Annotated in this window: 121 protein-coding genes, 1 tRNA gene, 11 pseudogenes and 2 riboswitches; of the genes and pseudogenes, 103 read left to right on the top strand and 30 right to left on the bottom strand. The window is 34.7% G+C overall.

The window, feature by feature from the left end:
• The first annotated feature begins 201 nt into the window (after positions 1 to 201).
• The 7 genes and pseudogenes from J4P91_RS18040 (at position 202) to J4P91_RS18010 (ending at position 4,315) form a co-directional block, all read left to right on the top strand.
• Positions 202 to 1,026 carry a hypothetical protein gene (locus J4P91_RS18040; RefSeq protein WP_207995215.1) on the top strand — a complete coding sequence of 275 codons (825 nt, stop codon included), beginning with the start codon at positions 202 to 204 and terminating at the stop codon, positions 1,024 to 1,026.
• Between the two features lie 82 nt (positions 1,027 to 1,108).
• Positions 1,109 to 1,276 carry a hypothetical protein gene (locus J4P91_RS18035; protein WP_207995214.1) on the top strand — a complete coding sequence of 56 codons (168 nt, stop codon included), beginning with the start codon at positions 1,109 to 1,111 and terminating at the stop codon, positions 1,274 to 1,276.
• 41 nt (positions 1,277 to 1,317) lie between these two features.
• A pseudogene (locus J4P91_RS18030) lies at positions 1,318 to 1,650 on the top strand (DDE-type integrase/transposase/recombinase); the annotation flags it as partial.
• Positions 1,651 to 1,936: 286 nt separating this feature from the next.
• On the top strand, positions 1,937 to 2,392 hold the full coding sequence (locus J4P91_RS18025; RefSeq protein WP_207995213.1) for a MarR family winged helix-turn-helix transcriptional regulator: 456 nt from the start codon (positions 1,937 to 1,939) through the stop codon (positions 2,390 to 2,392).
• 111 nt (positions 2,393 to 2,503) lie between these two features.
• A complete protein-coding gene (gene pssA, locus J4P91_RS18020; RefSeq protein WP_207995212.1) occupies positions 2,504 to 3,037 on the top strand; it encodes a CDP-diacylglycerol--serine O-phosphatidyltransferase in 534 nt (177 codons plus the stop codon).
• Positions 3,028 to 3,516, top strand: a complete 489-nt coding sequence (locus J4P91_RS18015) for a DedA family protein (RefSeq protein ID WP_207995211.1) — start codon at positions 3,028 to 3,030, stop codon at positions 3,514 to 3,516. Before pssA ends, J4P91_RS18015 begins: the two co-directional genes overlap by 10 nt.
• A 427-nt stretch (positions 3,517 to 3,943) precedes the next feature.
• A complete protein-coding gene (locus tag J4P91_RS18010; protein WP_207995210.1) occupies positions 3,944 to 4,315 on the top strand; it encodes an ATP synthase subunit I in 372 nt (123 codons plus the stop codon).
• A 187-nt stretch (positions 4,316 to 4,502) separates the two neighbouring features.
• Here the strand turns inward: J4P91_RS18010 and J4P91_RS18005 are convergent, their stop codons facing one another.
• Positions 4,503 to 4,835: a winged helix-turn-helix transcriptional regulator gene (locus J4P91_RS18005; protein ID WP_207995209.1), complete on the bottom strand. Its 333-nt coding sequence runs from the start codon at positions 4,833 to 4,835 to the stop codon at positions 4,503 to 4,505.
• A 130-nt stretch (positions 4,836 to 4,965) separates the two neighbouring features.
• Here J4P91_RS18005 and J4P91_RS18000 point away from each other — a divergent pair, with 130 nt between their 5' ends.
• The 5 genes from J4P91_RS18000 (at position 4,966) to J4P91_RS17980 (ending at position 9,207) form a co-directional block, all read left to right on the top strand.
• A complete protein-coding gene (locus tag J4P91_RS18000) occupies positions 4,966 to 5,496 on the top strand; it encodes an NAD(P)H-dependent oxidoreductase (RefSeq protein WP_207995208.1) in 531 nt (176 codons plus the stop codon).
• Between the two features lie 137 nt (positions 5,497 to 5,633).
• Positions 5,634 to 7,142, top strand: coding sequence for a class I adenylate-forming enzyme family protein (locus J4P91_RS17995; RefSeq protein ID WP_207995207.1), 1,509 nt, complete (start codon positions 5,634 to 5,636; stop codon positions 7,140 to 7,142).
• 173 nt (positions 7,143 to 7,315) lie between these two features.
• A complete protein-coding gene (locus tag J4P91_RS17990; protein WP_207995239.1) occupies positions 7,316 to 7,492 on the top strand; it encodes a hypothetical protein in 177 nt (58 codons plus the stop codon).
• A 30-nt stretch (positions 7,493 to 7,522) separates the two neighbouring features.
• Positions 7,523 to 8,290 (top strand): GNAT family N-acetyltransferase, encoded by a 768-nt coding sequence (locus J4P91_RS17985; protein WP_207995206.1) that lies wholly within the window; start codon positions 7,523 to 7,525, stop codon positions 8,288 to 8,290.
• A gap of 17 nt (positions 8,291 to 8,307) precedes the next feature.
• Positions 8,308 to 9,207 carry a PhzF family phenazine biosynthesis protein gene (locus J4P91_RS17980; protein WP_207995205.1) on the top strand — a complete coding sequence of 300 codons (900 nt, stop codon included), beginning with the start codon at positions 8,308 to 8,310 and terminating at the stop codon, positions 9,205 to 9,207.
• 27 nt (positions 9,208 to 9,234) lie between these two features.
• Here J4P91_RS17980 and J4P91_RS17975 read toward each other — a convergent pair whose 3' ends face one another.
• A complete protein-coding gene (locus J4P91_RS17975) occupies positions 9,235 to 9,444 on the bottom strand; it encodes a hypothetical protein (RefSeq protein WP_207995204.1) in 210 nt (69 codons plus the stop codon).
• A 177-nt stretch (positions 9,445 to 9,621) separates the two neighbouring features.
• Between J4P91_RS17975 and J4P91_RS17970 the strand changes: the two genes are divergently transcribed.
• From J4P91_RS17970 to J4P91_RS17950, 5 genes are all read left to right on the top strand, one after another.
• A complete protein-coding gene (locus J4P91_RS17970) occupies positions 9,622 to 10,371 on the top strand; it encodes a Nif3-like dinuclear metal center hexameric protein (protein ID WP_207995203.1) in 750 nt (249 codons plus the stop codon).
• A 197-nt stretch (positions 10,372 to 10,568) separates the two neighbouring features.
• The gene (locus tag J4P91_RS17965) at positions 10,569 to 11,417 is read left to right on the top strand and encodes a phosphotransferase (RefSeq protein ID WP_207995202.1); all 849 of its coding nucleotides are present in this window, start codon (positions 10,569 to 10,571) and stop codon (positions 11,415 to 11,417) included.
• A 44-nt stretch (positions 11,418 to 11,461) separates the two neighbouring features.
• Positions 11,462 to 12,286: an MBL fold metallo-hydrolase gene (locus J4P91_RS17960; RefSeq protein ID WP_207995201.1), complete on the top strand. Its 825-nt coding sequence runs from the start codon at positions 11,462 to 11,464 to the stop codon at positions 12,284 to 12,286.
• Between the two features lie 15 nt (positions 12,287 to 12,301).
• The gene (locus J4P91_RS17955) at positions 12,302 to 12,871 is read left to right on the top strand and encodes an SGNH/GDSL hydrolase family protein (RefSeq protein WP_207995200.1); all 570 of its coding nucleotides are present in this window, start codon (positions 12,302 to 12,304) and stop codon (positions 12,869 to 12,871) included.
• Between the two features lie 114 nt (positions 12,872 to 12,985).
• A complete protein-coding gene (locus J4P91_RS17950) occupies positions 12,986 to 13,408 on the top strand; it encodes a SpoIIAA family protein (RefSeq protein WP_243763903.1) in 423 nt (140 codons plus the stop codon).
• Positions 13,409 to 13,448: 40 nt separating this feature from the next.
• On the opposite strand, the gene J4P91_RS17945 is transcribed toward J4P91_RS17950, so the two are convergent.
• From J4P91_RS17945 to J4P91_RS17935, 3 genes are all read right to left on the bottom strand, one after another.
• Complete coding sequence (locus J4P91_RS17945; RefSeq protein ID WP_207995198.1) at positions 13,449 to 14,459, bottom strand: IS1595 family transposase; 1,011 nt, start codon at positions 14,457 to 14,459, stop codon at positions 13,449 to 13,451.
• Between the two features lie 71 nt (positions 14,460 to 14,530).
• Positions 14,531 to 14,713, bottom strand: a complete 183-nt coding sequence (locus tag J4P91_RS17940) for a DUF1272 domain-containing protein (protein WP_207995197.1) — start codon at positions 14,711 to 14,713, stop codon at positions 14,531 to 14,533.
• Between the two features lie 164 nt (positions 14,714 to 14,877).
• A complete protein-coding gene (locus J4P91_RS17935; RefSeq protein WP_207995196.1) occupies positions 14,878 to 15,438 on the bottom strand; it encodes a cysteine hydrolase family protein in 561 nt (186 codons plus the stop codon).
• A gap of 127 nt (positions 15,439 to 15,565) precedes the next feature.
• On the opposite strand from J4P91_RS17935, the gene J4P91_RS17930 reads away from it, so the two are divergent.
• The 4 genes from J4P91_RS17930 (at position 15,566) to J4P91_RS17915 (ending at position 18,946) form a co-directional block, all read left to right on the top strand.
• Positions 15,566 to 16,426, top strand: a complete 861-nt coding sequence (locus tag J4P91_RS17930) for a LysR family transcriptional regulator (RefSeq protein WP_207995195.1) — start codon at positions 15,566 to 15,568, stop codon at positions 16,424 to 16,426.
• Between the two features lie 133 nt (positions 16,427 to 16,559).
• Positions 16,560 to 17,390, top strand: a complete 831-nt coding sequence (locus J4P91_RS17925; RefSeq protein ID WP_207995234.1) for a pentapeptide repeat-containing protein — start codon at positions 16,560 to 16,562, stop codon at positions 17,388 to 17,390.
• A 390-nt stretch (positions 17,391 to 17,780) separates the two neighbouring features.
• Positions 17,781 to 18,299: a hypothetical protein gene (locus J4P91_RS17920; protein ID WP_243763896.1), complete on the top strand. Its 519-nt coding sequence runs from the start codon at positions 17,781 to 17,783 to the stop codon at positions 18,297 to 18,299.
• 206 nt (positions 18,300 to 18,505) lie between these two features.
• Positions 18,506 to 18,946, top strand: a complete 441-nt coding sequence (locus tag J4P91_RS17915) for a hypothetical protein (RefSeq protein ID WP_207995194.1) — start codon at positions 18,506 to 18,508, stop codon at positions 18,944 to 18,946.
• 125 nt (positions 18,947 to 19,071) lie between these two features.
• Here J4P91_RS17915 and J4P91_RS17910 read toward each other — a convergent pair whose 3' ends face one another.
• On the bottom strand, positions 19,072 to 19,959 hold the full coding sequence (locus tag J4P91_RS17910) for a DMT family transporter (protein ID WP_207995193.1): 888 nt from the start codon (positions 19,957 to 19,959) through the stop codon (positions 19,072 to 19,074).
• A 236-nt stretch (positions 19,960 to 20,195) separates the two neighbouring features.
• On the opposite strand from J4P91_RS17910, the gene J4P91_RS17905 reads away from it, so the two are divergent.
• From J4P91_RS17905 to J4P91_RS17880, 6 genes and pseudogenes are all read left to right on the top strand, one after another.
• A complete protein-coding gene (locus J4P91_RS17905; protein WP_207995192.1) occupies positions 20,196 to 20,552 on the top strand; it encodes an SH3 domain-containing protein in 357 nt (118 codons plus the stop codon).
• Positions 20,553 to 20,764: 212 nt separating this feature from the next.
• Positions 20,765 to 21,188, top strand: a pseudogene (locus J4P91_RS17900) (SRPBCC family protein).
• Positions 21,189 to 21,323: 135 nt separating this feature from the next.
• Positions 21,324 to 21,731 (top strand): MerR family transcriptional regulator, encoded by a 408-nt coding sequence (locus J4P91_RS17895; RefSeq protein WP_017151693.1) that lies wholly within the window; start codon positions 21,324 to 21,326, stop codon positions 21,729 to 21,731.
• A 124-nt stretch (positions 21,732 to 21,855) separates the two neighbouring features.
• Positions 21,856 to 23,178 carry a hemolysin family protein gene (locus tag J4P91_RS17890; RefSeq protein ID WP_207995191.1) on the top strand — a complete coding sequence of 441 codons (1,323 nt, stop codon included), beginning with the start codon at positions 21,856 to 21,858 and terminating at the stop codon, positions 23,176 to 23,178.
• Between the two features lie 53 nt (positions 23,179 to 23,231).
• Positions 23,232 to 23,642: an ATP synthase subunit I gene (locus J4P91_RS17885; protein ID WP_207995190.1), complete on the top strand. Its 411-nt coding sequence runs from the start codon at positions 23,232 to 23,234 to the stop codon at positions 23,640 to 23,642.
• A gap of 157 nt (positions 23,643 to 23,799) precedes the next feature.
• Complete coding sequence (locus J4P91_RS17880) at positions 23,800 to 24,345, top strand: DUF2179 domain-containing protein (RefSeq protein ID WP_017151696.1); 546 nt, start codon at positions 23,800 to 23,802, stop codon at positions 24,343 to 24,345.
• Positions 24,346 to 24,376: 31 nt separating this feature from the next.
• Here J4P91_RS17880 and J4P91_RS17875 read toward each other — a convergent pair whose 3' ends face one another.
• Entirely contained in the window at positions 24,377 to 25,000 is a 624-nt protein-coding gene (locus J4P91_RS17875) for a LysE family translocator (protein ID WP_207995189.1), read from the bottom strand.
• A gap of 626 nt (positions 25,001 to 25,626) precedes the next feature.
• Here J4P91_RS17875 and J4P91_RS17870 point away from each other — a divergent pair.
• Positions 25,627 to 27,135 carry a malate:quinone oxidoreductase gene (locus tag J4P91_RS17870; RefSeq protein WP_307802543.1) on the top strand — a complete coding sequence of 503 codons (1,509 nt, stop codon included), beginning with the start codon at positions 25,627 to 25,629 and terminating at the stop codon, positions 27,133 to 27,135.
• Between the two features lie 292 nt (positions 27,136 to 27,427).
• On the opposite strand, the gene J4P91_RS17865 is transcribed toward J4P91_RS17870, so the two are convergent.
• The 4 genes from J4P91_RS17865 to J4P91_RS17850 form a co-directional block, all read right to left on the bottom strand.
• Positions 27,428 to 27,904 (bottom strand): small multi-drug export protein, encoded by a 477-nt coding sequence (locus J4P91_RS17865; RefSeq protein ID WP_207995187.1) that lies wholly within the window; start codon positions 27,902 to 27,904, stop codon positions 27,428 to 27,430.
• A 27-nt stretch (positions 27,905 to 27,931) separates the two neighbouring features.
• Positions 27,932 to 28,366, bottom strand: coding sequence for a hypothetical protein (locus J4P91_RS17860; protein WP_207995232.1), 435 nt, complete (start codon positions 28,364 to 28,366; stop codon positions 27,932 to 27,934).
• Between the two features lie 3 nt (positions 28,367 to 28,369).
• Positions 28,370 to 28,576 (bottom strand): helix-turn-helix transcriptional regulator, encoded by a 207-nt coding sequence (locus tag J4P91_RS17855; RefSeq protein WP_207995186.1) that lies wholly within the window; start codon positions 28,574 to 28,576, stop codon positions 28,370 to 28,372.
• A gap of 194 nt (positions 28,577 to 28,770) precedes the next feature.
• Positions 28,771 to 29,955 (bottom strand): MDR family MFS transporter, encoded by a 1,185-nt coding sequence (locus J4P91_RS17850; protein ID WP_207995185.1) that lies wholly within the window; start codon positions 29,953 to 29,955, stop codon positions 28,771 to 28,773.
• Positions 29,956 to 30,060: 105 nt separating this feature from the next.
• On the opposite strand from J4P91_RS17850, the gene J4P91_RS17845 reads away from it, so the two are divergent.
• Positions 30,061 to 30,615: a CGNR zinc finger domain-containing protein gene (locus J4P91_RS17845; protein ID WP_207995184.1), complete on the top strand. Its 555-nt coding sequence runs from the start codon at positions 30,061 to 30,063 to the stop codon at positions 30,613 to 30,615.
• A gap of 69 nt (positions 30,616 to 30,684) precedes the next feature.
• On the top strand, positions 30,685 to 31,440 hold the full coding sequence (locus J4P91_RS17840; protein ID WP_207995183.1) for a class I SAM-dependent methyltransferase: 756 nt from the start codon (positions 30,685 to 30,687) through the stop codon (positions 31,438 to 31,440).
• A gap of 116 nt (positions 31,441 to 31,556) precedes the next feature.
• On the opposite strand, the gene J4P91_RS17835 is transcribed toward J4P91_RS17840, so the two are convergent.
• Positions 31,557 to 31,700, bottom strand: a complete 144-nt coding sequence (locus tag J4P91_RS17835) for a hypothetical protein (RefSeq protein WP_017151706.1) — start codon at positions 31,698 to 31,700, stop codon at positions 31,557 to 31,559.
• A gap of 100 nt (positions 31,701 to 31,800) precedes the next feature.
• Positions 31,801 to 31,945, bottom strand: a riboswitch (cyclic di-AMP (ydaO/yuaA leader).
• Positions 31,946 to 31,983: 38 nt separating this feature from the next.
• Entirely contained in the window at positions 31,984 to 32,445 is a 462-nt protein-coding gene (locus J4P91_RS17830) for a GNAT family N-acetyltransferase (protein WP_207995182.1), read from the bottom strand.
• Positions 32,446 to 32,660: 215 nt separating this feature from the next.
• On the opposite strand from J4P91_RS17830, the pseudogene J4P91_RS17825 reads away from it, so the two are divergent.
• Positions 32,661 to 32,869, top strand: a pseudogene (locus tag J4P91_RS17825) (AI-2E family transporter); the annotation flags it as partial.
• A 41-nt stretch (positions 32,870 to 32,910) separates the two neighbouring features.
• Here the strand turns inward: J4P91_RS17825 and J4P91_RS17820 are convergent.
• Positions 32,911 to 34,065: a 1-deoxy-D-xylulose-5-phosphate reductoisomerase gene (locus J4P91_RS17820; protein WP_207995181.1), complete on the bottom strand. Its 1,155-nt coding sequence runs from the start codon at positions 34,063 to 34,065 to the stop codon at positions 32,911 to 32,913.
• A 98-nt stretch (positions 34,066 to 34,163) separates the two neighbouring features.
• Between J4P91_RS17820 and J4P91_RS17815 the strand changes: the two are divergent.
• A pseudogene (locus J4P91_RS17815) lies at positions 34,164 to 34,268 on the top strand (tryptophan--tRNA ligase); the annotation flags it as partial.
• Positions 34,269 to 34,276: 8 nt separating this feature from the next.
• Here the strand turns inward: J4P91_RS17815 and J4P91_RS17810 are convergent.
• The 3 genes from J4P91_RS17810 to J4P91_RS17805 all read right to left on the bottom strand — a co-directional run bounded on the left by J4P91_RS17810 (position 34,277) and on the right by J4P91_RS17805 (position 35,837).
• Positions 34,277 to 34,744: an NUDIX hydrolase gene (locus J4P91_RS17810; protein ID WP_017151709.1), complete on the bottom strand. Its 468-nt coding sequence runs from the start codon at positions 34,742 to 34,744 to the stop codon at positions 34,277 to 34,279.
• 15 nt (positions 34,745 to 34,759) lie between these two features.
• Positions 34,760 to 34,906 carry a hypothetical protein gene (locus tag J4P91_RS29740; protein WP_374192055.1) on the bottom strand — a complete coding sequence of 49 codons (147 nt, stop codon included), beginning with the start codon at positions 34,904 to 34,906 and terminating at the stop codon, positions 34,760 to 34,762.
• 91 nt (positions 34,907 to 34,997) lie between these two features.
• The gene (locus J4P91_RS17805) at positions 34,998 to 35,837 is read right to left on the bottom strand and encodes a DUF2785 domain-containing protein (protein ID WP_207995180.1); all 840 of its coding nucleotides are present in this window, start codon (positions 35,835 to 35,837) and stop codon (positions 34,998 to 35,000) included.
• Positions 35,838 to 36,082: 245 nt separating this feature from the next.
• On the opposite strand from J4P91_RS17805, the pseudogene J4P91_RS28965 reads away from it, so the two are divergent.
• The 10 genes and pseudogenes from J4P91_RS28965 to J4P91_RS17755 all read left to right on the top strand — a co-directional run.
• Positions 36,083 to 36,289 (top strand): annotated as a pseudogene (locus J4P91_RS28965) (hypothetical protein); the annotation flags it as partial.
• Positions 36,290 to 36,411: 122 nt separating this feature from the next.
• Positions 36,412 to 37,434, top strand: coding sequence for a tyrosine-protein phosphatase (locus tag J4P91_RS17795; protein WP_207995179.1), 1,023 nt, complete (start codon positions 36,412 to 36,414; stop codon positions 37,432 to 37,434).
• 217 nt (positions 37,435 to 37,651) lie between these two features.
• On the top strand, positions 37,652 to 38,347 hold the full coding sequence (locus tag J4P91_RS17790; RefSeq protein WP_207995178.1) for a YjjG family noncanonical pyrimidine nucleotidase: 696 nt from the start codon (positions 37,652 to 37,654) through the stop codon (positions 38,345 to 38,347).
• Between the two features lie 497 nt (positions 38,348 to 38,844).
• Positions 38,845 to 38,931 (top strand): annotated as a pseudogene (locus J4P91_RS17785) (DUF4176 domain-containing protein); the annotation flags it as partial.
• 726 nt (positions 38,932 to 39,657) lie between these two features.
• The gene (locus J4P91_RS17780; RefSeq protein WP_374192056.1) at positions 39,658 to 39,840 is read left to right on the top strand and encodes a hypothetical protein; all 183 of its coding nucleotides are present in this window, start codon (positions 39,658 to 39,660) and stop codon (positions 39,838 to 39,840) included.
• A 342-nt stretch (positions 39,841 to 40,182) separates the two neighbouring features.
• Positions 40,183 to 40,908: an ABC transporter ATP-binding protein gene (locus tag J4P91_RS17775; protein ID WP_207995176.1), complete on the top strand. Its 726-nt coding sequence runs from the start codon at positions 40,183 to 40,185 to the stop codon at positions 40,906 to 40,908.
• A complete protein-coding gene (locus J4P91_RS17770; protein ID WP_207995175.1) occupies positions 40,901 to 42,556 on the top strand; it encodes a putative ABC transporter permease subunit in 1,656 nt (551 codons plus the stop codon). Before J4P91_RS17775 ends, J4P91_RS17770 begins: the two co-directional genes overlap by 8 nt.
• Positions 42,557 to 42,822: 266 nt before the next feature.
• On the top strand, positions 42,823 to 43,581 hold the full coding sequence (locus J4P91_RS17765) for an SDR family oxidoreductase (protein ID WP_207995174.1): 759 nt from the start codon (positions 42,823 to 42,825) through the stop codon (positions 43,579 to 43,581).
• A 374-nt stretch (positions 43,582 to 43,955) separates the two neighbouring features.
• Positions 43,956 to 44,648 carry a hypothetical protein gene (locus J4P91_RS17760; protein WP_207995173.1) on the top strand — a complete coding sequence of 231 codons (693 nt, stop codon included), beginning with the start codon at positions 43,956 to 43,958 and terminating at the stop codon, positions 44,646 to 44,648.
• A 141-nt stretch (positions 44,649 to 44,789) separates the two neighbouring features.
• On the top strand, positions 44,790 to 45,749 hold the full coding sequence (locus J4P91_RS17755; RefSeq protein WP_207995172.1) for an aromatic ring-hydroxylating oxygenase subunit alpha: 960 nt from the start codon (positions 44,790 to 44,792) through the stop codon (positions 45,747 to 45,749).
• A 100-nt stretch (positions 45,750 to 45,849) separates the two neighbouring features.
• Here J4P91_RS17755 and J4P91_RS17750 read toward each other — a convergent pair whose 3' ends face one another.
• Entirely contained in the window at positions 45,850 to 47,142 is a 1,293-nt protein-coding gene (locus tag J4P91_RS17750; RefSeq protein WP_207995171.1) for a histidine--tRNA ligase, read from the bottom strand.
• A 438-nt stretch (positions 47,143 to 47,580) separates the two neighbouring features.
• Between J4P91_RS17750 and ybaK the strand changes: the two genes are divergently transcribed.
• The gene (gene ybaK / locus J4P91_RS17745; protein WP_207995170.1) at positions 47,581 to 48,054 is read left to right on the top strand and encodes a Cys-tRNA(Pro) deacylase; all 474 of its coding nucleotides are present in this window, start codon (positions 47,581 to 47,583) and stop codon (positions 48,052 to 48,054) included.
• A 137-nt stretch (positions 48,055 to 48,191) separates the two neighbouring features.
• Here ybaK and J4P91_RS17740 read toward each other — a convergent pair whose 3' ends face one another.
• Positions 48,192 to 49,106 (bottom strand): class I SAM-dependent methyltransferase, encoded by a 915-nt coding sequence (locus J4P91_RS17740; RefSeq protein ID WP_207995169.1) that lies wholly within the window; start codon positions 49,104 to 49,106, stop codon positions 48,192 to 48,194.
• Positions 49,107 to 49,353: 247 nt separating this feature from the next.
• Positions 49,354 to 49,548, bottom strand: a complete 195-nt coding sequence (locus tag J4P91_RS17735; protein ID WP_207995168.1) for a hypothetical protein — start codon at positions 49,546 to 49,548, stop codon at positions 49,354 to 49,356.
• Positions 49,549 to 50,192: 644 nt separating this feature from the next.
• On the opposite strand from J4P91_RS17735, the gene J4P91_RS17730 reads away from it, so the two are divergent.
• From J4P91_RS17730 to J4P91_RS17695, 8 genes are all read left to right on the top strand, one after another.
• On the top strand, positions 50,193 to 51,371 hold the full coding sequence (locus J4P91_RS17730) for a macrolide family glycosyltransferase (RefSeq protein ID WP_207995167.1): 1,179 nt from the start codon (positions 50,193 to 50,195) through the stop codon (positions 51,369 to 51,371).
• A gap of 528 nt (positions 51,372 to 51,899) precedes the next feature.
• A complete protein-coding gene (gene rraA, locus J4P91_RS17725; RefSeq protein ID WP_207995166.1) occupies positions 51,900 to 52,385 on the top strand; it encodes a ribonuclease E activity regulator RraA in 486 nt (161 codons plus the stop codon).
• A 380-nt stretch (positions 52,386 to 52,765) separates the two neighbouring features.
• A complete protein-coding gene (locus J4P91_RS17720; RefSeq protein WP_207995165.1) occupies positions 52,766 to 54,676 on the top strand; it encodes a DUF4430 domain-containing protein in 1,911 nt (636 codons plus the stop codon).
• Between the two features lie 55 nt (positions 54,677 to 54,731).
• The gene (locus J4P91_RS17715; RefSeq protein ID WP_207995164.1) at positions 54,732 to 55,598 is read left to right on the top strand and encodes a DUF4430 domain-containing protein; all 867 of its coding nucleotides are present in this window, start codon (positions 54,732 to 54,734) and stop codon (positions 55,596 to 55,598) included.
• A 22-nt stretch (positions 55,599 to 55,620) separates the two neighbouring features.
• Positions 55,621 to 56,493, top strand: a complete 873-nt coding sequence (locus J4P91_RS17710; protein ID WP_207995163.1) for an energy-coupling factor transporter transmembrane component T — start codon at positions 55,621 to 55,623, stop codon at positions 56,491 to 56,493.
• Positions 56,472 to 58,133 carry an ABC transporter ATP-binding protein gene (locus tag J4P91_RS17705; protein ID WP_207995162.1) on the top strand — a complete coding sequence of 554 codons (1,662 nt, stop codon included), beginning with the start codon at positions 56,472 to 56,474 and terminating at the stop codon, positions 58,131 to 58,133. Before J4P91_RS17710 ends, J4P91_RS17705 begins: the two co-directional genes overlap by 22 nt.
• Positions 58,106 to 58,828, top strand: coding sequence for an ECF transporter S component (locus J4P91_RS17700; RefSeq protein WP_207995161.1), 723 nt, complete (start codon positions 58,106 to 58,108; stop codon positions 58,826 to 58,828). Before J4P91_RS17705 ends, J4P91_RS17700 begins: the two co-directional genes overlap by 28 nt.
• Positions 58,829 to 59,042: 214 nt before the next feature.
• Complete coding sequence (locus J4P91_RS17695; RefSeq protein WP_207995160.1) at positions 59,043 to 59,753, top strand: YwiC-like family protein; 711 nt, start codon at positions 59,043 to 59,045, stop codon at positions 59,751 to 59,753.
• A gap of 46 nt (positions 59,754 to 59,799) precedes the next feature.
• Here the strand turns inward: J4P91_RS17695 and J4P91_RS17690 are convergent, their stop codons facing one another.
• Positions 59,800 to 59,991 (bottom strand): hypothetical protein, encoded by a 192-nt coding sequence (locus J4P91_RS17690; RefSeq protein WP_207995159.1) that lies wholly within the window; start codon positions 59,989 to 59,991, stop codon positions 59,800 to 59,802.
• Between the two features lie 131 nt (positions 59,992 to 60,122).
• A riboswitch (SAM riboswitch) is annotated at positions 60,123 to 60,221 on the top strand.
• Positions 60,222 to 60,321: 100 nt separating this feature from the next.
• Here J4P91_RS17690 and J4P91_RS17685 point away from each other — a divergent pair.
• From J4P91_RS17685 to J4P91_RS17670, 4 genes are all read left to right on the top strand, one after another.
• Positions 60,322 to 60,582, top strand: a complete 261-nt coding sequence (locus J4P91_RS17685; protein WP_207995158.1) for a hypothetical protein — start codon at positions 60,322 to 60,324, stop codon at positions 60,580 to 60,582.
• 286 nt (positions 60,583 to 60,868) lie between these two features.
• Entirely contained in the window at positions 60,869 to 61,444 is a 576-nt protein-coding gene (locus J4P91_RS17680; protein WP_207995157.1) for an NAD(P)H-dependent oxidoreductase, read from the top strand.
• Positions 61,441 to 61,806 carry a group-specific protein gene (locus tag J4P91_RS17675; protein ID WP_207995156.1) on the top strand — a complete coding sequence of 122 codons (366 nt, stop codon included), beginning with the start codon at positions 61,441 to 61,443 and terminating at the stop codon, positions 61,804 to 61,806. Before J4P91_RS17680 ends, J4P91_RS17675 begins: the two co-directional genes overlap by 4 nt.
• A 1,051-nt stretch (positions 61,807 to 62,857) precedes the next feature.
• Positions 62,858 to 63,373, top strand: coding sequence for a DUF2269 family protein (locus J4P91_RS17670; RefSeq protein ID WP_207995155.1), 516 nt, complete (start codon positions 62,858 to 62,860; stop codon positions 63,371 to 63,373).
• A 173-nt stretch (positions 63,374 to 63,546) separates the two neighbouring features.
• Here the strand turns inward: J4P91_RS17670 and J4P91_RS17665 are convergent, their stop codons facing one another.
• From J4P91_RS17665 to J4P91_RS17655, 3 genes are all read right to left on the bottom strand, one after another.
• Positions 63,547 to 64,809 carry a serine hydrolase domain-containing protein gene (locus J4P91_RS17665; protein WP_207995154.1) on the bottom strand — a complete coding sequence of 421 codons (1,263 nt, stop codon included), beginning with the start codon at positions 64,807 to 64,809 and terminating at the stop codon, positions 63,547 to 63,549.
• A 100-nt stretch (positions 64,810 to 64,909) separates the two neighbouring features.
• Positions 64,910 to 66,109: an MFS transporter gene (locus J4P91_RS17660; protein WP_017151738.1), complete on the bottom strand. Its 1,200-nt coding sequence runs from the start codon at positions 66,107 to 66,109 to the stop codon at positions 64,910 to 64,912.
• Positions 66,110 to 66,123: 14 nt separating this feature from the next.
• A complete protein-coding gene (locus tag J4P91_RS17655) occupies positions 66,124 to 66,543 on the bottom strand; it encodes a MarR family winged helix-turn-helix transcriptional regulator (RefSeq protein ID WP_207995153.1) in 420 nt (139 codons plus the stop codon).
• 190 nt (positions 66,544 to 66,733) lie between these two features.
• Between J4P91_RS17655 and phaZ the strand changes: the two genes are divergently transcribed.
• The 4 genes from phaZ to J4P91_RS17635 all read left to right on the top strand — a co-directional run bounded on the left by phaZ (position 66,734) and on the right by J4P91_RS17635 (position 70,259).
• Complete coding sequence (phaZ, locus tag J4P91_RS17650; protein ID WP_207995152.1) at positions 66,734 to 67,636, top strand: intracellular short-chain-length polyhydroxyalkanoate depolymerase; 903 nt, start codon at positions 66,734 to 66,736, stop codon at positions 67,634 to 67,636.
• Between the two features lie 280 nt (positions 67,637 to 67,916).
• Positions 67,917 to 69,113: an MFS transporter gene (locus tag J4P91_RS17645; protein ID WP_207995151.1), complete on the top strand. Its 1,197-nt coding sequence runs from the start codon at positions 67,917 to 67,919 to the stop codon at positions 69,111 to 69,113.
• Positions 69,097 to 69,297: an NETI motif-containing protein gene (locus J4P91_RS17640; RefSeq protein ID WP_017151742.1), complete on the top strand. Its 201-nt coding sequence runs from the start codon at positions 69,097 to 69,099 to the stop codon at positions 69,295 to 69,297. The genes J4P91_RS17645 and J4P91_RS17640 overlap by 17 nt, the downstream gene beginning before the upstream one ends.
• Positions 69,298 to 69,740: 443 nt before the next feature.
• Positions 69,741 to 70,259, top strand: a complete 519-nt coding sequence (locus J4P91_RS17635; RefSeq protein ID WP_207995150.1) for an ankyrin repeat domain-containing protein — start codon at positions 69,741 to 69,743, stop codon at positions 70,257 to 70,259.
• Positions 70,260 to 70,552: 293 nt separating this feature from the next.
• Here J4P91_RS17635 and J4P91_RS17630 read toward each other — a convergent pair whose 3' ends face one another.
• The 3 genes from J4P91_RS17630 to J4P91_RS17620 form a co-directional block, all read right to left on the bottom strand.
• Positions 70,553 to 71,185, bottom strand: coding sequence for a hypothetical protein (locus J4P91_RS17630; RefSeq protein WP_207995149.1), 633 nt, complete (start codon positions 71,183 to 71,185; stop codon positions 70,553 to 70,555).
• A gap of 652 nt (positions 71,186 to 71,837) precedes the next feature.
• A complete protein-coding gene (locus tag J4P91_RS17625; RefSeq protein WP_207995148.1) occupies positions 71,838 to 72,377 on the bottom strand; it encodes an STM3941 family protein in 540 nt (179 codons plus the stop codon).
• A 93-nt stretch (positions 72,378 to 72,470) separates the two neighbouring features.
• A complete protein-coding gene (locus J4P91_RS17620; RefSeq protein ID WP_243763894.1) occupies positions 72,471 to 72,809 on the bottom strand; it encodes a YwqG family protein in 339 nt (112 codons plus the stop codon).
• 272 nt (positions 72,810 to 73,081) lie between these two features.
• On the opposite strand from J4P91_RS17620, the gene J4P91_RS17615 reads away from it, so the two are divergent.
• The 7 genes from J4P91_RS17615 (at position 73,082) to J4P91_RS17585 (ending at position 83,178) form a co-directional block, all read left to right on the top strand.
• On the top strand, positions 73,082 to 76,516 hold the full coding sequence (locus tag J4P91_RS17615) for a DUF4132 domain-containing protein (protein WP_207995146.1): 3,435 nt from the start codon (positions 73,082 to 73,084) through the stop codon (positions 76,514 to 76,516).
• Between the two features lie 15 nt (positions 76,517 to 76,531).
• A complete protein-coding gene (locus tag J4P91_RS17610) occupies positions 76,532 to 77,638 on the top strand; it encodes an ATP-binding protein (protein WP_207995145.1) in 1,107 nt (368 codons plus the stop codon).
• Positions 77,599 to 79,905 (top strand): DUF5682 family protein, encoded by a 2,307-nt coding sequence (locus J4P91_RS17605; RefSeq protein ID WP_207995144.1) that lies wholly within the window; start codon positions 77,599 to 77,601, stop codon positions 79,903 to 79,905. The genes J4P91_RS17610 and J4P91_RS17605 overlap by 40 nt, the downstream gene beginning before the upstream one ends.
• Positions 79,895 to 81,001: a VWA domain-containing protein gene (locus J4P91_RS17600; protein ID WP_207995143.1), complete on the top strand. Its 1,107-nt coding sequence runs from the start codon at positions 79,895 to 79,897 to the stop codon at positions 80,999 to 81,001. Before J4P91_RS17605 ends, J4P91_RS17600 begins: the two co-directional genes overlap by 11 nt.
• A complete protein-coding gene (locus tag J4P91_RS17595) occupies positions 80,977 to 82,614 on the top strand; it encodes an SWIM zinc finger family protein (protein ID WP_207995142.1) in 1,638 nt (545 codons plus the stop codon). Before J4P91_RS17600 ends, J4P91_RS17595 begins: the two co-directional genes overlap by 25 nt.
• On the top strand, positions 82,586 to 82,864 hold the full coding sequence (locus J4P91_RS17590; RefSeq protein ID WP_207995141.1) for a hypothetical protein: 279 nt from the start codon (positions 82,586 to 82,588) through the stop codon (positions 82,862 to 82,864). Before J4P91_RS17595 ends, J4P91_RS17590 begins: the two co-directional genes overlap by 29 nt.
• 98 nt (positions 82,865 to 82,962) lie before the next feature.
• Positions 82,963 to 83,178, top strand: coding sequence for a hypothetical protein (locus tag J4P91_RS17585; protein ID WP_207995140.1), 216 nt, complete (start codon positions 82,963 to 82,965; stop codon positions 83,176 to 83,178).
• Between the two features lie 355 nt (positions 83,179 to 83,533).
• Here J4P91_RS17585 and J4P91_RS17580 read toward each other — a convergent pair whose 3' ends face one another.
• Complete coding sequence (locus J4P91_RS17580; RefSeq protein WP_207995139.1) at positions 83,534 to 83,962, bottom strand: hypothetical protein; 429 nt, start codon at positions 83,960 to 83,962, stop codon at positions 83,534 to 83,536.
• A gap of 432 nt (positions 83,963 to 84,394) precedes the next feature.
• Between J4P91_RS17580 and J4P91_RS17575 the strand changes: the two genes are divergently transcribed.
• From J4P91_RS17575 to J4P91_RS17465, 23 genes and pseudogenes are all read left to right on the top strand, one after another.
• Positions 84,395 to 84,543, top strand: a tRNA-Gln gene (locus tag J4P91_RS17575).
• Between the two features lie 365 nt (positions 84,544 to 84,908).
• The gene (locus J4P91_RS17570; protein ID WP_207995138.1) at positions 84,909 to 86,378 is read left to right on the top strand and encodes a TROVE domain-containing protein; all 1,470 of its coding nucleotides are present in this window, start codon (positions 84,909 to 84,911) and stop codon (positions 86,376 to 86,378) included.
• Positions 86,379 to 86,590: 212 nt separating this feature from the next.
• Positions 86,591 to 86,920: a toxin-antitoxin system YwqK family antitoxin gene (locus J4P91_RS17565; protein WP_017151745.1), complete on the top strand. Its 330-nt coding sequence runs from the start codon at positions 86,591 to 86,593 to the stop codon at positions 86,918 to 86,920.
• 626 nt (positions 86,921 to 87,546) lie between these two features.
• Positions 87,547 to 88,053 carry a TetR/AcrR family transcriptional regulator gene (locus tag J4P91_RS17560; RefSeq protein ID WP_207995137.1) on the top strand — a complete coding sequence of 169 codons (507 nt, stop codon included), beginning with the start codon at positions 87,547 to 87,549 and terminating at the stop codon, positions 88,051 to 88,053.
• 96 nt (positions 88,054 to 88,149) lie between these two features.
• Positions 88,150 to 89,115 (top strand): SDR family NAD(P)-dependent oxidoreductase, encoded by a 966-nt coding sequence (locus tag J4P91_RS17555; protein WP_207995136.1) that lies wholly within the window; start codon positions 88,150 to 88,152, stop codon positions 89,113 to 89,115.
• Between the two features lie 565 nt (positions 89,116 to 89,680).
• Positions 89,681 to 89,833: pseudogene (locus tag J4P91_RS17550) on the top strand (DUF1433 domain-containing protein); the annotation flags it as partial.
• Positions 89,834 to 90,051: 218 nt separating this feature from the next.
• Positions 90,052 to 90,453: pseudogene (locus J4P91_RS17545) on the top strand (DUF2185 domain-containing protein); the annotation flags it as partial.
• 310 nt (positions 90,454 to 90,763) lie between these two features.
• Positions 90,764 to 91,660 (top strand): DnaD domain-containing protein, encoded by an 897-nt coding sequence (locus tag J4P91_RS17540; protein WP_207995135.1) that lies wholly within the window; start codon positions 90,764 to 90,766, stop codon positions 91,658 to 91,660.
• 30 nt (positions 91,661 to 91,690) lie between these two features.
• Positions 91,691 to 91,846, top strand: coding sequence for a hypothetical protein (locus J4P91_RS17535; RefSeq protein WP_017151749.1), 156 nt, complete (start codon positions 91,691 to 91,693; stop codon positions 91,844 to 91,846).
• Positions 91,847 to 92,125: 279 nt separating this feature from the next.
• The gene (locus J4P91_RS17530) at positions 92,126 to 92,446 is read left to right on the top strand and encodes a PadR family transcriptional regulator (RefSeq protein ID WP_017151750.1); all 321 of its coding nucleotides are present in this window, start codon (positions 92,126 to 92,128) and stop codon (positions 92,444 to 92,446) included.
• Positions 92,447 to 92,517: 71 nt separating this feature from the next.
• A complete protein-coding gene (locus J4P91_RS17525) occupies positions 92,518 to 92,859 on the top strand; it encodes a DUF1048 domain-containing protein (protein WP_017151751.1) in 342 nt (113 codons plus the stop codon).
• Between the two features lie 170 nt (positions 92,860 to 93,029).
• The gene (locus J4P91_RS17520; protein ID WP_207995134.1) at positions 93,030 to 93,791 is read left to right on the top strand and encodes an ABC transporter ATP-binding protein; all 762 of its coding nucleotides are present in this window, start codon (positions 93,030 to 93,032) and stop codon (positions 93,789 to 93,791) included.
• Positions 93,792 to 94,541, top strand: a complete 750-nt coding sequence (locus tag J4P91_RS17515; protein WP_207995133.1) for an ABC transporter permease — start codon at positions 93,792 to 93,794, stop codon at positions 94,539 to 94,541.
• Positions 94,542 to 94,752: 211 nt separating this feature from the next.
• Complete coding sequence (locus J4P91_RS17510) at positions 94,753 to 94,932, top strand: hypothetical protein (RefSeq protein WP_207995238.1); 180 nt, start codon at positions 94,753 to 94,755, stop codon at positions 94,930 to 94,932.
• Between the two features lie 122 nt (positions 94,933 to 95,054).
• The gene (locus J4P91_RS17505; protein ID WP_207995132.1) at positions 95,055 to 95,519 is read left to right on the top strand and encodes a GNAT family N-acetyltransferase; all 465 of its coding nucleotides are present in this window, start codon (positions 95,055 to 95,057) and stop codon (positions 95,517 to 95,519) included.
• 276 nt (positions 95,520 to 95,795) lie between these two features.
• Positions 95,796 to 96,929, top strand: a complete 1,134-nt coding sequence (locus tag J4P91_RS17500) for a suppressor of fused domain protein (RefSeq protein ID WP_207995131.1) — start codon at positions 95,796 to 95,798, stop codon at positions 96,927 to 96,929.
• 30 nt (positions 96,930 to 96,959) lie between these two features.
• On the top strand, positions 96,960 to 97,757 hold the full coding sequence (imm47, locus tag J4P91_RS17495; RefSeq protein WP_207995130.1) for an Imm47 family immunity protein: 798 nt from the start codon (positions 96,960 to 96,962) through the stop codon (positions 97,755 to 97,757).
• A 157-nt stretch (positions 97,758 to 97,914) separates the two neighbouring features.
• Positions 97,915 to 98,355, top strand: a complete 441-nt coding sequence (locus tag J4P91_RS17490) for a DUF7832 domain-containing protein (RefSeq protein ID WP_237741373.1) — start codon at positions 97,915 to 97,917, stop codon at positions 98,353 to 98,355.
• Positions 98,356 to 99,239: 884 nt separating this feature from the next.
• The gene (pulA, locus tag J4P91_RS17485; protein ID WP_207995129.1) at positions 99,240 to 101,810 is read left to right on the top strand and encodes a type I pullulanase; all 2,571 of its coding nucleotides are present in this window, start codon (positions 99,240 to 99,242) and stop codon (positions 101,808 to 101,810) included.
• A gap of 235 nt (positions 101,811 to 102,045) precedes the next feature.
• Complete coding sequence (locus J4P91_RS17480) at positions 102,046 to 102,411, top strand: hypothetical protein (protein ID WP_207995128.1); 366 nt, start codon at positions 102,046 to 102,048, stop codon at positions 102,409 to 102,411.
• A 152-nt stretch (positions 102,412 to 102,563) separates the two neighbouring features.
• Positions 102,564 to 102,920 carry an Imm3 family immunity protein gene (locus tag J4P91_RS17475; RefSeq protein WP_207995127.1) on the top strand — a complete coding sequence of 119 codons (357 nt, stop codon included), beginning with the start codon at positions 102,564 to 102,566 and terminating at the stop codon, positions 102,918 to 102,920.
• A 128-nt stretch (positions 102,921 to 103,048) separates the two neighbouring features.
• Positions 103,049 to 103,255, top strand: coding sequence for a hypothetical protein (locus tag J4P91_RS17470; RefSeq protein ID WP_154652029.1), 207 nt, complete (start codon positions 103,049 to 103,051; stop codon positions 103,253 to 103,255).
• A gap of 150 nt (positions 103,256 to 103,405) precedes the next feature.
• Positions 103,406 to 104,059, top strand: coding sequence for an MBL fold metallo-hydrolase (locus J4P91_RS17465; RefSeq protein ID WP_207995126.1), 654 nt, complete (start codon positions 103,406 to 103,408; stop codon positions 104,057 to 104,059).
• 132 nt (positions 104,060 to 104,191) lie between these two features.
• Here J4P91_RS17465 and J4P91_RS17460 read toward each other — a convergent pair.
• Positions 104,192 to 104,545, bottom strand: a pseudogene (locus J4P91_RS17460) (transposase); the annotation flags it as partial.
• Positions 104,546 to 104,720: 175 nt separating this feature from the next.
• Here J4P91_RS17460 and J4P91_RS17455 point away from each other — a divergent pair.
• From J4P91_RS17455 to J4P91_RS17445, 3 genes are read left to right on the top strand one after another with little or no spacing between them, the layout of a single operon-like run.
• Complete coding sequence (locus J4P91_RS17455; RefSeq protein WP_017151767.1) at positions 104,721 to 105,053, top strand: DUF4064 domain-containing protein; 333 nt, start codon at positions 104,721 to 104,723, stop codon at positions 105,051 to 105,053.
• Positions 105,054 to 105,106: 53 nt separating this feature from the next.
• Complete coding sequence (locus J4P91_RS17450) at positions 105,107 to 105,568, top strand: hypothetical protein (RefSeq protein WP_207995237.1); 462 nt, start codon at positions 105,107 to 105,109, stop codon at positions 105,566 to 105,568.
• Between the two features lie 30 nt (positions 105,569 to 105,598).
• Positions 105,599 to 106,534 (top strand): DUF3994 domain-containing protein, encoded by a 936-nt coding sequence (locus J4P91_RS17445; RefSeq protein WP_207995124.1) that lies wholly within the window; start codon positions 105,599 to 105,601, stop codon positions 106,532 to 106,534.
• A 432-nt stretch (positions 106,535 to 106,966) separates the two neighbouring features.
• Here the strand turns inward: J4P91_RS17445 and J4P91_RS29735 are convergent, their stop codons facing one another.
• On the bottom strand, positions 106,967 to 107,176 hold the full coding sequence (locus J4P91_RS29735; protein WP_374192054.1) for a hypothetical protein: 210 nt from the start codon (positions 107,174 to 107,176) through the stop codon (positions 106,967 to 106,969).
• A 173-nt stretch (positions 107,177 to 107,349) separates the two neighbouring features.
• On the opposite strand from J4P91_RS29735, the gene J4P91_RS17440 reads away from it, so the two are divergent.
• From J4P91_RS17440 to J4P91_RS29595, 11 genes and pseudogenes are all read left to right on the top strand, one after another.
• A complete protein-coding gene (locus J4P91_RS17440) occupies positions 107,350 to 107,742 on the top strand; it encodes an immunity 22 family protein (RefSeq protein ID WP_207995123.1) in 393 nt (130 codons plus the stop codon).
• 31 nt (positions 107,743 to 107,773) lie between these two features.
• Positions 107,774 to 107,967: pseudogene (locus tag J4P91_RS17435) on the top strand (bacteriocin immunity protein).
• Between the two features lie 83 nt (positions 107,968 to 108,050).
• Entirely contained in the window at positions 108,051 to 108,782 is a 732-nt protein-coding gene (locus tag J4P91_RS17430) for a DUF4261 domain-containing protein (protein WP_207995122.1), read from the top strand.
• A gap of 221 nt (positions 108,783 to 109,003) precedes the next feature.
• A complete protein-coding gene (locus J4P91_RS17425; protein WP_207995121.1) occupies positions 109,004 to 109,540 on the top strand; it encodes a SecY-interacting protein Syd in 537 nt (178 codons plus the stop codon).
• Between the two features lie 6 nt (positions 109,541 to 109,546).
• The gene (locus J4P91_RS17420) at positions 109,547 to 110,083 is read left to right on the top strand and encodes a SecY-interacting protein Syd (protein WP_207995120.1); all 537 of its coding nucleotides are present in this window, start codon (positions 109,547 to 109,549) and stop codon (positions 110,081 to 110,083) included.
• Positions 110,084 to 110,149: 66 nt separating this feature from the next.
• Complete coding sequence (locus tag J4P91_RS17415) at positions 110,150 to 110,713, top strand: DUF1444 domain-containing protein (RefSeq protein WP_207995119.1); 564 nt, start codon at positions 110,150 to 110,152, stop codon at positions 110,711 to 110,713.
• Positions 110,714 to 110,808: 95 nt separating this feature from the next.
• On the top strand, positions 110,809 to 111,423 hold the full coding sequence (locus J4P91_RS17410) for an immunity protein Imm33 domain-containing protein (RefSeq protein WP_207995118.1): 615 nt from the start codon (positions 110,809 to 110,811) through the stop codon (positions 111,421 to 111,423).
• A 215-nt stretch (positions 111,424 to 111,638) separates the two neighbouring features.
• On the top strand, positions 111,639 to 111,827 hold the full coding sequence (locus tag J4P91_RS28960; RefSeq protein WP_243763893.1) for a hypothetical protein: 189 nt from the start codon (positions 111,639 to 111,641) through the stop codon (positions 111,825 to 111,827).
• 304 nt (positions 111,828 to 112,131) lie between these two features.
• The gene (locus tag J4P91_RS17400; protein ID WP_207995117.1) at positions 112,132 to 114,519 is read left to right on the top strand and encodes a penicillin acylase family protein; all 2,388 of its coding nucleotides are present in this window, start codon (positions 112,132 to 112,134) and stop codon (positions 114,517 to 114,519) included.
• Between the two features lie 168 nt (positions 114,520 to 114,687).
• Positions 114,688 to 115,131 (top strand): hypothetical protein, encoded by a 444-nt coding sequence (locus tag J4P91_RS17395; RefSeq protein WP_243763892.1) that lies wholly within the window; start codon positions 114,688 to 114,690, stop codon positions 115,129 to 115,131.
• Positions 115,132 to 115,173: 42 nt separating this feature from the next.
• Positions 115,174 to 115,343 (top strand): annotated as a pseudogene (locus J4P91_RS29595) (IS200/IS605 family accessory protein TnpB-related protein); the annotation flags it as partial.

Here is a 115,343-nt window from a genome sequence, read left to right as displayed (position 1 = left end):
GAAAGAACTTGGGATACACCAAGTTCTTTTTTGCTACATCGCAGATATTAGAATAATTGTAGATGTGCTATTGGACAGATAGCACATTTCAAGAGTGGATAAATTATGTAACTGTACGATTAGAAAGGCATGAATGATAAGAAAAATATGTTAGTTTTGGTTGATTTTTGTATGTATGATGAATGGGGAGGGGGAAATGACATGAAATATAAACAGTTATTAAATCTATTAACAATTGCTGCATTATTAACATTGTCTGCTTGTGCTGAAAAAGAAGCAGTAAAGTCAGCAGAGGAGAAAAAAGAAAATACGGCATTGAATCAAGAAAGAAAAAATTCTACAGAGAAAAAACAAGATGTACAAAAGAAAGAAGAGGGACAAATTGGAATTGGAATTGCAACAACAGTAGAAGAATTAAAGCAACATACTGATAAACGTGGATATATATTCTACGAAGACCATCCAATTCGTCGAATTACGGGTGAAGAAGGTCGGACAACGAATATTATGAATTATGGCGATTCAATTCTCAATGTTCGTACAGAAGAGCCACTTGAAAATGCGCCACCTGATTTAGTGAATGAAGGATTTAAATTTATGACTGTCGGGCAAAATTCTTCTTTTCAATATAAATCATGGGATGAAGCAACAAATTTAGAAAGAGCCCTAGTCAAATCGGTATATGTGTCCGTTCAGGCATTTCGTGTATTGGAAGTTCCGGCAAGAAAAGGAGATTTTTCAAATAAAGAGATTGTAGGGGCGCTCACATATCTTCGAAAAGGGGGAGAATTTGATTATATGGCTCCTGTAGCACAATCTGAAACAGATTTAGGGTTATATCAAAAGCATGAAATGATGAAACAAACGTGGAACAAATTAGCGAATATTGAAAAACCAGAAGATAATAAAGAAGCTTTTTCAGAAGCATATGAAAAAGCACGACAAGAAACGAATAATATGATAGGTGTGCTAAATATTTTATTATCAAAAAATGCTCAGGAACGTTTATCAGAGCTTCCTAAGTAAATAAGAATGTGCAGAAAAATGATGAGAAGTAATACTTATGAGGAGAAAACACGTGTTATAAGTAGGAGTATGCATAGCTTTATTGGGGGGAAGTCAGTTTGCTAGTTTTGTAAAGCCGGTGCATGCTGTAGTAAAAAAAGAACAAAGCGTGATTAAAAATCAGGAAGGAGCGATTTCAATCTCTCAGTTAAATTCAAAAGTATGGGTTCATACAGAATTGAGTTATTTAGTTCTGGTGCAAAAACTTTAACGCTCTTGCAAGTAATCTCTTAAACTTGGACATACTGATAGTATTACTCTAAAAAAGGTGTGTGCTCGGTATGGAAAAGGACAATTTATTTAAATGGAAAGGCGATACAAGAATTAAAAGAGGAGAAACATATACCTGAAGGCGTACAGATAAGACAATGTAAATATCTTAACAATATCGTGGAACAGGATCATCGTTTTATAAAGAAGAGGGTTCGTTCCATGTTAGGATTAAAATCATTTCGTACAGCAACCTTGATTTTGAGAGGTATCGAAGCCATGCATATGATGAAAAAAAGACAACTTCACCAAAGGGTGAAATCTGTCCAAAATGAGGTTGAAGTCATTCATAAGTTATTTGGATTAGCCGTTTAATCTCAAAGTTAACAGGGGATTGCTGTTCTATATTCCTAGTAAGCTATTTTCGCATCGGAACCTTATGAAGTTTAAGGGATTCTTGCAAATACAGCTGCGATATTGGAGCTTTTTATGTGTTACTAAAAAGAATTTGTAATTAATGTATTGAGATATATTTTCCTTTACACTAACATAAAGATATAATATAGTTAAGTTAACTTAACTTAACTTAACTTAACTATATTATATCAAAACGAAAAAACGGCGCACAATGCAATAACAGAATGATTGGAGGAAGAATACTATGACTAGGTCTTATAAAGAAGTAATTAACGAAATGAATCGAGCCTACAATGAGTTCTACATTTTACTATCTCAGGAGTTAAAGGATGAGTTCGGTCTTACAGGGCAGCAAGAGAGCATGCTATTCTATATTAATTTAAATAAAAATACTACAGCGAACAACATTGCGACCACCTTTAATATATCCAAAAGTGCTGTCAGCCAAGTTTTATCTAAATTAGAAAAACATAATATGATTTCGAAACACGTAAATCCTAACAATAAACGTGAGTATTTCCTTACACTTGGTCCTAACGGTAGCAAGTATATAGAACGGTTGTCTCAGCTAGATGATTTACTTATTGAGAAATACTTCTCTAAAATTGATATCGAAGCCTTGCAGCAAATGACCGATACCTTAATTAAAATAAATCAAATTATACTGGAAGAAAAAAAGAAGACCATTGAGCCCAAATAGCAATAAAGTCTCTATGAAGCGATTTTTATTAGAAAAGTTGCATATGTTCACTGAGTTTTAATTAGCTTTTTTGAAACATAACTTAGTTAGTTGAAAGGGGGAAAGCACGTTGTGAGTTATATACCAAGTATTATTACGATAGCAAATTTTATCTGTGGACTTCTGGCTATTTACTCAGTTTTAGTTCACGATATTCATTTTGGAGTAATTTTTATTATTACAGGTATGTTATTTGATCTTTTTGATGGCATGATCGCTCGGAAACTTGATTCTGTTTCGGAAATAGGTGGAGAATTAGACTCATTTGCGGATTTAGTTACCTTTGGTGTAGCTCCGTCTATACTTGCATATAGTGTCGCTTTAAAAGATCTGCAGTCTATCGGGATACTATGTGCACTGGCTTACAGTATTTGTGGAATGCTTCGGCTTGCTAGATTTAATGTTCAACAAAGCAAGCTCCCGACGTTTATCGGAATGCCAATTCCATTTGCGGCAATGTGTCTCGTCATTTTATGCTTTTTGAATAATCCAATTCTTCTGGCCCTTGGCACATGCGTACTGTCTTATTTAATGGTGAGCAAAATAAAATTTCCCCATTTAAAAAAACATATGTCAGAAAAATTGGAGTCTGAAAGATGGAATTAGTGCAGCAGGTTATAGCAGACTATGGTTACCTCGCTATTTTTTTGATGCTTGTTCTTGGAATTATAGGACTACCAATCCCTGATGAAGTCATGATGACAATCGTAGGTTACTTTACGAATATTAATGTCTTGAATTATGAGCTTGCCATTTTAGTCAGTTTTGCAGGAGCGTTATTGGGTATGCTGATTAGTTACATGATCGGCAAAAAGGCAGGGCGTCCTTTTATTGATAAATATGGAAAATGGAGTGGTTTGAAGGAAAAGAGAATGAACAAAGTTGCAAAATGGATGGAGAAATATGGACCCTATTCTCTTATTTTTGGGTATTTCATTCCAGTCGTCAGACATATAACCTGTTACCTTTCGGGGGTTAGCAAAATGAAGTTGAAAACTTATATTTCGTTCGCTGCTATCGGCGCATTTTTATGGTGCTTCATTTTTATTACTATCGGCAGGGGTATAGGAATTATCCATAAATAAGAAGGGGATGAATTATCGAAAAGATTCTAACTGGAAAAGTTAACTCTAAAATGATTCAAGACAGTTTTGACAATGTTTTGCGGTTATCTCATTTTAGGGGTCACGTTATCAAAAGTGAAAAATTGTACGTTAAGACACATTTTAGACGCAATTTAACTGATTACCTGTACGTTAAGGGATAAAATGTTGTTTTGTACAGAAAATCCCATGTTATTGAATATAAATATAAAATAAAAAGCCGACATAAAACCATACTTTTTTTTGTGGAAGAGAGCATCCGGCGTTGGACAGAAGCGGTCAGTTCTTTATTTTACGTGACTTATATATATTAGAAAAGCAATAGGGATATATATGTTTTTAAATTTTGATAGTAGCAGATGTAGTTTGATAATATGTAAATACAATGAGAAAGGTAAAGGAGCATAGCATGATTCGTATGGCACTAAGAGCATTTAAAATACAAATGTATTATTTGCTAGGCGCGATGTTATTAGGATGGGTTATGACGCCTTTTTCATCCCATTTTTTAGGTGCAAGCATTGGCTTGCTTGTTAGTATGTATTGTGTTTGGATTTTAGGAAGGCGTATTGAAAAGTTTGGAGATAGCATTGTAAAAAAAGAAAAAGCACCGATGCTGGGTATGATTAATCGGTTTGCAGCAGCGATACTCGGTGCGATTATTATGTATGAGATTGAACACCATAAGTTCATGTGGACATTTGCTGCCGGAATTATGGGTGGTTATTTCTTAATTGTGATTAATTTAGGATATTATAGCATGAAAGATGCGAAGAAATAGATTAGCATAAAACCTTTTTGGGGCACAGCAACGATTCCTTTTTTTGGGTCCACTCAAAGTAACCACAATCTTTTTATAAACAGATTGTGGCTATTTTTATCTGATAGGAGATAAAAGTTTACTTTCACATACATTAGATTTATTAATAGTAAAATAGATAATTAAATAGTGATAGAAAAGAACCCAATTAAGGGTTCTTTTGTTTTATTGAATTTTTGACTTGATGATCTTTTCCCCATTCGCACAGTTCATTCATAATTTGAATTAAAGATTTTCCATATTCACTTATTGTGTATTCAACCCTTGGTGGAACTTCTTGATATACAGTACGATGGATAATCCCATCAGCTTCAAGTTGGCGTAATTGTTGTGTCAGAACTTTTTGTGTAATATCTGGAATCGCACGTTTCAGTTCGTGTGTCCGTTTCTTGTCCTCCATGAGAACACATAAAATACTACTCTTCCATTTTCCTCCGATGACTTCAAGGGTAGTAGCGATAGGGTTATGATTCTGATTCATCTCCGTATTACACCTCCATAGGTACTTTGAGGTTCCTATAGTACCTGAAAGTACGTACTTTTCAATTATATGTAACTAATACATACTAATACTAAAGGATTTCATTTATTTATAAGGGGGAAGGGAATTTATGAAAACACTTGTAATTGTAGCACATCCTAATATTGAAGAGTCACAGATTAATAAAAGATGGAAAGAAGAATTAGAGAAATATTCGAATGAGATAACAGTACATGAATTATATAAAGCAGCACCTAATTGGGAATTCGATATTGAGTATGAACAAAGGTTATTATTAGAACACGATCGTTACATATTTCAATTTCCGTTCTATTGGTATAGTTCACCACCATTATTAAAAAAGTGGTTTGATGATGTGTTAACGTACGGTTTTGCGTATGGTTCTACAGGAGATAAAGTACGTAATAAAGAATTTGGTTTGGCCATTTCTATAGGTGGATTAGAAACTCAGTATAAGGATGGGTTTACAATGAAAGAACTAACAAAACCATTCCAAGCGACTTGTCTATATACGGGGATGAAATTCATACCAACATTTACGTTGTATGGAGCAGAATACCAACTAAAGGATGAAGAAATCGAAAGAAGTGCAGCCGAGTATGTAAAATATATTATGAATAAAAGTAATCTCTATATATGATTTAAAAATATCCCGATCCTTTTATAGGTATCGGGGTATTTTTATTTAAAAAATAAATTTTATCAAGTTTAATCTTTAGTAAATTAATAGTTAATGTAGTAAAATAAAATTCTAAAAATGAAAAAGGGGCGTTTTTCTTGAGCACAATGCAACAACTTTTACAAAAAAGAGCAAAACAATCAGCCAATAGAGAGGCACTTGTTGGAGGTGGGAAAAGATATTCGTTTAAAGAGTATAATGAGCGAGTAAATCAATTGGCACATTTCTTATTAGAGCTAGGTATTCAAAAGGGAGATCGTATAGGAATTTTGTGTAAGAATAATCATCCATTCCCGACAATTATGATGGCAAGCTTAAAAATTGGTGCAATACTTATCCCATTTAACCATCAGCTTACTTCTTATGAATTAGAAACGATTATACAAGAAGCAAAATTAAAAATGTTATTCTATGATACTGAGTTTAAAGCAGTATTATCTAAAATTGATGCAGTAAAAGAGATTCTAATGACAATAGAGACTGGACACCAGATGGATGTGGCATCGTCATTTGAACGATTGTTACAAAAACATTCTAAAAATGAACCAGCTGTAGCTGTTCATGAAGAGGATGATGCCATCTTTTTATTTACTTCTGGAACAACAGGAAATGCGAAAGCATGTGTAATTGGTCATAAAAATTTACATAACTATTTTACTGAAATTGCAGGGCAACAGAAAATTCCAGCGGGACAACGTTTTCTTTCTGTACATCCGCTTTTCCATATGAGCGGTGTTCTTTCTATATTGAATTGTATTTATCATGGTATTACGATGATTTTCCTTTCTGATTCTGATCCTGCTCTTATTTGGGATACGATTGAGAAAGAGAACATTACAACGATGCTTGCATTCCCGGCTGTATATAGTTATATGTTGGATGAGCTAAATAAAAAAGAACGTAATATTTCTTCTTTCAAAGTAGCACAGAGTGGTGGAACAAAAGTATCTGAGAGTCTTATACAGCGCTATGCAGAAAAAGGAATATTTATGGTTCAAGGTTACGGAAGTACAGAAGGATGGGTTGTTAGCTCGTGGCGACTAGACATGGGGAAAGAAAAAATGTCTTCTGTAGGAAAGCCGATTAAGAATGTAGAAATAAAAATTATTGACCCCGACACAGGTGACGAATTACCTGAAAAGGAAGTTGGAGAAATTCTTGTCAGAAGTCCATATATGTTTAAAGGCTATTGGAATAATGAAAAGGCGACAAAAAAAGTCTTGAAGGATAGTTGGTTTTATATGGGAGATGCCGGCATGATAGATGAAGATGGCTTCTTATATATAATGGGAAGATATAAAGATGTTATTGTACACGGCGGTGATAATGTGTATCCTGATCAAGTAGAAGAAGTGATCCATGAAATACATGGTGTATTGGAAGTCGCTGTGGTAGGAATCACTGATGAATTTTGGGGAGAGATTCCAAGGGCATATATCGTTAAAGATATAAAAACAACATTAACAGAGGAAGAGGTTATTCAGTACTGTAAACAAAAATTAGCAAGCTATAAAATACCACAAGTCATGTTTGTTGAGAGTTTACCGAAAAATGCGTTAGGTAAAGTATTAAAGAGAGAGTTGAAAAGTGGTGTTTTAATAAAATAAAAATAATAAGTCCAGTTATGTTTTGTGCATAACTGGACTTTTGTTTATTCCGAGATTGTATTGATTTACTAAATTTTATAATTTGATTAAAATAATAAAGAAAATTCTAATAATAAATAATATTTCTTCGGAAATAGAATTTATAGCATTGAATATGGAGGAAGAGATAAACATTGAGAAAGTCATTGTTACAAATAGAGACGGAACGACTTATTATTCGTCTTTTTCAGGAAGATGACTATAACAGTTGGGGGGAAGGAGCATACTACATATACAATTGGATAATAGATACGCATCATGAAGTTTCAGGTAAATTCATTGATCCATCTTTAGGAGAGTTAGATTGGTAATTTCAATTTTTGTATAGAAAGGTGAACGCAATGTATGATCTTACAACCGTTCAAAATATATTTGGTCCCTCGAAAAAAGTATTAAATGGTTTACCAACTGCAATAACAATTGAAGAAACGGAAGAAGATGTATTGTATAATTCTCAACATTATAAAGAGAAGATAAAAAGATTCGTAGAGGTTTGTTCAAGTTGGAATGTAAAAAGAGCAAGCATTTTACTAGATAAAAGATTCAACAGTTATACTCCGAGTGCAAAAGTGTTACGTGAATTTGATTTTCAGCTTTATGCAGCAAAAATAGAGGTGTTTCGCAAACTCTCGGATATCGTAACTCTAGAAAAACTGTATGATTTTCGCTCTATAGATGAAGGGACGTTGTCGGAAGCGGAATTTAAGTCGCTTTGGGAGCGATGTATGTCAGGTTCGGATAATCAATCATCCATTCTTCATATCAATGAACATTTTTACACTATACAAGCAGAATTAGGTGAGGGATGGGAAAAATCATGTATTGCTTTTTATGATAAGGAGCAACCAATCGGAATATCTATTCCTCATATTGAACCTGGCACGAAAGAGGAGGGGCGATTATTTTATTTCGGACTATTGCCGGAGGAACGTGGAAACGGAATTAGTACCCATATCTATCTTCAATCTTTACATTTGTTAAAGCAAAGGGGGGCTACCTATTATATAGGAAGTACCCATATGACAAATGAAAAGATGCAAAAGGTTTTTTGGAAAAACGGCTGTTCTAAAAGGGCAGAAACGGAATTGTATTGTAAAAATTTCAAATAGATTCAGGAGATGAGAAAATGAAGAAAGTGAAAGTTTTCCATTATGATTCATTCAGTAATAAACCAAATATGGGAAATCCTGCTGGTCTTGTAATAGATGCAGAAGGATTAACAGATGATAAAATGCAGCTTATAGCAAAAAAAGTAGGATTTAACGAAACGTCTTTTGTGCTTCCTTCCAATGTAGCTGATGTAAGGATCCGTTATTTTACACCAGGACATGAAATGAATCTTTGTGGACATGCGACAGTGGGAACGATTTATGCGCTTCATGAAAGGGGACTATTGAAAGGGAAGAGAGATCTCACAATAGAAACGAAAGCAGGAGTATTACCAGTACATATAAATGTAGATGAGAATGGAGAATCCTTTGTTAGGATGAGACAAGTGGCACCAAAGTTTCAAAAGTTTGATGGTTCCATTGAAGATTTAGTTCATAGCATTGGACTTCATGAAAAGGATTTAGATGAAACGCTGCCAATTATGTATGGAAGTACTGGGATTTGGACTTTACTAGTTCCAATTAAAACGTTGGATGCTTGTCAAAGAATGATACCAAATACTGAGAAGTTTCCATCTATTCTAAAAGAAATACCAACGGCGTCCATTCATCCTCTTTGTTTAGAAACGTATGATGAGAAAGCGCATATGCATGGGCGTCATTTTTCATCACCTTATTCTGGGACGATAGAAGATCCAGTGACCGGAACTGCTTCTGGTGTAATGGGGGCTTACTATGCTGAATTTTTGAGGCAAGATTTTGATAGTGAAATGACATTTCTTATTGAACAAGGACAAGAAATGAATAAGGATGGTCGGATCGCTGTTTATGTGAAAAGAGACAAGAAAGATGATTCGCTACAAATTGAGATTTCTGGAACTGCTGTGTATGTAAAAGAATTTCAAATTTCGATTTAAAAAAGTTCAGTATATAACCGAACTTTTTTATCTGTTTAAAACTTCAATAAAAGAGGCATTTCCGTTTTGTCTCATTACAGAATGGAAATTTTTATTTTCTAACGTTTCAGCAACTTGTTCTAACTGATGTACATCATCATGATGAATTAATAAACTATCTGCTCCAGTTTCTTCAATGTGAATATGTTTGACATTACCAATGGCTTCGTGTACGGCTTGTAAAAAATCGTGCTTCATATATAGAACCTCCTATATGTACATGTATTTTTTATAGCATGCCCGTATTTAGCAAAATTAAAAGTTGGCGGGAATACGAGTAAGGTTCATTGTTTTATACTTCTAATTTCAAGCAGGTTTTCATGACATGAAAATAAAATATGTATAAGGAAAAGCAGTGTCAAAAGGAGAATGGAAATGAATGTAGTGGAGTTAAAAAAAACAATTGAAATGCTGTTTGGGGAACATCTGCACAAATATGGAGAGGGTGAATATGGGTTCACAAACATTAGTAAAGACGAATTCCATAAAATAGGGTATACAACGAATCTAACATTGGAAACAATCGAAGAAGCGAATTTGAATCAAGTAGATATGATTATTACGCATCATGCGCCGTGGAGTTTCTTGTTCGGTATGGAAGAAGCATGTATTGAGAAATTAAAAGAATATGAAATGAATCATTTTTGGATACACTTACCTTTAGATTTTGTGGAATTCGGAACTTGCACTTCATTATTTAACGAAATTGAAATTGATAAAATGCTCGAATATTCTTCGTATGAGGAGGAAGAACTTCCAGGGATTGGCGAATATGAATCTCCTATTTTGTTTTCTGAGTTAGTGGAACGAGTTGAAGAGAGATTAGAGGAAAAGGTAAAAGCATGGAAGAATCACAATCACCCGGTAAAGCGAGTAGCGATTTTAACTGGAGCTGGGAACAATACAACTATTATACGAAGAGCATTAGAAAAAGATTGCGATACATATATAACGGGAGAGAAAACGTTATATACAGTTCAATATGCGAAGTTTAAAGGAATAAACCTCATTGTCGGTAGTCATACGTTTACAGAAGTATTTGGGGTAGAGAGTTTAGCACGTAAATTAAAAGAGCTAGACGGGGCATTAGAAATTACTAGGTTATATGAAGAACATTTGGAGTGAAGGGAGAATGAAAACGATATACGCGAATTATGAGAGTTAAAGGTAAAGCGATAGAGGAATGAAATCTGAGTGGCCACATTATTGGTTTCAGAAGAATAAGAATTAATTTTCTATAATATAGAGATTCTTAAAGGGTTTTTCTTGTATTTGTCAAATACAAATAAAGTTGTTTCATTTATAGAATGAGGAGAAGAGACATGGATATTTCGAAAGTGATTGAGCAATTGGTTACAAATGAAGTGATTGCTGATTCTCCTATAAATTACAAGGCGTTAACTGGCGGTACTATGAGTAGGTTATATCTTATAGAAGGAAATGAGCAGTGTGTTGTAAAGTTGAATAAACCAAAAGTTATTGAAGAAGAAGTGTATTTTCTCAACTTTTATGAAGATGAAAGTATATTTCCTAAGCTTATGTATGTAGACCCGCTCAATAGATATATGGTCTATTCATTTATCCCTGGTTCCACAAGTTATCATGCTGAGAATAAAAAAGATATTCTTTGTACACTTGTACAGGAAGTGATAAATAAATATAAACCAGCTATGAAAATGGATCAATGGGGATGGAAAGAAGACCCGGTAGACTCGTGGCAGCATTTTCTTTTAAGAAGAGTGATGGAGGCCTATGAGAATTTAAAAATCTATATAACAGAAGAAGCCTTTCATACTGTTCATGAATTGGTACATAGTCCAAATAGAACAGCACATAGTAATCAACCATATTTATTACATGGAGATTGTGGATTTCACAATTTTATACGTAAAGAACATAAATTATATGGTGTGATTGATCCTTTGCCAGTATTGGGAGACCCGATATATGATCTTATTTATGCATTTTGCTCTACACCAGAAGATTTAACTAGGGAAATGATAGACGAGATAGTAGAAAAGAGTATATTTCGTAATAGAGCGAGAAACATTTTATATGAAGAAGTCGCAATTGTTTTATATTGCAGGTTAGATGCTTGTTTGAGACATCATCCAGAGGATTTAGCAGCTTATTTAAAAGCTTGGGGCTATTGGATGAATCAAATTCGTTAACGATGAAAGTTTAATAGAAAATAAATGAGGATAGGAGAAATGTTATGAAAAACTTTGTTTGTACAACATGCGGCGTACAATATGCAGCGAGTATAGAAGAACCAACGAATTGTGTGATTTGTAATGAGGAGAGACAGTATATTAATCCGAAAGGCCAAGCTTGGACAACACTCGAGGATTTACAAGAGAGTAATACATATAAAAATGAAATCATTGAAGAAGAGACAGGGCTATATAGCATGACAACAAAACCAGAATTTGCGATTGGTCAAACAACTTATTTGGTAAAAACAGAATCGTATAACTTGTTGAGGGATTGTATTACGTATCTCGATGAAACCACGATTGAGAAAGTAAAAGAACTAGGAGGATTGGATGCAATTGCATTATCTCATCCACACTATTATTCTACTCAAGTAGAATGGGCAGAAAGATTCAATGTACCAATATATATACATGAAGATGATAAAGAGTGGGTCATGCGTCCAAGTAAACACATTGTTTTTTGGTCAGGAGAATCATTGCAATTAGCTGATGGATTAGCTATACACCGTTTAGGTGGACATTTTAAAGGTGGTTCTGTTTTACACTGGTCACAAGGGAATGAAGGAAAAGGGATTTTATTAACAGGGGACATTATTCAAGTTGTAGCGGATCAGCAGTGGGTGAGCTTTATGTACAGCTATCCAAATTTAATTCCGTTACCAGCAAATAAGGTTGAAGAAATGGCTAAAAGAGTAAAGTCACTGCCTTTTAATCGTTTATACAATGCTTTTTACCGAGTAGTAAAAGATGATGCAAATGAGGCTGTTCAGCGTTCGGCACAGCGCTATATTGCTGCATTAGAAGAGAAATTATTTCATACATAAAAAGGAGAAACAGAAATGAATACATTAGTATGCTTTGGTGACAGTATTACAGCTGAGGAAACATTCTGGAATGGCGAGTCTAGATTAACACCGCGTTTACAAAACTTGTTTTCTGATTGGAAAGTAGAAAATGCAGGGGTTCCTGGTGATAATACGTTCGATGCTTTAAGAAGAATAGAAGAAGATGTCTTATCTTATGAACCGACATTTGTAACAGTCTTTTTTGGTGCAAATGATGCGGCGTTTCATAAACAAGTATCACAACAAGAATATAAAGAAAATTTAATTGAGATTGTGAAAAAAATCTCACCAGAAAAGGTGCTGCTAATTAGTCCAGCACCAGTGGATGAGGAAAGACAGCACGCAAGAACAAATGAAGTATTATTGCAGTATGCAAAAGTAGTGGAAGAAGTGGCAGAACAAACAGGAAGTCATTTTCTTGATTTACATTCCTGTATGATTCAAGAATTAGATTATAAGAAGTTTGTAGAAAATGAAGAACGTGATGGACTGCATTTTAGTGCTGTTGGCTATGAATATTTAGCAGCATTAATTGGAGAGAAGTTAAAAGAGATTTTAAAATAAACGTTGTAAAGAAAAAAGAAAAGCTAGTGATAGCTTTTCTTTTATTGTTTCTTTTTGGCTCTTTTCGTAAATAATGTTGCTTTATTGCGTAAGAATTTTATCCTTATTGATTTTATGAGATTTTTACGCATAATTGTAACTAAGGGAGATGATTCCAAGTTGAGTAAACAGAATATCAGCACAACAGTTTCAGGAGATTTAATTGTTACCCATCTAATTGGCAAGATTAAAACAGATGATGTTTATGAATGGTTTAATGGCTTCGAGCAGGTTTGTCAGCAATTCATTTCCGAGGGTCGGAAATACAAATTGTTGGTGGATAGAAAAGGATACACACCAGATCATTTTTCTGTTCAAAAAGCATGGAAAGATAAATTCTTCAATGAAACCATTTTGAATCACAGCAAGGCAATTGCGTTTCTCCTTGAAGAAGGGGAGATAATGAATTATTTACAACAATCCAATACAAAAGAATCCGTAAAATTTTTTGATGATTATGAACAAGCATTAATTTGGTTGAATGAATATCCAATATAAAACCTTTATTGAACCAGTTGCTCTCAATCAACTGGTTTTTTTATGCCCGTAATGTTGCCGTTGTCATAAAATTCACTTGCTTACAAGCTTCCAACGCCATTGTTTTTCTTCGCAGATTCTTGTCCAATTGCTTGTGCAATTCTAAAAAACGAAACCAAAACAAATAGTTGTCTATATACTTCGTAGCCACACCATTAAAGCGTTCCATCCATTTCTTTAACCGCTGGTGATAGGCATTAACGTGTTGGATATGAAAAACACCTTTCTTTATACGAACGCCCTTATGGGCATTTAAAATCTCATGTGGTATGCCTTTCTTTTTTGCGAATGCTTTATAATTAGTGGCTGAATCTGAACAAAGTACAATTTCTTCATCAAGGAATCCATCAAGAGATTGGTCGATTTCATCAGCAGTGATTCGTCCACGCCCAGCCATTTTGGATAATACGTTACCATTACGGTCATGAGCAACAACAATACTTATTTGTTCTGAACTGATACCACGCTTCTTCGCTTTCCCTCCTCGCTTTCGGGGTTTACGATGAGTTACGTCTTTCTTACCTTTATCGCTTTCCAGAAAGTAAGTTTCATCACTTTCAATGATACCTCTTAGCTTCGCAAACCCAAGAGAACGCAAGGCGTTTAATATCTTATGCCGCCAATAGAAAGCAGTTGAAATATGGATTTCTAATTCTTCTGCAATTTTAGGCAGTGTAACGCCTTCAACCATCATATGAAAGTATTTCAGCCATTTATGAGGGTGATGTGTTCCTGAAATAGGGCTGGCGGTCATGTCATTAAATGTCTTCCCGCAGTCCTTACATAAATATCTTTGACGGGAACGATACTTTCCATTTCGTTTGATGCCGACACTTCCACAGTGAATACAAGACAAACCATTGCTAAAACGAACTTCCCGAATTTCTCCAACCATATTAGCAATATCATCTTTTGGCTCTGGAAATAACGTATCTCTAATAGCCTGAAATAATGAATGTTGCTCAGACTTTGTTAAATCACTAAAATCGCCGTATACAGATTGCCAGTTCATTGTGAGTCAGCTCCCTGCAAACAAACGTTCTGGGTCTATTATATCACAGGCTCTCTAATAGCAACAATATTTCAGAAAAGAGCCTTCTTTTTCGGCCGACGCACTAATTCACCACCGCAGTTTGGACAAACATGATGTGTTTTTTCTGTGCACGGTGCACAAAATGTACATTCGTAAGTACAAATATAAGCTTCTGAATCCGTTTGAAGTGAAGTGCTGCAAGTTTGACAGTTTGTTTTCATTTCTAATGCCATATAATTTCCTCCTACTTGTATGAATGTTTATAATTTAATGATAATATAGGTTGGAGAGTATGTCTTTTTCAAATGAAAGTATATTTGGGAGTTAACGTAGCGTTTGAAACGAAATACAATATTTTCATTATAAAGTGATTCTTAGTCAATTCATGATGTCGGATCTAAACTAAATCTATAAGTTTATCGGTTGTTAAAACAGTAGCAAACATTTCATGAAGACTTACTAATGCAAACTCATGGATATCTTCTGCATGATGATAATTTCCATCATATGAGATTCTACCAAATGTAGCTGTCGCATCTGAAACGACATAAGTTGAAAAACCTAAATTACCAGCCATACGCACTGAAGTGGATACGCAATAGTCCGTTGTTAAACCGATAATGACGGCAGTTTCATAATTGTGTTCTCGTAAATATGATTCTAAATTGGTTCCGATAAAAGCGCTATTCACATTTTTTTGAAATACTGGTTCATTTAGAAGTGGAGTAGCAAAGTCTTTAAATTCACTTCCGCTGCTTTCTTTTCTTAATGGGTGATCTTCTTTATTTGAGATGTGCTGTACATGGATTACAGGACGATTTGTTTTCCTCCATGTTTGTAATATAAGCTCCATGTTTGTTTCAGCATGTATATTATTGCGTTGTCCCCAATAAGAATCATCGAATCCTTTTTGAATATCAACTAGAATAAGTGCAGCATTTTTAGGTAATCGATTCATTTGTTAATCCCCTTTTCAAAAATGATTTATTTTACCATATGGTAATGATATCAATTATTGTAAAAGTAGAGAATTTCCAGTGTTTTTGAAGGGTATAACAAAAAGTTTGAACAAGGAGATAAAGAGGATGGAAATTGAGTGGTTACGTTGTTTTTTACTTTGCTCAGAGTATAAAAGTTTTTCAAAAGTAGCAAAGCATTTTCATATGACACAACCTGCAGTAAGTAAGCAGATAAAGAAATTAGAAGCTGAATTAGAAGTGGAATTATTAAGTAGATCTCCACAAGGTATAGAATTAACAGAGGCTGGTATGTATTTTCAAAAAAGAATAATTCCATTCATTAAAGAATGGGACGGCATCAGACAAGAAATGAAAGACATGGGAGAATCTGTACATGTAATGTTAGGTTTACTACCTAGTCTTGCGGCATTCTATCTTCCGGAAAAACTTGTTGGAAGCCAAAGTGAGAATATGAATTTAGAAACTAAAGTATATGATATGTCTAAAGAGATTATGGAAGATATTTTATCAGGGAAATTAGATGTAGGTTTAGTAGATGAAAAGTGGGTACCAAAAAAACTTTGGAATAGGCAGTTGTTTGTGGAACCATATGATGTAGTTTTTCAAAAGACACATCCGCTTAGTAAAAGAGAAAATGTAACCATAAAAGAGCTATTATCAGAGCATTTAGTTATGTATCCAATCGGCTGCGATATTCGAAGAGCGATCATGGAAGAGTTTGAAAGGTTGGAAGCAGAGCCTAATATTAGTTCTGAAGTATCGTTCCGAGACTTTATTCTTGGCATGGTTGCTGCAGGGGCAGGGATTACAATTGTTCCACGAACGATTTCAGAGCGTATTGAGCATTTGCCGCTCTGTTCTTTACCCATTCAGGATTTTCAAAAACAAAGAGCGATATACTTGATTGCACGAAATGAAAGGATTGGTAAAGTACTCTTTAAGGTATTTACAGGAACTTCTTTGTAATTGTTTGGAAGTTATTCTTTTATATTAAATTATTTCTTTTTAATACTTATTTATATAAAATTGAATAAGTAATACAGTAACAGGGGGATATGTTTTAGTGGAGAATTATCAAGAATTGAATTTAATAAATAATATGAGTTTTAACAGTTTACGAGCTGATTGTGAGAATTGTTTTGGTTTGTGCTGCGTTGCATTACCTTTTGCAGCTTCGGCAGATTTTGCAGTTAATAAAGAGGCTGGTAAGCCGTGTTCCAATCTACAATCGGATTTTCGTTGTAGTATTCATCAAAATCTTAGGCAGAAGGGTTTTAAAGGGTGTACTGTATTTGAATGTTTTGGCGCAGGGCAAAAGGTTTCTCAAGTAACCTTTGAAGGGGTCGACTGGCGTAAAGATTCTAAGCATGCGAAGACAATGTACGCTGTTTTTCCAATTATGCATCAGCTTCATGAGATGCTTTGGTATTTGAATGAAGCTTTAGCGTTAAAAGCGACACGTACGATTCATAAGGAAATTTGTGACGCAATTGAAGAGACGGAACGACTTTCTGAGCTTAGCCCAGATTTGCTGATAGATGTAAACGTTCCATCACACCGAGCGTATGTAAATGAACTTCTTTTAAAGACAAGCGAACTAGTATGGACGGAGTCACGTCACAAGTATAAGAGTTCGAAAAAAAATAAAAGGATTAATCATCGAGGAGCAAACCTTATGGGGGCAAAGCTTAGAAGGGCAGATCTCACTGGTGCTAATTTAAGAGGAGCATACCTAATCGCAGCTGATCTTAGAGACGCCGATTTGCGAGCAGCTGACCTTATCGGAGCTGATTTACGAGATGCTGATCTTAGAGGAGCAAATCTTACCGATAGTATTTTTCTGACTCAAGTTCAGGTTAATGCAGCGAGAGGAGATGCTAATACAAAATTACCAAGTTTACTTTCTTGTCCTGCACATTGGTCTGCTTGAGAAAAAGGTAATCTGCAAATATGAATATATGTAATATTTTTCTGATAGAAGACTATGTTCATTAACTTTGTTGATATTTGATAAACATATGTTTGGATAACTTGAAATTACGTTAAAAGATTTTTCATGAATTCTATTGCGGTTATTCAGCAGATGAGCCAGTCTTTCGAAAATCAATTATGAGAACGATTGAAGTTTGAAACTGTAGGGCAAAGGTGTGTCCAAACAGTATAAACGACGCCTGTGGAGAGTATATAAGACTGCTTGGAAACCCCAAGCAGCAACGCTCTATGAAAAAGGACGCTCCTTCTTCAAACAACTCATAAGAGTGTTAAGGAGGGGGGCGTTCACATGAAGATATAATGTGATTAACAGTAACGGGGTGCGATTATGGATGAACGAAAGATGCGTTTAAAACAAAAGTTAAAAATAGCTAACCAAAAGAGCGGGAAATATAAATTAATGAGTTTACTACCAAAAGATATGTCCACTGTTATAGAAAAAAGTGATGTAATCACATCTCCAGAATTAGAAACAATTCTTAATAAGGTTCATGAGAAATGGAACTTTGAATTACATAAAGGGGATTTTGTAATTAATTATAGTAATTTCAGAAAAGAATTTAGTTGGAAACAAGAGGTTATTCAGTATGTGCAAGGGATAGATATGGAAGAAAAATTAATTTATTTATTTTTGGGGATAGATGACAGTCCAATATTTCTTGTTAACGGAAAATGGGTAATAGAGAACTTTAGCGTTCTATGGCAATGTATTAACAATGATGATCTATGGATTATTAGTCCAGATTTTAGTTATGGTGTTCTAGTTTGCCGTTATGGAGGATATTTGGAACACGACCCCAATCCAAAAGAAATTTATTATGCAATTACTAAATGGGATAATGAATGAAAAGGCTACTTCGATTAAAGCATAGGGTAGTTGAAGTAGAAACCAGGAAAGGGCTGAGCGGACCCTTTTTTTTTCGTTAGATATCAATATTATTATTTAATATTTTAAATTGGAGCTGATGTCCATTCATGAATAAACAAAATTCCTCCAAGATAAACCTAGATTATTCATTTATCGTAATTTCTAATTGAGGAGTGTTAAATAGAATGAATTTGAATTCTTGGAAATATAAAACCACAAATTATTATTTTGACTACTTAGATTTTCACGATTGCTGCGTTGAAGAAATAAAGGTTGAAAAAGATATAGTCATTTTTGAATTTGAATTCGTTTATATTTCCAAAATTCATCCTCTCAATCCTTATAAAGGTGCAAAGGCAACGGATAGATGCAAACTTACTTTTAAAGGTGTAACAATGATTAAATCTATTATCCATTTTGATGATGGAATAGATAAGGAAATCCCAATAGTTGAATTGGAAGAAATGGAGTTTTTAACATTTAGCCAAAGTTCAATTGGAAATAATTTTATTTTTGAAATGTTCGGCACTGATTGGAAAACAAAACAATTTTGCAGTATCAAACTTAAAGCAAACAACTTTACATTAGAATGGAATAAATTCACTGACGATGCTTGGTATGCTTAAATAAGGATTTTAAAGAAGTGGACATCAAAACAGGGCATATATACTTTCAATCATTATTTAACAGAGTATAATAGAAAATAAAAACACAGGCTGGAGTTTTTTACAGCCTGTGTTTTTTGCTATTGTTAGCCTTTCTTTTCAAGTGTAGTTATCACTACGCTAAATATAATAAGGATACCGCCAATAAAGAAATTGCTATTTAATGTTTCATTTAAAAGTAAACATCCTAATAATGAGCCAACAATAGGTTGAAAAAAGAAAAACAATGACCCGATGCTAGCATCCATTAACTCCAAGCCTTTATTCCAAAGAAAAAAAGCACCTGCAGTGGAGATGATTCCTAAATATAGAATACCTAAAATGATAGTTGCGTTTAAGTTTCCAATTGGACTTGATTGTAATTCCCAAATCATACAAGGTGTAATGAAAAATAACGAAAAGAATATTGCGTACGTTGTAATGACTAAGGATGAAAAACGGCTAGATGCAATTTTTACATAAATAGATAGTAACGCCCATGTAATAGCAGCCCCAACTAAAATGATTGTTCCGATAAAATACGATCCAACTTCTATATCCCATCCAATAACAGTAATGACGCCTATTGTAGCTAAGATGGTAGAGAGTATTCTACGAGCAGTTAGCTTTTCTTTCAAAATTAAAGCAGCAAATACGACCATAAATGCTGGTGTGGCCGATGTAACTAAAGAGCCTGTGTGAGCATCTGATAATTTCGTCCCAATAAATTGGCATGTGATTGAAATGAAGTAGCCAATGAACCCTATCCAGGCAAAAAGTAACCAGTCTCGTTTATGAATATGGATTTTCTTTTTATTTTTTCGTTCTGTTATTTTCAAGATCATATATAGAACGAAAAAAGCGATGATAAAGCGGAGCCAGACAAGTGTAAGTGGGGGAACAAAATCCAGAACATATTTACTGACGACGTACATACCACCCCAAATGCTTGCTGCAAGTGATAAACATATAGCACCTAAAATTGTTTGTTTCATTGTGAAATACCTCCGTCAATTTGTAGGATTAAAATAAAAATCCTAAGACGAGGCATATTTTTTTATAAAAAATACGTATGCCCATCTTAGATCATAGACGGACTACAGGTTGATCATTTTCGAATAGGTTGTTGTAGTACATAAGAATTTCTCCTCTCGATATTTTGTGTTTGTTTATCAGGAATAAGTTTTATAATTAAATTATAACTTAATTTTCAGATTATTGGAGGGATAAAATGAAATATGTTGTGATTCGGTCTCACATTAGTAATTATCCAGAACCAATCAGTTTAGAAAAAGGAGATCAAGTGCGAATTGGGAATTCATATTCAGGACCAGAAAACTGGAACAATTGGGTATATTGCTGTGCTGAGCATAATGGTTTGGTAGGATGGGTTCCAGAGCAAATTATAAAGCGAAATGCAAATGATTTAGGTACTGTGCTAGAAAAATATACAGCGAAAGAACTAAACGTAGAAATTGGTGAGGTTATCATTGCTTTAAAGGAATTAAATGGCTGGATTTGGTGTAGAAAAATGGATAATGGAGAAGTAGGATGGGCTCCGAAAATGAAGATAAGAATAGAGAAATAGATGTGTTTTGAAAAGTAATATAATGAAATATGGATAAAAATAGAACTCAATTCTTTTCGCCCTTATGCTATAAACTGCAAATTCAAATCATAAATACCTAAATAAGAGAAATAATATTAAAATAACACTTGGTTTTCACTAGTTAAAATATGGCATAATCAGTTTGTCGCAAAATATATAGAAAAATAAGGATATGTAGAAGGAGAAAATGAATGAGTTTTGCTATTGAAGTATTGATTGAAGCACCAATTGAAGTTGTTTTCGATTATGTAAAGAATGATGAAAAAGTAAAAGAATGGAATGCATTTTTAATCGGAAATCATTATTCCTTAGAGTAGGTGAAAGAAAATCCACGTGTAGGAGATACATTTATTTCTTTTCAAAAAATGGGTAAGAAAGTATTTAAGGCGGAAGTGGAGTTTTTAGAATACGAAGCAAGGATATTCTACGAAAACATATGTATTAGAAGAGGAATAATGGACACTTCTTACATTAAATTTGGAGTATACACCTAGTAATCTATTTTATCGCATTTTATATAAGTTAACAGGGGGGATGTCACGTGCTGTATATGCAGATTCTACACATTTAGCTAAATGTGTAGAATCTGCATATAATAAAGAAAAAGCAATATAGAATGAAGGAGATCTGCAACATATAGCAGGTCTTTTTTTCATATTATGCAATACATAAACTGTCACGTTTGACTGTACAGTTTATGTATTGTATGATGTTCTTAACATAAATGGGGAGGGAAAAGTCGTTGGGAAGGTGTATCGAATCGGACAGTTGGCTCACTTGGCTCACGTATCGAAACGAACGATTGATTATTATACGAATCTAGGTATCTTAAAAGCGGAGCGATCTCAATCTAATTATCGCTATTACGATGAAACAGTACTTGAGACATTACAATTTATTGAGAAATGCAAAGAAATGCATATGCCGCTTTGTGAGATTAAAGAGAGGATCGAGGAGAGAAAGAAGCTGCTCGGTATCAATGAACACGTTTCGAAACAAGTGAATGAAGTGACAAACCATATCCATCGATTAGAAACAGAGCTAACACAGTTGAAACCTCTGTTAGATGGGTTAACAGATTCACAACGTGAAAAAATATCGAAATCTTTATCTGGTCAAACGACAGCTTTAATACAAACACTGATACTATTTTTATAGTTAAAGTTGGATCCAACTCTTTTAATTTCTGTATAGCGCTATGTTTTCTAAAGAAACAGAGAATAAGAAAACATTATAAGTATACAGGAGGTGGACACCTTAGTTTTTTAACTAAGGGGATTCATTGGAAATATTTAATTTAGTCATGGTTGCGATTTTAATCGCATTTACTGGATTTTTCGTAGCAGCAGAGTTTGCGATTGTTAAAATACGTTCAAGTCGCATAGATCAGCTTGTTGCGGAAGGAAAACGCGGTGCGTTAGCAGCAAAAAAGGTAACAACAAATTTAGATGAATATTTATCTGCTTGTCAGTTAGGAATTACAGTAACGGCAATGGGGCTTGGTTGGTTAGGTGAACCGACAATAGAAAAACTATTGCATCCATTATTTGAGAAATGGAACTTAAATCCTTCTATTTCACAAGTATTGACTTTTGGTCTTGCATTTATGACAATGACGTATTTGCACGTTGTAGTAGGGGAATTAGCTCCGAAAACAATGGCAATTCAAAGGGCTGAAAGAGTAACTTTATTATTTGCTGGACCTTTAATGATATTCTATAAAGTGATGTATCCGTTTATCTGGATACTAAATAGTTCAGCGCGTGTCGTTACTGGCATATTCGGTTTGAAACCAGCTTCTGAACATGAAGTGGCCCATTCTGAAGAGGAATTACGATTAATTCTTTCAGAGAGCTATGAAAGTGGAGAAATTAATCAAGCAGAATATAAGTATGTAAATAATATCTTTGAATTTGATAACCGCATTGCGAAAGAGATTATGGTACCACGGACAGAAATCGTCGGTTTCTATCTCGAAGATTCAGTAGAAGAACACATGAAAATTATCCAAAGTGAACGATACACACGTTATCCAATCTTTGGAGAAGATAAAGATGATATTATCGGTATGGTCAACGTAAAAGACTTCTTCATTCGATATATGAAAGGCGATACAGAAGATTTATCATCTATTCGTACGTATATGCGTCCGATTATTGAAGTTATGGAAACAACTCCAATTCATGATTTACTTCTGCAAATGCAGAAAAAGCGAATTCCAATGGCTGTTTTATATGATGAGTACGGAGGTACAGCCGGAATTGTAACGCTTGAAGATATATTGGAAGAAATCGTCGGCGAAATTCGTGATGAATATGATGAAGATGAACATCCACCAATTCAACACGTAAATGAACATCATAAAATTGTTGATGGAAAAGTGTTAATTACAGAAGTGAAAGACTTATTTGGTCTACACATCGAGGAAGAAGATGTGGATACAATTGGTGGATGGATTATGATGCAGAATCATGAAATTGAAGAAGGACAATGTGTCGAAGCAGAGGGATATGAGTTTAAAGTTCTTGAAAAAGATGCATATCAAATTAAGCGCGTTGAAATTCGAAAAATTGATCGCCAACAAGAGAAAGCAGCAACTGTGTAGGTTGCTGCTTTCTTTTTCACCTATAGGAAAACTTGAAACAAGGAGCGGATATTTTGATTGAAGTTGCGTTACGAGTATACAGACTACAATTATATATGATTTTTAGTGGTTTACTATTACTATGGACGATAACGCCTTTTTCAAAGCAAGTTACTGGATTCGGGATCGGATTAGCCGTAAGTGCATACTGTCTTTGGTTATTAGCCAGACGAGTTAAAAAGATTGGAAAAAGTATTGTATTAAAACAACGTGCGCCTGGATTAGGAATTTTAAATCGTTTTGCTGCTGCTATATTGGGGGCAATCATCATGTATGAAATTGAACATGAAATGGAAATGTGGGCATTTGGTACAGGCATTTTAGGTGGTCACTTTTTAATGATTGCGAATTTAGCGTATGCGAATATGCAGTTAGTAAGAGAAGAAGAGGAGAAAAGGAAAAAGAGTACACAGGATTCAAAATAAGAAGATAAAAGAGAACCGAAAACGGTTCTATTTTATCTTCTTATTTTCTTATATTTTATTTTTTCATGAAAAAATAAAAAAATTTAGAAAACCCATCGCTTTCTCAAGGTTATATATGTTATTATGACAAAAGACTTTTTGAAAGAGGTGGATGCAAATGTTACAAGCGCTACTTATTTTTGTACTTCAAATTATTTATGTTCCTGTTTTAACGATCCGGACGATTTTGCTTGTAAAGAATCAAACAAGATCCGCTGCTGGTGTTGGATTATTAGAAGGTGCAATCTATATTGTAAGCCTAGGGATTGTGTTTCAAGATTTATCAAATTGGATGAATATCGTAGCCTATGTCATTGGTTTTAGTGCCGGACTTCTATTAGGTGGTTATATAGAAAATAAATTAGCAATTGGATATATTACGTATCAAGTTAGTTTACTAGATCGTTGTAATGAGTTAGTGGATGAATTAAGACATTCAGGATTTGGTGTAACTGTATTTGAAGGAGAAGGGATTAATTCGATTCGTTACCGTTTAGATATTGTTGCGAAACGTTCACGCGAGAAAGAGCTTTTGGAAATTATTAATCGAATTGCACCGAAGGCGTTTATGTCTTCTTATGAGATTCGTTCTTTCAAAGGTGGCTACTTAACAAAAGCGATGAAAAAACGAGCATTAATGAAGAAAAACGATCACGCGTCATGAAAAAGGAGAAGCTGAAAATAGCTTCTCCTTTTTACTTTTCCGTTAAAGCAAGTCGGATTCCTAAAATTGCGAATATTCCTATTTTAGATAAGTTCACTCCTTTTGCGATTTTAGGGTTTTTCAAGAACTTATTTGCAATGATGCCAGAGAGGAATGAGATAATTGAAAATACAATAATGGCTTGCAGCATAAATAATATACCTAGAGTGATCATTTGCAGTGGTACTTGCCCAGCACTTGGAGTTACAAATTGAGGTAAGAATGCTAAAAAGAAAAGTGAAACTTTAGGATTTAATATGTTCATAAAAATCCCCTTACGATAGAGTGCGCCGTAATTTAGTGAAACGGCAGCTTGTTCTCCAATCCCTTCATTTCGCTCTTTAAAGGCTTGCCAAGCAAGATACAGTAAATAGATTGCACCAGCATACTTTAAAATTTGAAAGGCGATTGTAGAATGATACAAAATTGCAGAAATTCCAAGAGCAGCAGCTAATGTATGTACAGTTATGCCAGTACAAAGTCCTAGTGCTGTCATAATTCCAGCTTTTTTACCTTGGCTCATGCTTTGTGCGAGAACAAATAAAATATCAGGTCCTGGCATTAACGTTAGGAGTATAGCCGCAAAGACAAAAGCAATTAAATTTGAAAAATCCATACATACACCCCTTTGTAAAATTTTTCTTATTTTATCATGGATTATACGATTTGTAATGATATAAATAGATTTTATCCAAAGGTGAAAGGTTGTATAATAGATAGTATTGCATTGGTGGCAGAAAACAAAGTAAAAGATATTGATGAGATTTTAGTATTAAAATCTTATCAATACATGTACTTTACTACATATTTTAAGACAAACTTGAAAAAAGTTTATGATATTATCACTAAATCAGTGAATTAAGAATAGTATAAAGGACATAAGGTAAATAATGTTGTACTTGAAGGGAAACTGATTTTGATTGAACTAATAAGGTTTTTTCCTGAATAAGTAACGAAAAACATTGACTCCTTTAAGTCTATTAGAAAATCCATAAATTCTACCTTTCTATGTAGAAAAGTAGAATTTGTTTTTGTGAAAAATCTTTCTTCTTTCTTAAATAGTTAATAATTATCAGATAATACTAGATATTTTAGTCTATTAATTATTATAATAGACTATGAGATGGGTTATAATTGAGACAGAAAAGATGTATTCCTAGGTGGGGCCCAGGTGGCGCTTTTCTTTTTGTGACATTTAAGCAGAAGTGCCTAGTCTTTTTTGCCAATATAGGGGATGGAGAGATTATCATGAGCAACATGCAGAAAAAAACAGACGTTATCTTAATTGGTGCCGGAGTCATGAGCGCGACTTTGGGATCATTATTGAAAGAGTTAGCACCTGAATGGGAAATCAAAGTGTTTGAGAAACTCACAAACGCAGGAGAAGAAAGCTCTAACGAATGGAATAATGCGGGTACGGGCCATTCTGCACTGTGTGAGCTTAACTATACATCCGAAAAATCTGACGGATCTATAGATATTAGCAAAGCTATAAAAATTAATGAACAGTTTCAGCTTTCAAGACAGTTTTGGTCTTATCTTGTCAACAGCAATCTGATTCGTAATCCGCAGGACTTTATCATGCCAATACCTCATATGAGTTTGGTACAAGGGGAAAAAAATGTTACGTTTTTGAAAAAACGTTTTGAAGCGCTTTCAAATAATCCGCTGTTTCAAGGAATGGAGTTTTCCGATGATCCTGAAAAATTGAGGGAGTGGATTCCGCTCATCATGGAAGGACGTACATCGAATGAACCGATAGCGGCAACAAAAATCGACTCTGGAACGGATGTCAACTTTGGTGCTTTAACACGTATGTTGTTTGACCACTTACAGAGTAAAAACGTCGAGATAAACTACAAGCATAGTGTCCAGGATATTAAACGTACTAGCGACGGATCATGGGAAGTGAAAGTACATGATATCGATAGCGGTAAAATCGAATACCATACTGCAAAATTCGTCTTTATCGGCGGTGGGGGCGGAAGTCTGCCTTTACTACAAAAAACTGGTATTCCTGAGTCAAAACATATTGGAGGGTTCCCGGTAAGCGGACTATTTATGGTATGTAACAATCCGGAAGTTGCAGAGCAGCATCATGGAAAAGTATACGGTAAAGCTAAGGTTGGTGCTCCTCCAATGTCAGTTCCGCACCTTGATACAAGATATATCGACAACAAAAAAACATTGCTGTTTGGACCGTTTGCCGGCTTCTCACCAAAGTTCTTAAAAACTGGTTCGAATTTTGATTTGATAGGCTCCGTAAAACCAAATAATGTCTTTACTATGTTGGCGGCAGGCGTAAAAGAGATGTCATTGACAAAATATTTAATCCAGCAAGTTATGTTATCGAATGAAAAGCGCATGGAAGAATTACGCGAGTTTATTCCGAACGCTAAAAGCGAGGATTGGGATATAGTGGTAGCGGGCCAACGTGTGCAAGTTATCAAAGATACTGATGCCGGCGGTAAAGGAACACTTCAGTTTGGTACGGAAGTTGTTAGTGCCGCTGATGGCTCGATAGCTGCATTGCTCGGCGCTTCTCCGGGGGCTTCTACTGCCGTTCACGTTATGCTTGAGGTATTAGAAAAATGCTTCCCACAACACATGAAAGAGTGGGAACTGAAAATAAAAGAAATGATTCCTTCTTATGGCGTGTCACTAGTGGAAAACCAAGAGCTATTCCAAGAAATTCATACTTCAACAGCGCGGACGCTTGAGCTAAGTGAAAAAGAACTGGCTTATAGTTAATTCTTTGGATGTAGAAACAAAGATATTAAACTAAGTTTATTAAGAATGAATATTTCCCTACTTTTATTTCAAAAGTAGGGATTATTTTTTGTAAAGGAATTGGTATTTTTTCTAAAAGCACTACAGTAGGAGCCAGTCCTTGTTTAATTTCTATATTCAATTGATATACGATTGTTTGATTTTTATATTTTTTAGTCACATTTTTTGTCTTAATAACATATGAACTTACTTCATCACCCCATAATGTAAAGGTAGTGAACGATTTTATATTACATAAAATCTTCATGTTAGCCTAAATAATATTTAAAAGGCTAAATCCATACATCGAAGCAACTGTAAAAATGACTGTCCATACTGCTAGACTGACCGTCATCCAACTTATGACGTGTGTCCGATTAGATCCAAATGTTAAAGCTAATACGGCTGCAATATCAGTTCCTACGAGAATTGGAGCTAGCAGAGCTAAACCTGGAATACCATATCGTTCCCATATTCGTCTTGATCGGGTTTCTTTTTTAGAAGGTGTTGTTATACCTTTTTTTAACTTTCTTGCTGCTTGCCACTTTGCATACTGCTTAAAGAAGAAGCCGAGTAATAGAACTAAGATAAGATTTCCTGCAAATGCCGTCACTCCTACTGCAAATGGTTGTAATCCCCATGCAATACCGAGTGGTACAACGATTGATACATCCATCCATGGAGCAAAAGCCAATAAAAATAAAACTAAGTATTGCCATAATTCACCTGCATTTTGAGCCCACTCTAACATACTGTTTCCTCTCCCTTTTTGTTCAGATTAAATACGATTTAAAATAAGAATAGTAGTTAGCCAATAGACAATGTATTGACCTACACCTAGTACACCAATGGATATTAATGGGATAAGAATATTATGAGAAAAGAGGAAGCAAACTCCCGCCGTTATTGGAAGTGCAAAGCTATAGTAAATATACACATTCCTGCAAGCTTTATAGGTTACCCATTGTTGACCTTCATCTATTTCACGAAATTCGGATGGTGTAAATCCCAATAATCGAATATTATTATCAGGATTCTTTCGGTTATAAAGCTTTGTAAGAATGAACCACAAAAAAGTAAACACTACCAAAATCCCAAAACACAATCTAGCCATAACGACTTGTGTGTTCATAAGAGAAAATAGTAAAAATGCAATGATCAATACAAATAAGCTCGCACCTATAAGCGGAGACCTCAAAATATGTTTCATCATCATTCATTCCCTTCCTTTTAAGTAAAAAACATCTTCTACAGTAACTTGAAACGCAGCAGCTATTTTTAACGCCATAGTGACAGATGGGGAATAATCACCTTTTTCAATTAACCCAATTGTCTGTCTTGTCACTCCAATGGCATCGGCTAAGTCTTGCTGAGTCCATCTAAATCGTGCCCGTAATTCTCTAACTCTGTTTTCAAGCATCATAATGTCCCTTTCTTCATTTTCAATTACCATAATTGTAAAAGATTACCGACAAAATGTAAATAATCATTTGCATTTTGTAATAAATAATTGCCAAGAAACGTAAATAACACCATCTATAACTAAAATGGCGTTGTTTCGTTTATGAAAAGCACCGTTCAATAGCTGGACGGTGCTTTTCATCGCATTGTATACGTTTATAATCCTGTATGAATCATTTCTTTTTCTTGTTTTTGCTCCATATTTTTTAAAATATGAAGCAAAATAAAACCTGTAACACCTAGTGTTCCCAAAATAAACCAAGGTGTATATGTCCCTTGCATCTGTGATGTAAACCATGTTCCTGTATAGTTTCCAATTATAAAGCCAATAGCGAGTGAGAGCTGATAAACTCCAAAATATGTGGCCGTGTAAGATTCATTACTGTAATTCGCAATTGTAATGTCAGCATTAGGTAATACAAGTGTTTCGCCGATTGTAAATAAAATGACACAGCCAAATAGCCAATACGGATGTGGAAACAAAGGGATAAGTAAAAAAGAAAGTCCCATAAATAGCACACCGTATTTTACAATCGAAAGTGTGTTATATTTGTGAAATGTTTTTCGAAATATAATCATAAACAAAACACCTGTAATTGCGTTTACTGTAACCACAAGCCCGCCTAGTGTTGCACTATGACTGATGTTGGTCATATGAAGCGGAAGGGCGACAGTAAGCTGAGTAAACATAATGTAAAAGAAAATCATAATAAATGAGAATGATAGAAACTGCTTATTTTCAAACACAGCTTTTAATCCAGATAAGAGCTGAACATTTTCAGTAGAAACTTGGAAGTGAGATCTAAGAAGATAAAAAATGAGAGCAAAGAATAACATAAGAAATCCAGTAAGTATAAAAGGGTACAAAGGATTCCAGATGAGCAATAGGCTACCAGCAATCGGACCGATAATCGCACCGCTATTAAAAGCGAGGTTTAAGTATGTAAATAAATTTTTGCGGAGATTAGCTGGTTGTGAGCCGAATACAGCACGAGCTGCAGGTTCATAAAATGCAGTTCCAACCCCAACTAGAGAAGCGGAAATGGAAATCGTATGAAACTCTGAAAATAATCCTAAACAAATAAAGCCAATGCCTCTTAATGATAAGCCGGATATCATCATAATCGTATAACCAAATTTATCGGCGATTATACCAGAAAATAAAGGGATAATTCGTGAGGTAATTATCATAATCGTTAAAATGGTTCCTACTTGCATTGTAGAAAAATGTAAAAAGCTTGATAAATAGATAGCGAGAAAGGCGTATACAGCAAAATATCCAAATGCCATAAAAAATGAAGAAATAAGTATAAAGCGTATGGGTATTGAAAAGTTTTTCATAGAAGTCCTCCTAGAATGTAACCATTAAAAGTTTTTACTGGTTAACTATTTTATATTATAATTATACATAAAGTCAGAAAAAAGTAAAATTTAGAAAGATGGTGAATGTATTTGAATCATAATCAAGAAGCACCGGAGAAATTAGAAGTGATAAGAAATTTTTTAAATACATGGAGAATTCCAAATGATACAAGAGATCCGAAAGACGAGCTTAATGCGATAGATGATGTACTTCAATTTATGAGAAAGCATTTTGATGAGGAACTCTCTTTTGGTACGTTGGATGAGCTGAAGCAATTTAGAGATGGAATTCGTTTCGCAGTTGAGGAGCAAGATTCACTACAAGAGTGGTTTGAAAAATATCCATTTCGAGTGTGCGTTACAAAAAATATGGATGCTATTACATATATGCCAATTGGAGAACGAAATTTGTATACGATGATTTTACAAATTATTTTGCTAGCCATTAATCAAAAGAGGTGGAGTCGGTTAAAAGCATGTCCAGATTGTCGGTGGGTCTTTTACGATCATTCTCGTAATGGGAGTAAACGCTGGTGCGGTATGTATGCTGGAGGTAAAGAGGGGAGAGCGTGTGGTACGATTGCGAAAGTGAAAAACTATCGTGCAAAGAGGAAAGGAAGTTCGGGTTACGTGATATAACTTTTAGAGGGAAAGGTGAAATGTATAAGTGCGGTTTATAAAAATGAGTGAGAAAAAGGGGAATGAGAAATGGAACAAACAAAAATGTTAGAGCTAAATAAAAAGTGCTGGGATGTAGTAGCACCTTACTTTTTTCAAGTAGATTCTTTGCCAAAGTACGGTCCGTATACTGCTTCTGAAGATGAAATTCACTTGTTTGATACGATTGAGAGTAAAAAGGTTCTTGATATAGGCTGTGGCAGTGGTCACTCTTTACAATACATGGCAAAGCAAGGGGCTAAAGAATTATGGGGAGTGGATCTTTCTACTACGCAAATTGAAACAGCGAATCAAATATTAAAAGAATGGAATCCACACTTGATATGTGCTGCGATGGAGGATGAAACAGATATTCCAAAAGAACATTTTGATATTGTATATTCCATTTATGCGCTAGGATGGACATCTGATTTACCAAAAACATTGCAGCTTATTTATTCTTATTTAAAAAAAGGAGGAAGTTTTATTTTTAGTTGGGAGCATCCCATTTATTCAAACTTGAAGTACGGAACACCGGACGTTGTTTGGGAATCTTCTTATCATGAGGAAGTACCTATTATATTCCAAACGTTTAAAGGGGAAGATGTACAAGCGATGCTGTATAAGAGAAAGTTGAGCACATACATAAATGAACTTCTCAAAGCTGGATTTACAATTGAAAGAATAGTAGAGAGTGAACCATCTAGTAAATTTGATGAACAAGCAGCTGAACCTTCTGTGAAATATTATTCTCTGTATAAAGCAAGAAGGGTGCCGACGACTTTAATTGTTAAAGTAAGAAAATAAGTTATTGTATAAAAGAGAATGTGTAATAGAAAAAAGCTTTGCAACAGTTGCAAAGCTTTTTTCATATTTAGTAATACTGTACGTATTAGTTTTCCTGGTTCCATAAGAAATTTACTTTATCTCTTTGGTTGAAAAATGTGCTGAAAAAAGTACTTGTGATGTAAACTATCTACAATCTTATTTGCTTGATACGTACGTTGTTGTTCCAATCGAATACGTTGCTCCATCATTTTCATTTCATGATCTGATAAACGTAACATTGTACTAGTCTCCTTTTCTATAAATATAGGTTTCCAATGACAACGATTCCATATACTTTATAGTTAAGGAGGGATGCTGTGTAACATAGGTAAAAAGCACCTTCCCTCTCCCATTACGCTTACGAGGTTAGCTGTCGGACTCGGGAAGTGAGAGTTTCCCTACTTAAAAAAGATTCGCCCCAAGTAGCAAAAGCTACATAAATGGTTCCCCCGTTCCAAAAATTTGGATTCAGCAAAAGGTTTTATAAAGTAAAAAATAACATAATAAAACACATAAGTCAAACTATTTATTTTTTTCTGTCTTTTCTAATTGCGTAAGAACGACTCCATCGGGTACTACAATATCGTTCACTTCAAAAAAGCCGTGTTTTTTATATAGAGAAAGGGCAGGGGTGTTTTTTTTTCCAGTTTGTACAATATATTTACTCGTATCAGAGGATATGTTAAATAAATGAAGGAGTAACTTTGTTGCAATTCCTCTATGAAAATAGTCTGGTGATACGACTAGTCGATGAATATCGATAATTGCTCCTTCATTTACAAAAGAAATAAAGCCCATTAGTTTATTTTTTAAGGTATATCCATAAAATGTCTCGTTACAATTTTGAATGTCTTCTGCAGTATCATATAAACGCGGGATTGCCATACTGTTAATGTACTTTGCTTCAACTTGATAAGCGGGAATTTGGATTGCCAAAATAGCTGATGCCACTTCAATAGAAACAGGATTAATTTTAAAAATCATTTGTCGATCTCCTTTCTGGAAGAGGGAGCGTAGGTTGGTTTTTGTCTTGAAATAAGATACAATTCAAATCAAATGGTGCTAAAATTCTCATTTAAAATGAAATAAAAAATATTTTAATATACTTATAATCTGTATGTTGTTTGATAGAATTTAGTTTTTTTGGATAAAGTGTATGTACATAATTTCGTGATACGGTAGTGAATTTCCTTTTGTGAATGATTGTGATGATGATTGTACAATTGGCAGAAGGAAAGTTTATTTCACCACAAGTCATGGGCAAAAAGTTAGACATTCGCCCAATTACAATTATTTTAACATCAGGTAATCTGTTTGGAATTATGGGAATTGTCTTAGTGATTCAGGATATGCGATATTAAAAGTGCTTGTTACACATAGGTATAGATTTATTAATTTAAACACGTAAAGAAGAGAGCTAAAACAGAATATATCTGTTTTAGCTCGTTTTTATTTTCTAATTAATAATGCGTTTGCATATTCACGAGCCCAGCGATCGACTTCTAATACTGTTTCTAAAGATGGATTTGCGATACTATGATGAGCTTCAAGTGTAGAATAAATTGTTTTTTCAATATCAAAGAATGAGATTTCATTTTGTAAATATAATGCATTTGCAATTTCATTTGCTGCATTTAACACTGCAGGTGCTGTACCACCAATTTTTCCAGATTCATAAGCATAATGTAGGCAAGGGAATTTTTTGAAATCTGGTTTTTCAAAATGTAAGCTACCAATTTCTAATAGATTTAATTTTTTATAGTTCGATTGTAATCTAGTTGGATAATGGAATGCGTACTGGATTGGTATTCTCATGTCAGGGGCACCGAGCTGTGCCATGATAGATCCATCTATAAATTCAACTAAAGAATGAATAATACTTTCTTTATGAATTAAAACATCAATTTTTTCATAAGGGATATCAAATAACCAGCGTGCTTCCATGACTTCAAAGCCTTTGTTCATTAATGTAGCGGAATCAATGGTTAGTTTTGTCCCCATTAACCAATTGGGATGCTTTAAGGCGTCTTTAGCGTGTAAGGTTTGCATTTCTTCGCGTGTTTTATCTCGAAATGCACCGCCTGAAGCAGTGACAATTAGTTTTTCGATTTCTTTGTTATTTTCTCCGTTTAAACATTGGAAAATAGCAGAGTGTTCACTATCTACAGGGATTAAACGGCAGCCGTTTTGTTTCGCTAATTCTGTCACGATATGGCCCGCTGCAACTAATGTTTCTTTGTTAGCAATTGCAATATCTTTTTTCGCTTTTAATGCTTCAATTGTTGGAAGAAGGCCAGAAACACCGACAACGGAAGTTAATACAAGATTAGAATCAGGATGAGTTGCAACTTCAATTAATCCATCTGTTCCATATGTGACTTTTATATCAGTAGAAATTCGCTTTCGAAGAGCATCTGCTAATTCCTTTGTACCTACGCTTACAATACGAGGATGAAATGTATGTATTTGTTTTTCAAGAAGATCAATATTGTGATTTGCTGTTAAACCAATAATTTTAAAATGTTCCGGATGAGCAGCGACTACATCTAATGCAGACGTACCAATTGAACCGGTTGAACCAAGAATCGAAATGTATTTTACCATGATAATTCCTCCAAAGTTGTAGAATCCTTTTCTGCAAACCTATATATAATTAGACAAAAAAGGTAAAATTCCTTCTTTAGAAAATGGAAGGAGCCTTTTTATTGTATCAAGCATTAGAAAAAGGTGCGAAGCGTGCTAGGGAAATTGCAAAGGTAAATTTAGCTGAAATTAAAAAGCGGATTGGGTATGAGAGGGAACAATGAGCGTTCCTTTATTTTTCTGTTTTTATTGCGAATGATTGCTGAAATTGATCAATAATCATTTTAGGTACAGTGCCAATATTATCCGGCAGTGTGTGCAATGGGAAGAAACGTAATTCTTTCGATTCGTTAGGATCACCTTGCAAGGTACCTCCATAATTACGGCAAACATAAACAACCATGACACCATATACTTGATCACCATTTGGATATATTTGAAACAAGTTTGGCCCTGAAAAATTGTGAAATAGTTCTAAATCTTTTATGATAAGTCCTGTTTCTTCAAATACTTCTCGTTTTGCAGCTTCTTCCAATGTTTCCTCATATTCAAGGGCACCACCAATAATGCCCCACATATTAAAATCAGTGCGAAGCTGAAGTAATATTTCATTTTGTTTATTTAAAATAATCACATGTGAACCAGTTAGTATAAGCGGGCGATTCCCTACGAGCTTTCGCATGTCTTCGATATATCCCATTTTCTTTTCTCCTTATCAATTTATATTTTGAGCGAATTGTAAATATATTTCATACTCTTTAAAGCCAAGTTTCTTTAAAATAGGTGCAGAATGACCTGTTCGTGCTTGGTATGTAGTAAGTATAACCCCTTGCTCTTTAGCGAGTTGTAATCGCTTGTACACAAGCTGAGTATATATTCCTAGTTTTCGATAAGTTGGAAGAACCCCTAACCATTTAAGTACAATGTCTGTCTATCTGAATGCTCCTTAATAATTAACAATACTTTGGTAATTCCCTCAACATTTTTTCTGCTCGATTCGCCACAGAAGTAAGGTTTGGATCCATTTTGCTTCTAAAAAACAAAGTGCGTAAAAAAGTTTTTAAATTTGCACATAATATGAAGTATTCATGACAGGAAAGTCTGATTTTTAATTGTGATAAACGTTTTATTTTTTTATAAATAATCGAAAAAAGTTGATCCCTAGGGAAGTCGTAATAAAGCATAGATAAAAGAGGAGTTACAATTCGTTCATCTTCATTATTATGATATATGGTAGAGTAAATGAAGATTTTATTTAATAAGCAATGAGTAATTTCTTCATAGCAAGAAGAGGTGATATGTGCACTGTGTACCAGTTCGTTAAAGGCATCGGATGCATGGGCGACGCTATGAGCCCAGCCTTTATCTTGTACATATCCACGGTAATCTGTTTCAAGATTCATATATGTAATAAGCTTTTCTTTTACTTCTTGCACGGTTTCTTGTAATAAGAATGAATGAGAATTATCGAACTGTATAATTAAACCTATTAATAAAGTAGTATAAGAACGAGTGAAAACTCCATCCGTATTTGGAGAAGTGATTTCTTGGTATAAGTAATCATCGCTGAGACAGGTTTTTAATAAAGTCTCCAATTGATCATGGGATAGAAATTCATTTTGAATAAAATGTGCGAAACATTTATATATTAATTGATCACGTACATAGCTATCGGTCGTTCCAATATGTCCAATCATATGGGAACTTAATTCATTAAGATCGATGTTCTGCATCTGTGTATAGTCATTTTGCTGGATGAGCTCCAATTGTTGTTGGAATGCGGTGATATCCAAAGCTCTTCCTCCTCTATGCTTTCGTAATGCATTGTTTCCTAGTATTCTATATATTCGAAGACAATCCTGCTCATGCAAGGATAAATAATAACCACTCCCGAAGTAGTCAACAAGGAGGGGCTATTATGTTAAAACAAAGGCTTAAACATATGATTACGTTATACTCAGCTATACTATTTGATGGATGGCATGTTGAAAATGTATCGGAGCGCACGGAAGGAGAGAGATGGGAGACACTTTGAACGTGTCGTCATGTAAAGCGTAATTACTACCCAGTATCTTCATGGATTAACAATTATAGCTGAGTGCAAATGATAAATGGACTAGAATTTCATACACATCCTCAGCGCGGTACAGTCGTATACCAAGATTTAGGTGACAAGCAAATCGCCTATGTATTTCGTGGTATTCCGTGTACAACACCCGCAAAAGTACAAGAAATTTTTTCATAATTTCTAAGAAAGACAAGGGAATGTCATAAATATAGTCACGACAGAACCAGTATATTTGTAATACAATAAAATAGAGCATAGTTTAATTCAACGAATTATATAGAGAAAGTATTGGTGAATTTATGAAACAACATAAAGATTGGTTACAAGCAAGTGTAGAACGAAATTCAGATAATAAGTTACATATAGCATGGGAAGATGGAGTAGAGAAAGTTACTATTTATTGGAGTAATTCATCAGAAAACATTGAGAAAAATGGACAATTTTTATTAAACGCCTCAGGAACAAACTCATGTACAATAGAAGATCCGAGTTCTAACGTGCGTCCTTATTTTCGATTAGTAGCAAGTAATGAACAGGAAGTTACTGTAGCTGAACGCAGGTTACCATTACAGGGAGCGTTTAATTTCCGTGATTTAGGTGGTTATGAAACAAGTGACGGTCGCAAAGTAAAGTGGGGTAAATTATATCGTTCAGAGGAATTAGCTGGATTAATAGAAGCGGATATTGCTTATTTACAACATTCTGGTTTAAAACTAGTATGTGATTATCGAACAGATTTTGAAGTAACGCATAAACCGAATCCGAGCATCCCTGGTGCTCGGCAAGTTTGTGTACCAGTCATGCAAGATATAGCGAAAGATCTAAATATTAATGAGTTTTTCCAAGTCGGGGATTTATCAATGCTTGGAAAACCAGGTGAATATTTAGTGAAAATGAATAAAGGTTTTGTAGATGGGAATGAGGCATTTGTACGTTTTTTACAGCTAGCTCAAGATCCGGAAAACTTACCGCTAGTTAATCATTGTACAGCTGGGAAAGATCGAACAGGATTTGGTTCGGCACTATTATTACTTCTTCTTGGTGTCCCAGAAGAAACAGTGATGCAAGACTATTTATTAAGTAATGGATTCCGTGAAAAGTTAAATCAAAAAATGATGGCCTTTTTAGGTTCGAAGTTACAAAATGAGGAAAGTAAAGAAATATTAGGGGCGATGTTTGAAGCTCGTGCAGAGTATTTACAGGCGGCAATTGATGAAATTACTCACAAATTTGGAAGTATTGAAGAGTATGCTGAAAAAGGACTTGGTTTTACAAAAGAACAATTAGAAAATATGAGAACATTGTTACTAGAAGAGAAGTAATATGTAAATATTTTTGTTGGAAAATCCTGTATTATGTATGTAATATAGGATTTTTTATTAAAACAACTGAATTTCGAAGAGGAAATCCAGAATCAACTACACAGCATGTAGTAGAAAATAGAGAAAAAATATAAGTGGGTTTATAGACGTTCTGATCACGGAACAGAAATTGAAATACGTGTCCAAACTAGAGCAGTAATGAGTAATGGAGGTACCTATGAAATATAAAGTTATCTTATTCGATGTTGATGATACATTATTTGATTTTAGTATATCTGAAAAAAAAGCATTAAATAAAACGTTTGTAGAATTCGGATTACCTACGGGACTACTAGATTATGAAGACAGCTACAAAGAGATTAGCAGAGTATTATGGAAAGATTTAGAGCAAGGAATTATCACTTTATCAGAATTGGGAGTGGAGAGGTTTAAGAGGTTGTTCTTAGAACATAAGCTTGAAATAAATGCTGACATGTTCAACAGTATATATCTTGGCTATTTAGGGGCGGAAATACATATGGTATCAGGAGCTGCAGACTTGTGTGATACGCTTGCAGATTGTCGGCTAGCTATTATCACGAATGGGTTCACAGATGTACAAAAATCTAGAATCAAGGGGTCGCCTCTCTGTGATACTTTTGAGCATATTATCATTTCGGAAGAGGTTGGATTTCAAAAACCAGCACGAGGAATTTTTGATTATGCATTTTCAAAGCTGGAGATTACAGATAAAGCGAGCGTATTAATGATCGGTGACTCTTTAACTTCTGATATCCAAGGGGGAATAAATTACGGGATTGATACTTGCTGGTTTAACCCGCATGGTAAGGAAAATAATATAGGTATTAAACCAACGTATGAAATTCGTGAGTTGACCGATATTATAAGAATTGTAGGGGAGCAGAGGAACTAATAGATTTGAATGAATCTTGACTACTCTCAACTATAGATGTAATTCTAAAAAATCCTCTCTGCAATCTAGTAGAAGGGATTTTTTTAGGCTATTTTTATGGGCTATAAATACATCATATAAAGTATAAATAGGTAATTATGATATAAGTGTTAAAGTTGAGATTATAATAGGTGGATATGGTTATAGATTCCGTGCAGGTGAAGAATCAGGATTTTCTGTAACATCACCTAACGGTTATGGCGGAGGATTTACTTTTAAGTTTGAGAAAGAAGAGTGATAATAGAATGCGCAAATTTTCAAAAATAGTTATATGCATTGGTGCGTTAATAATGATTATACTGGGCATGGTTGTACATGATACATGGAAGGACAGGATTTACTTTTCCTTAGCTGTACTTTTTGTTACCGTACTTTCTTTATTATGGAACATAGTTGCTTATAATTTTATGGATAAATTTAGAAAAAAAGAGAATGAATAACTATGAAACTTTTACCGAAGTCACGATAAGGTTGTAGAGGAAATGCATAGAGGGTATATGACTGAGAGTGAATTAGTTCTAGGTGAGAAGTTAGTAGAATTGTAAAAAAGAAGAGGGATCAAAGAACTAACAGGAGCAGGGAGAAATCCTTGCTGTATTTTTTATACATAATCACCAATTATAGCGTATCATCGAATTAAAATATCTGAGGAGGAAAGCTATGAAGAATAATAAGTCTAATTTCAACGATATAGATCAATTTTTAGAAGCGATTAATACACCTGGAAAAATACTTAGAGAGTTTATTGGGGTAAATCAATAATTGAATAATGTTATAAGTGAAACTGCAAAAGAATTCTCCTCTGAGTTATAACATTATTAGCCATTCTGTAATGTATCTCACCTATTTTAATTTCAAATATAATATTTCCAGTCGAAATATTATTGTTTTTTAGTAGATAGGATATTTAGTGAATTATGATTATGAATTTTTATGGGTTTTTAATAGTATAATTATTCTGACTTAGTGTATCTGGAAGAACAGAACAGGTACAATTCTCAAGTATTATTGTTTTAAGAACTTCAATATTCCACCCAGCCTTACTAATCTCTTCGGATGTCACAGAATTAATCTAGTTATAACTTTTATAAGGATACAACTCAATTTTTTTAGTTTTTACATAATGTAAATGGTTTGGACTAAAAAGAGAAGGTTATAATAATCTACCTAATTAAAGTTCAGAAAAATGATAATATTTACAAGTTATAGACAGTAAGAATATCGTAAAATGGTTGCAAGAGGAAGAGAGGAGGGAACGTATGATTAAGTGGATGTTAATTATGTTAATGAGTGTGGCAGTAATAGTTGTTGGAACAATAGTAATTGGGAAAAATGGGGATGAAAATTATAGTAAATCTACGAAAGGTAATATTACAAGACTTACAATGATTTATCTTTTATTAGCAGTTGTTTTAATTGTTGGTCTAGGTTTATATATATATTTTAATGGCTAAGGAAGTATATATAGATTGAAACACCGGTATAAAACCTTCCTTTTAGATGGGAGAGAGCGTCCGTTTTTGGATAGAAGTAGCCCTATGCCATGTGAAACCAAATGGAGAAAACGAGTGGGGATTCCTTTTTATTTTCATAGCCGTGATTTACATGTCGGAAAATCAAAATGTATATATAATTGCTATAGGAAGTATGGTGAACTACTTTTTTGAATGCATAGATAAATTATGAAAAGATTTCATGAAAGTTCATTCAATCTGAAAAAATATAAAAATCTAAAAATACAAGTATGCTATAATATGGATATAGTTCATTGGTAAATAAGGAAAGGATTGGATAAAATGATTGAAATTGTGAATGTATCAAAAAGTTATAATGGTTCTTCCTATGCTGTGAAAGATTTAAGTTTAACAGTACCTAGTGGAGAAATTTTTGGGTTTTTAGGGCCAAATGGTGCTGGAAAATCAACAACAATTAAGATGGTAACAGGTATTCATGCAATAGATAAAGGAACAATTTCGATCAACGGAAAAGATGTAATGAAAGAGCCGATGGAGGCAAAGAAGATATTTGGTTATGTTCCGGATAGTCCAGATATGTTTCTGCGATTAAAAGGGATAGAATATTTGAATTTTATGGCGGATATGTATGAGGTGCCAAATGCAATTAGACAGGAAAAAATTCAATTTTTAGCAGAGAGATTTGATCTTTATAATGCTTTGTCTGATCAAATTCAAAGTTATTCACATGGAATGAGACAGAAGATTATTATTATAGGTGTTCTTCTGCATGATCCAGATGTATGGATTTTAGATGAGCCAATGACAGGGCTGGATCCAAAATCGGCGTTTATTTTAAAACAAATGATGAGGGAGCATGCGGATAAAGGGAAAACGGTATTTTTCTCGACACATGTACTAGAAGTAGCCGAGAAATTATGCGATCGCGTAGCCATTATTAATAAGGGGAATTTGCAGTTCCAAGGAAATTTAAATGAAATGAGAGATCATTTTAAATCCAATGAATCTCTTGAGAAAATGTTCTTGGAGATGACAGGAAATGAATAAAATTTGGACATTAACAAAGGTATTATTGAAATTAAATTATGCAGATATTATAACGGATAAAAAGAAGCGTTGGGCGTATGCATTTTCATTTTTAGCACTACTATTCGCAGGATTTCTATTTATTGGTCCACTTACATATGGAATGTATGTTGGAATGAAATCAATTGGTCAGGAAACTTCGATAATCGGAATGGGATTAGCTGTTGCAAGCATATGGGTATTTATAATTAGTATTACGAATATTTTAACTGTATTTTATTATAATAATGATGTTGAGACCCTATTACCTTTACCACTGCAACCATCACAAATTATTACGGCGAAATTTATTACTGTATTAATTACACAATATGTAATGGGATCTTTTATCTTATTTCCAATCTTTATTGTTTATGGTGTACAAAGTGGTGCTTTTATTACATATTATTTATATGCATTAATTATTTACATGTTTTTCCCTATTATTCCATTAGTACTAGCATCACTATTAATGACGGTGATTATGCGTTATACAAACATCGCAAAAAATAAAGATCGTAGTAATATAGTTATCGGAATATTAACTCTAGTGTTTGTCGTAGGTATTAATGTATTTATTCAGTGGAGAAACAAAAGTGCAGTATCAGGGGATATGGTTGCAAATTACTTTGCTGATAACCAATCGTCTCTGTTCGTTCAAATGACAAATTATTTTCCAACAACATACTTTGGTGCAATGGGATTGATAGAAAATGCATCTTGGAAAGGGATTATATACGTTGTGATTTTTGCAGCGATTTCCTTAGCATTTTTCGGATTGTTTTTCTTTGTTGCACAGCGTACATATTTAAAAGGAGTTATCGGACTTTCGACGAGTACAGCAAAAAAAGAGGCTATCTCAGCAGAGAACTTAAAAAAATCGACTGTACAAAGTTCACATATAAAGGCTTATGTGAAAAAAGAGTTCAAAATTTTATTCCGAACGCCACAATTTTTTATAAATTGTATTGTGCAAACTTTCGTGATGCCAATTATGTTATTTTTTATTCTTTTCGTACAAGAGGGAAACTTAAAGTGGTTAACAAAGTTTATAAACAAGCCAGAATGGTCTAGTTTAGCTCTTGGCATTGGTTTTTGTGCAAGCCTATTCTTAATGGGAAGTAATGTTATTGCCACAACTTCTTTTTCTAGGGATGGAAGCTCATGGTTTGTTAATCGTTATTTACCCGTAAAGGCATCAGATATATTTTTTGCAAAAGTATTTACAGCGTGGTTTATTAATATAGCAATATTAGCTGTGTTTGGTCTGATCATAACTATTGTTGCGGGTGTTTCGCCACTCTTTATGTTGTTATGGTTCTTACTAAGTGCAAATGGCTTATGGTTAACAAATTTAATCGGTACACGGTGGGACGCTCAAACGGCAGATATACATTGGGATTCAGAGCAGAAGTTATTTAAAAGTCGATACACAACTTTATGGAATTTCCTTGCAAATATTGCGATGGATCTAGTAATCGTAGCTGGGGTTTGTGGATTATACTTTTTCTTTGAAATCGGTATGTGGGGAATGTTTAGTATTCTATTAATCGTATTTACTATTATAAATGTAATAGTAACACGTATTTTACAGTTAAGAGCAGAGCGCATTCTAGCAAATATTAAATAAAAAAATGATAAATCCTCTGTATTCATGCAGGGGGTTTATTTGTAAGAAATATTGCTAATAATTTAACTTTATCCCGCATTAACAGGCAGTAATACTCCCACCTCAAAATTCGGCGGAAGCAAAGAAGTTAGGTGGGAGATAAACTGCCTGTAAAAGCCCGATTGGTTCAACTAATAATCAGTGGGGGATGAAGAACCCCCCCCACTGATTAAAGTTTCACTTTATTAGAAGGTCTATTCCACTTTGTAAAATAGGGGGAGAAACGAGTGACGAAAATAGCAATTGTTACAGGAGCAACACGTTTGAATGGAATTGGGGCAGCGATTTGTAAGGCGCTTGCTCAAAAAGGCATCGATATTTTTTTCACGTACTGGCCTAGGTATGATAAGGCAATGCCATGGAGTATGAATGATGAAGAACCATTTTTATTGAAAAGACAAATTGAAAATTATGGCGTACGCTGTGAAATGGCTGAGGTGAACTTATCGCAATCGTATGCACCAAATCGGTTATTATATATGGTATCAGAACGATTAGGAGAGCCGTCTATTCTTATTAACAATGCTGCATATTCCACTGATACAACTGTTGAAGAACTTGATGTAGAGCAACTAGATAAGCATTATACGGTAAATATGCGTGCTACGATGTTATTAAGTACACTCTTTATTAATCATTATTCGCTTGAAACAAGTGGAAGTATTGTAAATCTTACATCTGGGCAATCGCTAGGTCCAATGCCAAATGAACTTGCTTATATAGCAACGAAAGGAGCAATTGAAGCTTTTACTACTTCAGTAGCACCAGTTGCAATGAAAAAAGGAATTACTGTAAATGCTGTTGATCCGGGACCAACCAATACAGGGTGGATGACAGAGGAAATTAAGGGGTATTTAGTGACCAGATTTCCAGCAGGAAGAATAGGAGAGCCTGTGGATGTAGCACGTCTAATAACATTTTTAGTAAGTGAAGAAGCAAAATGGGTGACGGGACAAGTCATTCATTCGAATGGTGGGTTTTATTAATAGTTTATAATTTTATTATGTAAACAAATAGGTTGAGAAATAATATGAATTGGCAAATATTTTCTGTGTAAAATAAATATATTGTCAGAAAATGGGGACTTCTGATAGTGAAAAGATTATTTTAAAGAAATATGTAATCTTTAAAATAACCCTTATAGGTCAATATATTCTCCTATTTTTATTGGAGAGAGTTTCGTATAAAGCATATTATAAAGAGTAGAAAAAACTCGGATTTTAAAATTAGATTCATGATTAGTTGTCGTATAAATATGAAGATTTCTGTCGGAAAGATGATGGATAGAACAAAAAGGGATTTGTATGGATAAATAGAATCGTAAGAAGGAGGATAAAATTGTAAATATAGGAGGCTTTTTATGAAAATGAAAAAGATAACAATTGCATCGCTAGCAATTGGGACAATGCTCTCCATTACAGCTTGTAGTACCTCCACAGAAAAAGATCAAGTGAAAAAGGAACAAACGAACGCACAAGAAGAAGCAAAAACAACGAATGCTGATGAAACATCTGCAACGAAAAACGGTGAGAAAGAAACAAACACATCTTCTAATGAAAAAACAGAGAAAGATCAAAAGAATTCCAAAGAAACGTCTGGAACTGAGAGTAATGAGAAAACAACGAATCAAACTTCAAATGCCAAAACTAACGAGCAAACGACAAGTGGAAAAAATTCCGAAAAAGAGACGCATACAAAAACGACAGAACAATCTACTAATGGAAAAACTTCAACGAAAGATACAAATAAAAGCGCGGCTGTGAAAACGAATGTGAAAGCAGTTGCGCAACTTATTGACAGTTTGGATAAACAATTAGCTGCAAACCCTAAGTTAGATACAGTGAATAAATTAGGGAAGCAAATAAACGAAAAGTGGGATGTCATCGAAAAAGAGTTAGAAGCAACTCATCCAACTGACTATAAAACGATTGGACAAAGTATGTATCCGTTAATTGTTGCGGCTGAAAAAGAAAAAATAGATGTGAAACGAATAAAGTCATTAACGACGAAAACAAAGCAAGATTTGAATCAGCTTTTAAATAAACTTTCTTAAATGAAATTACGTATAGTGAAAAGGAGAAACAATAAAGGTTTCTTCTTTTATTTGTGCCTTCTATTAAAGTAGAAATTTTCATACTATAAAAAGTACACATAATGTAAAAATACTAGCTTTAGAGTGATGGGGGAGGTACATATGAATGAAAATATAAATCGTATATTCCCGTGTACCTGGTATGCTGTCTGTTTTTCAAAAGATGTTACGAGTCAGCCGATAAAGAGAAGGATAGTAGGAAAAGAATTCGTTTTATTTCGTAATGAGAATCATAAAATTCAAGCAATACATGCGTATTGTCCGCATCGCGGGGCGGATTTATCTCTTGGTTCAATTCGAAAAGGGAGAGTAACATGTGTATATCATGGATGGGAGTTTGATGGAGGAGGTACTTGTGTATGCATTCCATCGCAGCCTTCGAAACCGATACCGAAATTTGCACATACGAAGTCTTATCCTGTAATTGAAAAAGCTGGACTAATTTGGGTGTATCCAGACTACCAGGAAAGTGATGAGGAATTACCGGTATTGGAACTATTTGACGAAGTTGAAGATACTAGTTTTGTATTTTCGCCATATAAAACAAATTGGAATGCTCACTTTACAAGAGTTGTAGAAAGTGTACTAGATGTTGTACATTTAAGCTTTGTTCATAAGAATACAATTGGGAAAGGCTCAAACCCTGAGTTAGAAGAACTGCAAATTGAAGGTGATTTAGATGCATTTTCCTTTAAAAATGGTGAGGCCTATTTATGTTATAAGTTTCCTCAGCAATGGTTGTTAAAGCCGTTAGAGGGGATAAGCAAAAAGTTTATTAATTTTGTTACTTTTACACCGGTAGATGAAGAAGAAACAATAATTTTCGGATTAGCAGGTAGAAATTTTGCGAAAAAAATTCCGTTTCTACATACAATTTTTAGCCGGTATAGTTTGAAAGTTCTTCAAGAAGATCAAGTGGTAGTAGAAAGTCAGCACCCAAGACCAATTCCAGAAGCTTTGAAAATGGAGGCGCATGTATACGCAGATGCAGCGCAAATTAAGTTTAGGCAGAGATGGTTTCAATTTTTGATGGGTGAAGAACGAAAATGTTATTTAGATTAAGAAAATAGTATACTATAAATTTGTTATGTAAACTCAATTTGTAATTATAGCTAAAAGATTATGTTTAAAAAAGTGGCCCACCTTTTAGTGGGCCACTTTTTTATAAATAGTTTTTTAAAGTTCCATTTTCAATACAAGATAGAGGAATGTTTTTTTCAGTACTTTTCTTCATATCCCGTAAAACGATCGTTTCTGTTTTTATTTCATTTTCACCAATAATAAGCACATATGGAATGTTTTCCTTGTTAGCATAATTAAGAGCACGTTTTAATTTACGCCCGGTAAGTTCTAATTCAACTTTGAGATTGCTGTTAGAACGTAATCGTTGTGTAATTCGTAAACACTCCACTTCGGTGTTAATAGGAATAATAAAAATATCGACAGAAGGAGATTCCGTTTCTTTTCGCTCAAGAGCTGCATAAATAACATCTAAACCAAAGGAAATTCCTACTGTTGGGTATGCAATATTATCGCCACGAAAAGCTCCAATTATATTATCATAACGTCCACCGCTACCAATACTAGACGTAATACTTCCATCTGCTAAAAAGATTTCATAGACTGTGCCTGTATACATCGTAAGTCCTCTTGCTAGGAATGGATTGAAAATAGTATTATTTTGGACGCCAAGAGCGAGTAAATATTGCTGTAATTGTTGTAGTTCGTCGATTCCATCTGTAACAAGTGAATTTAAAAAAGTTTGTTTAAATTCATCAAGTTCTAATGTCATACAAGATTCAACTGTGTTACATACGATTTCTACAGTGTTATTTACTATTCCACGATTTTGTAAATCCTTTCGTACGCCATCAATCCCAATCTTTTCAAGTTTATCTAATGATAAAATGACATCGTTTGTCTGTTCATCTGGAATTTCAATTGATTTAAGGATACCTGTTAATAACTTACGATTATTATATTGAATGGTAACAGCTAAATTTAAAGTTTTGAAAAGATCAAAGGCCATAGCCATTAATTCAGCTTCAGCAATAACAGATTCTACGCCAACTATATCAACGTCACATTGAATAAATTCACGGAACCTTCCTTGTTTTATCGGTCCGTCACGAAAGACTTTTCCGATTTCATATCGTTTAAAAGGGAGCCTGATATCCGGGTTCATTGCTACTACTTTTGCAAATGGGATTGTTAAATCATACCGGAGTGCGAGTTCACGATTTCCTTGATCGCGTAGTGTATACATTTCTTTTAAAATTTCAGCACCGCCCCCATATTTGTAGGCCATCAGTTCATACCGATTTAAAGTAGGTGTTTCAAGCGGCTTACAGCCATATCGTACAAAAGTCTCTTCACAAGCTCGTTTAATCTTATTCCGTAACAACTGTTCCTTAGGCAAATAATCTCTTGTTCCTTTTACATTTCTTACATCCATTTGAATCACTCCTATTTTAAATTAAAAAAAGCTATGTAGGTATAAAAATACCCACATAGCTTTATGAACGCTTCGCGGGTAACAGGAAAAGCCCTGTACCCACGAAGAAAAATTTCTTCGGATACACGGCATTATGTATGATGATGAAGTTGGAAAGAAGTATTATAATTAAACATGAATGATCTCTCCTTAATTTTTTTCAAAATTATAACAAATTATTTTTGAAATATCAATGTTTTTTGAAAATAAAATAAGATTATCGGATGTATCTGAACGTAAATAAATAGTGTGAGTGATAGGATAGGTTTGTCAACACTTGAGAAAAAATACCAAAGTAAGATAAAATATTTATGTATTTGAAATTATATTTTTAACGTTATCGTCTCAATTCCTATATGAAACAGTACATATAAATTTATTGCAGGAGGATTTATCACAATGGAATACAAAACGAATGTAATGCGGTTGTTAGATAAGAAAAAAATCAACTATAAACATTATAGCTATGTGGATACGGATGCTATTAGTGGAATCGATGTTGCTTTGGTATTAGGACAATCTCCCAATCAAGTATTTAAAACATTAGTAACCACAGCGAAATCAGGGCAGAATTATGTTTTTGTTGTACCTGTAAATAAAGAATTAGATTTGAAAAAAGCAGCTTCTAGCGTTCGCGAAAAATCGGTAAGTATGCTGAAATCAAAAGATTTACTCTCGCTTACGGGTTATATTCATGGTGGTTGTTCGCCGATTGGAATGAAAAAATCTTTTCAAACTGTCATTGATGAAAGTGCCACTGATTTTGAAGCAATCATATTTAGTGCAGGTAAGATAGGGTATCAAGTTGAGATGGGATTAGAAGATTTGAAAAAAATCATTCGCTTTGAAGTACAGGATATTGTAGTGGATTAGTATATTATTTTAAAGATGAGAATGAGAAAAAAGAGCCATTTGGCTCTTTTTTCTCATTCTATTGTTCTTTTATTCAATATCAATGCAAATCATTCATTGTATCTAACGGAGTATTTCTATGATGTTCAGCTACAGTTTTATTTTTTTACAGCATGAATGTAATGAATGGTTTCAAAGGCAGATAGGTAGTCTTTTCGATCGGCAAAATAACACTCATGAATAGCAGCTGGTGATAAATGTTCATAAATGAGTAAACCTGATTTTTCTAACATACTCTCAATTTCATAATAAGAAAAACACGACTTCATAGGCTCTCCGCTTGCTGAAGCCATTTTCACCATGTTTTCAACTCTATTAGAGATTCCCTTCTCTTCAAAGAGTTTTTCGTCTGCATAATCAAAAACGATGGAACTACCTGCCGGTACCTTAGTAAATAAATCATCTATTAAGCTTGAAATTTCCCTTTTCGTTAAATAATAAGAAACACCTAAAAGGCTAAAGAACGTTTTTTTGTTATCAAATCCTTTATCTATTAGATTTTGATAGGAAAACGTTTTGGTGAAGTCCATAGAAACAAAATGAAGGTTACTTGGAATTTTAAAATGAGCCTCATCTAATCTTTTCTTTTTAAATTCCTGTGTAGCAGGGTAATCAATTTCAAATATTTCTAAGCTGTTTTCAAATTCTGGATGTCGAAAACTAAAAGTATCTAATCCGGCACCAAGTATGACGAATTGTTTTAACCCTAACATAATTTCATTAAGTAATACTTGTTCACAATACGCAGCACGTGCCAAGGGTGTTGGAGAAAGTTGGACTTGTGTAATCCATTTTAATATTTCTTCTGTATTTCCCTTGAATTTTTGTGCGATATCTTTGTTGAAGAAATGTATGCCTTGAACCATATTCTCTTTGATGTCATTGAATTCTTTTTCTGAAATTATGTCTTTAGCTATATAATCATTAAAGATTTTAGGGGTATCAAATTGACTATGATAGGATCTGCCAAAAGCTGATATTAGCGAAGTTACACTTGACTCACCTTTCTTCATACAAACACACTCCTTCATTTTAGAACAAAAAAATAGGATTCCCCTGGCCAGGAGAATCCTATTAGACAGCTTGATTAAATAAAAGTAAATCATAGCACAAATAAATTTATTTGTCAAGTTTAAAGGGGTTTTTTATTGCATTCTTTCTTTAGATGTCTAAAATCAATATAAACATTTAAAGGGAAATCTCATTATGAATGAAATAAAGTCCAAGTCGCCTAGAGTAATTGTATAGTAACTTGTACCATTAACAATCTGATAAGGATTGTACTTCAGTTGAATATCTTGTATAGTCTGGATATTCAGTGAGAGTCCGGCGTTCTGGTTTAAGTAATTGATTAATGAAAGATATATTTGTAATTTCTTTGTTGTAACGTGAAAAAAATGAAACTTTAACTTTTGAATTAGGAGGAACAGTGAAGAATAAAGGTCTTTTTGGCATGCAAAACAACTCCTAAAATAAATTATTTGGCAATTATATATTTTATCCCGCTATTTGCGGGCAGTAAAACCTCTATCTCAAGATTCAGAGAGAAGGGAGGGAGATTCGTGGGGGATAACTGTCCGTAAAAAAAGTCCGATTATATTAAAGGTGTATTCATTCATACAATATTAAAATTTTATGGAGTTGGTTATGTATTAGCCCTTATGTGAACAAATGCAATACAAAAGAGCAGCTAGCAAAAGCTAACTGCTCAGCCCCAGGGAAAGGGAGAAAAGATTGTAGGTACTACAAAATTGAATTAAAGCTGTTCACCAGCCTTTATATAGTATGTACAGAATTTGAAATATTATACAGAAGAGGGATGGCTAATATAGAAAAATTAATCTACCTCTCCCTTAAAATATAAAGAGAACAGGTCGTTTAGTTGTTTTAGTATATGTTTTATTTTCAGGGGACACTTCAATAACAAGCAGGGTTTTATTTTTGTAAATCATTCTAAAGTTGTAAGGATTCTTAGTCTTTTGTATGAGGAAAAATTTTAAAGGTACAGTTAAAATGAGGATGGTGTTAACAGAATATTGTAAAATAAAAGCTGTTAAACGACAAGAACACCATATGAGAATGTAAGGAGTGAATAGCTGATGTTGAACATATTAATGGTTAACTTTCCTGCGGAGGGACATGTGAATCCTACTCTTGGCATTGTAAAAGCATTTGTTGAACGAGGAGATAATGTGCACTACATTACCACTGAAAAGTTTATGGAAAGACTTGAAGGAGTTGGAGCAATAGTCCATCTCCATTCTGATTTACTTAGAAAAGTATCAATAAATACTTCTACTTCTTCTGGCTTAAATGCGTTTTTGAACATTCATATTCAAACTTCGCTCGACATTCTAGAAATCACTAAGCATTTATCAGAAACGATGAATTTTGATTTAATTATTTATGATAAATTCGGTGCAGGGGAATTGGTAAGGGATTACTTAAATATTCCGGGTATCTCTTCATCAGCATCATTTTTAATGCCGGAAGACTTTCTAAAGAAAATGCCTTTCAGTCCGGATTCGCCAGCGCCATTGCAACCTGATGAAAAGGTTGAAAAGTTACTATATCAAATAAAAGAGAAGTTCGGTGTTTCGCCAAAAAATATGCTTCAATTTATGAATAATACAGGTGCTGTAAATATTGTATATACCAGCCGGTATTTTCAACCTAACAGTGCCCTTTTTGAGGAGAATAATATTTTTATCGGTCCAAGTTTTCCACAAAGGAAGACAACAGAGCACTTTCCTCTTGAAGTATTAAAGGGAAAAAAGGTTCTTTATATTTCTATGGGAACAGTTCTAGATCAAGTAGAACAATTTTTCAATACTTGTATTGATGCTTTTTCTGATTTTGAAGGAAAAGTTGTGATAGCAGTTGGAGAGAAAACTGATTTCACTAAAATTAAGCAAGCTCCAGAAAACTTTATTATTTCTTCATATGTACCTCAATTAGAGGTATTAAGCCAAGCAGACGTTTTTATTACGCACGGTGGGATGAACAGTGTTAATGAAGCGATTCACTACAATGTACCTTTAGTTGTTCTACCTCATGACAAAGATCAGCCTATGGTGGCACAGCGATTAACAGAGCTTAGCGCCGGCTATAGATTATCGAAGGACAATATTAATGTTTGCTCTTTAAAAGATGCCGTAAAAGAAGTTCTTTTTAACAAAAAATATAAAGAAGGGATACAAAAAATCAATGATAGCTTCCTAGCATGTGGTGGACCAGAAGAAGTTATTAGGGTCATTGATTCCGTTGTGAAAAAATAATATCTTTAGCCGAGTATGTAGAAAAAATCGTTGAAACATAGATCTATTTAAGGAAACTTGATGATGTAAGATACCTTACATACACTTAACCCTGCTAGTAATTAATCAGCAGGGTTTTCTTCTGTCCGAATATCTCTTCAATTTGCATATCTGAAGCCTTCACAATTCTAATTACAATTGGCAGTGTTGGAATGCTTTTTTTATTTTTTCACAATTACAAAATATAGAGCAGTTAGCGGCTAAGTATGATGTGTTTGTAAAGATTCATATAATAGAAGAAATGCAAAAAAGTGCTAACAAGTTTACTATAGAAGATAACTAAAAATAACTACTTGAACAACCTCATTAGTATATGGAGTTTTATACTTATCAAGTAGGTGATAAGTGTTCGTTTTGCTGCTCATACATTAGACTCTCTTATATGTATTTCTTATTAATTAGCATACAAAATTTTGCAATATAAGACAGGTAAAAAATAAAACGACAGGAATATATAATATATATCGAAAAAAGAAGTGAGGGAGAAAGATGTGGAGAACGACAGATCTTTGTGATGCTTTTGAAGGAGAAGTACAAGTATGTAGGCCTATTTTTCAATCATACGGAAGGAAAGAACAATTTCATGGGAAGATTGCAACGGTTAAAGTGAAAGATGATAATGTATTAGTAAAGGAAGCGCTGCAAACCTTACCAGAGGGAACTGTGTTAGTAGTTGATGGAGATGCTTCTACAAATTGTGCGTTACTTGGAGATAACTTGGCAAATATAGCAAATGAGCGAAATATAGCCGGAATTATTGTGCATGGATATGTTCGTGATTCTAGGGAACTGCGAAATGTAAATATTGGTATTTTAGCATTAGGTACCGTGCCAAAGAGAAGTATAAAGGAAGGAAAAGGAGAGAAGGGAATTTCATTGCATTTTGGAGAAATCAGGTGGATACCGAATCAATTTGTGTATGCAGATGAAGATGGTGTTATTGTATGCGAGCGACCAATTCATAGTAGCCTGTAGTATCTATATAATAGAAGCTTTATAAATTAATGTAATAGACTATTATTCATAGAAAATAAATCAGAGAAAGCATAGACAAAATCTCGTGTCAATAGTAAAATAATACAGAAATTTATAATTTGATGAATGTATAGGTATGTCGTTTATACGATAACTTTAAAAGGGAATTAGTGGAAGTTAAGTGGGTTCGCCGCTAAAAGTGAATGTTATCACAAAAATACATTCATAAGCTACATTATCTTTCCTATACAAATACACCCGCTACCTATGCGGATAGGAGGTGGTGTGCATTTTGTTTAGCACTCACGGTAGAGTGCTATTGCACGCCCTTAAAGGGCCTTTTTTTATGTATATGTAAGCAAAGGGAGGAATAACCAAGGATGGCGATGATGAAAAAATGGCTGCTTACGTCGATAATGGCAGTTACATTAGTGTTTGTTTCATTCACAAATACTGTACATATTACGTTTGCTGAAGGAAAAACAGCAACACTTGCGATCATTGGGGAATCGCAAAAAGGAGTTATTCTATGTCCGAAAGAAGTGCCTATTGAAGATGGAGAAACAGCCTATAGTTTGTTACAAAAAGTAATGGGGACTAAAGTAACAGCTGAGAATACGAAATATGGTATCTATGTTAAAGGTATTGACGGTTTAATGGCTGGTGAGACAAGTGGCTGGACATATGATGTAAATGATAAAGCTGCCATGGTAGGGGCAGATAGTTATAAATTAGAATCTGAAGATGTTGTTGCATTTCGTTTTGTTGAAGATTGGAACAATATGAGTACAGAAAAGTTGCAACAAGTACTCGATAAGATTGGAACTTGTGAAAAAGATCCAGGTGCAACAAAACCAGAAGAACAAAAGCCAGATGGTCAAAAACCTGAGGAACAAAAACCAGAAGAACAAAAGCCAGATGGTCAAAAGCCTGAGGAACAAAAACCTGAGGAGCAAAAACCAGAAGAACAAAAGCCTGAGGAGCAAAAACCAGAAGAACAAAAACCAGAGGAACAAAAACCAGAAGAGCAAAAACCTGAGGAACAAAAGCCTGAGGAGCAAAAACCAGAAGAACAAAAGCCTGAGGAACAAAAACCAGAAGAACAAAAGCCTAATGAGTTGAAAGAACCAATCAAAAATGAATTACTAATGAAGCAATTAGATCAAGCGATTGCTAAAACATCACAAAAGATGATGGAAGATGGAATTGATAGTGATTGGGTAGCAATTGCACTTGCTCGTTCAGGAAATAATATTCCAGTAGAAACAAAGATTAGTTATTTACAATCTTTAACGCAAAAAGTAGAAAAACGTGTGGAACGATTTAGCGCTACAGATGTAGCAAGAACTGTTTTAGCGGTATCAGCGGTAAATGGGAATCCAACGAATGTTGCAGGAACGAATTTAGTTCAAAAATTGTATCAATCTGAAAAGTTAAATTCTGTTACTGGTTATACATTCGCTTTACTTGCACTTGATACAAAAAAATATGAAGTACCAGCTGGAGCAAAGTGGGACCGCGCTGCTTTAGTAAAAGAGATTTTAAATGCACAGCATACAGATGGTGGCTGGACATATAATGTTGAAAGTAGTAAGGAAGAAGCTAGTAATATTGATGTAACAGGTATGATTTTATCGGCATTAGCACCGTATCAAAAACAACCAGAGGTAAAACAAGCTGTAGACAAAGCAGTACAATATTTATCAAATAAACAATTGAACACTGGCGGGTTTGAAGCTGACGGCCAAGAAAATTCTAACAGTGTTGCGCAAGCGATTATTGGACTTGCCATTACAGGAATTGATCCAACTAGTGAAGCATTCACTAAAAATAATGTAAACGCAGTTTACAATTTAATATCATACCAACTTGCAAATGGTGAATTTAAATGGTTGCCAAGTGACGAAGAGGGTAGTAGTATGGCTACTGAACAAGCATTTCTAGCACTTGTTCAATATAAAGCATTTGTAAATGGTAAAGGTTCTATATATGATTGGACAAATTCATCAACTGAAGGCGATAAAAACTCAGTTGAAGAGCCGAAGGAACCTGTAGTGGATGAGAAAAAAGTAATTGAAGAGCAAGAAGTGATTCAAAAACAAGAGAAACAAACAAATGATGAGAACTATCGTGTTGTTACAAAAGACAACACAGTAAATAATGAAAAAACTGCGATAAATCGCTGGTTACCGAAAACAGGAGCGTCAGCTTGGGATACTGCTATGCCAGTAGGAATGGGCGTATTATGTATCGCTGCTGCATATGTTTTATGGAGACGAAAAGCAGCTTAACAAAAATTAGGAGCAATGATTTGCTCCTAATTTTATTAAGAAGGGTGAGAAAAGCATGAGTATGATGAAATGGTTACTCTCATTTGTCCTTTCATTTGGATTGCTTGTTGGATGTAGTCAAAATGAGTTAAAACCTGAACAAAAAGCAATTTCAAATCAAACAGAACAAAAAGAGGAACTGAAACAAGAAGAGAAGAAAGACGAAAGTAAACAGGAAGAGCCGCAAGAATCAGTCGAGAAAAATCAACAAGAAGAGCAGCAAAAGGATAATCAGGAACAAAAACAGCAAGAACAACCTGAAATAAAGAAAGAAGAGAAAAAAGAGCAAGAACCAGTTGCTGAGCAAAAACAGCAAGAACAACCAAAAGCGCAGCAAGAAAACGCTGAGCAAACGAAAGCGCCAGAAGCAAAACCAGAAGTAAAAGAAGAAGTAAAAGAAGAAGCTAAAGTAATTAATCAGCCGAAAGAAACACCAAAGCAGGAACAGCCGAAAGAGTCGTCTCCTAAGGTGGAAGTACAACCACAATCAGAAGCGAAGCAAGAGCTAAAACCAGAACCAAAGCCAACACCAGAACCAGAACCAGAACCAAAACCAGAGGTGAAGCCAGAGCCAACACCACAGGCTCAGCAAGTTACCATTTCTGTACGTGGAGATCAAGGGTATTTATCTAGTGCGAAGAAAGTCGATGTAAAAGATGGAGATACAGTTTTTGATATATTAACAAGTACAGGTTTAGATGTTGATTCAACTGGATCGGGAAATAGTAAATATGTAAAAGGGATAAATGACTTATATGAATTTGACAAAGGACCAAAAAGCGGATGGAAATACCGTGTAAATGGTGCTTTTCCAAATCGTAGTGCCGGTGGATATAAAGTAAAACCAGGCGATAAAATCGAATGGGTATATGTGTTAAATTAGGAAAGGGCTTTAGGTAAAGGTTATGAAAATTATCTTTTCTTCTTTACATCCTTTTGTGAATTTTTTCTATTATATTGGGGTGATGATACTATGTATGGTGTGTCTTCACCCTCTTTTTTTAATTGGTGCGATTATTATGATCGTGTTGTTAAACATCATGCAAGGAAATGGTGAGAAAATAAGAACAATGTTACCAAGCACGTTTATTTTCTTTGTAATGGTTATTGTGTTAAATCCTTTGCTAACGCATAGGGGCGCGACTACATTATTTCGTCTAGGGGATAATCGAATTACATTAGAAGCGTGCATGTATGGACTAATAATGGGATTGTTGTTACTTGCTATTATGTTCACATTTACTTCCTACAATGATGTGATTTCAAGCCATAAATTTTTGTATTTATTTTCACGGATTTCACCGAAAGTTGCGCTATTGACAATGATCACAGTCCGTTTTGTTCCTTTATTTACCCGGCGTTTAAGGCAAATTACTCTTGTTCAAAAAACAAAAGGTGTTCAACTAGATTCAGGCTCATTCATAGGGAGAATCAAAAATGGAATGAAACTTTTGCAGGTGTTACTTGTTTGTTCTTTAGAAGACGCATTACAAACTGCAGATTCCATGCAAGCGCGTGGGTTTGGAGTGACAAAGCGTAGTACATATATTCAGTATCGCATGGGGAGACAAGATTGGTATATACTTGCGTGTTTAGTGTTTGTATTACTAAGCTGTTTTGTACTCAATTATTACGGTGCTGGCAAACTATCAATCTATCCAAGAGTGGAATCAGTTGCATTTCAGCAATATGATGGAATACTATTTATTTTATTTATACTGTTTATTAGTTTACCAATCATAATGGAAGGGAGGGAATGGTTATGGTGGCGCATGTAGAAATAAAGGACTTAACATTTACGTATGCTGATGAAAAAGTACAAGCATTAACGGGCGTTTCCTTAGCGGTTTCTCAAGGTGAATTTATTGTGCTCGCCGGCCGTTCAGGATGTGGTAAGACAACACTTTTGAAACATTTCAAGAAAGAGTTACTTCCAATTGGAGGGCGTACAGGTAATGTGTATTATAACGGGACTTCTGTACTGGAGATGCCAGATTTATTGTCAGCACAAGAGGTGGGAATGGTGTTTCAAAATCCAGAAAATCAACTTGTTATGGATACGGTCATTCAAGAATTGGCATTTTCTCTTGAAAATGTTGGTCTAGAGACCAATATAATTCAAAAGAGAATTGCTGAATTCATTAGTTTTTTAGGTTTTCAAGATTTGTTACACCAATCTGTTCATACATTATCCGGAGGACAAAAACAACTTGTTAATTTAGCAGCGGTTCTTGTTTTGCAACCAAAATTGTTACTGCTTGATGAACCGACAGCACAGCTTGATCCAATTGCAGCAAAAGATTTTTTAGGGTTATTGAAACGAATTAACGAAGAACTCGGGATTACAATTATAATGAGCGAACATCGTTTAGACGAGGTAATTCCACTAGCAACTCGCGTTGTGTTTATGAATGCTGGGGAAATTATTTATGATGGAATCCCGCAACATGTCATATCGAAAATGTGGGCATTAGAAGAATTCCGACCATTTATCCCTCAAATTCCAAGGTTGTTTTTAGAATGGAATGTAGAGCAAATACCCTTTACAGTAAGGGAAGCACAAACACAAATTCATTCCAACGTATCTATCGAACATGAAGTGCCAGTTATATCGCAAACAGAAAAAAAAGAAGTGATTTTACAAGCAAAACATATATCATTTCAATATGAAAAAAATAGCCCTTTTATTTTACGGGACTTAACCTTATCAATTGAACAAGGGAAGTGGACTGCGCTTGTTGGGAAAAATGGTACTGGAAAATCAACACTTTTAACGATCTTAGCAGGATTAAATAAACCTAGAAGAGGAAAAGTACGGTTGGACGGAACGGAGATTCATAAAAGTAATTCAAAGGAACGATTTAAAAAAATCGGATTTGTATCACAACATCCGTATTATCATTTTACATTTGAGACGGTGTGGGATGAAGTTTTTGAAAGAGCAAATGAATTATATGGTGTTAAAGGGAAAGAAATTGCAGAAGATATGTTAAAACGATTTTGGCTTCATGCTATTCGCGATCGTCACCCGCATGATTGTAGCGGGGGAGAACAACAGTTAATTGCACTGTGCACAGCCTTGTTATCGAAGCCAAGTCTATTATTACTAGACGAACCGACAAAAGGCTTGGATCCAGAGAAAAAAGAAAGATTAGGTGGGCTGTTTCAAGAGTTACAAAAGGAAGGAACAACAATTGTGATGGCAACACATGATATTGAATTTGCAGCTAAATATGTGGATCATTGTATGATGTTATTTGATGGGAAAGTAATTATGGATGATATGCCAAAGAAATTCTTTAGTGATAATTTCTTTTATACAACATCTATTAATCGTTTTATTCGCAAGCAATTACCTTATGCATTAACGTGGGAGGATGTGTACAAAGCGTGTCCAAACGATATTTTGCTATCATAACGCTTATTTTCATTATTGTAATAAGTACACTTTTGTTTACTTCTTTTGTAACAGATGAATATTATATTTGGTATAGTTTATTTCTATTATGTATTATTATGTTACCTTTTTACATACGATTTGAGAGGAAAACATTTGTTTCACGTGAAATAGTCATTGTAGCTGTTTTAGCAGCAATAGCAGCAGTTAGTCGTGTACCATTTTCAATTATGCCAAGTGTACAACCAACTTCCTTTGTTATTATTGTATCTGCAATTGTTTTTGGAAGTGAGACAGGCTTTATAATTGGGGCAACGGCAGCACTTGTATCTAATATATTTTTAGGACAAGGGCCTTGGACACCTTGGCAAATGTTTTCGTGGGGTATGATAGGTTTTATAGCTGGTTTACTGAGAAATACATTTATAATGAGAAAGTTATGGGGTAGGGTTATTTATGGATTCATAGCAGGCTTTGTTTTTGGCTGGATTATGAATTTGTGGGGGATACTTGGCTTTTTAGAAGGATTAACATGGAAAGACTTTATTGCATACTACGCTGCAAGTTTTTACTTTGATTTAGCTCATGCACTTTCAAATGTAATCTTTCTTGTTTTATTTAGTTCATCCTGGATTAGAATCATTACGAGGTTTAAAAAGAAATACGGAATTTTAGATGGGGATAAAGAGTTAGTATCTCAAGCAAACAAAGCATAAGCAAATATTGCAAAGCATAAGAATATAAAGTAGGGTCGCGACTTACATATTCGTTTGCCTCTTTCATGCTTCTTACCATTGGTGAGGAGCATTTTTTATACAGATTATAATATGGAAAGTGTCAAGAAATTGATTTAATATGTTTCGATTTTTATATGAGATTTTTTATATAATAGTAAATGAGAAAAAATTTCAAAGAGGAGATGCCATATTCATGAAGCTAGTTGTTCCAAAGCAGCACGGTGCATGGGGGATGCTGCTGATTCCATTTATACTTAGTGTTCTACTTGGTAAATCTACTTTATATCATATTCCGCTCTTTATCGCTTGGTTATGTATCTATTTAGCAACGTATCCATTTTTAATGTACATGAAGCAAACACGAAAGAAAGAATTTTTACATTCCGCAATTACTTATTTTATGATTGCATGTGTTTTCGGGATACTATCTTTACTATACGAATGGAGAATTCTTTTCTTCGCAGCTATTATGATTCCGCTCTTTATGGTGAATATATATTTCGCCCGTCAAAAAAAGGAGCGAGCTTTAGTAAATGATATTTGTGCAATACTCATTTTTTGCATAGGTGGTTTGATTAGTTATTATTTTTCGATGAAAACAGTTGATGAAATAGCTTTTGGAATTGCAGGTATTTCTTTTCTATACTTTTTAGGCAGTACATTTTATGTGAAAACAATGATACGTGAAAAGAATAACCCTACTTACCGTTATGTTTCATGGGGCTATCATATTCTCTTAATCATTGCCTCTTTAGTGGTAAATCCATGGCTTTCCCTTGTGTTTATACCAAGCCTAGTTCGTGCAATCGTCTTGTATGGTAAAAAGATATCTATATTAAAAGTTGGGGTTTTAGAAATCGTTAATTCTGTATATTTTTTAATTGTAACGGCAATACTGTTGTAGTATGCCATTTGAGATACTTCCCATCCAGTAAAGAGATGGGAAGTATCTATTTTTGTTCTAAAATATGAACCGTATGATCACATGTTTGTAAAGCATGTTCTACAGCCTGGAGAGATTTTTCGATTCGTTCTCGATTACCGCTTTTTTCGACTGTTTGCAATGCATTTTCTAAAGATTGTTTTGCTTCATGCAAAGAATGATAAGAATCTTGAACATATCCACGAGCATTTTTATTCATCATATTTTCCTCCTTTTCTACATACAATTTTAGTATGGGCGTTAGAAAAGAAAATATTACTCATTGCGGTTATTTTATATTGTTTGACAATTACAATAGAAGTAGCTATAGTAAGATATAAAGTGAATATTTTCTTATCCAGAGAGGTGGAGGGACTGGCCCGATGAAACCCAGCAACCGCGATGCAGGTGCTAATTCCAGCAGAACATATTTGTTCTGGGAGATAAGACGAAGATATATGTAACTTCTTCTTATCGAAGAGGTTTTTTTATTGTAAAAAAACCGATTCTAAAAACAACAGAATAAGAAGAAAGGGGTTGCAATTGTACTGTGACACTTGAAAAATACGTAAAGCTGCGTAATGCAGTATATGAATATATGATAGAGCAAGATAAACCCATATCATTATTAGATATTCAAGAACATATCGTTTCGCATCATGAAGGAAAATTCACGAAAAAAATGTTACACCAATTTTATTTATCAAGGTTATTAGACGAACTGAAACTGGATGGGAAAATTACTTTAGCTAATGATGAATACCACTATGCTGAAAAAGGGGTATATTATAAGGCGAGAAAAGGGAGCTAGTTTAGTCTCTCTTTTTTATGTTATAATATATCTGAAAATTTAAAATGTATGTAGAGTAAAAGACTGCAGAAGCAGCCTGATACAAGGGAATGGTGTTGAGTGTGTAGTGTCAAAAGTTGAATATGCCCTGAAAGAGGCATTTCATTCGGCTAGAAACGAAAAGAGACACCTTCGCCGAGTAGGTGTCAGTTGGTTTGTCAAATGGGCTTGCCACTTGACATGTATTAGAATATCACGCAACCTTTCGGAAGTCAAAAGGGAATTTAAGGAAAGGGGTTGTTAAAAGGTGAACATACTCATCATATATGCACATCCTAATCCATCTAGTTTCAATGCATCCATTTTAGAACATGTGCAAAGAGGACTTCAAGAAACAAATCATTCGGTTATATTACTTGATTTACATAAGGAACAATTTAACCCAGTACTTGTTTTTAATGAGGATAAGAGAAGACGTGATTTAGCGTATGAAGAAGAGACAGAGAAATACAGAACATTAATCAAGGAAGCAGATTTTTTAATTTTTATTTATCCAATTTGGTGGTGGGGAATGCCTGCCATTTTAAAAGGTTTTATCGATTGTGTTTTTGCTGCGGGGTTTGCATATAGATATGAAGGTGTAATGCCGAAAGGATTGCTTATAGGGAAAACGGCATGGGTTATTAATACTTTAGATTCACCGTTATGGTACGTGGCACTCTTATATCGCTCTGCAGATTGGGTGATTATGAAAAAGGGTATTTTAGGATTTTGTGGTATACGCCAAATAAAACGTTCTGCCTTTCAGTCTGTAAAAACAAGTAAGGAAACAAAACGTGAAAAGTGGCTTTTAGAAATACAAGAAAAGGCTAAAAAATTATGAGTGAAGTAGAAAATATATTGAGATGCTGTAATCGGAATGATGATTTGTTTCGTACGTATATCGTTTGTTTACTTCAATTGAAACATCATAATGAATCGTTTAAAAAGGTATACCAAGAATTAAGAGCAGATTATTTAGTAAGGGGAATTTGTGAACGAGAAGTTGATGGGATCATCAAGGAAAGCAAAGAGTACAAAAAGTATGATGTACCGAGAGTGTTAAGGTGGGATTTTTTGCGAAATAATCCAGCGATAATTGAAACTGTTTGTACGACGTTATTTACATATAGAAGATTAAATCTTTCCTATGAGGAATGGGGAGATGTAATAAGATGTATAGAAAACAATGAATTACTGCCATAGTTATTATGTAAAAAAGCTAGTATAAAACTAAGTTATATCGTTTTCAGATAAGTGGAGGAAAATAAGAGGCCTTTTCGTTTTTGTTGAGATTGTGTAGAAATAATAATATTATTTCATTTTTCTTCTAAGAACACTCTACTTCTGACAAACGATATATAGGAAGTTTTTTAGTTGTTTAGTCATTTTTTTATTTAGATAGGGTGTAAAAAAGTTAATGAAGATGGAGAAGAGTGAAAATATAAAATCATATATGGGTTGGAGCTATACGGAAAAAATCATAAAATAAGTAAACGAAAGAAGGGTGATAAAGAAGAAAAAGGAGCATTTTTATGAAAAATAGAAAAGGAACAGCGAATGATTATAAAACAATTTTAAATGTATGTTAAAGGGGAACATAAGGACTTAAAGGTGTACTCCATATTAAAGTTTTAGATGTTTTTTTTATGCTTTATTACAGTGATATCGTTATTTAACAACAGTTATATATTGCGATGAATAAGTTTGTGAAGATTTACACTTAAAGTAACGGGGCGTTAGTTTAATAAGCAAATAATTAAAAATAGAACTTTCATTAAATTGGAAGTTCTATTTTTACGCCTAATATCAACATTGAACTTTAATAGAGCCTTTTAATAAAATCTATTTTAAAAGAAAAATTTGTTATTTACTTAGAATTTAAACTAATCGGATCTTACAATTTTGTCAGTGTACGACAGCTTTGATAAGATTTAAAACCATTGGATTCGAATTCAAAGTAGAAACTTCAACTTCATTGTAAAGCTTAACAAATACATGAAGAGAAATAATCTGTATGAGATAAAAGGTAACAGTTTTTACGTCTGTTATCTTTTTTATAAAGGATTTGATATAAAGATAATTACCATTTTAAAAATAAGACCATAGAAGTAGGGACAATTAAGACTGTGGCACATTATAAAATGATTTTGCTCTTATTATAATGAATAGTGCTAATACAGTGACGACATCTGTTGGTATTAACGTATAGAAATATTTTTCTAAAAAGCAATAGAGTAGTTTGGAGGTATAGAGAATGAGAAAAATAGGACCTAATGGCATGAGGTGGCTCAAAATTATTCATGTTTTTCTAGTAGTATTATTCTTTGGGGGAATTTTGAGTTCATTGGCGCTAAATCTTCATCTTGATATGACAAAATATAACGAGTCCTATCTCAGTTATAAAACACTTATCGTAATTAGTGATAATGTTGTTAGATGGGGAGCAATTGGAACTTTACTAATCGGTTTTACATACGGATTTTTCACCAATTGGGGGTTTTTTAAGTATAGATGGGTTGGGGTGAAATTTGTTCTTTATATGATCCAAACGTTTGTTGGAATTTTTGTAATAGACAAATTGATGGTAGCCAATATGGAATTATTGGAAACGCAAAAAGAATTAGCTTTAAGTAATCCGGTTTTCATTCAAAATCATGCGATCAGACAATATGCAGTCTATTTTCAAGTTGTTGTTACTATTTTCATATTTATTATTTCCTATTTAAAACCTTGGAGAAAGAAAAAACTTCAATTGAAACAGGAAAGTTAATATGTAGTTTTGTAAATCGAAACACGAAAAGCATGGTTAAACATAACCATGCTTTTCGTGATTTTATTATCTAATTAATACATAGTGGAATTTTGTACTCTAAAGTAAAACCAAATCATAAAAAACGAACTATTTTACATGATTTCGATTCAAATAAAAATGAAGAAAAGCTTTCACTTCTGTGAAAGCTTTTCTAAATGTTTTGCAATTTGTACATACATATTTGAATAAGTTGCATGAACATCGCTACTTGGTTCAGCATCTGAGGAAAAATGTACAATCACCATATTTGCTTTTGGATCTATATAGAGGCATTGCCCATAGCTTCCTAACACTTCAAAGGCACCTTGTTCATTGTGGGGAATCCACCATTGATTATGATAAGAAATAGATGCACCTGGCCCGATTGGTAGCTCATTTTCTTGTATGTTTTTTATACTTTCTGAAATAGAGGAAGGAAGAACTTGTGCGCCATTGTAACGACCGTTATTTAAAATCAATTGACCAAACTTAGCCATATCTCTTGCAGTGGCGTTTAAACCGGCGCTCGCTTGTTCAACTCCTGTTTCATCAGTAATATAATAAGCATTTTCTTCCATACCTATTTTGGACCAAATTCGTTCGCTTACATTTTCGGCTAATGATTTACCGGTTACTGTCCGTATAATCCAGCCGAGTGTTTCGGATGAGCCGTTATTATAAGAAAACTCAGTTCCAGGCGGTGCAGTTTCTTTTGCCTCTCGTAACATATCATAAATTTTCATAGGGCCATCATAGTTTTTACTACGAGGAAGCATATTACTAGCTAAATATAACTGAGCATCTTGATTTTCTAATCCTCGCTGCATATACCCGTGTGTCGGGTATTCAGCAGAAATTTGCATGTCCATTAATTGTTGAATCATTGCTTTCCCGAATGGCGTATTTCGTAATTCTTTGATGTATGTTTTAGCAGTCTTATTTACATCGATGCGTCCTTCTTCAGCTAATGATTGCACAAGCGCACCAGTAAATACTTTAGCCAAAGAGGCCATCCCGTGTGGCTCATTTTGTTTATATCCATTGAAATAATGCTCGTAAACAAGTTTTCCGTTATGTACAATGACAAATGCATCTGTTTTATTTTCATCCAGCAGTTTCTTTAAAGGAACATTTTCTCCATTTTCCTTTTTAACAGAGAAATCATCTAAGTTTTGTAGTGCAGTAGGGAATGTTGCTACTTGTTCAGGATTATTTTTCACTTCACTTGTTAACGCTAGTTCCTTCATATGTGTGTATGACCAACGTAAATAGGGGTCTTGTAACCAATTTTCCTTTGTCACGTTCTCTTTAGAAGGAGAGACCTTATTTTGTTTGAAAAGTACAAATCCAAGTCCTGTTACGACAAATAATAGTGTAAGTATAAGCAATAAAAGGGGGGACTTTTTAAAATTCATATATATACCTCCTTATTATTTCTACAATAAGTATACGCTCGTTTTGTTAGAAAGACAAAATAAGGAAAGTAAACAGAGAAGTTTACTTTCCTTATTAACGTTAAGCTGATATTTTTCCATCTGTACGTTGCTTTTTGAATTTTTGCTTTCTACCATGTAAGCCGTAATAAATAAGTAATGTAAATGCAACGATAATAGCAGCGATAAAATACATATTATGATAGCTTGTTTGGGCAGCGACTATACCTAAAATGAAAGAACCAAAACCAATGCCACTATCAAAGAATGAAAAATAAGTAGCTGTTGCTGAGCCGCGTCGATGGTTTGGAGCCGCGGAAATAGCAATGGTTTGGAAACTTGGAATTAATGTTCCGTAGCCTAAACCAATTAATACACCTGCACCAAGGAACCAAAATGACGTTTGTGCTTGGCTTAAGATGAACATTCCAATTGTAAACACAATAATAGAAGGATAAACAAGTATATTTTCACCGAAACGGTCAAATATCTTTCCTGTAAATGGACGAGAAAGTACAACAACGAGTGCGTACACGATAAAGAAGTAACTTGCAATCTCTCCTAAACCAATTTCTTTTGCATAAATAGGAATGAAAGATAATATGCCACTATAAGAAAATGCTAAAACAAAGCCTGTCAGAGCAATTGGAATCGAAGAAGGTTCAATTAAATCTTTCCATTTCATTCGTTCACGTTTTTGTTTACTTACTGGCTTTTCATGTGGAATATTTACAAGTAAACCTAATAGAAATGCTAATAATGAAAAGACAGAACAAACGATAAACAGAACCGTAAATGAAAAGTGTGAAATAATTGTTAAACCTAAAAAAGGACCGATTACCATCGGCAGACTCATAAATACACCAAAATAGGCAAGTGCTTCACCGCGTCGATGAGGTGGTGCGACATCTGTGACAATTGTACCTGTTGCTGTAGTCGCCATTCCAAATCCAATCCCGTGAAGGAAGCGCAGGGCAAGTAATAAAAATAAACTTTGTGCACCGAAATACATTACGGTAGCAGCTAAAAATAATGAAAGAGAAATAAATAAGATTTTCTTTCTCCCTAAATCGTCAAGCCACTTTCCGGTAAACGGGCGGCATAGGACAGAAGAAATAAGGAATACTGTTGCGACTAAACCAATTTCTTCGGGTTTTCCTTTCAAGCCCTCTATTACATAGACGGGCAGGGTGGTCATAAGCATGTAAAACGTTAAAAAGAGAAACAGACTACTAAAACAAGTTCCAAGGAAGTCCTTCGTCCAAAGTCTCTCACTTTGCATCGTCATCCCTCCAATTAATCATCTAAATTTTTAATAATCGTTTTTAGTACTTGAAATGCTCGTTGCAAATCGGCTTCATTAATATTCTGCAACGTTTTTTCTTCGAAAGTATCAACTTCTTCTTGCCATACTGGAATCATTTCCAATGCTGTTTCTGATAAGGAAATGAGCTTTTCACGGCGATCTTTTCCCTCAGTTCGAATAATCCATCCCATCGTTTCCATACGTGTTAATGTGCGAGTCATTGTTGGTGATTCAACGTTTAAATACTGACATAACTCAGTTTGTGTACAAGGTCCGGTTTGATTGATTCGGAAAATGACAGCCCATTGTGCGCTAAATAAACCTGTTGGTGATACACGTTCATTAAATTTCTTAGTAAACTTTCGAGAAGTTTGACTGACAATGTGAAAAAAATGCTGTTTTTCGTCCATTTGTTTGATCCTTTCAAATTAGTTACCTAGCTAACTATATACCTTTTCACCAGAATTGTCTAGTGATAGACATGTTGTTTTATGTAAATAATTTGCATAATTTTTGTATTGAGAACATACATTCCATATGGTATTCTAAAAATAAGTTTAGAATTTTCTTTCTATTATAGTTGAATGGGGGGAACATGTGATGATTAAGCCTGCAACAATGGAATTTGTTTCGTTATCAAATGGAGAAACAATCGCATACCAAGAAGTTGGAAGGCGAAATAAAGAAATACTTATACTCATTCACGGGAATATGACATCTTCACAGCATTGGGATTTAGTCATTGAGAAATTACAAGATGAATATCATATTTATGCCATTGATTTAAGGGGTTTTGGGAAATCGACATACAATAAGCCAATAGATTCATTGCAAGACTTTGCAGATGATGTAAAGCTATTTATAGATGAACTGCAACTGACAAAGTTTTCATTGATGGGTTGGTCAATGGGTGGTGGTGTTGCGATGGAGTTTGCAGCTTCTCATCCGGAATTTGTAGAGAATTTGATTTTGGTTGAATCAGTTGGAATGAAAGGATATCCTATTTTCAAAAAAGATATAAACGGTCAACCTATCGCATCCACTTTATTAAAAACAAAAGAAGAAATTGCACAAGATCCAGTTCAAATTGCTCCTGTACTAGATGCAATTAAAAATATGAACAAGCTCTATTATCGAACGGTTTGGGACTTACTCATTTATACACATAACAAACCAGATCCAGAGCGCTACGAAAAATATTTAGATGATATGTTAACACAGCGTAATTTTGTCGATGTAAACTATGCTTTAATTACATTTAATATTTCAGATGAACATAATGGAGTTGTACCAGGGAATGGGCATATTCATCGTCTTAGGGTACCGACTCTTGTCGTACAAGGAGATCGTGATTATGTTGTCCCGCAAGTGGTCGGAGAAGAATTAGCAAAACATCTTCCGAATGCTGAACTAGTCATATTAGAGGATTGTGGGCATTCGCCATTTATTGATTGCTTAGATGAATTTATAAAGCATGTTACAAATTGGTTAGAAAATAAATAGTGATTTCCTAAGGAGAAAAATTTCACACTATAGTATTTGTATATTTTCTCTATACGTAATCTTTACAATCCTCTTCACGTGTACATGATATAGCAAGTATGATATGTAATTTTTTATATGAAAGTTTTTTGATTTAAAGTATGTAAAGTCTTATGTTTGCGATGACGAAGGAGTTAGAAGGGTAACCTGCTGACTCCTTTTTATGTTGGTATTTGCACACTCATTCTTAAAAACAGTTTATAATGAAAATTGGTGAATTTGTAAAGGGAGAGGAAAGAGGATGTCAATACGATTTACATTTTGGATTATGGTTGGAATTGTTGCGATTTCTGGATTATCACAAGGGATGCTGTTGCCAGCTATCGCGATGATTTTTGAGCAAGAAGGGATTCGTTCTAGTTTTAACGGTCTTCATGCAACTGCGTTATATATTGGAATTTTATTTATTTCGCCGTGGCTTGAGAAACCGATGCAGCGGTTTGGAATGAAACCGATTATCGTAATCGGTGGATTTCTCGTTATTATTTCATTATTCTTTTTTACACAAACATTTTCATTTTGGGCATGGTTTATTTTACGCTTTCTAGTTGGGGTAGGAGATCATATGTTACATGTCGGAACGCAAACGTGGATTACAACGACATCTGACCCTAGTAAAATAGGAAGGCAAGTATCTATATATGGAGTGTTTTTTGGTATTGGTTTTGCTGTAGGACCATACTTAGCTAGCACTGTTCAGTACGGCCTTGCAACGCCATTTATTGTATCTACGGTTCTTTGTCTAATTGGATGGCTACTATTACTTCCAACTAAAAACGCTTTTCCAGAGCAAGATGACACAGGAAAGAATAATGAGTCATCACTTTCTCGTTACAAACAAGTAGTTGTTCTTGCATGGATTGCACTTATTGGACCTTTAGCATACGGTGTGCTAGAAGCAATGCTGAATAGTAATTTGCCAGTATATGCACTGCGCAAAGGATGGTCTGTCGCTGATGTATCCTTCTTATTACCTGCATTTGCAATCGGGGGAATCATTACGCAAATCCCGCTTGGTATATTAAGTGATAAATATGGAAGAGACCGCATTTTAACGTGGACATTCAGCATCAGTACAATTATTTTCTTATTTGCTGCGATGTTTGACGGGTATTATTGGATTGTATTTGGATGCATGCTCTTAGCGGGTATGGTAATCGGTTCATGTTTCTCATTAGGACTTGGCTTTATGACGGATTTATTGCCAAGACACTTACTACCAGCTGGGAATATATTATCGGGAATTGCCTTTAGTATAGGAAGTATATTGGGGCCTGTATTAGGAGGCATATTTATAGAAAAAATACAGTATACAAGCTTTTTTATAGCGGTTATGATAATAATGGCAATTATTGCGCTTCTATATATCACATATATGAAAAGTCAACTAGCATCTAGAAAAATAGAAAGTAGGTTAGGACATGACAAAACAACCTAATAAGAAAAAATTTGAAGTACAAGAGAACGAAACAATTACAGATTGCTTAGCACGTATGGAACAAGAAGGATATGCACCTTCTCGCCGCATGGAAGAGCCGATCTTTCATGAAGTGAAGAAAGATGGAAAAACAGTTGTAGAACCGTGCGGAAGAAGAATTGTTTTTGAAGGAAAGTTGAAGTAAGGAGAGGGGTCTTATGAAAGGCCTCTTTTTTTATTATTTTAACCAGAGTAATCAAGCATTTCATCTTAATAAATCGTAAAAAAGTTACTAGTTTTTGATAAAATATCAATATAAAAAAGAGTCCTTCTGAGCCCATACGTCAAAAAAACGTTAGATGATGTGACATCTGCCAAAAATAAAGCGTATTACAATTGGGAGGCATATAAGGCGAAAGCAGATGCACTTAAAGGATAAACAAAAGCATTAAAAAAGCTTGATGAGAGCATTCAGACACTTACAAATTGAATTATTGAACAACGTACTATTGCGTATTTTGGAAAAAGTGCAAATCATTTAAAAGCAGTCGATGCGGCAGGTGGAGACTGAGATGATATTGTTGAAATACTAGAAGACCTTGGGCAAAGAGCTACTTTTAGAGGATAATAATTAAAGGAGAAACTAAAATGGATAAGACTCAAGTTGCGAAAGATATTAGAGGTGCTATAAAAAGGGGGCAACTGGATACATTAAGAGATTTACTTGAGAAAGATCCAGAAATGTTAACATGGATGACACCCTTTGGTACATGGTTACATGTAGCCGCAGCTCACGGGCATTTAGAAATAATAGAATATCTTATTAATGCAGGGATAGATATTCATGCACAGGGTGGAACTTTTTCTACAAATGCCCTTGAAAGAGCGGCTACAAAAGGACATTTAGAGATTGCGGAATATCTCATTAACCATAATATTGAGATTGATACTAGTGAACCAGATAGAAATCCTCTGTTTGCGGCAATATATGGTGGTCATTTTGAGATTGTTAAATTGTTAGTTGAGAATCATATAGATATATCTATAAAATACTCTGGTGACAACATGAAAGGTATGGATGCTTATGCATTCGCTCTTGAAAGAGGTCAAACAGAAATTGCAGAATATTTAAAGGGGAAAATAGAAAAAAGTCGCACTAGTTATTAATTCTCAGTTGGAACTTGTGCTATTAAGTATTATAAGGGAAGAACAAAAGGGCATTAGGTAGATGCCCTTAGATAGTTGTACTAACGAAAGGGATAAAATCATGAAAATAAAAATGGACGTTATTGTAAGGCTATTCCCTTCGGAGGGATTAATAAAAAAATGAAAAGTTTTGGAGACTAAACTTACGGGAGTCTTTCTTTAACTTTAATTAAAAATACAAAAGTACATAAGATAAGTACTTGAAAATGGATTGAAAAGATGCTATAAATGCTAATTTTAGTAGAAAGAAAGAGTTATTTACTTTTCAACCACTTGGCTCTAACCAATTCTTTTTCTCCAAATAAGTTGTCCTTAGTTAGTTCAAAACACACTAACCAAAAGCTTTTTTGCCACTTTGAACAGTCTTCCTCGTAGTCCATAAGCATCTGAAGCATACAGTATGAATCAGATGGTTGAATATCGATCATATCATTTCTAAAAAATAAAGCTGTAAGACCATGTTTAATAGATAGCAAGCAATTTTTATGAAATGAAATTGCAAAGTAAGCATAATTGTCCTTCGTATAGTCAGGTAAAATCTCAAATATAGGAGTACCTAAATAAGGATGGATTTCTTCCACACTATTAAAAGTAATAGGGCTACAGGATTGGTCATGTTCATTATATATTTCGTATCTCATTAAATCTTTAAATTGCAATTCAAATAGAGCATTTAGTATATTTTCATAAATAATATCAAAGTGTTCCTTTAAATAACATAGCGTATTATAAGCTTCTTTTGTTAAAGGCTGATTACTTTCTAAATACCCATCTATCTCAATATTTTTTTGTTCAAAAAACGAAACAGGACAATTTACGTTTATAGATCCGTCCCAACAATCGTATTTTTCGGAAAACTTAAAATTGTCTACTTTATATAACAACATTCACACCTACCTAATTAAATTTTGTTATTCATAATTAATACCCTCTTATTAGCGGAATTTAACGGTAAAATAAAAGCAGTTAGGAATGTTGCCAGACTGTTTTTATTATGGCACAACGAAGCATAGCAGAGGGTGTAGTGTAATATTAATTAATTTATAAAAATGAAAAGTATTTTTTAGTCTTGAAAAATAGCTGTAATCCTTATAAACACCATCAAAAATAAATAACATCCTTTTAAATACTAAATCTAAAGCATATAACGGTGCAACATTTTTATGAACGTATTTGTATAAATAGGGAAGCTATTTTTAAGGAAGAACTTTTTTGGCAAAATAAATGGGGGGTGATCAATACTAGTTCGCTATTCTAGAAAGAGAGTATTTTAGTAGAAAATAAACCTTAGTACCAAATAACATTTCTTGAATCTCTCACAACTAAAGACACGAGAGGTTCAAAACGTTCACTGTAGATATTAAATAAAGTTAAAATATTTATAAAAAAGAGCAGTGATTTTTCAAGAATGAGGGTTATAGATATATTCGTTAATTTTACCTATTTAATAAAAAGCGACAGAACAAAATAAGGAAAAAAGAACATCTTTTTTATCAAGATGTTCTTTTTTCTTATACTTACATTCATTCTTTTATTATACTATTTTGCTTCATCTTCATGAATTAAAAAGCTTATATCATACTCGTATAACTTCTCAACTAATACTTCTCCATCGATTTTCAATAAATTCATATGAATATTAAATGGTATAAATCCAGCGCGCTTATTAACTCGATACAGCCTTTGTCCTTTTGAAGGTATAGAGGCGATATATCGATCCTCAACATCATCTTCCATCACAATTCCTAAATATTTTTGCCCTTGTATTGCATAAGGTAAAACACCTAATACATCCTCCAAAGCAATTTTTACAGGATATTTTGGATTGTTAATAATTGTAATGTATTCTTGTTCTAAAATGATGACTGGTTTTTTCGTAAGCATTTTTTGGATAACTTTCCAAAGAGCAATTAGTACAACGAATGCAAGAGCTCCAAATAAAAATCCAACTATGAAATTAGGTTCCTCAGATGAAAATGCATACATAACAATAAAGAGAAACATCACTTCAACTACCAAAGTCAAAAAAAGCAATCCGACTACTTTTCTCTTTGACTCATAAATATCATATTTTCTCATACGATTCCCCCACTCATATAAACCCACTTTGATTTTCTGACATATTCGTCATTGCTATGCAGAACCAAAAGCAAAATGTCTATCCTATATAATCTATTTCGCCCAACAGGACTGCAACGTACAACGGATATTCTGAAAGCGGCGATGTTTTAAATCTTCATCTGAAATATAACTTTTCACTTTCTGGTAACCCATTTTGTGTGTTTCTTCGCTATGTAATTCTGCTAAATTTAATTGAGTGATAAAATGAAGGGGATGCTCTTTATATGTAGGATACATAAATAATACGGGTAAATTAAGGGCTCTACCCATTTTTAAACAACATACCGGTAATGCTTTCTCATGTCTTGACACAACTTTTATGGATTTACAAACATCGCCCATAACTCTTCTTTCATATGTTGGTTGATATTTGCCAATCAATGCCTCCATACGTTTTTTCATTAAAACTTGTTATTCAAAAATTAGTACCTATACATCATACCATGAAAACACTCATCACTTACTTTGTTTATCTTTAAATCAAATTTTTAATGATTGTTTTAAAGAAACATATGTTCGTTTTTAGGGTGATATGATATACTAATAATGTAAATATATTCCGTATTTCTGTATCTGAAATTTCAGATATGTGAGAGAATGGGTATTATCATATACATATGATAATGTGATGAGTTTATAAAAGAACCAGGGAGGCGGAGAGGATGGCAGTCAGTACATATCAGTTGTTTCAACATCTTAATATGACAGGGACACAAGAAGAATTAGCATTACGTTACCTGCAGACGAGGGATGAAGAAGTTTTAAAACATATAGAACAAACAACGATTCGCGAAAATAAGCGTAGTGATTTTGCTTGGCAGTTCATGAATGACTTTAGGAAAACATATAAGCAAGATTCAGTGTTTTTTCGGTTATTTTATCATTTGCTTGAGGATCAACTGTTGAATGTTCTTCTCGTGCGTTTTTCATATATAAGTTTTCCAAATATAAAGGTTTATTTTGAAAAAAGCGGTCTTTCATTCGATCGACTTGTAGTATTTGCTTGTAAGTATTTAACGAATCTTTCGCGTTCTGTAAATGAAGCGGATGTTTTTCTTAGACAATTAATAAAGGAGAATCCGAAGTATATAGAAGAGCAGTTACAAGTTATAACAGGTAGGCAAAAATTACTTTTGCTTCTCGTTATGTTAGATGCAGATTATGAGAGATTTCTTCCTTATCGTTCTTTACTGGAAGAAGAATTGCAAGAGCATGCGGAGTATATATTGAGGTTAAGCGGAGCAGACGAGAAGATTGAAGCAGCTCAAAATTACGTTCGAGGCGAGTCTGTTAATAAGGTGTTTGCTGGTGGGTCTTTACCTGATTTTACTTGGCAGCAAATTTTCCGTTTGTATACGCATTCGGATGTTGCAAGAAGATATATGGAGTTGTTAGTGAAATGCTCTGTTAAAAATTTTATGAATTATGCAATTTCACATGTCAGCCATACTCTTGAACAGTCTGGAAATTACAAAAAAGCAAAAGGTTTTTATGCACAATTGTATGAAACAACTCGAGATTTGTGTGAGCAATTCGGTATTTCAGAGGAAAGGTTTTTCGCGTATCGCCTTGCGCAGCATCAGTTAAGTGTTGTTGATTTTGATCGCGTATATGAATACCAATTGTTGCTTCGTATGGTGGAAGAGCAACCGGAATTTGTGCAGCGTACACTGCAACATTTAAGTCAAAGTCATTACCTTTTCGTATCAATGCTTTTAGCGGAAAAAGGGTATGAACTACATAGAAACAAAGTACGTGAAGAGTTTGTAACGGTTGTACTTCAAACGAAATCATCTGACATACGTGGTACATATCGTAACTATTTATTAGGCAATGTATCATTTGAGGATATGAAGCGATGGTTCGAAAGCTCGAAGTTTAGAAATAATTATTGGAGAATGCCTGTTTTAGAAATTGCATTACTTTGGGATATAGAGGAAGCGGCAAAGAGAGAAGCAGTTCTTACGCTTCAACTTGGGAGAAACTACAGCTATCACTATAGCTTATACGAACTTCTGCACCGGTATGCTGCGATGGAGAACTCGCCAGAACAAGTGCTAGAAGATCTGCTTTCCTACGGTTTATCGATGGAGAAGCTTGTTTCTTATTCTATTGAACAAGCTTCCGGGCATAGTGAGAAGCGAGATAAGGCGACGGAGGCACTCGTTCGTTTGTTTGTAAAAGAAAGAGCGTATGTGACAGAGGGATTCTCTGAGTATTCTGCAGATGAACGAATTTTTATCTTGGATGAGTTGGCAAAGGATAACGCCGTTCAGACACGTGATCTTCTCATTCAAAGCCTTGGGGATTCTTCTAAAAAAGTACGTACCGCTGCAGTTGAACTTCTTACAAAAGATACAGAAGCCGCAGAAGATGTAGCAAAGGAATTAAATCATAGAAAGAAAGCTGTACGCGAAAATGTAATGCAAACACTTTTATATTATAAAACTGACAAATATACAAAGCTTGTACAGGAAGCATTACAAGAAAAGAAAAACGCTTCTTTGATGGAAAAGTTTGCTCCATTGCTTGATGATGGGGACTTAGAAGGAGCATCAGGTAATATTGAAGCTCTTTGTGCGCGTATTTTAACACCGCAAAAAAAGAATGCATTTGTGCAGTGGCTTGGATTTGAACCACAAATCCGCCTTCGTGATTCTGAAGCAATTGCAGATGCAATGATTCCTCTTGCATATTTCCAGCAGTACGTATCAGATTCTGTTATTGAGAAGAAAGAAGTGGCAGAAGCAATAAGCGCCGCTCTTAACGAACAAGACTTGAAGGAAAATATACAAGCAATCTATCAACTTTGGGTTTCTCAAGGCGCGGAATCGAAGAAACGCGGTATTCTTTCGCTATATGGTATTTATAGTGATGACGAAATGGCGATGCAACTCAAAAAGCAGATTGATGAATGGGCACTTGGCATGCGCGGGGCGATTGCTGCTGCGGCTGTTCAGTCGCTAGCGTTGTCTAAGTCGCACATTGGGCTTATGTCTATCCATGCGATGGCATTTAAGTATAAACATAAGCAAGTACGTAATGCTGCGAAAGAAGCGCTGAGTCTCGCTGCGAAAACGCGTGGTATTACAGAAGAAGAGCTAGAAGATCAGCTTGTTCCAGACCTTGGTTTTAATAAACGCGGTGAAAAGACAATTGATTATGGCAATAGAACGTTTACTGCTTATTTAACTCCAAATTTGAAGATTGAGTTAAAGACGGAAGAAGGAAAACGACTGAAGTCGCTTCCGAAACCAAATGCAAAAGATGATGCGGAAAAAGCAGAGAAGGCGAAAGCGGAGTTATCCTCTATAAAGAAACAGCTCCGGACTATGATTACGATGCAAACGCAGCGTCTTGAAACAGCGCTTTCTCTTAATCGCTATTGGTCACAACATACATGGCAGTCGCTGTTTGTAGAAAATCCAATTATGCAGCAGTTTGCTATCTCCCTTATTTGGGGTGAGTATAAGGAAGGGAAGTTGCTAGCGATGTTCCGCTATATGGAGGATGGCACGTTTAATACGATTGAAGAAGAAGAACACGAACTTACGCCAGAAACTGTTATCGGTCTAATCCATCCGCTAGAATTGTCAGAAGAGGAACGAGAATTATGGAAGGAACAGTTAGAAGATTATGAGGTGACTCAGCCATTTCCGCAAATTGACCGTGAAGTATTTCAGGTGGAGGAAGATGAGGAAGTCACTGTGGAGAGGTTTGCTGGTATTCAGATGAATGGACGTTCGCTGTTTGGTAAGATGACGAAGTACGGATGGAGTCGTGGGTCGGTTCAAGATGCCGGTGTATATTATACATTCTATAAAGAAGATACTCGCGCTGGACTAGGAGCGGAGCTTGCTTTTGAAGGGGCGCCGGTTGGGTATGAAGGCGAGGAGGATGTGTGTGTATTTGAAATTCAATTTTACAAAGCGGGCACGGTGAGTCGCGGCTCATATGACTACGACGAAATTGATCATGAGAGACGCATTTTACCAAAGCAAGTATCGGAACGCTTTTTTAGCGAAATTTTATATGATATAAAACGGGCAACAGAATCAAACCTTGGCCGTGATGAAAACTGGCGAAGTAAGCGATAAGAAAGGAAATGACATATGCAGTCTATTAAACCATTAATGGAAGAATTATATGAAATAGAATTGAATGCGTTAGAAGCGAATGATTCGTTTCCAAAACCACCTAACTGGCGATTGTCACCGCGTGCTGTTCGTACGTTTATTATCGGACAAGAAGAACCGCTTCTTTGGGAAGGAAAAGAAGTGGGAATTAGCCGTAAGTTTTATGGGAATGATGCGCTTGTGGAACGAGCGATTGTTACATTAGCAGGGAATCGCGGACTTATGTTAATCGGAGAGCCTGGAACAGCAAAGACGATGCTAAGTGAGCTACTTTCTGCCGCAATATGCAGAAATAGCCGTAACACTGTGCAAGGAACAGCTGCTACGATGGAAGATACAATTAAGTATTCGTGGAACTATGCACTTCTTCTTGCGAAAGGACCTGTAAGGGAGGCGCTTGTGCCAGGGCCTCTCTTCGTTGGAATGGAACAAGGGATATTAACTAGATTTGAAGAGTTAACGCGCTGCCCACAGGAAGTGCAAGATTCATTGATCAGCGTTCTGAGCGATAAGGTGCTCAATATTCCGGAGTTTGGAGAACAAGGAATTCTTACAGCAAAGCCTGGCTTCAATATTATTGCGACGGCTAACACACGCGATCGCGGTGTGAATGAGATGAGTAGTGCATTGAAACGTCGTTTTAATTTTGAAACGGTGCATCCGATTCAAGATGTAAAGCTTGAAGCAAAAATAATAGAGTCACAAGTAACGCGGTTATTAGGGGCATCAGGCATCACACCAAAAGTGGATGAAACGGTTGTTCAGCTGTTAGCGACTGTTTTTCATGAACTTCGGGAAGGGGTAACTGCTGAAGGAAAACGAATTGATCAGCCATCTTCTGTTATGAGTACTGCAGAAGCGGTATCTGTATATTATCAAAGTGCAATGGATGCGTACTATTATGGAAGTGGACAAGTGAAAATGGATGCGCTTGTTCGATATTTATCAGGGACAATTGCGAAAGAAAACAAGGATGATTTAGAAAAGTTGCGCAGTTATTTTACAAGCATTGTTAAGGCGCGAGGTCAAGTAGGAGGAGAGGTATGGAAGTCGTTTTTCGAAGCTCGCAATCAGCTGAAGTAAATGCATTGTTTCAAAGAGCTTACAATTTAGATCGAAACGTCGTATACGTGCCGATTCGCCATCATAGTCCTGCGTGCTCTTTTCATATACAAAAGATTGTTAAATGCTATAAACCGGATGCGATTCTTATAGAAGGACCTATAGACTGCAACCCTCTTATTTCGCATATTGTGAGTGCAGACAGTAAGGCTCCGATTTGTATATATTGCAGTTATGATGATAAAACGGATGTGCTTGAAAGAGGAGAAAGTGGAAAGTACCGTGCGTACTATCCCTTTCTCGACTATTCACCGGAACTTGTCGCGCTGCGAGAAGGAGCTGCACAGAGTATTCCTGTTTCATTTATTGATCTTCCTTATAAAGAATATTTGTTTCTGGCGAAAAATGAGGAAGAGAATGGGAAATATGACGAGCAATATTTCCGACATAGTCAATATGTCCGTATGCTTTCGGAAAAAACGGGGTGCCGAAGTTTCCATGAGTTTTGGGAGAAATACTTTGAGTTGCAAGGCTTTCATATGACAAGCGAGGAATTTGTCCGTCAGTTATTTCATTATTGTTATTATACGCGTGCGGACTATACGCAGGGGATGCTGGCAGAAGACGGTTGTGAGGCCAGGGAGATACATATGGCAAAGGAAATTGAAAGAGCGCGTAAAGTGTATGACAAGGTGCTCGTTATTACTGGAGGCTTTCATGTGAAAGGGCTTCTTGAATTGGAAGGAAAAAAGAAAAAGCTGCCGAAAAGTCCGTTATCTAAAGCGTATGCTAAAAACTATCTTATGCCGTATTCCTTTTTGGAAAGTGATCAGATGCATGGCTATGAGAGTGGTATGCCTGCACCTGCTTTTTACCAACATATTTGGGAGAACAGGGATGAATCGGTAGCTGAGCAATTTATGATACGAATTGCTAGACAGCTAAAGGTAGAAGGAATATCAATGGCAGATGAGATTGAGGCTGCGCGAATGATACGTGAACTTGCACTGCTTCGTGGAAAGATGCAACCTGGATTGTATGAATTGATGGACGCAGTGCGCAGTACATTTGTGAAAGGTGAAATATTCTCGGCAAATAAGCCTTTAGCACTGCTTCAGAAGAGTTTGCAAGGGTCAAAGCGCGGGGAATTGTCAAAAGAAGCGGATGTGCCGCCGCTCGTGCATGATTTTCGTGCTTCTGTTCGGTCGTTTCGTCTACCAGCACGTTCAACTGTACCGCAGGAGATGATTCTTGACATATACAAGAAAGAAAGGCACTTGCGCTTAAGTCAATTTTTTCATTGCCTTGCCTTTTTAGGAGTTCCATTTTGCGAGAAGCTACGCGGTCCAAACTTAGCTAGAAAACAGAATATTAATCTTATGCGCGAAACTTGGAAATATCGTTTTTCAGCACAAGTAGAAAGTGCTCTGATTGATTTATCTGTGTATGGCGGAACGGTGAGAGAAGCGGCGCAGGAAATACTAAGAGCAAAGCTGCACAAGGCAAAGGGACGGGCTGGGGAGGTGGCCCTTTTATTGCTAGAAGCCTACTTAAGTGGTTTGTTTTCCGACTTTTCCATGTACACCCAATTTATAGATGAAGCTGTGCAAAAGGATGGAGATTTTGCTTCTATGGCAGATTGTGCTTACTATTTATCGCAAATAGAAAAAGCAAATCAGCAAGCGGATCATGCTAGGCATAAAGCACTTTCGTTATTTTCTGTTTTAGATGGGGGCGAACCAGCGATTATTGCAGAAAAGCTTATTGATTTGTATACAATGCAGCCTGCAGATCAGCAATTTATTGATGCATTGGAGCTTTATTTGCAAAAGGAAAAAAGAGAAAGTCAAGTAGAGGGAGCAGTATTTGGGCTGTTAACTTCTTTAGGAAAGCGGGAAATCGATGAGGTAATGCAAGTGGCAGAAGGATATTTTTATGGAAGCGGTGATATGCAAAAGCAAGCTCCGATATTTTTGAATGGTTTGTTTGCTGGTGCCAAAGATATCTTTTTATATAACGAATCGTTGCTTAGCGGAATGTCTCATGTTCTAGAAGAACTTGATGAAGAGATATTTTTACAAGTGTTGCCACATTTGCGCCTCTTATTCAGTCAATTCACGCCGCTTGAGGTGGATACGATTGCTAGACAGATTTCCAGGCTATATGGCGCTACAGAAGAAGCGATAAAAGAAGAACCAATTTCCGAAGAGATGCTGATGTATGTAATGCAGTTAGATCGGAAAGCGAAGGGGATTTTAATGAGACGGGGGCTAGAAGATGGAGAATAACATTTCTTTAAATCGCTGGCGTCTTGTTCTTGGGAAACATGCGGATGACCAAATCACATTTCAGGAAGAAGAGCCTGTATACAGAGAAATGGACGAGGTGCTGGACTTTTTGTACGAGAGAGAACGCGGAGAAGAGCGCGGTGGATCCTTAGACCCCTCTCAGCTAACAGTGCCGACTTGGATTTCGAAAGTGCGGGAGTTATTTCCGAAAGAAACCATTGAAATTATGGAAAATCATGCGTTAGAAAAGTATGAATTAACAGCTCTATTGCAAGATAAGCAAACGCTTGAAAAAATGGAGCCGAATATGAATTTATTAAAATGCATTTTACAATTTAAAGATTATGTAAAACCGGATGTATTAGACACAGCTAAACGTATTATAGCGAAAGTCACCGAGGAGTTGCGTCGTAATTTAGAGCAAGAAGTGAAGCACGCATTAAGCGGTAGACCGGATCGAAATCGTTCTAGCCGCGTGCGCACGATGCGCAACTTTGATTTTAAGAAAACGATTCGAAAGAACTTAAAGCATTTTGACAAGGAAACAAACGCCATTCATATTGAAAAACCGTACTTTTACGCTGCCACGAAGCATGTTAGCACATGGCGTGTAATCCTCGCAGTAGACGAGAGTGGAAGCATGATCGATTCTGTTATTCATAGCGCAGTTATGGCGGGTATTTTTGCAAGCTTACCGACGATTAAGACAGATCTGTTCATCTTTGATACAACTGTTGTTGATTTAACGGATCGTATTGACGACCCGGTGGAAACGCTTATGAGTGTACAGCTTGGTGGAGGAACATATATTGCTCAGGCGCTGCGTTACGCAACGAATAAAATCGAGATACCTCATAAAACAATTGTCGTACTTGTAACGGATTTATATGAAGGCGGCAGTTACAATGAAATGTACCGAGAGGCGATGAAGATTGTAGAATCGGGGGCAAAACTGATTGTGCTTACTTCTCTTGATCCGACTGCACAGCCTTTTTATGATAAACAGGCAGCAAAGAAAATGGCGGCGCTCGGTGCTCATGTAGCGGCATTAACACCAGGGAGGTTGGCACAATGGATCGCAACAATCATTTCTTAAATGTTCTTTCCTCTATTGATGAAACATATTTAATCGCTATGTCCAACAAAGGAACATATAAGAGAGCAATGAAGGATTTGGCTGCTGCAACAAATATCAAAATGGATTTAGAAGAGGATGCAGCGCAAATACATCTTGATGATGAAACTACTGTAACGTTTACGGGTGATATACGTAGTTACTCTTGCACGTGTGAAGCACGTTCGATTTGTAAGCATGTCATTATGGCTCTGTTAGAAGCAAAGAAAATGTACGAAGGTGAAGAGAACATAAAGGTTGATTTTTCTGCTCTTTTGAATGTGGACGTTCGTCATATTGTCTCCGGAAAAATGTGGGCTGAAATGATGTTTCGCGAAACATTTCAGCAAAAATTTGTTTTAGAAGAAGAGGGAGCTTTAATTGCGTCCTTCCCAGAAGAGGATATAACGGTTCGCTTTCTAACAGCTGAATCGGTAGAGGATGCGATTTGTACATGCAAAGCGGAGGGGGTATGTCGGCATAAGGCGGAAGCGGTATATTGGTATCAAAAAGAGAAAGGGATTTCGCATGAAACGAAACAGGTGCAGCCTCTTATCGTTGCACCTGATCAGCTATCTATTTTTAAAGAGATGATTGAGCAAGTTGTTCACTTTGGGTTAACACGCCTTACCGAAAATACAATCTATGAAATAGAGCAACTTTCTGTAAGAGCACGTTCTTTGAAACTAGCAAAGTTAGAGAATTTATTTCGTAAGCTCGGGACGGATATTGGGCTATACCGGATGAAACATGTATCTTTTCGAATGGCATCTTATCGGCAAACGCTGTCCGCGATTTATGAACACATTTTGCTGCTAAAGCGCCACCATCTGCAAGAGAGTCCGTTTCGTTCAGAATATTATGAAGTCCCACCACTTACGTTGTATGCTTTTGGTGCATCCGGTTGGCAAACGAAATCTGGTTATGTTGGTGTGACGTATTATTTCTATAATCGAGAACAGGAAAAGTGGATCACATACACACAGTCACGCCCCATGTTTTATGAAGGGAACAACACAACTTCTGAAGACCTCCATGAAAAGCAAGTTCCATGGGGAATTGCAGGGAAGGGATACGAACTGTCTCGTTCATCTCTCGGGTTGAAACATGCAAAGCTTAACGCCGATTTTCAATTGTCATCTAGCTCACAGACAGTAGGGGAAGTAGAAGGAAAAACAAATGTGACAGAGTGGCAATCGCTCTTTATAACCTCATGGGAAGAACTACTAAAAAAAGTAAAAGCGAACAGGTTAGAGACAAGTAAACAAGGAGTCTTTTGTATCGAATTTGCTGAAATGGGAGAATGGGAGTTTCAGAAGCAAGAGCAAAAATGGATCATACCTCTTATTGATAAAAAGGGTAAAGTATTGCAAATGCAAATGATGAAACGACCAGACAATGAGCGGATGATTCGACTTGTAAAAATATATTTGGACTCGTTACATGTAAAGAGAATGCTAGTTCATCCTTATCAGGAAGGAACAAAGCTCGTAGTTACACCTATTATTTTATATACAGAAGTAGGAGAAATTATAAATATTACACTTAATGAAGGGGAAACGTTTTATGATAGAGTTAGTGCGCATAATCGATGAATTGGAACAAGCTCTAGATGAGATGCTTGTCTCAGGAGCGGGGACGGTACCTCCTTCTTTTTTTCAAGATATAAAACGAGAATGCGAAAAGTATGGTCTTTCTTATGCTGCCGCGCAGCTACTTGTCATAGAGGAAGAACGAAACAAGGCCCGCTTTCTTCATAAAGAAGAAACAGGTAAACTGACGGAAGCGTTTTGCAAGTTGCAGGAATATATTCAAGCTGTAAAGGCTGAAATGCTGCATTTATAAATATGTAATTGGGAATTTAGATAAGATAGAAGATGTTGTGGTGGATAGACCGCCACAGGAGAGATTTTAAATTAAAAACTTTAAAGGGGAATAAAGATATGTCAGAAGAAAGAAAATTAGTTATTCTAAATGAAACTTTTAAGAAAGAGGGAAGTCAAGAGGAGATAGAAGGTTTAACGATTATGGTTGACGGTATTATAAAACAAGTTTTTGATAAGATAAAGTCTGATAGAGAATATGCAAGTTATAATGAAGTATTAAGAGATGTTATTTTTGAAGGAATAAATGGCATTATCAAAAATTCTGAAGTTTAGTTATGTAAAAACTGCTAGTGAAGGAATAAAAATGATTACACTGCAAGAGTTTTTAAAGGAAAAGATAAATATATATTATGCCAAAGATAAGATCCAATGTTTCAAATAAGAAACATTAGATCTTTCTTTGATACAAAGAAATTGAAGGTAAGTATTAAAAGCTAAGTACTTTGGTTAATATAGAGGTGTAGAATGTACATGGAATTCGAGAGATTTAATTTGTTCACCATCATATTAGTAGTGGAGGAAAAGTAGTCGGAATACCCAAGCCGCGACATCCTAACTTTGAAGAAACTTGCTAAACACCTAATCAGTATTTATCGAGAGATCTGTTGATTTATCATAAAAACAATTATTAAGCTGTTGTAAACCAATATACGGCAAAATATCTTTCTTCCGTTTCCATAACAAAAAATTCATCATTCCATTCTGGTTCATAAGCATAAGCAATTCGGATTCCTTCAATAGGGAACTCGATAGGTTTAATAAGTGGGGCATATCTGTTTCTCAATTCTGTGAATTCTTCTTGGGATATTGTTTTCAGTTCTTCTTGTTCAGCTCTAAATTTTTTTTCAAATTCCCATATAGGCATATCTTCAACGTATTTTCCTTTATACCAAAACCAATGCGTATTTCTTCGTTCAATGAATTGGCATGTTGCTGCAAAATCCTCCAAGGTTTTAATCGTGTCGTAACTTCTTTTTCCTTTACTATGTTCAAAAACATATATTGTTTCTTCACCACAGCTTGATAATTCATCATCTTCTATTACAAAATATTTCATATGTAACATCTCCTAGCTTCTTGTCTTCTAAATAATCAATTTCTTTTCAAAGGACTATATTGATTAAGGATGAAAACTTTTTCTTTTTTTACTTTTATGCAAAAATGGATACATTTTTGCTATATCAAGTATAGTTTGTTGGGGGTTTCTTTATTTTCTGTATAAAATTGTATATCTGCTTGTTAGTCTAACACATTATTTATATACAATCTAATTGAATGAAATTGTGAAATATAGAAGCTTTAAGATTAATTGATAAAAAGATGGAATCTTTAAAAGGTGCTAATAATTGCCAAAAATTTAATTAGTGAGTATAATGAAGTCAATAAGTAACAAAAAGAAAAGGGCAGTGTAGGAAAGAATTTCTTCGCCTTACACGCGGTAGGTCGCAGGTTCGAATCCTTGCCTCTCCGTATGTTTTATAAACATAAGGGGAGTAGCTCAGTTTGGTAGAGCAACATATTGAGTCTTTCCGTCTATCTCCCTTTTTCGTACTTCATATTTAATAGATTTGGGCAGTGTAGAGAAGGATTTCTTCGCTTTGGACGCCGTATGTCATGGGTTCGAATCCCATCCTTCCAATTTAGGGAGGTAGCTCAGTGGTAGAGCGACGTAATGAGCCTTTTCGCGTATCTCCCAAATCTTTAAACATTACATATAACAGGAACAGTGTAGATAGCTCATGCTTCGTTTGCTAATATTAAATGCTATAGATTCGATCCTAATCGATGCGAGAAGGTTCGCACCGAGTTCGTACTTTTCTTTCATTCATAACACTAAGGTAGGAGTTACTTCGTCATATAGGGATTGCGTTTGTGGGACTCGATTCTTGTTTTGAATATTTCTTAAGTGTTAGGAATGAGTGAAAAGAGCAACGTGTATACGTTGCCTTTTTTTATTTGCATTCAACCAGTAGTGTCAAAAAACATCTGGGAGGTAGATAATAATGTCAAAGTTTAGTCATTCTTCTCAAGGAAGCCGTCAAACGTATACAAAAGAGGGCGGAAAAGCTTATAAAATGTATGATAAAGATAAATTAGTTACGATGGTATTAACATCTTTTTTTTATGAACCTAAATTTTATGGAGATAACAGCGAGGAATTAGTTACTATTGCAAAACAAATCATGGACAGAGACCCTAAATTTGTTGCAAGTTTAGCAGTGTATGCACGTGAAGTGTTTTATATGCGCTCTGTTACACATGTATTAGCAGTGGAACTTGCAAACCATCCTGAAGGTCGTAAATATGCTCGTCAAACAGTTTCTCGTATTGCGCAGCGTCCTGATGATGTAACAGAAATGATGGCATATCAATTAGGGGGATATGGTCGGAAAAGTCCAATTCCAAACTCTTTGAAAAAAGGGTTAGCAGATGCCTTTTCTACATTTGATGAATATCAATTAGCAAAATACAATCGCACAGGAAAAGACGTTACATTGAAAGATGTATTCCGTTTAGTAAGCCCATCTGCCAAAAAAGGAACAGAACGGTACGAACTTTATAAACGATTGTTAGAAAATACACTGCAAGTACCATACACATGGGAAACACAGCTTTCTCAAAAAGGAAACAAAAAAGAAGTATGGGAAGAATTAATTGATAGCGGTAAAGTGGGGTATATGGCCTTGCTTCGTAACCTCCGCAATATCGTAAATTCAGGTGCATCAAATATTGATACAGTCTACAATATTCTTCGCGATCCTGAGCGAGTAAAAAAATCAAAACAATTACCATTTCGCTTTTTTTCAGCATATCGTGTTGTGCAAGAAAAATTACCGAAAGCAGGAAGCGAATTATTAGATGTATTGAATGACGCAATTGAAACGTCTGTTACAAACATGCCGAGATTATCAGGAACAACATTTATGACAGCGGATATCTCAGGGTCTATGACATGTTACCCTGTTTCAAAAGATGGGACGGTTAAATGTGCAGATATTGCTACACTTATGATGGCAATGGCACATTCCTTCTGTGATAATTCGATTACATCTGTATTCGCAACTGACTTCAAAGTGATAAATGTTTCCACTCGTTCTGGCATTTTAGAGAACATGCGTACATTTTTATCAGAAGTTAATAATCATGGATATGGAACAAACTTACATCTTCCTATCAAATACTTATTAGATAACAAAATCAAAGTTGACCGCATTCTCGTTTTCTCTGATGAGCAAGTGTACGGAGGTAGATATGAGGGTAATTCTTCGCAAAATCTTCTTGAAACATATCGCCGTGAAATAAATCTAGATGTTTGGGTTCACTCTTTCAATCTAAATAGTTACGGTAGCCAACAATTCGTAGGAGAGAAAGCAAATTTAATCGGCGGTTGGAGCGAAAAATGTTTGGACTTCATTCATTATGCAGAAGAAGGAACAGGTTCTCTGATTTCAGCTATTGAAAATTATCAATAATTTTTTTCATTTAGAAGACGGAATAATGAGGATAACGGCAGGTCTAGTTAACCATGATGCTATAAAAAGAAACTCATAATCTTTATCTCAAGAAACCAATGAGTTTCTAATGAAAGCAGATTTATCTGGATCTGCTTCTTCATTTCTATGATTTGAACCGTCAGCTAATCTTGATGAGGATAGATTTGAGTGTAATTCAGAGGTGAAAAAAATTGAAAGATCAAGTTGATATATTCAGTAAAGAATTTGTGATAGAACATGGGACTGACTTTGACGAAGAATTATGGTTTGCATCTTACAGTGATGAAGTTTTAGATAATCCGGAAGACGAGAATGGGAAACCTCTTACTGGCTTAGCTTATGAATTATATGATAATGGTAATTTGATATATTACACAAAGTATGTAAAAGGCTTTATAGAGAGCGAGTTAATAGAGTTTTACAAAAATGGGAATTTAAAATCAGTGAAAAATTTAATTCACGGACAAAGTAATGGCATCGAAAGAGTCTGTCCCTTTACCCATAAGTTGACCTTGAGTTAATGATTAACCCATAATCTGGCCGTTAGTTTATGCGGAATTTTATACATCTGGAGTAAAGTAAATAAAGACAATGATTGCTTATAACCACTGATATAACGGGATGAATAAGAAACTGCATGCGTAGGTGAAGAGGGTGCTTCACAGAATGCTGATAAGCCGGGGAGTATTGGTGAGGAGAACTTCTGATAATAGGACGTTATGTTAACCGAGCATGTATACGATATACATAATGTAATATAGTATTACTTCTGATGAAATGGAATTAAAAGGAAGGTGGTTTGCGTGATCGGTGGAATCATTTATTCAATAATGGTAATTGGACTCGTTGTACTATTTTTCGTTTCTTTCATTTCATTTTTGACAGCACTCCTTCAAAATGTGGATTTGAAAAATGATTAACTGTTATAAAAGAGATGCGATGCTTTATCTGTTCAATCAAAATATATTTAAAAACAACATGAATAGAAATGAGTAATTAATTAATCAATAATAAATTTGAAGAGACTGATATATAATGAATTAGAGAAGAAAAAATTGAAGGAAAGAAATGTTGCACCTTAAATAAGAATAAGTTATTATCTAAGTAAGTAATCAATCAATAACAACTTTGAAGGAGCTGACATATAATGAATCAGAGAAAGGAAAATCGAAAAGAAGAAATCCTTGAAGCTGGGTTAGAGGTGTTTGCAGAAAAAGGCTATTATAATACTACTACAGCATTAATTGCAGAAAAAGTTGGTATTTCTCAACCTTATATATTTAGATTTTTTAGAACAAAAGAAGAGTTATTTGTTGCAGCTTTGGAAAGAGCATTCGAAAGAATACTTCAAACATTTAAAAATGTAGAATCAAATCCCGAGGAAATCGTTATTGAAATGGTTGAGGCATATGAAAAACTGTCTATATCATACCCTAATGAAATCGCCTTGCAGGTGATAGGACTTTCAGTTACAGAAGATACAATAAGAAACTGTACAAAAACCGGTTTGTCTCGTATTAGAAGCTACATTTTGGGGAGGTTCCAATTAGCAAATGTTCCAAATGCAGAGAGAGAAGTAACAACTTTCTTAGCTAGAGGAATACTTTGTAACATTTCTTATTACTTAGATTTACCTGAGCTCATTCATAATTAAATAAAATAAGATAACCGATTCTTTTCGGTTTTTTATTCCAATCTTAGTTATTGATCGATAAATAACAAAATAATAAAATTAAGGGGGATTTATAATATGAAAAAAGCGATTGTTTTAGGGGCAACAGGTGGATCTGGTCAAGCGATTGTATCAGAACTATTATCTAGGGAAATAGAAGTTATTGCATTCGGACGTTCAGAAAATAAATTAAAAAAATTAATGAAAGAGCATGGTTCTACATCATTGTTAACTTATAAGTTAGGTAATATCTTTGATTATAGAACTATCGTAGAAGCCGCAAAAGATGTAGATGTTATATTTCAATGTGCGAATGTTCAATATCATGAAATGGCAGATAAGCTCCTTTTACTTGGAGAAAACGTAATGAAGGCAGCAGATATTTTAAATAAGAAAATAGTTATTGTTGATGGAATATATGTTTACGGTCACCAAATAGCTAAAGGGGATGAAAATCATCCCAAACAACCTCATACAAAAAAAGGGAAAATTAGGGTTGGATTTGAAAATTTAATATTTGATAAGAAATGGAAAAATGCAAAAGCATTAATTGTGAGATTACCGGACTATTATGGTATAACTTCGCAGAATTCATACTTACATCCTACATTGACTGGACTTGCAGGAAATAAAATTTCTATTTTTATTGGTAATCTAAAAACACCAAGAGAATATGTCTATTTACCAGATGCCGCCAAAATGATTGTAGAAATAGCAAACAAAGATGATTCTTATGGAGAAAATTGGAACATTCCTGGTGCTGGATTGATTTCAGGGAAGGAAATAATAAAACTTGCACGTGAAATTACTGGGAATAAAAAAATAGTTATTCCATTAAATAAAAATGCAATTCGTATAAGTGGATTGTTTGACCCAGTTATGAAGGAAGTAGTAGAAATTATGTATCTTACAGAAGAAGGATTTACTCTAAGCGGAGAAAAATATGAAAATAGAATAGGTAAAATTATAGCTACACCTTATAAAGATGGGCTAAAAGAAACACTAAACTTCTTAATGGGAAAAACTAAAAGAATAGAGGGTTAAAATCTAGACCAAAATTATGAGTAGAGAATAATAATTTATTTAAAATTGATTATTAGTTATTGATTAATCACTAACAATAAAAATTATTGGAAAAGAGATGTGGGAAAAGTACCCTTTATAAGCAATATTTATATATCTAATAGGATAGCTAATGGATGCTTGTTTAGTTACATTTTCGTCTCAATAATAACAGATTAAAATACTCAATTAAAGGACATGATTGTTGAGTATAGAAAGTAGAAGATAATCAAACTTTATTTTAAAGCTACACGAAACAATTCCTATAGGGCATCTGCCTTATATAATATTGAACAAATTCAACAAGAAACTAATATGCTCCTTAAAGAATTAATACAGGTACTCAAAGAGGAAATAACTGATAAACTTTAACTTCCAATAACGAATTTTACGTCAACTAGCACCTCTTGCGGGGGGCTAGTTGTTTTTTTCTGTAGCAAAGATGAGATCTCACTTTTAGAAACTGTCTTAGTGTATAAAATCCGCGTTTTGCCGTCAGTACCCCATCACCATCAAGTTAAGAAAAGCAAATACCCCAAAACGAAAAAATGAGAAATTATGGTTTGTAGCGAGTGTTAGTACAACGAAAAATTTTGAGGATAAATTCGGATGTTCAGGTGAGTTATATGATAATTACATGAAAAAACCAGAAAAATCCGTATCTGAAATAGAAAAAGAAGAAAAAACAAAAAAACAATAGCACCCATAAATAGAAGTTCCTAGAAAAAAGAGCGATTTTTGCTATAACAACAAGAATTGCTCTTTCTTCGTTTTCCCTATCTAGGCCTAGAAGTCATTTAACGGATTATTCACGAAAGAATAGTTAATCGCCTTAAAACCACAATCTCGGCGACATCACTTACTCTTTCTTGGGTTAGCGTCACATCGCCATCAAGCTAAAAAAGTGTATCCATAAAACGAAAAAACGGCAGGAAATCTCACCGGTATGAGAAGAGGACAGTCTTTGATATTCTGGGCATTGTATATGAGTATGGTGGTTTTGTCGTTTCAAAAAATATTCTTGCTGGAAAACCAGTTAGATATTCGTTTAGAGAAGAGAGTTCTATCCCACAATTAAATGGCTGGAATTTGTATTCTATAGATGATACGGATGACTATGTGAACCATGCGGAAAATTTTATCATCTTAAACGCGGAATCTATTTTTAAAATTGCTCCTGTAATGTTTGAGATTTTTGAAGCGCCTTACGGAACGGATCTATGCTGGCTATATGAAGCAGGAGTGCATATTGGTTTTTATGATATAGCCGCCAATAAAGAAGTGACAATTGATGAAGTTATAAAACAAGATGTATTTTAATGTGTAGTAATATTTTATAAGTTATTCAGCAAATGGCAGTAACAGAAGCCCCTTATAAGCCCCTTGCAAGCCCTATATAAACCCCTATCAAGTAATAAATCATTAAATAAACAAAAGAAAAAACAACTACAAGAACAAAAAGAATTTCAAAAAGAATTATAAAAACAACTACAAGAAAATAAAAAAAGTAACACACTAGTACTAGTAAAAAATTATAAAATAAATTCGCCAAATTCCTTCTTGTAAACCTATATATAGTAAGGAATGACCAATTTCGATATTTATCACTAAAAGGACGGGAGGAAGAAATATGGGAGTATACCGGAGTGTACAGGTGAATTTTTGGCAAGATGAGTTTGTGCTTGATTTAACGCCAGAGGAGCGCTATTTTTATATGTATTTGCTGACATGTTCCAAGACGAGACAATGCGGAATTTATCCACTGCCACTACGTTTGGTAGAGATGGAAACGGGGTATAATCGCGAAACGATTGAGAAGTTGTTGCAGCGGTTTGTTGCGTATGGAAAGATATTATATGACGTGAATACAAAAGAGTTATATGTTCTAAATTGGCTGCGTTATAATCCTGTTACGAATACGAACATAGAAAAGTGTGTGTTACGTGAATTAAAGACTGTGAAAAATAAAGAGTTTGTACATATGTTTCTTCAAAGATGCCTCGAGGAAGAGTTGAATATTCCGCTATTGCTAGAATATTTCGGAATGCCGGTCGAAGTATCAGATATGATTCCGCAAGAAGTTGTTCAAGGTCATGAAGGGGATGAAGTAGTACAAGAAGTAGCGCTAGAAGTGGTAGAGGAAGAAGTAGAAGAAGTGAATCCAGGTAGTAGTGTATTCACATTTTATGAACAAAATTTCGGTAGTTTGTCATCTTATGCAGTGGAAATATTAAGTGAATGGATGAACAAGTTATCAGAAGAGCTCGTATTAAAAGCACTCCAGATTGCGTATGAAAATAATAAGCGGACGCTTGCTTATGTGAAGGGAATTTTACGAGATTGGCATGGGAAAGGATATACGAAGCTCAGTGAAGTAGAGGAAGCGGCAGTGAAGTTTCGAAAGAAAGAACCGTCTGGTGTTTATGAGACAGAGGAATTTTTGAAACAATGTGAAGAGTGGGAGAAGAATGTACCGTCTGAGGAAGAATTGCAGAAATTCTTGCAGGAACACGGATGGAAACCGTGAGTGTTTAACATGTTTAGGAGTGGAATAGTGATGGATCCATTCAATAAGAAAAAATTTATAACAAGTAAGGGTGGTTTTACTATAGATAAGCGGAAGGATTTTTTACTATCTGAAATTGATGAAGTGGCTTTAAAAGATATGAATAAATTTTTAGAAAGTAAAAACGGTGAAGAAAAAAATTATTAAAAAAATACTTATATAGCGGTGTAATTGTTGTGACAGTAGCATAGGAGAATGTAAAAGCTTCATAAAGGAAATCGGTTTTATCCAATGGGTGGTAGTTGGTTTTGAAAATATTTAGAAAATCCAGTTGACACCCTTGCTACTTAGTGTTACATTGTAGTTGTAATAAGTAATACTGAATAGTATATTTTCTCAACAGCTATTCAGTAAAAATTTCCCTTAGTACTCTGTTATACTGAATATAAGTCAGACAAAATAGAGGAGGTAAAGGAGGATTAGAACATGGAAAATTTAACTGAAATGCTGAAGGGCTCGCTGGAAGGTTGTGTGCTGGAAATCATCAGCCGCCATGAAACCTATGGCTACGAGATTACTCGCCACCTGAACGAGCTTGGTTTTACTGAAGTTGTGGAAGGGACGGTCTATACCATCCTCGTGCGATTAGAAAAGAAAAAACTTGTGAATATAGAAAAGAAACCGTCAGATATGGGGCCGCCCCGCAAGTTTTACTCACTTAATGAGGCTGGCCGTCAGGAACTTGAATTGTTTTGGAAAAAATGGGATTTTGTATCATCAAAAATCAACGTCTTGAAGTCAATCTAGCTTCATAAGATATTCCGTCCGATATTTTTGGAGTGTCTTGTTCAGCTTTATAAAAAAGGAGGAAAAATAACATGATGGAAATGTTCAAAAAAATGATTGGTGATAAAAAAGAGTACAAAATGATGATGGCACGGGTTGGAGCCCTGCCAGAGGACTACCAGTTTGTATTTAAGAAAATTCAAAACTACATGTGGAATTTCTCAGCGGGCAACGGGATGGATATGCTACACATACAGTATGAATTAATCGAGTTGTTCGAAGCCGGTGCGGCGGAAGGAAGACAAGTGTTGGAAATCACTGGGGACGATGTGGCGTCCTTTGCTGACGAACTAGTGGCAAACGCTAAAACCTATGTCTCCAAGTATCGTGAAGATTTGAATCAGAGTATCATGAAGCGATTGAGAAAAAAATAAATGCAATGGATAATATTGACTGATTAGCTGGTTATAAATATGAATTACCGCCATCGCTATTCAGTTATATTTTTTACCCAGTAATAAGTAATACAGGTTATCAGTAAGACTAAATAGAAGAGTATAGGCAATCTAGCTCCGCAAAGCGCTTTTTATAAGGAGGAAAAAGTATGAGCAATGCAGCGATTTCTGTAAAAGGGTTAAAAAAATCCTTTAAAGACAAGGAAGTCTTAAAGGGGGTGGATTTTGAGGTGCAGCGTGGCGAAATTTTCGCACTGCTGGGCTCAAATGGAGCGGGCAAGACGACGACGGTCAACATCCTCTCGACGTTGATGAAGCCCGATGGCGGCGAAGTAGGTATTTGCGGCTTTGACGTTCAGCGTCAACCGTATTATGTTCGCCAGAGCATCAGCCTGACAGGGCAGTTCGCAGCTTTAGACGGCATGCTCACCGGGCGAGAAAACTTGATAATGATTGCCAAGTTGCGTGGAGATTCCAATCCCACTCAAGTCGCCGACAATCTGCTTGCAAGATTCAGCCTGACCGATGCGGCTAACCGCCGAGCAGACCAGTATTCAGGCGGGATGAAGCGCCGACTTGACATCGCCATGAGCCTGATCGGGACGCCAGCAGTCCTTTTTCTCGACGAACCGACGACAGGGCTTGACCCTGAAGCACGGATTGAAGTCTGGGATACCGTCAAGGAGCTTGCCGGCGGCGGCACAACCATCTTGCTGACAACCCAGTATCTGGAGGAAGCTGAACAACTGGCGGACCGTATCGCTATCCTGCATGGCGGAAAAATCATCACGACCGGTACCCTTACCGAACTTAAAGAGATGTTTCCGCCAGCGAAAGTGGAGTACATCGAGAAGCAGCCGACATTAGAGGAAATTTTCCTCGCGATCATCGGTAAAAAGGAGGAGAGGTAAATGAAAAGCAAAACAGGCGTATTACTAGGGCGTTTAATGCGCAACATCATGCGCAGCCCGGATACAATTATCACGGTGGCGATTACGCCGATTATGATGCTACTGCTGTTTGTCTACGTATTTGGCGGCGCCATAGAGACAGGAACGGACAACTACGTCAATTATTTATTGCCGGGAATCTTGCTGATGGCTATCGCATCTGGTGTCGCTTACACTTCCGTGCGACTGTTTACGGATGTAAAGAGCGGGCTTATGGCGCGTTTCATTACCATGCCTATCAAGCGCTCGTCGGTATTGTGGGCTCACGTGTTGACCTCGCTTGTTTCCAATGCGCTTACTATCTTGGTGGTTATCCTCGTTGCACTTTTGATGGGCTTCCGTTCCAGTGCTGATATCCTGGATTGGCTCGCGGTAGCTGGGATACTCGGGATGTTTACGCTGGCACTGACATGGCTGGCTGTCATTCCCGGATTGACAGCGGGATCTATGGAAGGGGCGACAGCCTACTCGTATCCGCTGATTTTCCTGCCGTTTATCAGTTCGGCCTTTGTTCCCACTGAAACCATGCCTAAAATTGTCCGTGCGTTCGCTGAGAACCAGCCCGTGACTTCAATCGTGAATACAATTCGTGCCCTCTTGTATGAAGGGTCTGTTGGCAACGATATCTGGATCGCGCTTGCTTGGTGCGTCGGCATCATGATCATCGCTTACTTCTTCGCCAGTAAAACATTTAAACGCCAGTTAGGGTAAGTACACCATCGGTTTGGTGTCTCGTGGCAACTGAATCTTCCAAAATAAAATATATGTTTGGAAAAGCACGGGAAAATTTTCCGTGCTTTCATTATTTGTCATGTTCTCAGGGGAACTATTGTCGATGTAATTCCTTCATATTATTGAACAATCGGGCGCAATTCTGGAATAAGAATTGTGCTTTTGTTTTTATATAGAACCACTTAATAAAATGGGACTTTTAAACAAAAATGGACATGAAAAATTGTATGGACATGATGTTGGTATTGAACAAGAAGGGATTGGCTTATTAGAAGAACTTGAAAATGAGTTAGAAGACGGCGTAGATTGGAGCATTATACAGGGAATTGAAGAGGATCTCGTAGCTTCACTCATTCGATATATTTTTTGAATTGTTATATAATAATGACAACTTTGAATCGTTAGGCTTATTTCAACTGCTAGCAGTAGCGAGCATTGGAACTTGTTGTTTATATAAACTAGCTCAATCACGGTGAAGTAGGAGGGGATTAAGTGATTACATTAAGACCGATGAATAAAGAAGAATTTCAACTATACATTTCTGGTGCAATTGAGAACTATGCAAAAAACAAAGTTACTTCAGGAAACTGGGGTGAAGATGAGGCAATCAATCTATCTAAGAAAGAATTTTCTAGACTGTTACCTAAAGATGAGAAATCTGAGCTGAATTACTTGTACTCTATTTTTCAAGACCAACAACTAGTCGGAATGATTTGGATTGCAAAAACATCAACTACAAATCCAGATCAAGGCTATATTTTTGATTTTATAATCTATGAGCCACACCAAGGACAAGGGTATGGTAAGCAAGCAATGAAAGAAATTGAAATTATTGCTAAAGAATTAGGAATGAATAAAATTGGTCTTCATGTTTTTGGGCATAACAAAGTTGCACGTAGGTTATATGAACAGTTGGGTTTTGAAATTACAAATATAAATATGGTGAAGGTCATTTGAAAAAGAGACTGTATAAGTGTATAAAAGTAACGTTATAAAAACTTATATGTAATTGAAATATAAAGCGCTCATTTTGATTAACCTTTTTTCAAGTTGAGCGTTTCTTTTTGTTGTACGATTAATGTTTGTAGTTATTTAATAATTAACCTTTATGACAAACCAATATTCTAGAGTGTTTGTAATAGAATGAAAAATTATTAAAAATATGTACATCATTATATACGGTTGTTTTATATTAAATAAATAGGTAATGGAGCGCAATGGGAGGGAGAAGTTATGGATCATATACACATTGCAAAAGAAATTCGTTCAGCAATTAAGTTAGGTAATACGGAAAGAGTTGTTGAACTAATTGGTAATGATATTGAGAGATTACATATGATGACAGCTTTTGGGACATGGCTTCATGTAGCGTCTTCAAAAGGGAGCCTTGAGATTGTTAAGCAGCTTATAGCCTTAGGAGCAGACGTGAATCAAAATGGTGGTATTTACGGCGGCGGGGCACTCAATGAGGCAGCTTCAAAAGGACATATAGAGATTGTCACATATTTATTGTCCTGTGGTGCAAAAATGGATGTCACTGCCCCAGAAAGGAATCCGTTATTTGGCGCAATTAGTAATGGTCATGTAGCTATTGCAGAGCTTCTAATTAAAAGTGGTATTGATTCAAGTGTGAAGTATAGTGGTGATAGAGATGCATTAGCTTTTGCTCGAGAGCGGGGGCAAACTGAAATGATTCGATTATTAGAAAACACAGATGAAAGTAACTCATCTGTAACAAATTACGATATTCAAAGTAAACATAATCAGATTTTAGAACATGTAGCCAAATACTTCGGGTCTCCAATTATGGCCATAAGTGAAATCATACCTGGAAGTAGAGTAGGGATTCATATTCATATCATACCACCATCAAAAGAGAATCATTTCATCACTCTTGTGACGACAGGGATGAGTGACTATCCAATGGACAATTCGGAAGAAGCAAGTGAGTGTAAGTATGCTGAATTGATACAAAAGTTACCTGTAGACTGGCCGATAAATAAAGAGGATTTGAAGGATCAAAATATGTATTGGCCTCTAGGCTGGTTAAGAAAAACAGCACATATTCCGCATGCTTATGACGGATGGTTAACTGAAGGGGTAATTCTTCCAAACGGAGAACCGCCGCAGCCTTTTGCGTCTCGTACAAAACTGTCCTGTATTATGGTATGTAAAGTGCAAGAAAAGGGATTGGAGAAATTAGTGACTCCACAAGATGATCTCATTAATTTTTATACACTCGTACCAATTTATGAGGAAGAACGAACTCTGGCCTTAGAGAAAGGTTATAAATACTTATTAAATAAAATGAATGAAAAAGGTATCACAGACATTCTTGATACGAAAAGAGTAAATGTAGGAGTATAGAAAACGGTCATTACAGGGGAGTGGGATGTTTTGATTGAAGGTATAAATTTAATGAATTGCCTTTGGTATGGAAATAGACCAATTGAATCGATTTCAAATATAAAAAAGAATATTTTGCATGCAAAAACAGAAAAGGAAGTTTTATTAAATGTAATTGAGCTTTTTAAGGCTGGTGATTTTTCACAAAAACAATTGTTAATCCAACTAATGAATCATACGAATGATGAAAGTGTATTAAACTTATGTATTCGCATTTTTTGTTCTATTGCTACTCATGAAGATATTAGGAATTCTAACAATCTTACATTTTTAGCTTCAGCAAGTGAATACATAGTAGATACGTTTTCATCAGCAGCTGTAACATCGCTCTCTATGGGGATTATTCCGTATTTATTAGTGTTACTTGAAGAGTGGGATGAAATAACAGATACTTCGATGGTCATAAGGAATTCTATTGATTTTTTTATAAACTATCAAGATGTGATTGGAGAAGAAGCAAGTGTAGAAGAGATTGGGGGATTTTATCTTAATTACACGAAATACTGTGATGTGGAAAAATACTATTTCTATCAGAGTCCAGTGTTTCCTGGAGATTTAACAAAAATATTGTTTGAAAGAGTAATAAGGGCGGCACATCATGAAGAACCATTAAAAATGGAATTTATACCATCCTTACTATCAATTTGGACAGGAGAGAAAGTGCCCGCTGATTATTATACGATAATTTGCAATGATAATTATAAAGACTTTGTAACGTATATAGATACTATTTCGAAAAGAAGTTGGGAAAGTGGGCAAAAATATTTTTATGGGTTTAAGTTATCATAATGCAGTCGTTGTTTTTTTATGTTATCTATGAGTATTTAATTTATGCTTCACTTTTGGAATAACAAATTTTTTATATGAGATTGTTATGTTTTGAAGATTTTTTCTGTTTATACCTTATTTTTGATAGAATGGAAGATAAATGGGAAGTGAAAGGGAGATGGACATCTTGATTTATGATAAAGCAAAGTACTATTTTGATGACCTTCCAGAAGATTTGCCAATTGAACAAGCATATGTACATACTGGTATGTTTCTTGGGTGGATTATTGACAATCATTTATTTAGTAAAGCGTTTGAAGAAAAGTCTCGAGAGGATATTAATAAGTTTAATCTTAGACAAATGACTGGCACGCAAATCTATATAAAATGGGGTGGTGTGCTTGCAGATGACATGTTAAATGATGAGGGTAATCAATTTGCAATGTATTACTTTAATAGTGATAATGATTGGAAATATCTATATGATTATAGGGATGTTTTTGTAGATGCAGGCGATACACTTTATCATGCACAAGATACTTGGGAAAACTATTTTGAATTAAAAGAAGAGGTTAATTATAGCTATCTCAATTGGAACAACAACATACGGAAATCGTAACAACTTATTATCGAAAAAATGTAAAGTCCAAAGTTAAAAATAGAGGGAAATAACGAGCTGTAAACTCTGTCGTTGTTTCTCTTTTTGTATAACCGGTTATTTTTTTGAAAATACGTTTCGTTTATGAATGGTCGCAATGGGATGTAATTAAATATCAAGAAAGGTAGTTTAATAAGAAACGAGCGGTGAGGAATACAATGAATGGATACAAGAGGAAGTTGATTTCTTAAAAGATTTCGAGTTTATTCCTTTAACTAAAAAAGCTTTTGAATAAAATATGCAACAAACGGAATTTCTTACTTATGAGGAAGTGTGCGGTGAGTGCCTTGGTAATGAAAGAATTATTGCTTATTTTGGAAAGATATAGTGAATATAAGCGAGTTATAAAGAAAGAGGATTCGATACATAATTTTTGTGAAATAAAGTAAGACAAAGCTTTCCTAAACACGTGAATGTATGTAGGGGAGTTTTTATTATGTGTTGAAGCCGAGATGAAGTATTAAAGTCGAAATATATTCGCGCTTATTATTTTCAAGGGGTTACAACTGTATATGTTAACAATATGTACATAGGATAAAAACAGAAAATTAATAATATATTGACCTCTTTATAGTTCGTGCTATAAAATTGAAATCGATAACAAACGTTTTCTTTATAATATTTTTCGTGATCTTTTGATATTTACGGGTATAAAGAGGCATAAGCAACTCTTTTTTTAACATTTAATGCAAACGTTTTCGTTGGTTTTTATTCCTTTTTACCTTGGTTTTTTCTATTAGAAGATCATTGAAATAAAAACGTTCAATAAGGGGGGATTATAAAAGAGATTTCTAGACTCATTTAAGCAGTTATACTTAGTAATGTTTTAAGAAGGGGTGTATTGGATGCATATGACAAAAAAATTAATAAATAAGACGTTTTTATTACTTACTGTAATTGCTATGCTATTATCTGGTTTTTCGTTTCAGAGTGTACAAGCAGAAACAAATACGAAAACAACTGAAATTATCGTTCATTATAAGGAGAAGGCTGGAAATACAAAAGACTGGAATCTTTGGATGTGGACTGAAAATGGGAGTGGTAAGTCCTATGAATTTACTGGGGAAGATGAGTTTGGTAAGTATGCTAAGGTGAAAATAGATGGTGATTATAATCGCGCCGGATTTATAGTTCGTACGAATGAATGGGAAAAAGATGGTGGGGATCGTTGGATTGAAAATATTAAGGATGGCCGTGCTGAAGTATGGGTTCTTTCTGGCGATGATAAAGTATATGATTCTAAGCCTTCTTCTGACCTTTCTATTCAGAAGGCCGCTATTGATAGCTTCAATCAAATCACTGTAACTACTAATGTTCCATTCAATATTAAGGAGCAAAAAATTGAAATTGAGGGCGTTAACATTGAGAAAGTTAGTCCTTATGATACAAATGGTGGAGAGATTACCAATAGGGTTAAAATAATTACAGAAAAGAATCTTGATTTAAAACAAACATACAAAATCAAAATAGGAAATGCCATTGAAGCTAATACTGAAATTGGTAACGTAATTCGTAGCGAAGAATTTGATCATTTATTTTATTATGATGGTAATGATTTAGGTAATATATATACGCCGCAGGAAACAAAGTTTCGTTTGTGGGCTCCCACTGCGAGCGAGGCAAAGTTGGTTACTTATAAAAAATGGAATGATGAAAAAGGTACTGAAATCAGCATGGATCAAGGTGAAAAAGGAACTTGGACTGCCAAACTTACAGGTAATCAAAAAGGCCTTTTTTATACATATAAGGTGAAGATTGGGGACAAATGGACTGAGGCCGTTGATCCATATGTGCGTGCTGCTTCTGTTAACGGTGATAAAGGTGCAGTCGTTGATTTAAAAGAAACAAATCCAAAAAATTGGAAGGGGAATAAAAAGCCGAAATTTAAAAACCCGGAAGATGCTATTATTTATGAGTTACAAGTACGTGATCTTTCCATTCAACCTGAAAGTGGTATTAAACAAAAAGGAAAATATCTTGGTGTAACAGAAAAAGGAACGAGAGGACCAGGGGGCGTAAAAACAGGTCTTGATCATATTAAAGATCTTGGTGTTACGCATGTCCAGTTTTTACCGATATTTGATTATGCTTCAGTAAATGAAGAAAAATTAAATGAACCACAATATAACTGGGGATATGATCCGAAAAATTACAATGTACCAGAAGGCTCGTATTCTACGAATCCTTATGAGCCGACTGTTCGAATTACTGAATTAAAGCAGATGATTCAAACACTTCATGATAATAAACTTCGTGTTGTAATGGACGTTGTATATAATCATATGTACAATGCGGCTGAATCTAATTTCCACAAGTTAGTTCCAGGGTATTATTATCGTTACAATGAGGATGGCTCACTCGCAAATGGAACAGGTGTAGGGAATGATACGGCTTCTGAACGAAAGATGATGAGGAAATTTATGATAGATTCCGTCGTGTATTGGTCGAAAGAATATAATTTAGATGGATTCCGTTTTGATTTGATGGGTATTCATGATGTCGAAACAATGAATGCGATACGTAAAGCTGTTCATCAAATTGATCCTTCTATTATCCTTCATGGAGAAGGTTGGGATTTAAATACCCCTCTAGCACCGGAGTTAAAAGCAAATCAAAAAAATGCGGAGAAAATGAAAGGAATCGCTCATTTTAATGACGATATACGTGATGGATTGAAAGGCAGTGTATTTGGGGATAAGGATAATGGTTTTGTGAACGGAATGCAAAACATGGAAGAGCGCATGAAAAAAGGAATTACGGCTGGTATTGATTATGATAAAAAAGTGTCTACTTATCAGGATCCTGAGCAGGTTCTAACGTATGTTGAAGCACATGATAACCATACATTATGGGATAAGCTTGAGTTGACGAATCCTGGCGACAGTGAAGAAGTACGTAAACAAATGCACAAGTTGTCTTCTTCTATCATATTGACATCGCAAGGGGTTTCATTCTTGCATGCAGGGCAAGAGTTCATGCGTACAAAATATGGTGACCATAATAGCTACAAATCCCCTGATTCGATTAACCAGATGGATTGGATGCGCCGTGCAGCATTCGATAAAGAAGTAGATTATATGAAAGGCTTAATAGAGCTACGTAACAAGTATTCAGCTTTTCGCATGACAACTGCAGATCAAATTAAAAAGCATATAACGTTCATGGATGCACCAAAAAATGTTGTAGCTTATACAATCGATAGCAAAGCAAATGGAAATAAAAACGAATATTTTGTTGTAGCTCACAATGCGAATAGAGAAGCGGTAGAAATAACTCTTCCATCAAAAGGTCCTTGGAAAGTGCTAGTAGATGGTGAACGTGCAGGAAGTAAAGTGCTACATGTTTTCCATGATAATAAGATTAAGATTCCTGCATTAAGTTCATTTGTTTTAAAAACAGAGAAACCAATCAAATAAGAATAGATGATGCAAAAGGAAATCGTGTTTGAAACAAAGATTACCTACATCGGGATTGCAAAAGGTTCTTTGTTATAGACTGTAAAGTAAAAGGTAGAAACACTCATACTCCTATTAATAAATTAACTATGATAATATAAAATATGGAAAAAAGATGAAAAATTGTAGAAGATATACTAAACTGAAAAGTGAGAAGGTTTTTATTAAACGGACAAAATTTTAAGGGGAGTTTAAGATGAGTATAAAAGTAATAAGGGCAACAGGAATGATGGGCGGAGCTACAAGAGTGGCTTTAAAGGTAGATAATGAAGTTGTAATGAAATTAGAAAATAATGAAGAGTACACGCTCCCTTCTGATGTAAAAGAGGCGAAGATAAAAGCAAATCAATTGTTTTTCGGAAGTAAAGAAAAGCAAGTGAAAAGTGGCGATATAGTCGAAATTAAGATTAATGGTCTAGTGATGCTGTTGTTTATGGTATCGTTAATAGCGGTGTTATTTGGTTCGACGATTGGTCTTAATGTTATTTTGTTTGGTGTAATCGGCTGTTTCGTAACGATTGTTTATTCAATAAATCATTGGTTCACGTTAGAAGTTAAATAATAGGAAACAGCAGAGGTTTTAAAAACTCTGCTGTTTTTTTACATCATAATTGTTTGAATAGTGTTGCGTATTCTAGTAACTAGTGAGTATCTATGTCTAAACAATTACTTCAAAATTACCACGATAATTAACACCTAATGGAGGGATCTGAAATGGAAGATTGGGAATACAATGAATTGTTTGAAGCTATTAATGAAGCCTATAATGATTTTTTAGCTTTAAATAGAGGATATAAATATGCAATAGCAAGGGCTGCTGATGAATATATAAATCTAGGGAAAATAGAAGACGTTATTGCCGATGCAGCTATAGGTGAAATATTGTTAACTCATGACAAAGTTTTTATTGGATATATAAAAGGGATAACAAAGAGATTAAGTAGGTTTCATCCAATAGACGCAGTGGGAGAATTAACACAAGAAGAAATAAGAGATTTAACGAGTAGAATACATAAAGTATTAGAAGGCTTTGAAGAAGTAGAGATTGATTATAATCCTTCAGCAGAATAATGCGATGTATTCTCTTTCGTGCTGAAGAGGAAGGTATTGTTTGAATAAGTATGTATCCTTGGAGAACTAACAAGTGACTTTTCAGTTATTAGATTCATTTGAAAAGAAGGAACGTGCAGAAGGAGATTGTGATCACTAAAGTTAAAATTGAAACTCTTGTTAAAAATGGAGCAAAAGAACAGGAACTACAAAGATTATTGAAACAAGACTTATCTATATTTGCTGAAGTATATGCCTATCCTTCAGATGAATATATTTGCTTTTCAGAGTTTCCAATTGGAAATACTGGAAAGGAATTATTAAAAGTAAATCGAAGCTTTAAGTTATTCAAATAACGGAGCTGTTTAGTGTGATAATGAATAATTAATGAACTAAGTAATAATAGTATTTTAAGTACAAGATTAGCTTTATTTTTCCAATCTTCTTGTGTAATCAAACAAATTTTTTTACATTAATAAAATCTAATTATAAAGGAGAGCAAAATTATGAAAATTTCTAAGGGAGTAGAGATGCTGCACCTTGAATTTCATGGGAATATTATTCATCCAACCCTTTTATGGGATCAGGAAATGGCTGTTTTAATAGATACTGGATTCCCTGGACAAATTGAAGATTTACACATAGCGATGGATAAAGTAGGAGTGTCGTTTGATAAACTAAAAGTTGTGATTTTGACGCATCAGGATATAGATCATATAGGCAGTCTTCCTGAAATATTGCAGAATTGTGGAAGGAATATTAAAGTTTATGCTCACGAACTAGATAAGCCTTATATCCAGGGGGATTTACCTCTTTTGAAAGACGGGCACATAGAGAATCCACCGAAGGGAAAAGTGAATGATACCTTGATTGACGGTCAAGAACTGCCGTATTGTGGCGGGATTCGTATCATTCATACTCCAGGGCATACTCCTGGACATATCAGCTTATATTTGAGGCAAAGTAAAACGCTTGTTGCTGGGGATTCGATGTACAGTGTAAACGGAACACTAGGGGGGATTCATGTTCCAACCACTTTGGATATAAAGGCTGCTCGACGGTCTTTGAAGAAATATTTAGACCTAGATATTGAATCTGTGGTTTGTTACCACGGAGGATTAAGTAACGGAAATATTAATGAGCAGATCCAAAAATTATAGAGGATGCTAATAACAGATTATCATTTATTGAGGCGTTGTTGCTAAACGGGTGTGAAGGTTGAAGAATAGCTGTTCTTTTTTGGTAGCTCTATTTATCTTTTTCGTTCTTCAACATGGTATGTCAACACGAAACTAGACAATTTTTTTAAGGTGTTCCTGCCTGTACTGAACAGGACTCAAATAGCCTAGTGTTCCATGGATTCTAATATTGTTAAACCAGTTTACGTAGTCGTTCAATTCTAAGGTCAATTCTTCTAAACTTGCGAAATGACGATCGCGAACGAACCCTGTTTTAAAAATTTTGTAGGTTGCTTCCGCTACTGCATTATCGTATGGACAGCCTTTTGCACTTAATGAGCGCTTGATTTGGAAGGTCTCTAACGTGTCATGAATCAGCTTGTTTTTGAACTCATTCCCTCGGTCTGTATAAAATAAGGTAATCCGATTCAAATTTGTTTTCACCGTTGCGAAAGCTTGAGAAACAAGCATATAGGTTTGCAAAGTATTTTGGATAATCTTTATTTCAAAGCAATACTATTAACATACACAATTGTTTATTGAATTAAATACATTTATGCATAGTTTTTCCAATTTATATTTGATAATATAGATAAATAGGCATGAAATACATAATATGTTAATAGTTAGGGGGATATTAGAATTGAAAAGAACACCTGAATTTGTACTAGGTTTAATCGGTGGTATTTTGGGGATTATAATTTCTATTATTATATTGTTGGTAGCTATTACTGCTATGGAAGGTATTGATTATAAACTTTTAACTTATTATTCTATTGTATTAATTATTCAAATAGGGTTGTTAGTTTTAGCGTGTTCAGTAAATAAGGTTAACAATATAGCATATGGACTTTGTATGATATTACTCCCATTAGTAACATTGGTTATGTCAATATTCCTTTTATTTATTCCAGTAATTCTACAAATTATTTCTGGTGGATTTGCATTTCGACCTTTAAATCAGAAATCTAATTAAAACAACTTCTTGTAAATAACTGAATAATTTCCTAGTTTACAGTAGCTATTGAAATGTACATAAAACGTATATTAGTTAAGTGTAATCCTTATAGTTGTGATAAATCTTTTTTCAATTGTTGGTTTGAAACAATACCGCACAGATATGATTTGAATGGATTGACACCGAAGGAATATATTATAGAACAATTATTGAATGAATTTGAACAAAAAAAAGAAGAGTTTGATGTAAGGGGAAAAGAGTTAAAAACAACAACAAAACGGATTAAAGAAATTGAACCGCCAACAGAGTTTAAAAATAACCATCAAGGTATCATTGAAGCAATGGACTTATTCGATGAAGGATTTACACTTCAACAAGAAGCGTTAAATGAGTTAAACGAAGATAAAGTAAAACAGGATTTAGAAAAGATAACAGAAGACGGTAAAAAGTGGAGAGCGTCTACAGAGAACATCGGTCAAATGGAGAAAGAACTTCTAGATAACCTAAATAATGAGAATAATCTTAATGATTAAAACAGTCAATGAAGGGGTATCAATTAAGTCATGAAGGCAAAGAAAATCGCAAGTGTAGCAGTACCAGTCATGTTATTATTCGGTTGTGGGGGAGAGAAGACAGACGCACCTAAGAAGGATAAAGCATCTGAATCTCAAACTGTAGCTAAGAAAGTTAAGGTTTCAAAAGAAGACTATCCAAACAAGATTAATGACTTATGTGTAGAATTTGATAAGTTATTTGCAGAGTATAAGCAAACAACTGATGAAGTCATGAGTGGTAAGAAAAAGAAAGAAGAAATACCAAAGAAACTGAAAGAGTTAAATGGGGTAGTTGATAAATTTGTAGAGATAGACCCACCTAGTGAATATAAAGAAACACAAAAAGACGTAGAGAAATCAATGGGGTATTTTAGAGAGTCCTTTAAACTTGTGAATGAAGTATTTACTAGAACAACTAGAGGTTCAACAACGGATAAAGAGTTAATGGACGAAGCAAGTGCAAAACTAGTAGACGCAGACAAGTATTGGGCTAAATTCTATAAGTCAATAGAAGACAATATTAAACTAGGTGATGGTACGATAACAGCTAAGGATTTAAAAGGTTTAGATAAGAAAGCTGGCATTGAATACGATAAAGTAAAAGAAAACTTATCTAAAGACGGTAAAGAACTAGTGGGTACATGGGGATTTGATGACCCTAACGGTTACATTGTTTCAATGGTAATACACGAGAATGGTACATTTGAAACATATGGTAAAGGTGAGTATCCTGATAAAAAGAACTACTTAACTGGTACATGGAAATATAACCCGAATGGTTATGCATTCACGATTCATATTGAGAAAAGTTTTAGAGACGGTGTAGAAGAAGAGGAAGCTAGGAATGTAGACATACCTTATAAAGTTCAAAACTTTGATGGTAAGAACGTCCAATTCTTTAGTCCAAAAACGTTTAACACAATTAGGTATGTGAAACAAAAGTAAAAGGGAAAGGGTTAGGTTTAAACAGCCTAGCCCTTTATTAAGTAGGAGGTATAAGTCTGAAATATAGCTGGTTACGTAAGTGTCAAATCGGATTAATTCTCTAAAATTAAATTGTATATTCACTATCTAGTCTAATACTATATTTTAATAAAAACTATTTTCCTGAAATGAAATTTATTCACCAGTCTAAATCTTTATTTTATTAAATTAAAGATATAAGAATTGAGAGATCTAATTAGATCAATGATGTTCAGTCTAAAACATTTTTTAAACTGAACAATTTATAATAGAGATTCAATTATTTTGAGTCTAATACTATTTTCTATTTTTATAGTGGGTAATAATGAGTATTATCATGCTCAGTCTACAATTATTTTTAGGGAAACTTGCGATTCTTAAGCAACGAAAAGTTGATGTAGCAAGAGAACGAGTCTAAAACATTCTTTCAATATCCTGAACCGCTATTTTACCGACTACCTTAGTTACATGTTCAATAGTAATGTCATTGGTTGCATAGGCAATTACTTGATCTGTAATGCTTAGTGCATTCCTTAATCCATCTTCTGCTAATTGTGCGGTTAAGTGTAAGGCTTCGTCAGTTATGTGTATACATTTGTATTGGATTTCACGACCAAGACCCAATAATGCGTATGAGTAGAAAATAACAATCTACCTATTTTTTAGGAAATAATATTTACGGAGTCTAAAGTAAAGAACGAGAAAACTTACATATTAATAAAGTTTTGCAAGAACAGAGCGTTCACAGCGAAGAAATAGGTTTCTATACGATGGAGAGTATGATAAGGAGAGACAAAATGGAGCATTGTGGAATGGTTTCGTTGTGGCTTGGTACTACTCAATCATTTAATCATCTTCAAGAATATGTTGATATGGAATATACGGAAGATGGAGATATAATACATTCAAAATTTGGAGTTAACTTTGATTTTGGTTACTACGATGAAGATAACATGGAAGTTAATTTCTATGAGAAACCTAAAACAAACATAGAGGATATTCTAAGGAACTTTTCATATAGTGAGATTATTATTCCTAATTTTAAAGATTTGATAGAAAAAGAAAATGTAGAGGAGAGTATTAATTCCGTTATATTGCTTTATGATTTTCAATATGATGCAGAGAAAGTAAAAGATACATATGAGGATCTAGAATTTATATTTATTGGTGCTGCACCTTATTATGAATAGCTTTAAGGGGTTGAATGATGTGAAAAAGCAAATGAGCAGAGAAGAACTTATTGAACTTGTGGAAATGTTATGTGACCCTAAATTGCCGGATGAGTTAGGAAGTAAATTTTAGAAGAAAATGTTCCTCATCCGGCACCTAGTAATCTAATATTTTGGAATGATATAGAACTAACTCCTGAAGAAGTAGTAGAAATTGCATTAAGCTATAAGGAAGAGAAGGAATAACTTAAATAGGTAGATTAGAGAGTCTAGAAGGAGATTGTATTTGTATATATATATAGAAATGTTGTAGATAAGGAGAGGATTAGATGGAAAGTTCAAAAGTTGTATTATGTATACCTGGTTTATGGAAGAATAGAAGTGAACTTATTGAAGCGATTGTAAGAAAAAGTGAGGGATATATGTTCGCTGGGAATTATATTAGTAAACTAGGGGATCCGAGTATTTTTTTTGAAGTTGATATATATGAACATGACGAGAGAGTAGCAGAAGCTTTTGAAATTGCTGGATATAATACACTTACTGAGGAAGACCTGGATCTTATTAGAAAACATTCTTTAACTTTGTATTTAATTGGAGACGGAGGTTCTATTGAAAAGGTAAGGAAGTTAGTTGATACTGCAAATGCACTTGTAAAAGCTGGAGGACTGGGGGTGAAAGTTGAATCTTCAGGTACTGCAAATACAATTGAAAACTGGAATCATATGTATCATACAGATGATGCAGTAGAATTATTTCAAGCTTTTGTAACAGTGATCGAAGAAGAGGATTTTTACTATACATGTGGTATGCATTGCTTTGGACTACCGGATGTAATTACTTTTAAAGATCAAGTAACTCCGCAATATGCTCAAGAATTAATGAACGTTTTTTGTCTGTATAATCTCATTGAAAAGCCTAGCTTAACGGACTATTCTACATTTAGTCTAGATGAAAATAATCCTCATTTCATATTACAACATACGGAGTGTAGACATTTTTCAGAAGATGAATTGTTTTATAATCAGTATGGAATTTGGGCGTTAGTAAAAAAAGAGTAGTATAAAATTTGTTGTGATAGGAATAGAGGGGGCAGGAAATCCGATTTGTTGTAAATAACTAACTGTAGAAATGATGAGAGTTGATATGGATACAGGTGAATAAGAATGGAGTGCTTCTAATTTAGAGGTATATTTACATAGGTATTGACTGAAGAGATACAAATCCATTTTTGATGATAGATTTGTAGGGGGAAAATTAAGTGAAGTAAAGGGGAATATGTGTGTCTATTCAGAATGCAATGCAACAATACTTTAGGTTAAGAATAAAATTAGCGCACGAAGGTTTAGATTTTCTATTAAAAACACCAGTTCTTGAAGAAGTGAATCCTATTCTTTATGATGGGGAAATAGATGAGGAGGGTTATATTCTATGGAAACCAGTAGAAAAAAATATCGTACACGACTTTATCCATTTAGAACAAGAAATAGGAGTTCAGTTTCATCAAACAGTTACTACGTATTTTAATTCCTATTGGTTTGCTGAATTAAATGGTTTTTATAAAAATTATTATATTGAATTAGAAGCGGTATTGCCGAGTATTGAATTGAATTCATTTAAAGAACGGTTAAAGGGCTATAAGGGGAACCACCAAGATAGATTAAAACATATTCCAATAGGTATTGAAGGTAACGGAATGTTAGTTGTGATTGACAATGAAGATGGGAAAGTTAGATTAGAAGATTTTGAGAGAGGTTCATTTGAAACGATTTCAGAAAGTATACAAGGGTTGATTTCGAATTTATGTTTGAAGAGGTGATCAGCGTTGAAAGCGATCATGCAACGTTACTTTGAAAGTTACTTATTGAAATGGAGCGATTGGAACGGAACACACCCGCAGGTTCCATTTAATGTAGAGATTGACAAGCGCTTATATATTGGTGAAAAGGATGAGGATGACTATATATTTTGGAAGCCAAAGGAGAAGGATGAATATGATAATTTTCAAGAATTTGAAAAAGAACTAAATGCTAATCTTCATTCTGATATAAAAGAATATTATAATTCCTATTGGTTTCTCGAGATGATTGGTTGGATTGATAATTACAATATTAGTTTATTCCCTGTAACACCAGGTGTTGAACCATTTTTATTTATAGAGCGTGTTCAAGATTATTTATTTCTTAGACAAGGGGATGAAATATATATTCCTATAGGATTTGAAAGTAGTGGGATGTTAATTCTTATGAACAATCGTACTGGAGAAATTGTTATAGAAGATTTTGAAACGGAAGAGTATCGGCATCTTAGTGCAAGTTTAAAGGTACTCATTTCTCGATTAAGTTTCCGATCAATTTGGTAGTGTTTTGTTGGCTTTATATCTGTTAATTGGTGTGTATTGTTATAGAAATTATAGGGGTGTAGTTATATGACAATCCAATTTTGTAAGGAAGCAGTTGCATACTTAAAACCAATAGTAAAAGAGGATCTTGATGAAGAGTGTTTTACTTTATCTGAAGAAAATAGTTTTGTTCATACATGTTTTAATGAAGACCTAATTATTACTTTTTTAGTTGAGAATGATCAAAACGATTATTTTCAATATGTTCAAAATAGGCATATATCAGAAGAAGGCTTAGATGAGGAGCAGTTATTAGAAATCGGGATAGATAATCTTTATAAATTAGCAGATGAAAAAGAACTACGGGTTCACACGCTATCGGAAGGGTGTTTTGCTTTAATTCTTGACGGGAGTTTCGAAGCTAGTTTAATTGTTTTAGACGACTTATGGGATTACTCACTAAAAGAATTCGTATCAAATGGATATGCGGTTGCGATACCAGCGAGAGATATTCTTGTTTTTTGTGATTGTAATGCTAGTAATGGAATTGAAAAAATGAAAAGTATAATAGAAAAGGTTTGGGAAGACGGAGATCATTTATTGATTGATAAAATTTTAGTGAGAAGTGAGGGGAAATGGGGGTATTTATAATCATCTAAAATAGTCAAAAATAAAATTGTACTTATTATAATAGAGTAAGTATTTAGAATGAAAATGAAGTGCTTGTGAAAAGAGGGAGAAAATAAGTGGAAAAGTTTATTAGGAATATCGGAGATAAAACTTTCATTGCTCAGGCGGATGAGTGCTTTGCGATGCAGGTAGAAGGTTTATTTCATTTTTTAACTGAAGTAGAAAATGATCGATTAATAGATGGTTTTTCTATACAGGTTGGTTGGTCGATTTACTTTCTTGATAAAAGGGAAGATGGATTTCATATTACTGTACATGATTATACGAAGAATCCATTTCAAGATATGACAGAGGATTTAACGATTTCTTTATGGATATTATTAAACCAAGTGAGTTTTGTAAAGTCATTAGCAATTGAAGGGGAGTTACTGCGTTTTTGTGATAAAGTTGTTGCTGCTAAAAATGTACTAGAGTTAGATAATATTTACTTGGAAAGAACAAAGGGGTGTGAAAAAGGTGATTCCGGTTGGTATATAGGTCCTGTTAATGATGAGGATGACACAGAAGAGTACGAAGCGTTTTATGCATATGAATTACTAAAATTGAGGCCTTCTCTTATTCAAGTTTTAACATTGCCTTCTGAATATCTTGTAATCTTTGAAAAAGATGAAATGAAAGCAGTTGTAGATGAAAATAATGTTAACATTTTGGATAGGATCGACGATATATGATCTAGTATAGAAAAAAGAGGTAGCAACTTGTTAATGTTAGTACCTCAATAAAATTGTAGAATCGAATTGAGGTAGAAAAAGTCTAATTACATAATCGAGTAACATATACAGGTGGATTTTATGGCTTATAAAAATAATTTAATCAATCTATTTAAAGATAAAGTTATATTAATGATACTTCTTTTAATTTCTGCTTTCCATATGGTGAATTTTGCATGCTTTTTTTTACAGTTACGATAGCCTTGTTTCAGGACGATCCGACTGCTGATATGAGTACTGAATATTTTCCAATGGTTATGCCGCATTTATATCCAGTTCTCATTGGTGTTTATTTATATTTATGGCTTTTGTCAGCTGTTATTTTTATCAGAAGTACTTATCGAATTCTAAATGGAAAAAGATAGCTGTGGAAGCGCTTTTTCTTATTATCGCATTTGTCATTCCGAAATTTTTAGGTGCGTTTAAAATTCCTTTGCTAGAAATGCTTTTAAGATAAAGAGTTTGCTATTGAGTATTTAATAAAAAAGAGAGCCTCAGTAAATCAAAATTTACTGGGGCATTTTATCGTTATCTTTTGAGTATGACAGCTCACGATAAGAATGTTAAAAAGTAAATAGTGCTCTACATATCAAAGATTAATGGTTCTCTACAATCTGAAAGGGTTCTCTCTTAATATGAGCGAATACATTGAAAAAGGAGGGAGCCTGTATGGAAGTTGTTGTGAAGCAGAAGAAGAAAAGAGGTAAGGGAAAAAGAATTGTCATTTGGTCTGGTAGTATTATTCTTGTTTTACTTGTTGCCGCGGCAATTTTTGCAAATGCATTCGCAATGAAGTCAATGCCAAAGGTAGAAGGGACGGTTCATGTCAGTGGATTGCAAAAATCGGTTCAAGTAACACGAGATGAAAAAGGTGTGCCTCATATTAAAGCTGAGAATGCGCATGATTTATATTTTTCACAAGGATATGTTCAGGCGCAAGATCGGTTGTTTCAAATGGACTTAAGTAGAAGACAAGCATCTGGAGCATTAAGCGAAGTGGTTGGAAAGACAGCGCTAGATAAAGATAAATTGTTCCGAACCCTTGGGCTTAGACGGGCAGCAGAAGCATCGGTGAATCAATATACTGGTGAAGCAAAAGATGCATTAGAGTCGTTTGCCGATGGAGTAAATGCATTTATAAAGGAAGCGAAAAAGGACGGGAAACTACCAGTAGAGTTTCATTTACTAGGATACGAGCCTGCTGAATGGACTACGGTTGATTCTTTAACGATTGGAAAGTATATGGCTTTTGACTTAGGTGGTCATTGGCATGGGCAAGCATTTCGTTTTTGGGCACTTCAACATCTTTCAAAAGACCAGGCCTATGAGCTATTTCCGACTTATCCAAAGGATGCCCCTAGACTATTAGCACAGTTGAATGATCTGAATGTGAATGTGGAAAAAAGCTTTGCAAAAGCAATTATTCCTCCAGAATCTAATGGGAGTAATAATTGGGTAGTAAGTGGAGAAAAAAGTGCATCTGGAATGCCTATATTAGCAGATGACCCTCATCTTTCTTTAGCGACACCATCTATATGGTATCAAACACATTTAGAAATGAAAGATATAAATGTAAGCGGCGTTATTTTCGCGGGTGTTCCTGGTGTTATGTTAGGGCATAACAAACAAATTGCTTGGGGTGTTACGAATACAGGTCCGGATGTACAAGATTTATATATTGAAAAAAGAAATCCTGACAATCCAAATGAATTTTTGTATAACGAAAAATGGGAAAAAGCTACGATTGTGAAGGAACCTATAAAAGTGAAAGATGGAAAAATAATTCCTTATGAAGTAACGATTACGAGACATGGTCCGGTCATTTCAGAATTTGCTTATAAAAATAAAGATGAGGCTGTTTTTGCTCTAAAATGGACGGCATTGGAACCTTCAGCTGAATTAAAGGCTGTATTAAATATGAACAAAGCAACAAATTGGACTGAATTTGAATCAGCGCTAGAAGATTTTCATACTCCTACCCAAAACTTTTTATTTGCATCAACAGATGGCACAATTGCTTATAAAGCAAACGGAAACATACCGATACGGAAAAAAGGGGATGGGATTTTACCCGTTCCTGGATGGACAGATGAATATGAATGGGAAGGCTATATTCCATTTGATAAACTTCCAAAAGTTATAAATCCAAAGCAGGGATTTATTTCGACAGCCAATAATAAAATTATAAATGATGATTATCCGTATCATATTAGTCACATTTGGGCGCAGCCGTATCGTCAAATGCGTATTCAAGAGTTTTTGCAGGAAAAGGATCAATTGACTGCGAAGGATTTACAAGAGCTGCAAATGGATCAAAAAAATCTTCACGCAAGAGAGTTTGCTCCAGTGTTTTTAAAAGAACTGAATAAAGTAAACGTATCGGACGTGGAGAAGCAGGGAATAAAAGAGCTTACAAATTGGGATTTTTACGATAATAAAGAAAAAGCGGCCCCGTTAATTTTTCATTTATGGATGAAAGAAATATCCAATACTTTATTTTCAAAGGAAATACCAAAGGATGTAATGGAATTATTTGAAGGTAAACAACAAGTTATTGATGAATTGATACGGAAACAAATGAACGGAGAAAACAGTGTATGGTTCTCTAAATATGGAGGCTTCACAGAAGTTTTACATACATCGTATTCAAAGGTAATGAAAAAGCTTGAAAAACAATATGGATCAGACGTAACGAAATGGAAGTGGGGAGAATATCATCAACTTTCTTTTACGCATCCTATGTCCAAATCATCTGATGTGCTCGCGTTCTTTTTCAATCGTGAAAAACCTGTCCCGATTGGGGGGAGTAATATTACGGTTCAAGCAGCAAGTTATGGAGATGATGGCATTGTGAATCATGGAGCATCTTGGCGATTTGTGATAGATACAAAGGACATGTCTAATGGCTATCATATCGTAGGACCGGGGCAATCAGGACATTTTAAAAGTGATTGGTACCATGATCAAGTAGAAGACTGGGTACATGGAAGTTATCATGTTACTAGGCTTAGTACAGAAGGAATAGATGGAAAAAGGTTAACTTTAACACCTAAATAATGTGTATAAGACTCTTACTCTTGTAGGAGTCTTTTTATTATTACTTAATAAAAATTTTCAAGTAGAAATAACTTCCTTATAAAGCGATAGTATACCATAATCAAATTATGGAATGTTATAATTTAGGGAAATATAGTTTTATGGTCATACAAATATAGGGGTGAGTACGTGACGAATTGTTATTTTGAGTTTGTAATACATAATGAGTCTCGTTTTCATAGACTAAGAGAATTTTTTTACAAGCTTAAGGAAGAGAAAGAAAAAGAGATGATAGATTGTAGTGATTCTATGTGGTTAGCGTATTTTGAGGAAGAGGTATTAAAACAGTTTTGGTGGCCGACGGAAGAAGAATTACATCATTACCAGATTTTATGGAAACAAATCCCTGTAGAAAAACGTTTAACAGACCCTAAACTGAGAACCCCATGGGACTTTGAATCTATGATTGATGCATTTGCTTCTGGGGAATATGAACTAGTCTCTTGTGAAAAGGCAACAAACAATATTGGGAGAATTGAATTTTATCCTTATGGATGGCCGTATGGCGGGAGCGATGTGTTTAGAGCTTTAATTGAGTATAGTGGGTTCAAAATTATTGATGACAGTGTATAGAAGCTTACAATCGTTAACAATCATAAAAAGAAACAATGGAAAGAGTGTAAGAATAAGAAAAAACATGGCAAACCGATTGCGTGGTCTGTTGAAGACTATGGGGAGTATTACATTGTGAAATGTTTAGTCGATGTACCGGAAAACCTTCACACAAATTATAGTAAAGCGGATGGTGTAATTGGGGTAGATTGTAATCTAGATCATTTTGCTTG

The sequence above is a fragment of the Bacillus sp. XF8 genome (assembly GCF_017498755.1).
In the GTDB taxonomy this organism is placed as follows: Bacteria; Bacillota; Bacilli; order Bacillales; family Bacillaceae_G; genus Bacillus_A; species Bacillus_A bingmayongensis.
This window is presented reverse-complemented; position numbering and strand designations above follow the sequence as displayed.

Excerpts from the sequence above, each read along its gene's own strand:
- J4P91_RS17905 (WP_207995192.1), top strand. The coding sequence starts at position 20,196 with ATGAAATATGTTGTGATTCGGTCTCACATTAGTAATTATCCAGAACCA.
- J4P91_RS17940 (WP_207995197.1), bottom strand. The coding sequence starts at position 14,713 with ATGGCATTAGAAATGAAAACAAACTGTCAAACTTGCAGCACTTCACTT.
- J4P91_RS18040 (WP_207995215.1), top strand. The coding sequence starts at position 202 with ATGAAATATAAACAGTTATTAAATCTATTAACAATTGCTGCATTATTA.
- J4P91_RS17640 (WP_017151742.1), top strand. The coding sequence starts at position 69,097 with ATGACAAAACAACCTAATAAGAAAAAATTTGAAGTACAAGAGAACGAA.
- J4P91_RS17610 (WP_207995145.1), top strand. The coding sequence starts at position 76,532 with ATGCAGTCTATTAAACCATTAATGGAAGAATTATATGAAATAGAATTG.
- J4P91_RS17665 (WP_207995154.1), bottom strand. The coding sequence starts at position 64,809 with ATGAATTTTAAAAAGTCCCCCCTTTTATTGCTTATACTTACACTATTA.
- J4P91_RS17915 (WP_207995194.1), top strand. The coding sequence starts at position 18,506 with ATGAATTTGAATTCTTGGAAATATAAAACCACAAATTATTATTTTGAC.
- J4P91_RS17625 (WP_207995148.1), bottom strand. The coding sequence starts at position 72,377 with ATGAGAAAATATGATATTTATGAGTCAAAGAGAAAAGTAGTCGGATTG.
- J4P91_RS17600 (WP_207995143.1), top strand. The coding sequence starts at position 79,895 with ATGGAGAATAACATTTCTTTAAATCGCTGGCGTCTTGTTCTTGGGAAA.
- J4P91_RS17480 (WP_207995128.1), top strand. The coding sequence starts at position 102,046 with ATGAGTATAAAAGTAATAAGGGCAACAGGAATGATGGGCGGAGCTACA.
- J4P91_RS17880 (WP_017151696.1), top strand. The coding sequence starts at position 23,800 with ATGTTACAAGCGCTACTTATTTTTGTACTTCAAATTATTTATGTTCCT.
- J4P91_RS17415 (WP_207995119.1), top strand. The coding sequence starts at position 110,150 with ATGACAATCCAATTTTGTAAGGAAGCAGTTGCATACTTAAAACCAATA.
- J4P91_RS17510 (WP_207995238.1), top strand. The coding sequence starts at position 94,753 with ATGGGACTTTTAAACAAAAATGGACATGAAAAATTGTATGGACATGAT.
- J4P91_RS17790 (WP_207995178.1), top strand. The coding sequence starts at position 37,652 with ATGAAATATAAAGTTATCTTATTCGATGTTGATGATACATTATTTGAT.
- J4P91_RS17515 (WP_207995133.1), top strand. The coding sequence starts at position 93,792 with ATGAAAAGCAAAACAGGCGTATTACTAGGGCGTTTAATGCGCAACATC.
- J4P91_RS17555 (WP_207995136.1), top strand. The coding sequence starts at position 88,150 with ATGAAAAAAGCGATTGTTTTAGGGGCAACAGGTGGATCTGGTCAAGCG.
- J4P91_RS17540 (WP_207995135.1), top strand. The coding sequence starts at position 90,764 with ATGGGAGTATACCGGAGTGTACAGGTGAATTTTTGGCAAGATGAGTTT.
- J4P91_RS17845 (WP_207995184.1), top strand. The coding sequence starts at position 30,061 with ATGTATTTGAATCATAATCAAGAAGCACCGGAGAAATTAGAAGTGATA.
- J4P91_RS17690 (WP_207995159.1), bottom strand. The coding sequence starts at position 59,991 with ATGAATAAAAATGCTCGTGGATATGTTCAAGATTCTTATCATTCTTTG.
- J4P91_RS17645 (WP_207995151.1), top strand. The coding sequence starts at position 67,917 with ATGTCAATACGATTTACATTTTGGATTATGGTTGGAATTGTTGCGATT.
- J4P91_RS17720 (WP_207995165.1), top strand. The coding sequence starts at position 52,766 with ATGGCGATGATGAAAAAATGGCTGCTTACGTCGATAATGGCAGTTACA.
- J4P91_RS17735 (WP_207995168.1), bottom strand. The coding sequence starts at position 49,548 with ATGCCAAAAAGACCTTTATTCTTCACTGTTCCTCCTAATTCAAAAGTT.
- J4P91_RS17840 (WP_207995183.1), top strand. The coding sequence starts at position 30,685 with ATGGAACAAACAAAAATGTTAGAGCTAAATAAAAAGTGCTGGGATGTA.
- J4P91_RS17760 (WP_207995173.1), top strand. The coding sequence starts at position 43,956 with ATGAAAATGAAAAAGATAACAATTGCATCGCTAGCAATTGGGACAATG.
- J4P91_RS17695 (WP_207995160.1), top strand. The coding sequence starts at position 59,043 with ATGAAGCTAGTTGTTCCAAAGCAGCACGGTGCATGGGGGATGCTGCTG.
- J4P91_RS18005 (WP_207995209.1), bottom strand. The coding sequence starts at position 4,835 with ATGAATCAGAATCATAACCCTATCGCTACTACCCTTGAAGTCATCGGA.
- J4P91_RS17955 (WP_207995200.1), top strand. The coding sequence starts at position 12,302 with ATGAATACATTAGTATGCTTTGGTGACAGTATTACAGCTGAGGAAACA.
- J4P91_RS17570 (WP_207995138.1), top strand. The coding sequence starts at position 84,909 with ATGTCAAAGTTTAGTCATTCTTCTCAAGGAAGCCGTCAAACGTATACA.
- J4P91_RS17630 (WP_207995149.1), bottom strand. The coding sequence starts at position 71,185 with ATGTTGTTATATAAAGTAGACAATTTTAAGTTTTCCGAAAAATACGAT.
- J4P91_RS17465 (WP_207995126.1), top strand. The coding sequence starts at position 103,406 with ATGAAAATTTCTAAGGGAGTAGAGATGCTGCACCTTGAATTTCATGGG.
- ybaK (WP_207995170.1), top strand. The coding sequence starts at position 47,581 with ATGGAATACAAAACGAATGTAATGCGGTTGTTAGATAAGAAAAAAATC.
- J4P91_RS18000 (WP_207995208.1), top strand. The coding sequence starts at position 4,966 with ATGAAAACACTTGTAATTGTAGCACATCCTAATATTGAAGAGTCACAG.
- J4P91_RS17910 (WP_207995193.1), bottom strand. The coding sequence starts at position 19,959 with ATGAAACAAACAATTTTAGGTGCTATATGTTTATCACTTGCAGCAAGC.
- J4P91_RS17400 (WP_207995117.1), top strand. The coding sequence starts at position 112,132 with ATGGAAGTTGTTGTGAAGCAGAAGAAGAAAAGAGGTAAGGGAAAAAGA.
- J4P91_RS17620 (WP_243763894.1), bottom strand. The coding sequence starts at position 72,809 with ATGGAGGCATTGATTGGCAAATATCAACCAACATATGAAAGAAGAGTT.
- J4P91_RS17865 (WP_207995187.1), bottom strand. The coding sequence starts at position 27,904 with ATGTTAGAGTGGGCTCAAAATGCAGGTGAATTATGGCAATACTTAGTT.
- J4P91_RS17520 (WP_207995134.1), top strand. The coding sequence starts at position 93,030 with ATGAGCAATGCAGCGATTTCTGTAAAAGGGTTAAAAAAATCCTTTAAA.
- J4P91_RS17950 (WP_243763903.1), top strand. The coding sequence starts at position 12,986 with ATGAGATTTTTACGCATAATTGTAACTAAGGGAGATGATTCCAAGTTG.
- J4P91_RS17450 (WP_207995237.1), top strand. The coding sequence starts at position 105,107 with ATGTACATAAAACGTATATTAGTTAAGTGTAATCCTTATAGTTGTGAT.
- J4P91_RS17740 (WP_207995169.1), bottom strand. The coding sequence starts at position 49,106 with ATGAAGAAAGGTGAGTCAAGTGTAACTTCGCTAATATCAGCTTTTGGC.
- J4P91_RS17935 (WP_207995196.1), bottom strand. The coding sequence starts at position 15,438 with ATGAATCGATTACCTAAAAATGCTGCACTTATTCTAGTTGATATTCAA.
- J4P91_RS17590 (WP_207995141.1), top strand. The coding sequence starts at position 82,586 with ATGATAGAGTTAGTGCGCATAATCGATGAATTGGAACAAGCTCTAGAT.
- J4P91_RS17975 (WP_207995204.1), bottom strand. The coding sequence starts at position 9,444 with ATGAAGCACGATTTTTTACAAGCCGTACACGAAGCCATTGGTAATGTC.
- J4P91_RS17490 (WP_237741373.1), top strand. The coding sequence starts at position 97,915 with ATGGACATCTTGATTTATGATAAAGCAAAGTACTATTTTGATGACCTT.
- J4P91_RS17835 (WP_017151706.1), bottom strand. The coding sequence starts at position 31,700 with ATGTTACGTTTATCAGATCATGAAATGAAAATGATGGAGCAACGTATT.
- J4P91_RS17970 (WP_207995203.1), top strand. The coding sequence starts at position 9,622 with ATGAATGTAGTGGAGTTAAAAAAAACAATTGAAATGCTGTTTGGGGAA.
- J4P91_RS17525 (WP_017151751.1), top strand. The coding sequence starts at position 92,518 with ATGATGGAAATGTTCAAAAAAATGATTGGTGATAAAAAAGAGTACAAA.
- J4P91_RS17925 (WP_207995234.1), top strand. The coding sequence starts at position 16,560 with ATGAGTTTTAACAGTTTACGAGCTGATTGTGAGAATTGTTTTGGTTTG.
- J4P91_RS17535 (WP_017151749.1), top strand. The coding sequence starts at position 91,691 with ATGGATCCATTCAATAAGAAAAAATTTATAACAAGTAAGGGTGGTTTT.
- J4P91_RS17715 (WP_207995164.1), top strand. The coding sequence starts at position 54,732 with ATGAGTATGATGAAATGGTTACTCTCATTTGTCCTTTCATTTGGATTG.
- J4P91_RS18015 (WP_207995211.1), top strand. The coding sequence starts at position 3,028 with ATGGAATTAGTGCAGCAGGTTATAGCAGACTATGGTTACCTCGCTATT.
- J4P91_RS17580 (WP_207995139.1), bottom strand. The coding sequence starts at position 83,962 with ATGAAATATTTTGTAATAGAAGATGATGAATTATCAAGCTGTGGTGAA.
- J4P91_RS17755 (WP_207995172.1), top strand. The coding sequence starts at position 44,790 with ATGAATGAAAATATAAATCGTATATTCCCGTGTACCTGGTATGCTGTC.
- J4P91_RS17635 (WP_207995150.1), top strand. The coding sequence starts at position 69,741 with ATGGATAAGACTCAAGTTGCGAAAGATATTAGAGGTGCTATAAAAAGG.
- J4P91_RS28960 (WP_243763893.1), top strand. The coding sequence starts at position 111,639 with ATGCTTTTTTTTACAGTTACGATAGCCTTGTTTCAGGACGATCCGACT.
- J4P91_RS17675 (WP_207995156.1), top strand. The coding sequence starts at position 61,441 with ATGAGTGAAGTAGAAAATATATTGAGATGCTGTAATCGGAATGATGAT.
- J4P91_RS17965 (WP_207995202.1), top strand. The coding sequence starts at position 10,569 with ATGGATATTTCGAAAGTGATTGAGCAATTGGTTACAAATGAAGTGATT.
- J4P91_RS17960 (WP_207995201.1), top strand. The coding sequence starts at position 11,462 with ATGAAAAACTTTGTTTGTACAACATGCGGCGTACAATATGCAGCGAGT.
- J4P91_RS17795 (WP_207995179.1), top strand. The coding sequence starts at position 36,412 with ATGAAACAACATAAAGATTGGTTACAAGCAAGTGTAGAACGAAATTCA.
- J4P91_RS17980 (WP_207995205.1), top strand. The coding sequence starts at position 8,308 with ATGAAGAAAGTGAAAGTTTTCCATTATGATTCATTCAGTAATAAACCA.
- J4P91_RS17530 (WP_017151750.1), top strand. The coding sequence starts at position 92,126 with ATGGAAAATTTAACTGAAATGCTGAAGGGCTCGCTGGAAGGTTGTGTG.
- J4P91_RS18025 (WP_207995213.1), top strand. The coding sequence starts at position 1,937 with ATGACTAGGTCTTATAAAGAAGTAATTAACGAAATGAATCGAGCCTAC.
- J4P91_RS17770 (WP_207995175.1), top strand. The coding sequence starts at position 40,901 with ATGAATAAAATTTGGACATTAACAAAGGTATTATTGAAATTAAATTAT.
- J4P91_RS17775 (WP_207995176.1), top strand. The coding sequence starts at position 40,183 with ATGATTGAAATTGTGAATGTATCAAAAAGTTATAATGGTTCTTCCTAT.
- phaZ (WP_207995152.1), top strand. The coding sequence starts at position 66,734 with ATGATTAAGCCTGCAACAATGGAATTTGTTTCGTTATCAAATGGAGAA.
- J4P91_RS17985 (WP_207995206.1), top strand. The coding sequence starts at position 7,523 with ATGTATGATCTTACAACCGTTCAAAATATATTTGGTCCCTCGAAAAAA.
- J4P91_RS17710 (WP_207995163.1), top strand. The coding sequence starts at position 55,621 with ATGAAAATTATCTTTTCTTCTTTACATCCTTTTGTGAATTTTTTCTAT.
- J4P91_RS17875 (WP_207995189.1), bottom strand. The coding sequence starts at position 25,000 with ATGGATTTTTCAAATTTAATTGCTTTTGTCTTTGCGGCTATACTCCTA.
- J4P91_RS17945 (WP_207995198.1), bottom strand. The coding sequence starts at position 14,459 with ATGAACTGGCAATCTGTATACGGCGATTTTAGTGATTTAACAAAGTCT.
- J4P91_RS17440 (WP_207995123.1), top strand. The coding sequence starts at position 107,350 with ATGGAGCATTGTGGAATGGTTTCGTTGTGGCTTGGTACTACTCAATCA.
- pulA (WP_207995129.1), top strand. The coding sequence starts at position 99,240 with ATGCATATGACAAAAAAATTAATAAATAAGACGTTTTTATTACTTACT.
- J4P91_RS17655 (WP_207995153.1), bottom strand. The coding sequence starts at position 66,543 with ATGGACGAAAAACAGCATTTTTTTCACATTGTCAGTCAAACTTCTCGA.
- J4P91_RS17850 (WP_207995185.1), bottom strand. The coding sequence starts at position 29,955 with ATGAAAAACTTTTCAATACCCATACGCTTTATACTTATTTCTTCATTT.
- J4P91_RS17820 (WP_207995181.1), bottom strand. The coding sequence starts at position 34,065 with ATGGTAAAATACATTTCGATTCTTGGTTCAACCGGTTCAATTGGTACG.
- J4P91_RS17830 (WP_207995182.1), bottom strand. The coding sequence starts at position 32,445 with ATGATTTTTAAAATTAATCCTGTTTCTATTGAAGTGGCATCAGCTATT.
- J4P91_RS17560 (WP_207995137.1), top strand. The coding sequence starts at position 87,547 with ATGAATCAGAGAAAGGAAAATCGAAAAGAAGAAATCCTTGAAGCTGGG.
- rraA (WP_207995166.1), top strand. The coding sequence starts at position 51,900 with ATGTGGAGAACGACAGATCTTTGTGATGCTTTTGAAGGAGAAGTACAA.
- J4P91_RS17615 (WP_207995146.1), top strand. The coding sequence starts at position 73,082 with ATGGCAGTCAGTACATATCAGTTGTTTCAACATCTTAATATGACAGGG.
- J4P91_RS17430 (WP_207995122.1), top strand. The coding sequence starts at position 108,051 with ATGGAAAGTTCAAAAGTTGTATTATGTATACCTGGTTTATGGAAGAAT.
- J4P91_RS17660 (WP_017151738.1), bottom strand. The coding sequence starts at position 66,109 with ATGCAAAGTGAGAGACTTTGGACGAAGGACTTCCTTGGAACTTGTTTT.
- J4P91_RS17475 (WP_207995127.1), top strand. The coding sequence starts at position 102,564 with ATGGAAGATTGGGAATACAATGAATTGTTTGAAGCTATTAATGAAGCC.
- J4P91_RS18010 (WP_207995210.1), top strand. The coding sequence starts at position 3,944 with ATGATTCGTATGGCACTAAGAGCATTTAAAATACAAATGTATTATTTG.
- J4P91_RS17780 (WP_374192056.1), top strand. The coding sequence starts at position 39,658 with ATGTTAATTATGTTAATGAGTGTGGCAGTAATAGTTGTTGGAACAATA.
- J4P91_RS17860 (WP_207995232.1), bottom strand. The coding sequence starts at position 28,366 with ATGATGAAACATATTTTGAGGTCTCCGCTTATAGGTGCGAGCTTATTT.
- J4P91_RS17810 (WP_017151709.1), bottom strand. The coding sequence starts at position 34,744 with ATGGGATATATCGAAGACATGCGAAAGCTCGTAGGGAATCGCCCGCTT.
- J4P91_RS17500 (WP_207995131.1), top strand. The coding sequence starts at position 95,796 with ATGGATCATATACACATTGCAAAAGAAATTCGTTCAGCAATTAAGTTA.
- J4P91_RS17705 (WP_207995162.1), top strand. The coding sequence starts at position 56,472 with ATGGTTATGGTGGCGCATGTAGAAATAAAGGACTTAACATTTACGTAT.
- J4P91_RS17730 (WP_207995167.1), top strand. The coding sequence starts at position 50,193 with ATGTTGAACATATTAATGGTTAACTTTCCTGCGGAGGGACATGTGAAT.
- J4P91_RS17445 (WP_207995124.1), top strand. The coding sequence starts at position 105,599 with ATGAAGGCAAAGAAAATCGCAAGTGTAGCAGTACCAGTCATGTTATTA.
- J4P91_RS17920 (WP_243763896.1), top strand. The coding sequence starts at position 17,781 with ATGGATGAACGAAAGATGCGTTTAAAACAAAAGTTAAAAATAGCTAAC.
- J4P91_RS17750 (WP_207995171.1), bottom strand. The coding sequence starts at position 47,142 with ATGGATGTAAGAAATGTAAAAGGAACAAGAGATTATTTGCCTAAGGAA.
- J4P91_RS17585 (WP_207995140.1), top strand. The coding sequence starts at position 82,963 with ATGTCAGAAGAAAGAAAATTAGTTATTCTAAATGAAACTTTTAAGAAA.
- J4P91_RS17595 (WP_207995142.1), top strand. The coding sequence starts at position 80,977 with ATGGATCGCAACAATCATTTCTTAAATGTTCTTTCCTCTATTGATGAA.
- J4P91_RS17855 (WP_207995186.1), bottom strand. The coding sequence starts at position 28,576 with ATGATGCTTGAAAACAGAGTTAGAGAATTACGGGCACGATTTAGATGG.
- J4P91_RS17670 (WP_207995155.1), top strand. The coding sequence starts at position 62,858 with ATGAGAAAAATAGGACCTAATGGCATGAGGTGGCTCAAAATTATTCAT.
- J4P91_RS17930 (WP_207995195.1), top strand. The coding sequence starts at position 15,566 with ATGGAAATTGAGTGGTTACGTTGTTTTTTACTTTGCTCAGAGTATAAA.
- J4P91_RS17605 (WP_207995144.1), top strand. The coding sequence starts at position 77,599 with ATGGAAGTCGTTTTTCGAAGCTCGCAATCAGCTGAAGTAAATGCATTG.